At 49.3% G+C, this 115343-nt stretch carries 108 protein-coding genes and 1 other RNA gene (2 of these 109 cut by a window edge); 66 read left to right on the top strand and 43 right to left on the bottom strand.

The features are described from left to right. The 3 genes in view from E3E33_RS01360 to E3E33_RS01350 are tightly spaced (at most 29 nt apart) and all read right to left on the bottom strand, a layout consistent with a single transcriptional unit that may run on beyond the window. Positions 1-240: the 5' portion of a DHH family phosphoesterase gene (locus E3E33_RS01360; RefSeq protein WP_167711293.1), read on the bottom strand. The gene continues 696 nt to the left of window position 1, outside the view; the window shows 240 of its 936 coding nt (coding positions 1-240); its start codon is at positions 238-240; its stop codon lies off the left edge, out of view. A gap of 29 nt (positions 241-269) precedes the next feature. Continuing rightward, positions 270-1409: a sulfate adenylyltransferase gene (gene sat, locus E3E33_RS01355; protein WP_167711294.1), complete on the bottom strand. Its 1140-nt coding sequence runs from the start codon at positions 1407-1409 to the stop codon at positions 270-272. 25 nt (positions 1410-1434) lie between these two features. Further along, positions 1435-1662 (bottom strand): ribbon-helix-helix domain-containing protein, encoded by a 228-nt coding sequence (locus E3E33_RS01350; RefSeq protein ID WP_012572670.1) that lies wholly within the window; start codon positions 1660-1662, stop codon positions 1435-1437. A 425-nt stretch (positions 1663-2087) separates the two neighbouring features. On the opposite strand from E3E33_RS01350, the gene E3E33_RS01345 reads away from it, so the two are divergent. Continuing rightward, positions 2088-2948, top strand: coding sequence for a cation diffusion facilitator family transporter (locus E3E33_RS01345; RefSeq protein ID WP_167711295.1), 861 nt, complete (start codon positions 2088-2090; stop codon positions 2946-2948). On the opposite strand, the gene mfnA is transcribed toward E3E33_RS01345, so the two are convergent. The 3 genes from mfnA to E3E33_RS01330 are packed head-to-tail and all read right to left on the bottom strand — an operon-like array spanning position 2938 to position 5552. Next, a complete protein-coding gene (gene mfnA / locus E3E33_RS01340; protein WP_012572672.1) occupies positions 2938-4089 on the bottom strand; it encodes a tyrosine decarboxylase MfnA in 1152 nt (383 codons plus the stop codon). The genes E3E33_RS01345 and mfnA overlap by 11 nt on opposite strands. A 37-nt stretch (positions 4090-4126) precedes the next feature. Then, on the bottom strand, positions 4127-5302 hold the full coding sequence (locus tag E3E33_RS01335; protein WP_167711296.1) for a cation:proton antiporter: 1176 nt from the start codon (positions 5300-5302) through the stop codon (positions 4127-4129). 1 nt (position 5303) lies between these two features. Beyond that, positions 5304-5552, bottom strand: a complete 249-nt coding sequence (locus E3E33_RS01330; protein ID WP_012572674.1) for a DUF131 domain-containing protein — start codon at positions 5550-5552, stop codon at positions 5304-5306. Between the two features lie 73 nt (positions 5553-5625). Here E3E33_RS01330 and E3E33_RS01325 point away from each other — a divergent pair, with 73 nt between their 5' ends. Both E3E33_RS01325 and E3E33_RS01320 read left to right on the top strand, forming a co-directional pair. Then, on the top strand, positions 5626-6324 hold the full coding sequence (locus E3E33_RS01325; protein ID WP_012572675.1) for an HAD family hydrolase: 699 nt from the start codon (positions 5626-5628) through the stop codon (positions 6322-6324). Next, a complete protein-coding gene (locus tag E3E33_RS01320) occupies positions 6296-6925 on the top strand; it encodes a diacylglycerol/polyprenol kinase family protein (protein ID WP_012572676.1) in 630 nt (209 codons plus the stop codon). Before E3E33_RS01325 ends, E3E33_RS01320 begins: the two co-directional genes overlap by 29 nt. A 40-nt stretch (positions 6926-6965) precedes the next feature. Here E3E33_RS01320 and E3E33_RS01315 read toward each other — a convergent pair whose 3' ends face one another. Continuing rightward, positions 6966-10379, bottom strand: a complete 3414-nt coding sequence (locus E3E33_RS01315; RefSeq protein ID WP_167711297.1) for a CARDB domain-containing protein — start codon at positions 10377-10379, stop codon at positions 6966-6968. 110 nt (positions 10380-10489) lie between these two features. Between E3E33_RS01315 and E3E33_RS01310 the strand changes: the two genes are divergently transcribed. Continuing rightward, positions 10490-12448: an alpha-amylase/4-alpha-glucanotransferase domain-containing protein gene (locus E3E33_RS01310; protein ID WP_167711298.1), complete on the top strand. Its 1959-nt coding sequence runs from the start codon at positions 10490-10492 to the stop codon at positions 12446-12448. 69 nt (positions 12449-12517) lie between these two features. On the opposite strand, the gene E3E33_RS01305 is transcribed toward E3E33_RS01310, so the two are convergent. Then, on the bottom strand, positions 12518-13429 hold the full coding sequence (locus E3E33_RS01305; RefSeq protein WP_048055190.1) for a TIGR00269 family protein: 912 nt from the start codon (positions 13427-13429) through the stop codon (positions 12518-12520). Between the two features lie 47 nt (positions 13430-13476). Next, positions 13477-13719: a hypothetical protein gene (locus E3E33_RS01300; protein ID WP_167711160.1), complete on the bottom strand. Its 243-nt coding sequence runs from the start codon at positions 13717-13719 to the stop codon at positions 13477-13479. Positions 13720-13882: 163 nt separating this feature from the next. On the opposite strand from E3E33_RS01300, the gene E3E33_RS01295 reads away from it, so the two are divergent. Together E3E33_RS01295 and E3E33_RS01290 are read left to right on the top strand one after the other, a co-directional pair. Then, positions 13883-14536, top strand: coding sequence for a hypothetical protein (locus tag E3E33_RS01295; protein ID WP_167711299.1), 654 nt, complete (start codon positions 13883-13885; stop codon positions 14534-14536). Between the two features lie 4 nt (positions 14537-14540). Beyond that, a complete protein-coding gene (locus E3E33_RS01290; RefSeq protein ID WP_167711300.1) occupies positions 14541-15368 on the top strand; it encodes a hypothetical protein in 828 nt (275 codons plus the stop codon). 5 nt (positions 15369-15373) lie between these two features. Here E3E33_RS01290 and E3E33_RS01285 read toward each other — a convergent pair whose 3' ends face one another. Then, positions 15374-16831, bottom strand: coding sequence for an NAD(P)/FAD-dependent oxidoreductase (locus tag E3E33_RS01285; RefSeq protein WP_167711301.1), 1458 nt, complete (start codon positions 16829-16831; stop codon positions 15374-15376). 156 nt (positions 16832-16987) lie between these two features. Between E3E33_RS01285 and E3E33_RS01280 the strand changes: the two genes are divergently transcribed. From E3E33_RS01280 to hisS, 4 genes are all read left to right on the top strand, one after another. Continuing rightward, positions 16988-17533: an HPP family protein gene (locus tag E3E33_RS01280; protein WP_167711303.1), complete on the top strand. Its 546-nt coding sequence runs from the start codon at positions 16988-16990 to the stop codon at positions 17531-17533. Positions 17534-17552: 19 nt separating this feature from the next. Next, positions 17553-18695 carry a cation:proton antiporter gene (locus E3E33_RS01275; protein ID WP_167711305.1) on the top strand — a complete coding sequence of 381 codons (1143 nt, stop codon included), beginning with the start codon at positions 17553-17555 and terminating at the stop codon, positions 18693-18695. 139 nt (positions 18696-18834) lie between these two features. Further along, on the top strand, positions 18835-19452 hold the full coding sequence (locus tag E3E33_RS01270) for a MarC family protein (RefSeq protein WP_012572683.1): 618 nt from the start codon (positions 18835-18837) through the stop codon (positions 19450-19452). Between the two features lie 62 nt (positions 19453-19514). Continuing rightward, complete coding sequence (hisS, locus tag E3E33_RS01265) at positions 19515-20828, top strand: histidine--tRNA ligase (protein ID WP_167711322.1); 1314 nt, start codon at positions 19515-19517, stop codon at positions 20826-20828. Positions 20829-20832: 4 nt separating this feature from the next. Here the strand turns inward: hisS and E3E33_RS11055 are convergent, their stop codons facing one another. Further along, entirely contained in the window at positions 20833-20958 is a 126-nt protein-coding gene (locus E3E33_RS11055) for a hypothetical protein (RefSeq protein ID WP_255452926.1), read from the bottom strand. 33 nt (positions 20959-20991) lie between these two features. Beyond that, positions 20992-21774: a phospholipase D-like domain-containing protein gene (locus E3E33_RS01260; protein ID WP_167711306.1), complete on the bottom strand. Its 783-nt coding sequence runs from the start codon at positions 21772-21774 to the stop codon at positions 20992-20994. 80 nt (positions 21775-21854) lie between these two features. Between E3E33_RS01260 and E3E33_RS01255 the strand changes: the two genes are divergently transcribed. Beyond that, complete coding sequence (locus E3E33_RS01255) at positions 21855-24059, top strand: site-specific integrase (protein WP_167712056.1); 2205 nt, start codon at positions 21855-21857, stop codon at positions 24057-24059. Positions 24060-24131: 72 nt separating this feature from the next. Next, positions 24132-26693 (top strand): AAA family ATPase, encoded by a 2562-nt coding sequence (locus tag E3E33_RS01250; protein ID WP_167712055.1) that lies wholly within the window; start codon positions 24132-24134, stop codon positions 26691-26693. A 254-nt stretch (positions 26694-26947) separates the two neighbouring features. Here the strand turns inward: E3E33_RS01250 and E3E33_RS01245 are convergent, their stop codons facing one another. Then, positions 26948-27562 carry a hypothetical protein gene (locus E3E33_RS01245; RefSeq protein ID WP_167712054.1) on the bottom strand — a complete coding sequence of 205 codons (615 nt, stop codon included), beginning with the start codon at positions 27560-27562 and terminating at the stop codon, positions 26948-26950. 25 nt (positions 27563-27587) lie between these two features. Then, positions 27588-27923, bottom strand: a complete 336-nt coding sequence (locus E3E33_RS01240) for a hypothetical protein (RefSeq protein WP_167712053.1) — start codon at positions 27921-27923, stop codon at positions 27588-27590. Positions 27924-28019: 96 nt separating this feature from the next. Here E3E33_RS01240 and E3E33_RS01235 point away from each other — a divergent pair, with 96 nt between their 5' ends. From E3E33_RS01235 to E3E33_RS01200, 8 genes are read left to right on the top strand one after another with little or no spacing between them, the layout of a single operon-like run. Further along, positions 28020-29639: a type I restriction-modification system subunit M gene (locus E3E33_RS01235; RefSeq protein ID WP_167712052.1), complete on the top strand. Its 1620-nt coding sequence runs from the start codon at positions 28020-28022 to the stop codon at positions 29637-29639. Next, entirely contained in the window at positions 29639-30106 is a 468-nt protein-coding gene (locus tag E3E33_RS01230; protein WP_167712051.1) for a hypothetical protein, read from the top strand. The genes E3E33_RS01235 and E3E33_RS01230 overlap by 1 nt, the downstream gene beginning before the upstream one ends. Before the next feature lie 12 nt (positions 30107-30118). Further along, positions 30119-30697, top strand: coding sequence for a hypothetical protein (locus tag E3E33_RS01225; protein ID WP_167712050.1), 579 nt, complete (start codon positions 30119-30121; stop codon positions 30695-30697). Further along, complete coding sequence (locus tag E3E33_RS01220) at positions 30697-31857, top strand: Kiwa anti-phage protein KwaB-like domain-containing protein (RefSeq protein WP_167712049.1); 1161 nt, start codon at positions 30697-30699, stop codon at positions 31855-31857. The genes E3E33_RS01225 and E3E33_RS01220 overlap by 1 nt, the downstream gene beginning before the upstream one ends. After that, on the top strand, positions 31854-33101 hold the full coding sequence (locus E3E33_RS01215; RefSeq protein ID WP_167712048.1) for a restriction endonuclease subunit S: 1248 nt from the start codon (positions 31854-31856) through the stop codon (positions 33099-33101). The genes E3E33_RS01220 and E3E33_RS01215 overlap by 4 nt, the downstream gene beginning before the upstream one ends. After that, positions 33094-34950 carry a DUF262 domain-containing protein gene (locus tag E3E33_RS01210; protein ID WP_167712047.1) on the top strand — a complete coding sequence of 619 codons (1857 nt, stop codon included), beginning with the start codon at positions 33094-33096 and terminating at the stop codon, positions 34948-34950. Before E3E33_RS01215 ends, E3E33_RS01210 begins: the two co-directional genes overlap by 8 nt. After that, a complete protein-coding gene (locus E3E33_RS01205) occupies positions 34922-37957 on the top strand; it encodes an HsdR family type I site-specific deoxyribonuclease (RefSeq protein WP_167712046.1) in 3036 nt (1011 codons plus the stop codon). The genes E3E33_RS01210 and E3E33_RS01205 overlap by 29 nt, the downstream gene beginning before the upstream one ends. Then, complete coding sequence (locus tag E3E33_RS01200) at positions 37954-38661, top strand: YgjP-like metallopeptidase domain-containing protein (protein WP_167712045.1); 708 nt, start codon at positions 37954-37956, stop codon at positions 38659-38661. The genes E3E33_RS01205 and E3E33_RS01200 overlap by 4 nt, the downstream gene beginning before the upstream one ends. Here E3E33_RS01200 and E3E33_RS01195 read toward each other — a convergent pair. Then, complete coding sequence (locus E3E33_RS01195) at positions 38658-39365, bottom strand: hypothetical protein (protein WP_167712044.1); 708 nt, start codon at positions 39363-39365, stop codon at positions 38658-38660. The two genes, E3E33_RS01200 and E3E33_RS01195, sit on opposite strands and share 4 nt — an antisense overlap. 143 nt (positions 39366-39508) lie before the next feature. On the opposite strand from E3E33_RS01195, the gene E3E33_RS01190 reads away from it, so the two are divergent. From E3E33_RS01190 to E3E33_RS01170, 5 genes are read left to right on the top strand one after another with little or no spacing between them, the layout of a single operon-like run. After that, complete coding sequence (locus E3E33_RS01190) at positions 39509-40123, top strand: hypothetical protein (RefSeq protein ID WP_167712043.1); 615 nt, start codon at positions 39509-39511, stop codon at positions 40121-40123. Between the two features lie 34 nt (positions 40124-40157). Continuing rightward, on the top strand, positions 40158-40412 hold the full coding sequence (locus E3E33_RS01185) for a type II toxin-antitoxin system CcdA family antitoxin (protein WP_167712042.1): 255 nt from the start codon (positions 40158-40160) through the stop codon (positions 40410-40412). Positions 40413-40436: 24 nt separating this feature from the next. Further along, positions 40437-40733: an initiation control protein YabA gene (locus tag E3E33_RS01180; protein ID WP_167711450.1), complete on the top strand. Its 297-nt coding sequence runs from the start codon at positions 40437-40439 to the stop codon at positions 40731-40733. A 58-nt stretch (positions 40734-40791) separates the two neighbouring features. Beyond that, positions 40792-43521, top strand: a complete 2730-nt coding sequence (gene alaS, locus E3E33_RS01175) for an alanine--tRNA ligase (protein WP_167711463.1) — start codon at positions 40792-40794, stop codon at positions 43519-43521. A 17-nt stretch (positions 43522-43538) separates the two neighbouring features. Continuing rightward, positions 43539-43922 carry a hypothetical protein gene (locus E3E33_RS01170; protein WP_167711449.1) on the top strand — a complete coding sequence of 128 codons (384 nt, stop codon included), beginning with the start codon at positions 43539-43541 and terminating at the stop codon, positions 43920-43922. On the opposite strand, the gene E3E33_RS01165 is transcribed toward E3E33_RS01170, so the two are convergent. Together E3E33_RS01165 and E3E33_RS01160 are read right to left on the bottom strand one after the other, a co-directional pair. Next, entirely contained in the window at positions 43891-44358 is a 468-nt protein-coding gene (locus tag E3E33_RS01165; protein ID WP_012572693.1) for a hypothetical protein, read from the bottom strand. The genes E3E33_RS01170 and E3E33_RS01165 overlap by 32 nt on opposite strands. Before the next feature lie 81 nt (positions 44359-44439). Beyond that, the gene (locus E3E33_RS01160; protein WP_167711462.1) at positions 44440-45195 is read right to left on the bottom strand and encodes a Nif3-like dinuclear metal center hexameric protein; all 756 of its coding nucleotides are present in this window, start codon (positions 45193-45195) and stop codon (positions 44440-44442) included. Between the two features lie 132 nt (positions 45196-45327). On the opposite strand from E3E33_RS01160, the gene E3E33_RS01155 reads away from it, so the two are divergent. The 5 genes from E3E33_RS01155 to E3E33_RS01135 all read left to right on the top strand — a co-directional run bounded on the left by E3E33_RS01155 (position 45328) and on the right by E3E33_RS01135 (position 49602). Continuing rightward, positions 45328-47106 (top strand): tRNA uridine(34) 5-carboxymethylaminomethyl modification radical SAM/GNAT enzyme Elp3, encoded by a 1779-nt coding sequence (locus E3E33_RS01155; protein ID WP_167711448.1) that lies wholly within the window; start codon positions 45328-45330, stop codon positions 47104-47106. 276 nt (positions 47107-47382) lie between these two features. Continuing rightward, on the top strand, positions 47383-47958 hold the full coding sequence (locus E3E33_RS01150) for a hypothetical protein (RefSeq protein ID WP_167711447.1): 576 nt from the start codon (positions 47383-47385) through the stop codon (positions 47956-47958). Between the two features lie 21 nt (positions 47959-47979). Further along, the gene (locus E3E33_RS01145) at positions 47980-48507 is read left to right on the top strand and encodes a hypothetical protein (RefSeq protein WP_167711446.1); all 528 of its coding nucleotides are present in this window, start codon (positions 47980-47982) and stop codon (positions 48505-48507) included. 31 nt (positions 48508-48538) lie between these two features. Further along, a complete protein-coding gene (locus E3E33_RS01140) occupies positions 48539-49060 on the top strand; it encodes a YkgJ family cysteine cluster protein (protein WP_167711445.1) in 522 nt (173 codons plus the stop codon). Between the two features lie 32 nt (positions 49061-49092). Continuing rightward, a complete protein-coding gene (locus E3E33_RS01135; protein ID WP_370519836.1) occupies positions 49093-49602 on the top strand; it encodes a PUA domain-containing protein in 510 nt (169 codons plus the stop codon). 75 nt (positions 49603-49677) lie between these two features. Here the strand turns inward: E3E33_RS01135 and E3E33_RS01130 are convergent, their stop codons facing one another. Beyond that, a complete protein-coding gene (locus E3E33_RS01130) occupies positions 49678-50277 on the bottom strand; it encodes a hypothetical protein (protein ID WP_167711444.1) in 600 nt (199 codons plus the stop codon). Positions 50278-50463: 186 nt separating this feature from the next. Here E3E33_RS01130 and E3E33_RS01125 point away from each other — a divergent pair, with 186 nt between their 5' ends. Then, positions 50464-51210: a KaiC domain-containing protein gene (locus E3E33_RS01125; protein WP_012572702.1), complete on the top strand. Its 747-nt coding sequence runs from the start codon at positions 50464-50466 to the stop codon at positions 51208-51210. A gap of 20 nt (positions 51211-51230) precedes the next feature. After that, complete coding sequence (locus tag E3E33_RS01120; RefSeq protein ID WP_167711443.1) at positions 51231-51839, top strand: hypothetical protein; 609 nt, start codon at positions 51231-51233, stop codon at positions 51837-51839. Positions 51840-51842: 3 nt separating this feature from the next. Here the strand turns inward: E3E33_RS01120 and speD are convergent, their stop codons facing one another. Beyond that, positions 51843-52268: an adenosylmethionine decarboxylase gene (gene speD, locus E3E33_RS01115; RefSeq protein WP_012572704.1), complete on the bottom strand. Its 426-nt coding sequence runs from the start codon at positions 52266-52268 to the stop codon at positions 51843-51845. 307 nt (positions 52269-52575) lie between these two features. Between speD and E3E33_RS01110 the strand changes: the two genes are divergently transcribed. From E3E33_RS01110 to E3E33_RS01040, 15 genes are all read left to right on the top strand, one after another. Beyond that, positions 52576-53493, top strand: a complete 918-nt coding sequence (locus tag E3E33_RS01110; RefSeq protein ID WP_167711442.1) for a protein translocase subunit SecF — start codon at positions 52576-52578, stop codon at positions 53491-53493. Next, the gene (locus E3E33_RS01105; protein ID WP_167731663.1) at positions 53490-55013 is read left to right on the top strand and encodes a preprotein translocase subunit SecD; all 1524 of its coding nucleotides are present in this window, start codon (positions 53490-53492) and stop codon (positions 55011-55013) included. The genes E3E33_RS01110 and E3E33_RS01105 overlap by 4 nt, the downstream gene beginning before the upstream one ends. Then, positions 55013-55705 (top strand): TrkA family potassium uptake protein, encoded by a 693-nt coding sequence (locus E3E33_RS01100; protein ID WP_012572707.1) that lies wholly within the window; start codon positions 55013-55015, stop codon positions 55703-55705. The genes E3E33_RS01105 and E3E33_RS01100 overlap by 1 nt, the downstream gene beginning before the upstream one ends. Positions 55706-55834: 129 nt before the next feature. Then, positions 55835-56146 carry a V-type ATP synthase subunit H gene (locus tag E3E33_RS01095; protein ID WP_167711440.1) on the top strand — a complete coding sequence of 104 codons (312 nt, stop codon included), beginning with the start codon at positions 55835-55837 and terminating at the stop codon, positions 56144-56146. A gap of 1 nt (position 56147) precedes the next feature. Then, complete coding sequence (locus E3E33_RS01090; RefSeq protein WP_167711439.1) at positions 56148-58127, top strand: V-type ATP synthase subunit I; 1980 nt, start codon at positions 56148-56150, stop codon at positions 58125-58127. Positions 58128-58142: 15 nt separating this feature from the next. After that, positions 58143-58631, top strand: coding sequence for a V-type ATP synthase subunit K (locus E3E33_RS01085; RefSeq protein ID WP_012572710.1), 489 nt, complete (start codon positions 58143-58145; stop codon positions 58629-58631). A 37-nt stretch (positions 58632-58668) separates the two neighbouring features. Continuing rightward, positions 58669-59280 (top strand): V-type ATP synthase subunit E, encoded by a 612-nt coding sequence (locus E3E33_RS01080; protein WP_012572711.1) that lies wholly within the window; start codon positions 58669-58671, stop codon positions 59278-59280. Between the two features lie 5 nt (positions 59281-59285). Continuing rightward, positions 59286-60386, top strand: a complete 1101-nt coding sequence (locus E3E33_RS01075; RefSeq protein ID WP_167711438.1) for a V-type ATP synthase subunit C — start codon at positions 59286-59288, stop codon at positions 60384-60386. Further along, positions 60383-60691: a V-type ATP synthase subunit F gene (locus tag E3E33_RS01070; RefSeq protein ID WP_012572713.1), complete on the top strand. Its 309-nt coding sequence runs from the start codon at positions 60383-60385 to the stop codon at positions 60689-60691. Before E3E33_RS01075 ends, E3E33_RS01070 begins: the two co-directional genes overlap by 4 nt. A 5-nt stretch (positions 60692-60696) precedes the next feature. Further along, positions 60697-62454: an ATP synthase subunit A gene (locus E3E33_RS01065; RefSeq protein WP_012572714.1), complete on the top strand. Its 1758-nt coding sequence runs from the start codon at positions 60697-60699 to the stop codon at positions 62452-62454. 5 nt (positions 62455-62459) lie between these two features. Then, positions 62460-63851 (top strand): ATP synthase subunit B, encoded by a 1392-nt coding sequence (locus E3E33_RS01060; RefSeq protein WP_048055114.1) that lies wholly within the window; start codon positions 62460-62462, stop codon positions 63849-63851. Between the two features lie 27 nt (positions 63852-63878). Further along, complete coding sequence (locus tag E3E33_RS01055; protein ID WP_012572716.1) at positions 63879-64517, top strand: V-type ATP synthase subunit D; 639 nt, start codon at positions 63879-63881, stop codon at positions 64515-64517. A gap of 107 nt (positions 64518-64624) precedes the next feature. Then, on the top strand, positions 64625-65392 hold the full coding sequence (locus E3E33_RS01050; RefSeq protein WP_167711460.1) for an MBL fold metallo-hydrolase: 768 nt from the start codon (positions 64625-64627) through the stop codon (positions 65390-65392). Positions 65393-65402: 10 nt separating this feature from the next. Next, positions 65403-66176, top strand: coding sequence for a methyl-accepting chemotaxis protein (locus E3E33_RS01045; RefSeq protein ID WP_012572718.1), 774 nt, complete (start codon positions 65403-65405; stop codon positions 66174-66176). A gap of 5 nt (positions 66177-66181) precedes the next feature. Beyond that, positions 66182-67396, top strand: coding sequence for a DHHA1 domain-containing protein (locus tag E3E33_RS01040; RefSeq protein WP_167711437.1), 1215 nt, complete (start codon positions 66182-66184; stop codon positions 67394-67396). A 145-nt stretch (positions 67397-67541) separates the two neighbouring features. Here E3E33_RS01040 and E3E33_RS01035 read toward each other — a convergent pair whose 3' ends face one another. The 6 genes from E3E33_RS01035 to E3E33_RS01010 all read right to left on the bottom strand — a co-directional run bounded on the left by E3E33_RS01035 (position 67542) and on the right by E3E33_RS01010 (position 71936). After that, positions 67542-68372: an ATP-binding protein gene (locus E3E33_RS01035; protein ID WP_167711436.1), complete on the bottom strand. Its 831-nt coding sequence runs from the start codon at positions 68370-68372 to the stop codon at positions 67542-67544. 65 nt (positions 68373-68437) lie between these two features. After that, positions 68438-68689 (bottom strand): hypothetical protein, encoded by a 252-nt coding sequence (locus E3E33_RS01030; RefSeq protein ID WP_167711435.1) that lies wholly within the window; start codon positions 68687-68689, stop codon positions 68438-68440. A gap of 54 nt (positions 68690-68743) precedes the next feature. After that, complete coding sequence (locus tag E3E33_RS01025; RefSeq protein WP_167711434.1) at positions 68744-68920, bottom strand: hypothetical protein; 177 nt, start codon at positions 68918-68920, stop codon at positions 68744-68746. Positions 68921-69073: 153 nt separating this feature from the next. Continuing rightward, on the bottom strand, positions 69074-69943 hold the full coding sequence (locus E3E33_RS01020) for a radical SAM protein (protein ID WP_167711459.1): 870 nt from the start codon (positions 69941-69943) through the stop codon (positions 69074-69076). Positions 69944-70024: 81 nt separating this feature from the next. Continuing rightward, complete coding sequence (locus tag E3E33_RS01015; protein WP_167711433.1) at positions 70025-70726, bottom strand: dihydroorotate dehydrogenase electron transfer subunit; 702 nt, start codon at positions 70724-70726, stop codon at positions 70025-70027. After that, positions 70710-71936: a dihydroorotase gene (locus E3E33_RS01010; protein ID WP_167711432.1), complete on the bottom strand. Its 1227-nt coding sequence runs from the start codon at positions 71934-71936 to the stop codon at positions 70710-70712. The genes E3E33_RS01015 and E3E33_RS01010 overlap by 17 nt, the downstream gene beginning before the upstream one ends. 394 nt (positions 71937-72330) lie before the next feature. Here E3E33_RS01010 and E3E33_RS01005 point away from each other — a divergent pair, with 394 nt between their 5' ends. From E3E33_RS01005 to E3E33_RS00970, 8 genes are all read left to right on the top strand, one after another. Then, positions 72331-74727: an ABC transporter substrate-binding protein gene (locus tag E3E33_RS01005; RefSeq protein ID WP_240911985.1), complete on the top strand. Its 2397-nt coding sequence runs from the start codon at positions 72331-72333 to the stop codon at positions 74725-74727. A gap of 200 nt (positions 74728-74927) precedes the next feature. After that, positions 74928-75971 (top strand): ABC transporter permease, encoded by a 1044-nt coding sequence (locus tag E3E33_RS01000; RefSeq protein WP_012572727.1) that lies wholly within the window; start codon positions 74928-74930, stop codon positions 75969-75971. Between the two features lie 11 nt (positions 75972-75982). Further along, entirely contained in the window at positions 75983-77443 is a 1461-nt protein-coding gene (locus E3E33_RS00995) for an ABC transporter permease (RefSeq protein ID WP_167711431.1), read from the top strand. 10 nt (positions 77444-77453) lie between these two features. Continuing rightward, the gene (locus tag E3E33_RS00990) at positions 77454-78413 is read left to right on the top strand and encodes an ABC transporter ATP-binding protein (RefSeq protein WP_012572729.1); all 960 of its coding nucleotides are present in this window, start codon (positions 77454-77456) and stop codon (positions 78411-78413) included. Between the two features lie 10 nt (positions 78414-78423). Continuing rightward, on the top strand, positions 78424-79431 hold the full coding sequence (locus E3E33_RS00985) for an ABC transporter ATP-binding protein (protein ID WP_012572730.1): 1008 nt from the start codon (positions 78424-78426) through the stop codon (positions 79429-79431). A gap of 33 nt (positions 79432-79464) precedes the next feature. After that, positions 79465-79941 carry a hypothetical protein gene (locus E3E33_RS00980; RefSeq protein WP_167711430.1) on the top strand — a complete coding sequence of 159 codons (477 nt, stop codon included), beginning with the start codon at positions 79465-79467 and terminating at the stop codon, positions 79939-79941. Beyond that, the gene (locus E3E33_RS00975) at positions 79938-80699 is read left to right on the top strand and encodes an NAD+ synthase (protein WP_167711429.1); all 762 of its coding nucleotides are present in this window, start codon (positions 79938-79940) and stop codon (positions 80697-80699) included. The genes E3E33_RS00980 and E3E33_RS00975 overlap by 4 nt, the downstream gene beginning before the upstream one ends. Before the next feature lie 9 nt (positions 80700-80708). After that, complete coding sequence (locus E3E33_RS00970) at positions 80709-81578, top strand: EamA family transporter (protein WP_167711428.1); 870 nt, start codon at positions 80709-80711, stop codon at positions 81576-81578. Here the strand turns inward: E3E33_RS00970 and glnA are convergent. After that, complete coding sequence (gene glnA / locus E3E33_RS00965) at positions 81575-82906, bottom strand: type I glutamate--ammonia ligase (RefSeq protein ID WP_167711427.1); 1332 nt, start codon at positions 82904-82906, stop codon at positions 81575-81577. The genes E3E33_RS00970 and glnA overlap by 4 nt on opposite strands. Before the next feature lie 219 nt (positions 82907-83125). Between glnA and E3E33_RS00960 the strand changes: the two genes are divergently transcribed. From E3E33_RS00960 to rnpB, 4 genes are all read left to right on the top strand, one after another. After that, a complete protein-coding gene (locus tag E3E33_RS00960; protein ID WP_012572735.1) occupies positions 83126-83533 on the top strand; it encodes a DUF61 family protein in 408 nt (135 codons plus the stop codon). A gap of 5 nt (positions 83534-83538) precedes the next feature. After that, positions 83539-83814, top strand: a complete 276-nt coding sequence (locus tag E3E33_RS00955; protein WP_167711426.1) for a hypothetical protein — start codon at positions 83539-83541, stop codon at positions 83812-83814. A gap of 41 nt (positions 83815-83855) precedes the next feature. Beyond that, positions 83856-85463: a hypothetical protein gene (locus tag E3E33_RS00950; RefSeq protein WP_012572737.1), complete on the top strand. Its 1608-nt coding sequence runs from the start codon at positions 83856-83858 to the stop codon at positions 85461-85463. A gap of 46 nt (positions 85464-85509) precedes the next feature. After that, positions 85510-85831, top strand: an RNA gene (gene rnpB, locus E3E33_RS00945) — RNase P RNA component. On the opposite strand, the gene E3E33_RS00940 is transcribed toward rnpB, so the two are convergent. From E3E33_RS00940 to priL, 3 genes are read right to left on the bottom strand one after another with little or no spacing between them, the layout of a single operon-like run. After that, positions 85817-86668 (bottom strand): DMT family transporter, encoded by an 852-nt coding sequence (locus E3E33_RS00940; RefSeq protein ID WP_012572738.1) that lies wholly within the window; start codon positions 86666-86668, stop codon positions 85817-85819. The genes rnpB and E3E33_RS00940 overlap by 15 nt on opposite strands. Further along, on the bottom strand, positions 86665-87705 hold the full coding sequence (gene priS / locus E3E33_RS00935) for a DNA primase catalytic subunit PriS (protein WP_167711456.1): 1041 nt from the start codon (positions 87703-87705) through the stop codon (positions 86665-86667). Before priS ends, E3E33_RS00940 begins: the two co-directional genes overlap by 4 nt. Then, complete coding sequence (priL, locus tag E3E33_RS00930) at positions 87698-88981, bottom strand: DNA primase large subunit PriL (RefSeq protein ID WP_167711457.1); 1284 nt, start codon at positions 88979-88981, stop codon at positions 87698-87700. The genes priS and priL overlap by 8 nt, the downstream gene beginning before the upstream one ends. A gap of 313 nt (positions 88982-89294) precedes the next feature. Between priL and E3E33_RS00925 the strand changes: the two genes are divergently transcribed. The 3 genes from E3E33_RS00925 to E3E33_RS00915 all read left to right on the top strand — a co-directional run bounded on the left by E3E33_RS00925 (position 89295) and on the right by E3E33_RS00915 (position 92401). Then, positions 89295-90044: an ATPase domain-containing protein gene (locus tag E3E33_RS00925; RefSeq protein ID WP_012572741.1), complete on the top strand. Its 750-nt coding sequence runs from the start codon at positions 89295-89297 to the stop codon at positions 90042-90044. Between the two features lie 81 nt (positions 90045-90125). Further along, complete coding sequence (locus tag E3E33_RS00920; RefSeq protein ID WP_240911984.1) at positions 90126-91292, top strand: hypothetical protein; 1167 nt, start codon at positions 90126-90128, stop codon at positions 91290-91292. Beyond that, positions 91286-92401, top strand: coding sequence for a tripartite tricarboxylate transporter permease (locus tag E3E33_RS00915; protein ID WP_240911983.1), 1116 nt, complete (start codon positions 91286-91288; stop codon positions 92399-92401). Before E3E33_RS00920 ends, E3E33_RS00915 begins: the two co-directional genes overlap by 7 nt. Before the next feature lie 11 nt (positions 92402-92412). On the opposite strand, the gene E3E33_RS00910 is transcribed toward E3E33_RS00915, so the two are convergent. Continuing rightward, complete coding sequence (locus E3E33_RS00910; protein WP_012572744.1) at positions 92413-92721, bottom strand: DUF5748 family protein; 309 nt, start codon at positions 92719-92721, stop codon at positions 92413-92415. Positions 92722-92792: 71 nt separating this feature from the next. Between E3E33_RS00910 and E3E33_RS00905 the strand changes: the two genes are divergently transcribed. Continuing rightward, positions 92793-93983 (top strand): class I SAM-dependent rRNA methyltransferase, encoded by a 1191-nt coding sequence (locus E3E33_RS00905; protein WP_167711424.1) that lies wholly within the window; start codon positions 92793-92795, stop codon positions 93981-93983. Positions 93984-94076: 93 nt separating this feature from the next. Here E3E33_RS00905 and E3E33_RS00900 read toward each other — a convergent pair whose 3' ends face one another. After that, positions 94077-94820 (bottom strand): RlmF-related methyltransferase, encoded by a 744-nt coding sequence (locus tag E3E33_RS00900; RefSeq protein WP_167711423.1) that lies wholly within the window; start codon positions 94818-94820, stop codon positions 94077-94079. 107 nt (positions 94821-94927) lie between these two features. Between E3E33_RS00900 and E3E33_RS00895 the strand changes: the two genes are divergently transcribed. Next, positions 94928-95914 carry a hypothetical protein gene (locus tag E3E33_RS00895; protein ID WP_167711422.1) on the top strand — a complete coding sequence of 329 codons (987 nt, stop codon included), beginning with the start codon at positions 94928-94930 and terminating at the stop codon, positions 95912-95914. Beyond that, on the top strand, positions 95907-96908 hold the full coding sequence (locus tag E3E33_RS00890) for a hypothetical protein (protein WP_167711421.1): 1002 nt from the start codon (positions 95907-95909) through the stop codon (positions 96906-96908). The genes E3E33_RS00895 and E3E33_RS00890 overlap by 8 nt, the downstream gene beginning before the upstream one ends. 9 nt (positions 96909-96917) lie before the next feature. Here the strand turns inward: E3E33_RS00890 and E3E33_RS00885 are convergent, their stop codons facing one another. The 4 genes from E3E33_RS00885 to E3E33_RS00870 form a co-directional block, all read right to left on the bottom strand. Next, positions 96918-98180, bottom strand: a complete 1263-nt coding sequence (locus E3E33_RS00885; RefSeq protein WP_167711420.1) for a serpin family protein — start codon at positions 98178-98180, stop codon at positions 96918-96920. A 77-nt stretch (positions 98181-98257) separates the two neighbouring features. After that, positions 98258-99526 (bottom strand): M20 family metallo-hydrolase, encoded by a 1269-nt coding sequence (locus E3E33_RS00880; protein ID WP_167711419.1) that lies wholly within the window; start codon positions 99524-99526, stop codon positions 98258-98260. A 13-nt stretch (positions 99527-99539) separates the two neighbouring features. Then, complete coding sequence (locus E3E33_RS00875; protein WP_167711418.1) at positions 99540-99875, bottom strand: PqqD family protein; 336 nt, start codon at positions 99873-99875, stop codon at positions 99540-99542. Between the two features lie 39 nt (positions 99876-99914). Next, on the bottom strand, positions 99915-101792 hold the full coding sequence (locus tag E3E33_RS00870) for an OPT family oligopeptide transporter (protein WP_012572749.1): 1878 nt from the start codon (positions 101790-101792) through the stop codon (positions 99915-99917). 365 nt (positions 101793-102157) lie between these two features. On the opposite strand from E3E33_RS00870, the gene E3E33_RS00865 reads away from it, so the two are divergent. Next, positions 102158-102973, top strand: coding sequence for an MBL fold metallo-hydrolase (locus E3E33_RS00865; RefSeq protein ID WP_167711417.1), 816 nt, complete (start codon positions 102158-102160; stop codon positions 102971-102973). 2 nt (positions 102974-102975) lie between these two features. Here the strand turns inward: E3E33_RS00865 and glmM are convergent, their stop codons facing one another. The 8 genes from glmM to E3E33_RS00825 form a co-directional block, all read right to left on the bottom strand. After that, positions 102976-104343, bottom strand: coding sequence for a phosphoglucosamine mutase (glmM, locus tag E3E33_RS00860; protein WP_012572751.1), 1368 nt, complete (start codon positions 104341-104343; stop codon positions 102976-102978). Positions 104344-104372: 29 nt separating this feature from the next. Then, complete coding sequence (locus E3E33_RS00855; protein WP_167711416.1) at positions 104373-104777, bottom strand: UPF0146 family protein; 405 nt, start codon at positions 104775-104777, stop codon at positions 104373-104375. A 32-nt stretch (positions 104778-104809) separates the two neighbouring features. Next, positions 104810-105937: an ABC transporter ATP-binding protein gene (locus E3E33_RS00850; RefSeq protein WP_167711415.1), complete on the bottom strand. Its 1128-nt coding sequence runs from the start codon at positions 105935-105937 to the stop codon at positions 104810-104812. Positions 105938-105967: 30 nt separating this feature from the next. After that, positions 105968-110002, bottom strand: coding sequence for a glucodextranase DOMON-like domain-containing protein (locus tag E3E33_RS00845; RefSeq protein WP_167711414.1), 4035 nt, complete (start codon positions 110000-110002; stop codon positions 105968-105970). A 9-nt stretch (positions 110003-110011) separates the two neighbouring features. Continuing rightward, entirely contained in the window at positions 110012-111262 is a 1251-nt protein-coding gene (locus E3E33_RS00840) for an ABC transporter permease subunit (protein ID WP_048055117.1), read from the bottom strand. Next, entirely contained in the window at positions 111259-112158 is a 900-nt protein-coding gene (locus E3E33_RS00835) for a carbohydrate ABC transporter permease (RefSeq protein ID WP_012572756.1), read from the bottom strand. The genes E3E33_RS00840 and E3E33_RS00835 overlap by 4 nt, the downstream gene beginning before the upstream one ends. Positions 112159-112196: 38 nt before the next feature. Further along, the gene (locus E3E33_RS00830; protein WP_012572757.1) at positions 112197-113516 is read right to left on the bottom strand and encodes an extracellular solute-binding protein; all 1320 of its coding nucleotides are present in this window, start codon (positions 113514-113516) and stop codon (positions 112197-112199) included. A 125-nt stretch (positions 113517-113641) separates the two neighbouring features. Next, positions 113642-115343 carry the 3' portion of an alpha amylase N-terminal ig-like domain-containing protein gene (locus E3E33_RS00825; RefSeq protein ID WP_167711413.1) on the bottom strand. The gene runs 257 nt beyond the window's last position, so the window shows 1702 of its 1959 coding nt (coding positions 258-1959); its start codon lies beyond the right edge, outside the window; it ends in the stop codon at positions 113642-113644.

Here is a 115343-nt window from a genome sequence, read left to right as displayed (position 1 = left end):
CTGCGTGTGATGGTCTATGAAGAGTGTTTCGATATTTACCTTCTCCACCTCACCCGGAACGTTGAAGTCCATCACGTAGAGCTTTTCAGCCCCTTCTATTGCCTTCCGGATCCTCTCATCGAAGCGGAACTCGCCTATTGGTGCTGTCATATTTGTGAAGTCTTCTAAACAGAGTGCTCTGACGAGCAAAGCCGCTGAAGTTATTCCGTCCGTGTCCCAGTGATGAACTATTAGATGCACCTAACTCACCCCGCAAAAATAAAAGGAGCTCACTCCACGAAGGGCTTCTCAAAGCTCTTTATGACCTCGTAAACCTCGGGCCTCATCATGTATTCTGGCGGCTGCTCGCCGGCCATTATCATCTTCCTGAGCTTGGTTCCGCTTATGTGGGCGTGGAACTCCTTTGGATGGGGGCATATCTTGGCGTTGACCATGCCGCCGCACTTCCTGCAGTAGAAGGCCTCTCTGATGAACATCGGGGTTATGCCGAGGTCAGGGAAGTTCTCGAACATATCCCAGGCCTCGTAGGGCCCGTAGTAGTCGCCGACTCCAGCGTGGTCTCTTCCCACGATGAAGTGCGTTGCTCCAAAGTTCTTCCTCATGATGGCGTGGTGGATGGCTTCCCTCGGGCCAGCATACCTCATTTCATAGCGGACGGTCGCTAAGGTCGCGGCGTTCTTTGGGTAGTAGTGCTCAAATAGCGTCTCGTAGGCCTTGATTATGACCTCATCCTTATAATCGCCCTTCTTCTTTTTACCGAGGACGGGGTTGATGAAGAGGCCGTCTACAAAGGTTAGCGCCGCCTTCTGGACGTACTCGTGCCCGACGTGGGGGGCGTTCCTCGTCTGGAAGGCAACGATGGTCCTCCAGCCGCGCTCCTTGAAGAGGACCCTCGTCTCGACGGGTCTGAGGGTGTACTTGGCGAAGGGGTTTGGAACTTCATTGAGGAGCTCTATCTCACCGCCGACGAGGTATTTACCCAGGGAATAAACCTTGGCAACGCCCGGATGATTTGGATCAGTGGTCTTGAAGACTTTCTGGGCGAACTCTTTCTTATCATAGGTATATATCTCCTCAACGTGCATCCTTGCAATGGGTATATCTTCGTAGTAGAGCAGAACCGCGTCTCCCTCATCAAAGGTCTTTTCCACAATGTCGATCACTATCGGAATAGTCCAAGGGGTATCATCGCTCAGACGCATGTGGTCGAGTACACTTTGGAAATCATCACTTGTGAGAAAGCCTTTCAGGGGAGAATAGACACCATGGGCGATGTTCTCGAGGTCTATCGCCCTTCCGTGGTCGATCTTAACGGAGGGATACTCCTTCTGCTCGCTCAGAATTCTCTCGCGGGTTCTCTCTGCGACGAGCCTTCTGACTAACTTGCCTCCATGGGGCTTCGAGACCATGCTACCACCTCAAAAATTTGGGGAATCAGTCGAGGTATCCCAGAGCCCTGAGCCTCTCTTTGACCTTCTCCTCTTCCTCCTCGGTGAAGACTTCTTCCTTCTCCTCCTCTTCGAGGCTCGCCAGAACCTCACGGAGAACGTAGGTAACGTAATCTGAGACTGAAGTGAAACCAGTACCCTCTATCCTCTTTTTAATCTTGTCATAGAGGGGCTTTGGTATGGAAACTGTCGTGTACTTCTTTTCGTCGGCCATTCCACACACCTCCGTCTTTAATGATATTTAATGACATTTAATTAAGGCGGCTGTTCTAATATTTAAGGATTTCTATTCTCCGTGGGAATACCGTGCGGTGATAGTATACCCTTTGGAAAGCATTTTAAGCCCTTGGAAGAAATTCAAAGCGCGATGATGATTGATGGGCGAACCGATCGATGAGGAAGGAAAGGTGATCGCTGAGCAACTCTTTTAAGGCCCATCCCCTACCTTTTCTGGGATGATGATTTCAGCCTTGTCTGAGACTCGTGATGATGGAGTGACGGACTGACCGCAGGTCTTATTTTTATGGTTCTTTGATTAGGATTCCCGAATAAAATTGGAAAACCTAATAAAGTTTGGTGCTAATCCGGAATGGAAATGTTCAAATGTTGTGTTCATATGCGTGACTTTGGGGTGATATGTTGGAGGAAATCTACAAGCCGCTATGGGTCAGCATCATAGGCAATGTTCTTCTTGCCTTCATTAAGCTAATCGCGGGTTTTCTGTACTCGAGCATAGCCCTCATATCGGACGGTGTTCACTCCCTCAGCGACGTGGTGACGAGCGTCATCGGCTACCTCGGCATAAAGATATCATCCAAGCCCCCCGACAGGAGTCACCCCTTCGGCCACTCTCGCTTTGAGCCTCTCGTAGCTTTTCTCATTGGTGAGGCTCTAATAATAGTCGCCTACGAGATCGGGCGGGATGCTGTTGGGAGAATGCTTCGTGGGGAAGTCATCGAGGTCAATTCCGTAATGTTGGCGGTTACGATTCTCTCGATCCTCGTGAAGGAGGCCATGTTCCGCTATTCCGTTCACGTCGGCAGAAAGCTCAACAGCCAGATTATCATTGCCGATGCGTACCATCACAGGAGTGATGCTCTCAGCAGTGTTGCGGTTCTCTTTGGTCTCGGGACGCAAAAACTTGGCTTCCAGTATGGCGATACACTAGCTGGCTTTATAGTGGCGCTCTTCCTGGTGAAGGTCTCCTTCGATATAATCCTAGAGAACGTGGGTTACTTGACCGGCCAGGCGCCACCATTCGAAGTCTGCGAGGAGATAAAAAGGCGCGCTTTGAGCGTTCCCAACGTCCTCGGCGTCCATGACCTAAGGGCCCACTACGTTGGGAGCAAGCTCCACGTCGAGCTTCATATAGAGGTTCCGCCTGAGCTGACGCTGAAGGAAGCTCATGACATCAGCGAAGAAGTGAGGGAGCGCATCGAGGAGATAGAGGACGTTGACAGGGCCTTCGTTCACGTGGACATAAAGGGAGTCACCGAGTGATGATTTCCTGCAAATCCCTTAGAAACTCCTCTAGGTGTTCTCTTCTAACGTGGGGCATCATGACGATCCTAATGTAACCACGATGGGCGCTTATTCCCCAGCCGCGCCTTTTGAGCTTCTCCTCGACTTCTTCCAGGTTCGTTGTGCCAAAGGAGACTATGTTGAGCATGGGCTCCCTGATGAGGTAAACGCCGGGTATCTTTTTCAGCTCTCCCGCGAACCATCTGCTCAGCTCCATTGCCCCCTTCACTACCTCCTTGTAGCCCTCGAAGCCGAGGTGCTTTATCATGGCCCACACAGCCAGAGCGTTTGCTCCAGGCCGTGTTCCGGTTATTGTTGCCTGCCACACTTTGCCTCCCGCCAAGTAGGGGGCGGGAACACTTATGGCCTCTAGGAACTTCTTCTTCCTGAATATTATCCCACCTGCCGGGATGGGCACCATGCCCATCTTGTGGGGGTCTATGGTTATGCTCTGAACGCCTTTAAGCCTGAAGTCGAAGTCGGGTAGGTCATAACCCAGCTCCTTTGCGAAGGGTATGACGAAGCCTCCAAAAGCTGCATCAACGTGCAGAGGAAGACCGTAGTCAATGGCTAGGTCACTCAAGGCAGGAATGTCGTCAACTACTCCTAGACCGGTGGTTCCGGCTATGCCAACGATGCCTATCGTGTTGTCCGTTATCTTTCTTTCGACATCATTGACATCGACGGAGTAGTCCTCTTTAAGCTCGGCCCAGACAAGCTTGACGCTGAGCATCTCGCTCGCCTTGAGGAAGGAGAAGTGGGCGCTCCTTGGGAGGATTAGCTCCGGCTTTTCGACGTCGGCGAGGTTGCGGAAGGCTCTAACGGCCAAGATGTTGGCCTCAGTTCCTCCGGAGACTATGTTCCCGTAGCCCTTCTCAAGACCGAGAAGGTTGGAGAGCATCTGGATGGCTTCTTCCTCAATCTTCTGACTGCCGACGTGAAGGCCGGGGTCGCCGAGGTTTCTGTCGATGTAGAGGGAGATTACCTTCCGAGCGAAGGGATGGGGATATGTGCACATTGAACCTAAAATCCGTCCGGAATCGAAGGTTAAATCCTCCGCCGTTTTCTCCTCCAGCTCTGCTAAAACTTCTTCCTCGCTCGCGCCTTTCCTCGGGAACATGGTCTCACCAGCCTGGCACTACTCCACACCCCTCAATTTAAGCTTTTGCCCTTTTGATGTAGGTCTTAAAGAACAGCGGCGTCGTTAAGGCTGTCATCATGGAGACGACTATGACGCTCGCGAAGATGGTCTGATCGATGAGCCCGGTGTTGAGGCCAAAGGTGAGTATCGCCAGCTCCAGGCTTCCCCTGCCACCCATGCCTATACCAACGAGGATTGAATCCTTCCAGCTCAGGCCGAAGAGCCTGCTCCCCAGCCCACAGCCGAGAAGCTTTCCAAGCACTGCCGCGAGGTAGAGGGTTCCTATCAGGGCAAGGCTTATTCTAGCCAGCGGTGGGTTGAACATCAGTCCGACGTAGATGAAGAACAGCGGAATGAAGAACTCCGTAAGAACGACCTGGAGGTCTTCAATGAGTTCGTTGAGCTTTATCCTGGTCACAACGAGAGGATCTTTTCTCTCACGCAGTCTGCTTATCGTCAGTCCCGCAAGGTAGGCGCCGATTATCTGGTTGAGACCGACCTTTTCGGCTATTATTGCCAGGGCGAAAGTTAATATTAGCGTGAAGGTGAAGAAGACGTTTAGGTTCTTGACTATTGAGTAGAACCAGCGGGAGCGCTTGAAGACGAACTCCGAGATTAATAAGGTGGCTCCTATGAAAAGGAATATCTTGACGGTCAGTATCCCCAGGGAAAGCGCGTCGAGACTCCCCTTGGCCATTGCGGTGATTATACCTATCAGGTAAACTGCCAGTATGTCGTCAACGAATGCAGCTCCCATGAGAATGGATGAAATCTCTCTTTTAACGCGCTCCTTAACGAGGACGCCGCTCGTCACCTCTATTGCGGTGTTTCCGAGGGTAACGCCGACGAAGATCGCCGCCGAAGTGCCTTTGTCGAAGAACTCTACCGTGGTAAAGCCGAGAATGAACGAGAAAGCCACTCCAAGGACGGCAACGACCACAGCTTTTTTCGTGTTCTGGGCTATGGCTGAAAAGTTGCTGGTGAGTCCCATGTAGAGCATCATCATTATGAGCCCGAACTCGGCCAGGACGCCGAGCTGATCGGTTGGTTCGATGACTCCAAGAACAAAGGGTCCCAGCACGATTCCTGTGAGCACGTGGGCAATAATCGGGTGTATCCCAACTCTCTCGAAGAGCCACTCGATGCTCTTGGCAGTCACGAGCAGAATCGCGAGCGCCGCTAGAAAGTCCACGTCATCCCCTCCTTGCGAGCAGAGCTCCTATTATCCAGAATGCCATCATAATTATCGCAAGAATCATCGCGAGCGTTGCACCTCGACCGGTGCCAAAGACTATTGGGAAGGGGCCTATCATTATCACCCCGCCGCTTTCGACTTCTGCCTCTCCGCCCATAGCCGAGAAGAGAGTTCCAATAAAGACTAGGAGGAATCCGAGGAATATCATTCCCATGCCGAGTGCTATGAGCAGGGTTCCTTTGTCCATACATTAGGAGCTTTCTTTTCCTCTTTTAAACCTTAACCCAAAGAATTAAAATATCGCCTTCCAATCCGCTAACATGCTTGTGCTCGTTGATCTCGACGATACCCTCTGCAACACCTGGGATGCCGGAAAGTACACGCTCCTCCGTCTTATACCCTTCCTTCTCAGAAGGAGGAAGTTCAAGTCTTTCTTCTACATAATCACTGCCCGCTACAGGGAGCTCGAGCAGTCGCGGGAGTTCCACATGATGGATCTTGACAAAATCGTTGAGAAGCTTCTCGGAAAAGTTTACGCCAAGATAACCCCTGAGGAGTTTGAGGAGATAATGGACCTAGTTGATAGAGTCTTCTTCTCGAACCTCAAGCTCTATCCTGACGCCCTTCCGTTTCTTCAGGGACTCAAAGAAATGGGGGCAAAGATAGTGCTCATAACGGACTCCTCGAGCCACTGGCAGAGGAAGAAGCTCGAGTATCTCGGGATAAAGGACTACTTCGATGCGCTCATAATCAGCGGCGAGACCGGCCACAGCAAGCTTGATCCCCACAACTTCCGCCTGGCAACGAGTATGTTTCCCCACGAAGAGGAGATCTATATGGTCGGTGACAGGGACGACACTGATATGAGGGGCGGCAAAGATATTGGAGCTACAACCATCCTCGTGAAGCGGGGTTATTTCAAGGGAAGGCGCCCAAAACACGCCGATTACATTGTCAATGATCTGCTGGAGGCCTTGGAGGTGATTAAAAATGAGCATGAAAAGCGAGCTAAAGCGTAAGTCCCTCCACATCGTAGGATTGTCGGTTCCAGTCTCGTACCTCATCTTCGGGAGAGATGTAACGCTTGCTCTTATCGGATTGGCCTTCTTCATCTTCGTGGTTCTGGAGCCCTTCAGGATAATTGAGGCTTTGAGGGATAAAATCAAGGAAAAACTCCGGCTCTACGTTTACGATGACGTCATTGAGCGCGTGGAGATGCTGGAAAAGCAGATAGACGAGATAACCCGCGAGCACGAGCGCTACCGCGTCGCGGCGCACATATACTTCTCAGCGGCAGCATTCATCGTGGTGTACTTCTTTCCTGAGGAAATAGCCATTGGAGCAATTGCCGTTGCTACCATTGGTGATGCCCTCGCGGCCATAATCGGGAAGTCGTTCGGAAGACACCGCTTTAAGAATGGCAAAAGTGTTGAGGGGAGTCTGGCTTACTTCATTTCAGGCCTGCTGATTCTGTGGCCTCTTGTGGGGCTTCCCTTAGCAGTCCTCGGTTCCCTTGCAGGTATGCTGGCCGAATTCTACAACCTTCCGCCAGATGACAACTTCTCGAACCAGCTGGCGATAGCGACGGTGCTGTATTTGGCCGATATTCTCGTCTTTTGAAGCCCCAAATAGATAAAGAAGGACAGAAAAGGGGAGAGGCTCACTCTATCGTAACCTTTACGAAGGTGGTGAAGTTATCTGCGTCGGTCCACTCCTCTCCCGGCGCTCTGTCGTGAATGCTCGGGTCGTCTGGGAGGCTGTCAACTGCTGAGTCTCCAGCTCCCTGACCGGTCACGTAGGCGACGATGTATATCTCAGAGGGCTTTCCTCCGAGGGCCTTCCACGGAATGGCTATCTCGAGAGTCTGTAGTCCGTTCTCAGCGCCGCCGGTGTAGGCGTAAAAGCCTGTCCACTTGAGATCGTTGTATATCCAGGAGCTTCCGTTCCAGAGGACGAGCTGGGCGCTGGTTATGTTGCTTGTTCCGGGATCGCCGAAGAACTCACCGTTCCAGAAGAAGTAGAGCTGTGCGTCTATGCCCCTGCTGAAGCTCACCTTCTTGGCCCAGGAGTCTTGATCTGCAGTGTAGCCGCTGTCCTTGTAGTCCAGCGAGATGCCGTAGGCAACTCTCCATGAAGCCTTGTTCTCCGTGGTGAGTGCTATGTAGAGGAACTGGTCGTCGTAGTCAACGTAGAGCGCCTTGAGGTTCGCACCATCCTGGCCGAAGCCGGTGGTGTCCTCAGCAACTGGCTCGACGCTCCAGTCGTCAAGGTTGCCGTCTATGGTCTTGGTGAGATTCTTGGCGAGCTCCTCCATCTCTCTCTTCTTCTCCAGCTCACCGCTCTTGGCCTTCTCGATCATGGCCTCAAGGTCTCTCACCATTTTCTTGAGGCCCGTGTAGGAGCGGTATATCTTGAGCGAGGCACTGAAGGCGTAGTTCGGCAGGTCTATCATGGACTTGCCCTCATTGTAAAGCTTCAGCAGATCCATCAGCTCGGAATCGTACTGCTCGAGCTTCTTCCTTATGTCATCCGTTAGCGGCATGTTCCTGAGCTCGCTGGCGAGCTCCTGGTAGCGGGCGTAGTCCTTCTCGAAGTTTCTTATGCCGTAGAACTTGTTGATCATGACGAAGGTGTTCTGGTACTGGATGAGTCTCTGCACCTTGACACTAACAAGGCCAGCGCTCTCGATGATGTTGTCCATGGTTACGCGAACGTAGTAGTCCGGGATGTTGTCCACCAGCTCCTGGGTGGTGGTTGGCTCAATGGTAATGGTGTCAACGATATCACTGTTGCCGTCGTTGGCGAATGGGTCTCCGAAGTTCCAGACGGCCGGGCCATAGCTGAAGCCGGTGGCAACCTGGAAGTTGAAGTTCCTCGCACCATCAAAGACGCTCAGGGGAACTCTCACTTCGACGGTGTTCTTGGTGAGGTCAACTCCAACGAGAGCCCCGTCCACGGGGATAACGTTTCCTTCGGGGTCAACGAAGTAGAGCAGTGATGTGACGCTGTTGCCGGCTGAAGCCACGGCCTGCTCCTGGCCAACGTATTCGCTTCCGCCAAGGTTCACCGCCATCTGAATGTCCCACGCTATGACAGTGTTGGTGTCCATTTCACCGGCGAACCAGTATGCCCCGCCATCCTTGTAGTCTATCGGAACCGCTATGAAGGTCGCGCCGTTGTCCCCTATCTTGATGTTGCTCATATCCGCGAACTTGAAGAGGAAGTAAACGTACCTATCGTCTCTGGTTACGCCAACCTCTGTGAGATCGGCGTGCGATGAGCTTCTTCCCGGCAGGTATGGGTCTTTATCATGCCTCTGGTCATCGACGGGGTCGCTCCAGATGAAGAATCCGTTCTGGACGGTGTATGAATTGGGTTCAATGGTAATTGCCAACCAGTCGTTGGGGTTTCCGTCAACGTCGATGTTGCCGACCCACACAACGTCAACGTTCATAACGAATTCGTTGTTGTCCTCGTTGGCTTCGGCTATGGTGTTCTCCTCGTCAACGACGGCCCTTATGGTGTAAGTTCCGGTAGCGTTGGGCGTCCAGTTGAAGAGGAACCACTTCTCCTCTCCTGCTCCAAGGTCGGCCGTCCAGTTGGTGTAGAGGTTGCCGTCGATGTAGACCTTGACCGTTGCTCCAGTCACGGGCAGGGAGCCCTTGTTCTTGACAGTAACATTGTAGTTGCCCACCCTGTTGAGGCCAACTACGCCGGGTCCGGTGATGCTGACGGTCAGGTCTGGCATGAGGAACCATTCGCCGACGAGCAGGTTAGTGAAGGTGTCGGTGTCGCCCCATTCGTTCCCGATGTTGGTGTAGTCTATTGCCGGGTCAACGGGGAGAGAATCAACCGCGCTTCCACCACTTCCAGTAACCCAGGCCATTATTGCGAACTTTGAGCGCTTTCCTCCGAGGGCGCTCCATGGTATTGCTATCTCAAGCGTCTGGAGACCAGTTGATGTGTTCCCTGTGTAAGCGAAGCTTCCACCAACGCTGCTTATGCTGTTGTAAGTCCAACCACTTCCAGTCCATGTGTTAAAGTTGTCGGTACCCATTCCGGTGTCCCAGCCCCACCAGAAGTAGATTTCGTAATCAATCGCGTACCCGGCTCCAAACTCCACGCTCCTACCCCAGGAGTCCCCACCAGTAGTGTAGCCGTTTCCGGTTCCTGGATCAACGTCAATACCAATACCATAAGCAACATCCCAGCTTGCGGTGTTGTTGGTATTAATGGCTATGTAGAGATAGGTGTCATCCCAGGAAACGTACATTCTGCCAAGATTGGCTCCGGCTTGGCCGTTGTCCTGACCAATGACCAGGAGGTCCGACGGGCCCCAGTCGCTGAGGTTGCCGTCTATGGTCTTGGGGGCGACGTAGATTTCGGCGAGGTTGGTGAATGTATCGGCATCTCCCCATTCGTTCCCGATGTTGGTGTAGTCTATCGCAGGATCCACCGGGAGACTGTCAACTGCCGAACCGCCGCTTCCAGTCACCCAAGCGATAATTGCTACCTTGTCCGGCCTTCCTCCGAGTGCCTCCCAAGGCACCTTGATTTCAAGGGTTTGTAATCCAGTTGATGTGTTCCCTGTGTAAGCGAAGCTTCCACCAACGCTGCTTATGCTGTTGTAAGTCCAACCACTTCCGGTCCATACGTTGAAGTTGTCGGTACCCATTCCAGTGTCCCAGCCCCACCAGAAGTAAATCTCATAATCAACGGCATAACTGTTTCCGAAGCTTATGCTCCTCCCCCAGGAATCGCTGGTTCCAGTGTAGCCGTTTCCAGTTCCTGGATCAACGTCAATACCAATACCATAAGCAACATCCCAGCTCTGAGTGTTGCCTGTTGTTATTGCTATGTAGAGGTAGTTATCGTCCCAGGCAATGTACATCCTGCTCAAATTTGCACCTGCCAGCCCGTTGTCCCATCCGGCGGTTATGAGGTCCGAGGACGTCCAGTCGCTTAAATCTCCGTCGATTATCTTGGTTCCGTACATAGCGCTTACCATTTTAGTCGCTGGAACCAAACTTAAAAAAAGCAAAACCACCATCAAAATTCCAAGGCCTTTCCTCATAGGATTCACCTCTGGTGATACCTGTTCACCATTGATGATACCTGTGCATAAAATATTTATATACCTTTTCCAATATCACCGGTAGTGATAACAGTTTTGGGGGTGCATCGATGGTCAATTTCATCTTTGGAATACACAACCATCAGCCTCTTGGCAACTTTGGATGGGTGTTTGAGGATGCTTACAACCGTTCTTACCGTCCTTTCATGGAGATTCTGGAGGAATACCCCAACATGAAGGTCGCGGTTCACATAAGCGGGCCTCTGCTGGAGTGGCTTAATGAGAACAAGCCTGACTACATCGACCTCCTCCGCTCTCTGGTGAGTAAGGGTCAGCTTGAAATAGTCGTGGCAGGTTTTTATGAACCAGTCCTTGCTGCCATCCCAAAAGAAGACCGTATAGAGCAGATCAGGCTTTTGAAGGACTTTGCCAAAAAGCTGGGCTACGATGCCAAGGGTGTCTGGCTCACCGAGCGTGTCTGGCAGCCGGAGCTGGTTAAGAGTCTCCGCGAGGCAGGGATAGATTACGTCATAGTTGACGACTACCACTTCATGAGCGCGGGTCTGTCAAAGGAAGAACTTTTCTGGCCCTACTACACCGAGGACGGTGGTGAGGTTATAGCAGTCTTTCCGATAGACGAGAAGCTTCGTTACCTCATCCCATTCAGGCCGGTGGAGAAAACGCTGGAGTACCTTCACAGCCTTGATGACGGCGATGAGAGCAAGGTTGCGGTCTTCCACGACGACGGCGAGAAGTTCGGCGTCTGGCCTGGAACCTACGATTGGGTATATAAGAAGGGCTGGCTTAAGGAGTTCTTCGACAGGGTTTCGAGCGACGAGAGGATAAACCTCATGCTATACTCGGAGTACCTCCAGCGCTTCAGGCCTAAGGGCCTTGTTTACCTCCCAATCGCTTCATACTTCGAGATGAGCGAGTGGTCACTGCCAGCTAAGCAGGCAAAGCTCTTCGTGGAGTTCGTTGAGAAGCTGAAGGAACACGGCCAGTTCGAGAAGTACCGCGTCTTCGTCCGCGGCGGCATCTGGAAGAACTTCTTCTTCAAGTATCCTGAGAGCAACTACATGCACAAGCGCATGCTGATGGTGAGCGAACTCGTTAGGGACAACCCTGAGGCGAGGCACTTCATCCTTAAAGCCCAGTGCAACGACGCTTACTGGCACGGCATCTTTGGTGGTGTTTACCTCCCCCATCTGAGGAGGACCATCTGGAAGAACATCATTAAGGCGAACAGCTACGTTTCCACTGGAAGTTTCGTCAGAGATATAGACTTCGATGGCCGTGAGGAGGTCTTCATTGAGAGTGAGAACTTCTTCGCCGTATTCAAGCCCGCCTACGGTGGGGCGCTCTTTGAGCTCAGCTCCAAGAGGAAAGCGGTGAACTACAACGACGTTTTGGCGAGGAGATGGGAGCACTACCACGAAGTCCCAGAGGCGGCAACCCCTGAAGAAGGGGATAGCGAAGGAGTTGCCAGCATTCACGAGATTGGAAAGAAAATACCCGAGGAGATAAGGCGCGAGCTTGCCTACGACAGTCACCCAAGGGCTATCCTCCAGGATCATTTCCTGTCCCCTGAAACGGGCCTCGACGACTACCGACTCGCGCGCTATGAGGAGCTCGGTGACTTTCTGACCGGCGCATATGACTACAGCCCCCTCGAGGGCGGCATAACCCTCTGGAGGGACGGGAGCGTTTCAGGAAAACCGGCGCGCGTGGAGAAATCCCTTCGCCTGACTGATGATGGCTTTATCGTGGACTACACGGTCAAGAGCGGGGCTAAGGTGCTCTTCGGCGCTGAGCTGAACCTAGCGGTTCACAGCGTCATGGAGGAGCCGGATGAATTCGAAGCTACGGCGATAGAAGTGAACGATCCATACGGCATCGGAAAGGTGGAGATAAAGCTCGACAGAAAAGCTAAAGTCTGGAAGTTCCCGATAAAGACCCTTTCCCAGAGCGAGGCCGGCTGGGACTTCATCCAGCAGGGCGTCAGCTATACGGTGCTCTTCCCGGTTGATGGAGAGCTGAAGTTCAGGCTCCGCTTTAAGGAGTTGTGAGAGGCCTCAGCTAGGGAGGCCCTCATCACCCATCAGAGCCCGAAAGGCTCACCTCATCGGCCCTTGCCGTTAATCTTTTCTTACCCTGAAGTCCAGCGGCTCCTCAAGGCGCCAGAAGCGGCAGAAGGAACATACCTCACCGCTCGACGGCATGCCGCAGACTTTGCACTCCCTCAGCTCTACCTCTTCAAGCTCGGCCTCGAAGATGTGCTTCTTCCTCAGGTAGCCCTTCACGAAGTTTATCTTGGTTCCCGGTCTCTTCTCCTCCATCTCGTTGAGGACTTCCTTGAACTCAAGTGTTGTTGCTCCGCGAGCGTGCGGGCACTCCTCGATATGATACTCTATGCCGTTGGCAAGTGCATAGGCAACAACTTCTCTCTCGGTGAGCTCGTAGAGGGGCTTAATTTTCTTCACGAATTTGCCCTCGCCGGGGGTTAGCGGTCCCTGTTTGGCCAGATACTGCGTATTCCAGTGCATCAGGTTGGAGAATATGAAGCTTGCCTCGTCGTCGAGGTTGTGGCCGGTGGCGACTGCATCGAAGCCGTTGTCGTAGGCGAACTTGTTGAAGATGTAGCGCTTCGTTAAGCCGCAGTAGGAGCATGTGGGTCTTCTCGTCCTTACTTCACCAATTCCGTGACCCAAGAGCTCCTTAACGCGGACTATGTGGAGCGGAACTCCCAAAGCCTCGCACTGCCTCTTTGCATATTCTTCGCTCTTCTCCGAGTACTCCCCTATGCCGAGGTTTATGTGGAGGCACTCTATATCGTAGCCAAGCTTCTTGAGGACGTAAGCAGTAACGGCTGAATCCTTTCCCCCGCTCACAACGACTAGAACTCTCTCGTCGGGCTTCAGCAGCTTGTATCTCTCTATTGTGCGCTTGACCTTCCTCTCGAAGTATTCCGTGAAGTGCTCGGGGCAGAGGTACATTCTTGGGTAGTGAAGCTTAATGAAAGCTGGTTTCTCGCAGAACTTGCATCTCATAGGCATTCTCTCTCACCAAAGGCTGAAAAGAGGAAGAGGTTAAAAAGCTAATCCTCCATAGTTTCTATCATGTGCCTCCAGTTACCGGGCTTCCTGAAGTCCTTCTCCGTGTAGAGGCCCTCCTTCTTGAGTATGTCCCTTACGGCGTCTTGGGAATCATTGGGGGAGTTTCTGAGGGTTAATGGGAGGCTTGAAGAGGAATGTGAAGCATTGCTTCTGATGTTGTCCAATGGGTTGTTGCCATACCTTTTCCGTTTGGTCTGCTTAAGGACAATTGTATCCTTATGCAACTCTTTTACTCTGGCTTCTTTTCGTTCATTTTAAGAGCAAAACTTGACTATGAAAAAATTTGTACTTGGATAAGAAACAAAGAGAACTTACTTATAGCAAAAGGAAAAACTTATAAAGGTGAGTTGTTTAGTGATGACGCAAAAACTTAAGGAGGTGAACTGGGTGAAGTGGAAACCACTATTAGCAGTCCTGCTTGGACTGCTGATGGTTGGAATGACGGCAGGGAGCGCAGTGGCGATCCCAGAGTGGAGTGTTCAGAAGGATTCGAGGGATGATATTCGTCCGGACGCCGTTCTAGGCGCTAGCTTGGACGGATGGATTACGGGGGAGGGCGTTAAAGATAAGCGAATAATTCACCTGATATTCTTTGCATACAAACACTACAAAGTTAAACATGGAAGCACATGTTCCCTTGTGGTGAGCATTGGAAAACTCCCCATTGGTGGTTACAAAGTTTGGATAGGCGTTCCGGAATATGTGGAGATATATCCTTCTGAACTGAAGTGGAAGTTTAATGAAGTCACCTATGAGGGCATGACCAAAAAGTGGGGTAAGCCGTTCTATAAATTTAGCGTCGAAAATAGTGGATGGATGGCATCAGCCTTTAGCATTCCAGTTAAGTTCTCCGGCAAGAAGGGAAAGAGCTATGGGATTCTTATTCTGGGTGCGAATTCCTTTGATGAAATTGACTCTTTCCTTGGCAACTTAGGGGGAACAGTGGTAGGAGGTCTTCTGGGTGGAGTTATAGGCGGTTTGATTGGTCTCTTAGGAGCTTCAGGCATCAGTTATGATTATATAAAAGTCACGGAGGTCTGATGTAGTGAACACACTACTTCCCAGTAGGGACAAGGTTAGAATTCTGGTCTTGGCGGAGTTCATTCTTTTCTTGCTATTTATCTCCCCCTATTTAATTGAAAGAGGAGTTCCACATTACGTGATTTTATCTGTGGTCTTTCTGACGGCTTTAGCACTCAAAAAGTATTTTGATGGTGAGCAGGGAGATATGCTGGTTAAGTCTGGCAACGTGATTCAGGTCATAGAACACTCCAATTTTATGATGTTCTCAGTAGTTGTCGTGATTCTACTAACCCTCTCCATGGTTGTGGCAACAGTTACTCATAATTTTCCTGCGGACCAAGGCACCGCGTTGTTCCTGGTTCTATCGGCCTTTATGTGCTTCGCTGTTTTTCGTCCCCTTCTGTTTTCGAGAATAGCTGTCGTGGCGGTCTCCCTTTACCTGCCCCACCTCTTGGCAATTGAAATGGCCGGCTATTCGTGGCTCTCAACGTACGTGCTCATCGGTGGAATGCTCAGGGTGGTTCTGTGGGTGGTGGCTGAAGCCACCGTTCTAGCGGTGTTTTTCGGGGTCGAGGCGCGGGCAGTCTCTTTCGAGCTTCTTGAAGGGAGATCCTTCAACTTCTTTCCCCTTGTGTATGCGGGCTGGATGACCGCAGGAATTAGGGTTCTTGATTACTTCGTTGTCCCCCTACCCTACAGAATGGTTGTTGAGGAAATAATAGTGATGGGGGCGTGGTTTCTCTCGTTCTACCTGCTGGCACGTCGCTGGAGGGGTGTTGGAAGAACCTCCTACGCCGTGAGCGCTGCCCTCTCAGTCCTTTTGCTTGTTCTGCTGCCCCCACCGCTTTAGTTCCCTCACTCCTCCCCCGTCTCCTCAATTTTTACCTTCCAGTTACCGGGCTTCCTGAAGTCCTTCTCCGTGTAGAGGCCCTCCTTCTTGAGTATGCCCCTCGCGGCCAGAAGACCCGTCGCGGCGGCATTGACTATGTCCCTGCTGAGGCCCGCACCATCTCCAGCGGCGAAGATTCCCTCTATACTTGTTTCGAGGTTCTCATCAACCTCGGCGCGCATGGCGTAGTACTTGATCTCAGGTGCGTAGAGCAAAGTATGGTCACTGGCAACCCCGGGCAGAACCTTGTCGAGCTTCTCCAAGCCTCCTAAGATGTTAGTGACGACCCTGTGAGGTAGGGCCATCGCGATGTCTCCTGGAGTAACGTGCTTGAGTGTTGGCTCGACATCGCTTCTCTTTATTCTGCTCCATGTACTCCTCCTTCCACGCCTTAAATCGCCGAGCCTCTGGAGGAGGGGCTTTCCTCCGCCTATGGTCGTGGCTAACTGCGCTATGCTCTTTCCGTAGGCTGTTGTGTCTTCAACTGGTTCTGTGAGTTCAATCCTGCTCAGGAAGGCGAAGTTGGTGTTGTTGCTCTTCTTCTCATGCATGGAGTGGCCGTTTACTCCAACGTAGCCGTCGTAGCGTTCTTCGACGACGAAGCCGTTTGGGTTGGTGCAGAAGGTTCTCACGAAGTCGTCGTAGGTGTCCGTATAGATGTGAAACTTGGGGTCGTGGTTTATGCTCGTTATGGGCTCCATCACTATGGCAGGAACCTCGACACGGACGCCTACATCGATGGGTCCGTGCTTTGCTTTGAGGCCTATCTTCTTGGCCACGTCGTGGAACCAGTCCGCTCCTCCCCTTCCGGGAGCGACGATGATATAACGGGTGTTTATGATGAAGATGTCCTTCCCGCGCCTGACCTTCACCCATCCCTGGCCGAACTCCAGAGCTTTCGTCCAGAAAAGGAACTCAACGCCTTTGCCCTCCAGGTGCTTTTTTATGTCACCGATGACTTCTGGCGTTCTGTCCGAGCCGATGTGCCTCTGGATGATGGGGATGAACTTGACGCCGGCCTGAGCGGCTCTCTGCTCCCAATACTTTACCTGCTCGGGATTGCCTTTGAACAGATTTTTTGGGGCCTTGTGTTTCAGAAAAATCTGGTCGACTTCCCAGACGAGCTGCCAGGCGTAGTTCTCGTCGTTTGTGAGCTCTCTTAGATCACCGCCTATATCCGGGCGGAGATTGATGGTGCCGTCGCTCAGTCCTCCCGCACCGCCAACGCCGCTCATTATGTGGCAGGGCTGGCAGCCAATGCAGTAGCCGAGCTCATACATGGGACAGACGCGCTGATTAATGTCTCCGCCCTCGTCTATTATTAGAACCTTAAAATCGCTCTTTTCTACCAGTTCATAGGCTGCGAAAAGACCTGCTGGGCCGGCTCCGATGATCACAACGTCGTACCTCTTTCCAGAAACCATATTTCCCTTGTCGGGATTTAAGGTTAATCCCTTAAAAACTTTTTGGCAAGTTTTTGGTTAATATCGCCAAATTATTGGGAAATTTTGACATTTGAATTTTAAATAATTTCCCGAAACCTTTAAACAGAATTGAGTAGTACAACTTTCAGTGGGAGCATGGCCGGAGAGAAATCGGATAAAGCCAAGGCAAATAAGATAAAGATAATCCACAGCAAGAGAAAGCTTCTCCAGCTCCGGAGAAAGGAGGAGCTGAGCCACAACATTCGCTACATAGAGAAGGTTCCAGTTAGAATAGTGATGGACAAGGACTTTCTCAAGCTCCGTCCTAGTAATTCTCTCGTAACCCTTATCGAAAGTATGAGCGAGGAGGAGAGCTCTGCGGTTGTTGTAGATGACGAGGGCAGGTTGATTGGCTTCGTAACTATGAAGGACATACTTCACTTCTTCGACCCGCCAAGGAGACACTCAATAGTGGGCTTTGGGTTGCTGAAGAGGTACTCCATGACTAGAGCCACAAAAGTTGAGGATATAATGGTAACCAAGCCGATAACGATCAACGTGAACGATGATCTTGGTCACGCAATACGGCTGATGATTGAAACCGGAAAGCATCACCTGCCTGTTGTGGACGAAGAGGGAAAGGTTCATGGTATCCTCGAGGTCAAGGACATAATTCGGCTTATCCGCCTAGTTTCTTTATAGCCGAACGATGGGGATTGAAATGGACGTCTTCCTAGAGCTGGCAGTGATCCTAATAACGGCAAAGCTCGCCGGATACATTAGCTCGCGTCTCGGACTTCCAGCTGCATTGGGTCAGATAGTTGGTGGAATACTTCTTGGCCCTTCACTTCTCAATTTTGTCACATATGATGAGGGCATTAGGCTGATAGCTGATTTGGGTGTGGTAATGTTGCTCTTTTTGGCAGGACTTGAAACCGACATCGAGGAGTTCAAGCGTGTGGGACTGCCCGCATTTCTCATAGCTGTTCTGGGTGTCGCGATTCCATTCCTCCTCGGCTACGCAATAGCCTTTAAATGGGGCTATCCTCAGATGCAGGCCCTCTTTCTTGGTGGTGTCATGACTGCAACCAGCGTAAGCCTGACCGTTAACGTCCTGATGGAGCTCAAGAAGCTCCGCACAAGGGTCGGAACCACTATCCTTGCAGCCGCCGTTGTTGACGATGTCTTGGGTATAATAATCCTTACAATCCTTGTGGCCATCAATACGAAGGGCACAGTCTATGCGAAAGACATAGAAATAATCCTCATGGAAATAGCAGCATTTTTTGTTTTGAGCTATCTGTTTGGTAAGAGAGCCATTAAAAAGCTCTTGAAGACTTCTCATAGGATAAACCTCCCTGAGACTGTCACCACGGTTGCACTTGTCGTGATGCTCTTCTTTGCATATCTGGCAGAATACTTCCAGATAGCAGCCATAACCGGGGCATACTTGGCCGGAATCCTCGTTGCCGGGAGTGGGGATGCCCGTAAGATAACGGACAAAATAATCACCATTGGCTATGCATTCTTTATCCCCATCTTTCTTGTAGGGGTGGGCGCAGAGACCAACGCCAAGGTCATTTTCACTGCGGGAACCTTCGCTTTCGTTTATTCCCTTCTGGCAGTCATCGGCAAGGTTCTTGGCTGCGGTGTTGGAGCGCTTCTTTCAAAATTCAAGCCGGAAGAAGCCCTCCAGATTGGAATTGGTATGATTCCACGCATGGAGGTTGGTCTGATCATGGCCAACATAGGTTTGGTGGAGGGGGTTCTCGATAGAGCAGCCTTTTCAATGGCAATAGCAATGGTAATGGCAACGACTCTCGTGACGCCGCCCCTACTCAAGTGGGCCTTTACGAGGGACTAGATAGCCAACCGAATGCTCTTCATCCTCCAGTCAGCGCCGGTTGTTCAAAGAGAGTGTAGTGGTTCTAAGAGAGCGCAGCGCATCATCGCGTGCACACTTTAGGGCATAGATTTATAAAATCCCTGCCGGAGGAAAGGCTATGAGTGAGTTCACGGCGATACTGAGTTCGGCCCTCTTCATGCTCATAATGATAGACCCAAGCGATAAGATCCTCCTGGTTAGCCTGCTGCGTGAAGACTTCCACATAGAGGATATAAGGGCGCTCATCGTGAGGGCAAACCTCATAGGGTTTCTTCTCCTCTTCCTATTCGCGGTTTCCGGCCAGATAATCCTCCAGGAGATTTTCCACATAGACCTCAATGCCCTCCGTGTTGCGGGTGGATTTGTCCTCTTCAAGATAGGTCTTGAGGCCCTCGAAAGCGGCGGCATGATAACCCTCAAGAAGGAGAAAAACATCCTTGCTCTGGCTGCCGTACCGGTGGCTACTCCGTTGATAGCCGGCCCGGCGGCAATAACAACGGCAATAACCCTCACAGCCGAGAAGGGAATCTACCACGCCACCGCTGCTATATTCCTTGCTATACTCCTTACAGCCCTCGTGATGTTCCTTACCCTATACGTTATCAAGAACATCAGCAAAACAACGCTCGGTGTCTTCATCAGGATAATTGGTATGTTCACGATGGCCATTGGAGCGCAGATGATGGTTCAGGGGGTTGTTGGCATCTATCTGCTCATGACTTCAGTTTCGCCATAACGAAAAATTTTTTGGGCTAACCTTTTAACCCCATATTCTTTTTCCAGAGCGGAGGGTTGAGGATGAATGTTAGGCTCGAGAAGGTAAAGGGAACGCGAGACCTCCTGCCAGAGGAGATGGCGAAGAGGAGATGGGTCTTCGAGAGAATAAGGGACGTCTTCGAGCGCTACAACTTTCATGAGATACTCACACCGACCTTTGAATACACCGCCCTCTTTCAGCTGAGGAGCGGTGAGGAGGTCGTGGAGCAGCTCTATGCCTTCGAGGACAAGGGCGGCAGGAACCTCTCACTGAGGCCTGACATGACGTCGAGCGTAGCACGCCTGTTCGTCAACCAGTTCCAGAACGCACCAAAGCCAGTGAAGTGGTACTACATTGCCAACATGTTCAGATATGAAGAACCTCAGAGCGGCCGTTATAGAGAGTTCTGGCAGGCTGGAGTCGAGCTCATCGGTAGCGACAAGGTCGAGGCCGACGCTGAGGTCATAGCCCTCCTCGTTGAGAGCTACCTTGCAACTGGCCTGAAGGAATTCACGGTGAACATTGGCGACCGCGTTCTGCTTGACGAGTTCGCGAAGATGCTCGGCATTAGTGATGACATTGGTTTGATGAGGCTCATTGACAAGAAGGACAAAATGAGCAGGGAAGACTTTATAGGATCTCTGAAAGAGTTTGGTCTAAGCGACGAAGGCATCGAGAAGGTTCTGGCGCTGATAGGGATAAAAGGGAAGCCTGACGAGGTTCTCCCGAAGGCGGAGGAGCTCTTCACGAGTGAGAAGGCAAGGGAGGAAATAAAACGCCTCTACGAGCTTGTGGATCTCCTCAAGGCTTACGGCGTCTACGACTTCATACTCATAGATCTCGGCATAGCCAGGGGCTTCGACTACTACACGAGCGTCGTCTTTGAGGCGATAGTGCCAAACGACCTTGGGATAGGCTCGATAGGTGGAGGTGGCCGCTACGACAACCTCATAGAGGTCTTCGGCGGAAAGCCAACTCCAGCGACGGGCTTTGCCATAGGAATAGAGCGCCTCATCCCGATCCTTGAGTGGAGGGGCCTGATTCCAGAGCCGAAGCTCAGGCCAGACGTCTACGTGATTCCAATCGGTAAAGAGCTTGAGCTCAGGGCGAAGGCCATTGAAATAGCTCAGAGCCTTAGGAAGAAAGGCATCACGGCCGACTACGACCTCATGGGCAGAAAACTCAAGAAGGCCTTAGATTATGCAGGAAGGCTTGGCGTGCCCTACGTCATCTTAGTCGGCAAGAAGGATCTGGCTGAGGGCAAGGTCACGATAAGGGACATGGAGAGCGGTGAACAGATAGCCGTTAAAATTGAAAGGGCCCCAGAAGAGCTCTCGCAGCTTCTTGGGGGATAAACCCTCACCTTCTCTTTATCTCGAATTTATTCGCCTTTCTTTTCATCCTCCACTCTTCGAGCTTTCTGACGAAGGGGCAGCGGGAGCGCCACTTCCAGTAGGCCCTCTTCAGTGACTCCATCATCTTCACCACGAAAAATGTTGGGGGAGTGAATTTAAAGCCTTAGCGGATGCTCCAGAAGTAGTTAATCAGGCTCTGGGCGAGATCTTCAGAGACTATCTTGATGCTGACCTCGTGGTTCCAGTAGAGGGCGCTCTCGCTCCAGTTGTGACTCCCGAGGAAGACTGTCTTCCCGTCTATCACCACCGCCTTAGCGTGAAGCGTCGTTTCGGGCGAGTCAAAAGAAACATCCACGCCGTTGGCTTTCAGGTAATCGTAGGCGGCCTGATTGATGTCCGAGGAGTCCTCGAGCAGGACATGAACGCTGACTCCCCTCTTTTCGGCCTCTGCCAGGGCTCTTATGAGGTCGTTTGCCCAGTCGAAGCTGTCCGCGGGGTCGTACTTCATGGAGAACATCATTACGTAGATGCTCTCACCGGCGTTGTTTATGGTGTTGAGAACCTCATAGTAGTATTCATTATCGAGGAGTATTTCAAAACCTGCCTCATTTCCAAGGGCCTGCTGAATCAGACAGCTCTGGTATTTGGCCTTCAACGAGCTGAGCTCTCCTTCCTCTTCGGCCAATGTGGAGTTGAGCTCGGAGAGCTTTGAGACGCACAGGCTAAGATTCTCGGTCAGCTTGGTGACGTTGATTCCAGGCTCTATCACTTTTACCTTGGTATGGGTTTCGGTTACTGTTTCAGTGAAGGTGTGGGTAACAGTGAGTGTATGGTTCTGGATTTCAGTTATGGTGGTTGTCACGGTTTGAGTTCCACCCAGACAGCCCGCTGATAGAACAGTTATGATAAGCAGAAATGCCAGAGCTTTCTTCACGCGTACCACCATCCAATGGTGTACATCCAACTTGTGAATTTAACCTTAACGTAGGACAACCGTTAAAACCATGAACGGCCAAAGTTGTTGGGATGATGAGTCTAGATAGTAATAACTATCCTATTGTTGATTTTAACATGCTAACACCTCTCTTGTGGGTGGAAACTGAGGGATATTTAACCAATTTGGGTGAGTATTGTTCAGAGGGTAATAAATATGCTGGACACAATGTACAAAATACTTATAAACTTTGTAACCTTATGGATAATCTTTATAAAAACTGGATGAACAAACTGAAAGTGATGATGGGGGACTACATTAAATCATTAAGTGGGTCTGGAGTATTCCAGCAAGTTGCAACATATCAGGGTACAGAGCTGTTAGGATGGGCTAGGATTGAGCTCAAGAGAATATTTGCCAACTTAATCCAAGAACTGGTGAATGAAACTGGTCTTGATTATACCACAGTAGTAAAAGCCCTCCAAGACATCACTGAAGCATTGGTTGAGAGCAGAACAATAATGTTCACAAAAACACTCACAGAGAAGATTGTGAAACATTCAGGTGCCTATTACATTAAGGTACATGAAGATAAAATCAAAGAGATTACATGGGCTTACAACAAACTCAGAGAGCTTGGGTTGACCTCTGAAGGTTTCAAGATAGAGGCAAGGATAGATACTTTAGTTGGTTTTAACAATAGGCTATCAGCTAAGCTAGAGTTGAAGAAAAAGAATGGTTCCTATTATCTCTTCAAAGTACCAACAAAAGTAATTGGGAAACTAGAAAGTGCCTATGTGGATGTGGTCTTGGAATTAGATAATCCCACAGCCCAACTAATCTCTAGGGCTCACCAAGATGCTGACAAGGTAGTGGATTTTGTGAGACAAGTAATTGAGACTGGACAACTTATTGACTCAGCAAATCAAAGACCCTCCATTGAGCATTTGCTTTCTAATGTGCCCAGCCCAATGTCAACCCAAGGAACAATCTTCAATGTGCAACAACCAGATAACCTTCTCTCTTCCAATGCATTAAGTCCCCCACAAGTTTTGGATGATATCTCTCTTTCACAAAACAAGGAGGTGGGGAATATGGTGAAGGGTAGCCCTTCTTTCAAAGAGCTTGTTGAGAAGATGGTTGGTGAAGGTAAGAAGATACTGAAGAGCAAGAGTATGTACATAATATTTGATGACAACACAGTAGTCATTGACACCACAAAGGCAATTGATGAGTTCAAGAAATGGTCAATAAGAGACTTTGAATATGAGATGACTGAAAATGGCACAGTTAGGACAGTGAGATACACTGATTGGGATGAGTTTGTTAATGACAAAAATATGCCCCCAGCTATTGAAAAAAGCAGAAGGAACATCCTTCAGAGGATAAGATATGTTGAGGTCTTCTTAGAGTACACTCAAGGAGTTATCACTGAGGAGACTATAGAAGATTTCTTTGATTGGTTACAGTACAAAAAACCAGTAACTAATGGTGGAACTAAGAGGAGAGGGGTAAGCAAAGATACATTCAATAAATATAAGAGCCATATTAAAAAGTTCTTTGAGTTCTTAAAACTTAGGCACTACCAGGGCTATGTGTCCCAAGTAACTTATACTGCAAAAACAAAAAGGACTAATGGAGCTAAAGTTGTAGATGAAGATGACATTAAAAATCTGATTAAACAACTCATGGACTCAAACAAATTTACCCAAAAAGAAAAAGATGAGCTGATAGGGTTGGTTCTTCTGGAGGCAACTACAGGTCTTAGAACAAGTGAGGCACTTAGGCTAAAAGTTGGTGACATTGATTTTGGAAACAGGGTTGTCTTGGTTAGGTCTGAAATTACAAAGAAGAACTATAGTAGAATAGTCTATATTACTGAGGAGGTGGCAAGATACCTCAAGGACAATGTAGTTGGAAAGTACAATAAAAGCCCAAATGATTACCTGTTCAGTCCAAATATATCAGGATTTAAGGAATCAAGCAAGGGCAGGGTTACACAGAGACTTAAAAGGATAGGTATTGACTTTAACATGAAATCTCTAAGAAAGTTCTATGTTACAATGACTAGAAATCCTCCCAAGGAGGCCTTTGAGCTTCTTAAAACTAACAAGGCTCTGGACAGTCTGGAGTTCCTAACAGCTGGACACAAGACTTTGCAAATTGTTGAGAGTCATTATGACTACACAAAAACAAGTGTTGAGGAGATACTCAAAAAGGCAAAACTGCTGGATAGATTGTTGACTAGGAGAGAAGTTTATGATGTAGTATTTAATGGTATAAAGTTCTTAGAATGAAATATTTTTCATATTTCATAATTTTTGTGCCTTAAGTCATTTTTCTTGTTATTATACTATTGGGAACAACTCATGGAAGTGTGGAGCATAAAAGATGAAAAAGAAAACCCAACTTCTGAGGGTTACTTGACTGCAGTTGTGGGGGAAGATTTTCCCCAACCACCCCCAGACTTGGGGGGAAGTAATGGGACTAATATGAACTCCCCTCAAGAAAACAAAAGCCAAGGGGATTTAAACTCTCAAATGGGGAACCAATCTAAAGTTGACTATGAGGTATTGATAATGGCTATTAAGAGAGTTGTTAGTCCAGCAAGAAACTATGAGTTATTACCCTTACTGGTGTTGCTTCTCCACAACAAGCAACTGACTAGGGCTGAAATAAGAGCACTCTCAGAGAAATTGGCAAAAGAACTTCACCAGCACTTTCATAATTACTCTCTGAAATCCATCAACAATGCTCTGTCATCAGTTCTAAATAATGATTCAATAGTCACCATGATTAGGAGAGAGGGTAATGAGTACTACATGCTCAATGAGAGAGTCAGGACACTGATACTAGAGGAGTACTCTAAGTTGTATTTAAAAAAGAAAGAAAAAGAACTAGATAGTGAACTCATGGACTTAGACAAAGCAGTGGAAAAAGCTGTTGAAATTTTGAGGAGTGAGTATGATGAGAGAATTAAAAAACTGCTAACAGAAGATTCCTCTGGAATATTGGTTGTGGAATATGAAAAAGTCTTGTCTTTTTCAGGGCCTCTAGCTGAACTTATAAAACACAAGCCTGATGAGGCACTCAATGTTTTTTCTTCAGCTCTGAAATCTGTAATTATGGAGATGAAAGGAGAAGATTATGTGAAGGAATTTAATGTGGTATTTACTTCAGAGGCAACCCACAAAAGGCTGCTGGACATTGATGTGAGTAGGGATTTAAACAAACTAGTTACTGTTGAAGCCAAGATAATGGCTATTAGTAAACCCTTAATCTTTCACAAAAAATTAGTCTATGTATGCAGGGACTGTGGTAATGAAATGGCCAGACACCAAGATTTCTTGGTTCCAAGGTCATCTGAACATAAGTGTGATGCCTGTGGTTCTAGGAACATCATAATTGATGTTTACCAGAGTAAGGGGGTAGAACTTGTGGTATTCACACTTCAAGACCTCTTAGAGAATCTTGCCAGTAATGAGCAACCTCATGATTTCAGGGCATTCACCATCATCAACACCAAGAAAATAATGAAATTAGTTGGTCAAAAAGTTAAAATAACTGGAATTGTCAGGACAAAAATCCAGCTTGAATCTGAAAAGGCTACTACTAGTGAGGTTATCCTTGAGGTACTCCATGTCCAAGAACTAGAGCAAAAAACATTTTCAAAACTAAGCCAAGAAGATGTAAAGAGAGTTCTTGAGTTTAGGGCCAAATATTCTGACAAGGAAATTATAAATGCACTCATTGATAGTATAGCCCCAACCATTTATGTTGATAGGGAAAAGACCCCAGAGCTTTGGGCTATTAAAAAGTCAGTTTTAATTGCCTTAGTCTCTTCAAAGAAACTTGTCAATGACCAGAGAAAGTGGATTAATGTATTGGTGATAGGTGACAAGGGAAGTGGGAAGTCAAGGATTTTAGAAGACCTCAAAAAAGTCTTTCACTTGGAATTAGCTAGTGGTGGTGGCAGTACAAACCAAGTAGGTCTCATTGGAATGGCAAAGAATGATGAGTTAACCAAAAATTGGGTCTACAGGGCAGGTGCATTGGCCAGAGCAAATGGTTCAGTGCTTTTGATAGATGAGTTTGATAAATTAAAGGAAGATGATTACAAAGCCTTACACACTGTAATGAGTGTTGGTTATTATGTGTTTAACAAAGCAGACTTGAACTTGGAGGTAATGGCTAGGGAGTCCATAATTGCAATGGCAAACCCAATCAAGGGTATAATTTCAAACCAGAAGTCACTCTTTGAGCAGGTAGCTTTTAGTACAACCCTTTTAGACAGGTTTGACATCATAATAGGTCTCAGGACTTATGAAGAAGATGAAGTTATGAACAAGATTGATGAGAGGATATGGCAGGCAACTCTAGGGGAAATTAATAGAAAAGTCAGTGAAGAAGTTTTAGTGAAGTACATTGTATATGCTCAAGGAATTACTCCAATTTGGGATGAATCTGCAAAACAAAAACTCACTGAATTTGTAAAGAAGCTGAGAAAACATCTGAAGGACAGTGGGAGTTTCAGTTATTCTCATAGGCTTCTTATGAGCATGATAAACATCTCAGAAAGCATTGCTAGATTGAAGTTAAAAGATAGGGTAACAGATGAGGATGTTGATGAGGCAATTGAATTAATGACTATAGCAGTTAAGAGCTGGGGAGAGGATGTTGATTTTTCCTTGCTAAGTGAGTTATCCTATGATTTCACTGCAGACCAGAGAAGGCTCCTTGATACAGTTGAGGAAGTAATGGAAAGGCTTGGTGGTTATTACTCTCATGGGGTTCCTAGAGAAGAACTAGTTGATGCTCTTCAAGAGAAGCTGGGTTCAGTGGAGGATGTGAGAAAAGCAATAACACTTGCAATGAAGGTTGGTATCATCACAAAGATTGGGGATAATTGGATGCTTACAAGAGACACATAATGGAGACATGCCCTAAGTCACTTCTCTCTTAATTTTGTTTGGGAGGATTAATGGGTGCAAACATGACTCTTGTAATTATAGAAGACTTCATAATAGCACACCCCTTACTGTATACTTTTGTTTTAATCCTGATTTCAGCAATCTTGACAGTGATAATAAGGAAGCTGGACTTTTGTGGAGGCTTATGTATAATGACTTTAATTATTCTCATCATGAACTATGCCTCAAACAGGGCAGGTTTGACTTTGGTTAGACTAATCTATGAGTTCTGGGAGGTTGTCATAAAATATTTCTGTAATTTCTTCTGATAAGTTATCAAAAGACCACTTGAATGTGGTAGTGTGAGTACTCACTAGAAACTTGCCCTTACTCTTGCAGTAAACAACTTCTTCAGCCTCTTCACTTTCCAGGATTTTTATTAGCAGTCCAATGTACTTCTCCAATTTCTTAGCTATCTCCACTGCCTGCTGTTTGTCCTTCCCATTAATGAGCAATAACCTTACCCTCAAATAATTCATGAGTTTATAAGCCCAAGAACATGTTTGGTGAGTCAAACCCCAAAAGTTCCACTCTTCTTCAGTGAACCAGCTCACACCCTTTTTCCTGTCAGTTGTTGTATGCTCTTTAGTTATATTCACCATTGACTCTCTGCAATTTATGTGCACTGAAAACTGAAGTCTCTCACTTGCTCTCCTCATTATTATGTCCCTAGCCAATCTAATATAACAAACCCTCATATCTTTTGAGACTGCAATCTCATAATAATTACCCTCACTTTGTATGAATAATAACCTCAAGGTAATGGGGTCTTCATCATCAATAGGCATGTATGCATTCTCTATGATATCCACCTTGATACTCTCAACCATGAGTACCACCCTCTGGATTAATGCATTACTTTCTGGTCCCCACATTATCCAAGTAAAAAGCTACAGCACTATCAACCCATGAACTGAGTGAGTGCTTGAAGATTCCAGATAACTCTTTTATCTTATAATAGGGTCTCTCTTTGACAGAGAAAGTTCTCACTGTTGTCACTTCCCCTGCCATTTCATTAAGGTACTCTTCCATGAATTTTGAGAAATCCCTTCTGTGATGTAATGAATAATTGAGGGCTTTGATAATTATTCTAATCATGCTCTCCCCAGTCACAGCTGAGTACCATCTCAGCCTCTTGTAAGTGTTAACATACATGACAACATTCAACTTCCTGTATTTTGATTCACCCATTATCTATCACCATTAATTAATTAGAGCACTAATGACTTAGGGCATCAGAAAAGGTTATTTACTGCCTTAATGCAGTCCTTTTGGTGGTGAGTTATAATGGACAAGGAAGTACCACTAACCACTTTCATCAAAAAATCTAATTCCAAAAAATTAGAGGGGGCTAAAATGGAAAAGAGAATTAACAAAGCACCAGACTTAATAGACAAAGAGCAATTAAAGAGCTGGCTTTTGGATGGTGCCAATATTCTCAGGAACAGGGTTGATTACATGCCTTACATTTTGACTCTCCTATTCTACAAAAGACTCTCAGATGTATATGAGGATGAGTATTGGGAAGTTCATGAAGAGGTTTTCAACAAGATGAAAGACAAGATTGGTGAAGAGAAGGCAAAGGAACTTGCTGAAATGGAGGCTAGGAAAAAGAGTTGGCACAAGTATCAGATACCAGAGGATTGTCTTTGGGAGAAAGTCAAGAACACCCCTGTAAACATTGGTGAGAAATTGAATGAGGTTCTTATGAAAATTGAAGAGCACAATGAAAGCCTTAGGGGACTTCTAACTAGGGTAGATTTCAATAAGAAAGATGTACTCCCAGACCAAAAGCTTAGGCAGTTGATTGACCACTTTGATAAATACAGGATTGGAAAGAATGTTAGCCCTGACATCCTTGGTGAGGCATATGAATACCTTGTTGAGCAGTTTGCCCTCACCAGTGGAAAGAAAGGTGGAGAATTCTTTACCCCCAAAGAAGTTGTTAAAGTCCTTGTTAAAATCCTTGACCCCAAGGATTATGAGGAGGTTTATGACCCAGCATGTGGAACTGGTGGAATGTTGATAACTGCCTATTACCATATAATAGAGAATGGTGGTGACACCAAAAAGGCAAAGTTCTATGGACAGGAAGTCAATGATATGACTTATGTGATTGCCAGAGTGAATATTGTAGTTCATGACATCAAGAATGCTGACATAAGGCATGGTGACACCTTCTTTGAACCCAAATTCACAGAGGGTGGAAAGCTAAAGAAATTTGATGTTGTCCTAGCAAATCCACCTTGGAATGACAAGAATCTAAAGGGCCTTGAAGAGGACATCAAGAAGGCACCCTTTAGTGGGGAGAGATTTCCTTTTGGAATCCCACCCTTGGGGACCTCAGCTGACTGGTTGTGGATTCAGCACATGCTTGCAAGTGCAAGAGATGACACTGGTAGGGTGGGTGTAGTAATTGACAATGGTGCCCTCTTCAGAGGAGGAAAGGAGAAGGACATCAGGGCAAAGATTGTTGAAAAGGACTGGATAGACACTATAATAGCACTTCCTGAAAAACTGTTCTATAATACAGGTGCCCCTGGTGTTTTGATAATATTCAGAAAGAACAAGCCTGAAGAGAGAAAAGGTAAGATACTCTTCATTAATGCAAGCCAAGATTATGAAGAAGGCAAAAGACAGAACAAGCTTAGGCCTCAAGACATTGATAAGATTGTGAATGCATACAATAAATTCAAAGACATTGAGGGTTATGCAAGAGTTGTCAGCTTAGAAGAGATAAGGAACAATGACTACAACTTGAATGTCACCCTGTATGTGACACCTATAATTGAGAAAGATAAGATAGATATCAAGAAAGTGTGGGATAAAATTGAGGCTCTTGAAGATGAGAGGAGTTCCCTTAAGGCAAGAATAGAGGAATACCTTAAGGAGCTCCAGGTGATTTAATGGAGATTTGGAACACCATTTTTTCATTCATTAATTATTTTGCCTCTTTCATTGCATTCATAGTCTGGGGAATTATTAGAATGGTCAGCTTTGTAGTGAGCTTGCTGTCTTCAAGGGCATTTATAACATACATCCCCCAGCAAGTTATAGAACTGATAGGCCCCCTGGCAATGTTGTGGGTAGGAGCTGAAGTTGAGGAGTACTATACCCCAAGACCTGTGATATTTCTGAATGCCATTGCCATAAACCTCCATTTTCTTGCCTTGGGATGGGATTCCATGTGGGTCAGACTTTACATGAACTTGGGCCTTATCTTTGGTGGGCTTGCATGGTGGTCTTATGAAGAGGAGTTTAGCATGCACTCCACATTTTATGACTGGGCTAGATTGCTTTATGGTACTGGCACATGTGGGTTAGTGATACTTATGACATGGATGTGGGAGCATTTATTTAGTGCAATACCCTAAGGTGGTATTAAGATGGAAGAGAAACCAACACTACTAGCAAGACTGTGGCTCTTCCTTAGTTCTTATGTGCCCCTATGGATTATCCTGCTAGTTCAGACTTATGATGGAGTTACTGGTTTTCATACCATTCTTTTTGTGTTGCTAATTGTATCCTCCTTGGTATCTTTATTTAGATTCTTGAGTGTGGCAAGACAAAAGTTGAATGTTGGTGAGGGTGAGAGGATTTGTGATAACTTCATAGTGGTTGATGATTACCAAGAGATGAATCATGTGTACCTTGAATATCTGGTTACTTATGTTGTCTCCTTACTCTCCTTTATCCCATCAGGCCAAGATGTGAGAAACCTCCTAACCTTTGTGGTCTTCATGGGATTGGTATTCATTTTGTACCTTAGGGCAAACCTCATTTATGCCAATCCTGTACTGGGTGCATTAGGGTACAATATATTCAAAGTAAAAAACAGGGAATCAGGTCAGTGGGTCTTATTAATAACCAGAAAAGATAAAATACTAATTGCAGATAAAACTAACCCAGAGAGGCTTTGTGTATCAAGCCTATCAGGTAACATCTACCTGGAGGTTGAAGACTGATGGATGAGCCTGAAAAGAGTATGGTTCTTGCAAGGGGTCAAACAATTATAACCCTGAAGAAGTTTCATTCAAAGATTAATGAAGTTGCAGATATGACAGTTGATGTGTACCTTGTGGAGAGTACTGGTAAGAAGACAAAAGACCCAAGAACTTGGTTCAGGACTCATAACCTGATTCTTCCCACCAGTTACAGAAGAAAGATTGTAAAGCTGTTTAACCAAAAATTCTTGAGGGTCATCAACAAGATATCAAAAGATGACACTGACTTCACAAACTTCTTTGATTATAACAGGCCATTTTCAGGTGGAGTTGTCAGGTATATTGAACCACATCATGTCCCTGGATTTAGAGTGATATGGAACCAGATAAAACAAGGAGGTTCCAAGTCATCAACATCAGCCAAGGGTGTGAAGTCTATTGTGGGGTATGTTCTTGATATACAGTTTAAAGATGGGGGTAGAGTGGCATTCTTTGTGAAAAATAGGAGGTCATTCATTCTCAAGAAGAACAGCATCATGGTAGGGTTGTTCAAAAGGAGACTTTCATTGGCAACTGATGACTACACATCCATCCCCTTAGCAATTGATTCAATATACTTTGAGTTCCCAGGCAATGAGGATAGTGATGGTTGGTTGTTGGTGTTGAACACAGGATATTTTGAATCATTCTTCAAGTACTATGAGCACTACAAACAAATTACTCAGGAGACAATATCAAAACTCAAAGATTCTGGATTTATTGAGTTTGAAAATGAGGAGAAGGTTATGAAGTATGCTCTCAGTACAGTGACAATATTTAGGACACTAACCCAGCTCCAGAAGACTAAATTCTTCAGTTTTATAACAGCTGATGGAATTGACACAGGTTCAGAAAGATACAGAAATTTTGTCAATGACTTGTTAGACCAGCTGGAGGTTCTTAGTGCAAAGGAAAGGCCAAACCTTAAGGTAACTGAAGATGGTGAGCATATTAAAATTAAGATTGAAGACAAAAAAGGCTTGAAGCAGTTCATAGAAATATGCCAGAGGAAATACATAGCAAGTGTTGGCAAGAGAAGTGGAGTGGTTAGACTTTATGAGGTAAAGGGTGGAGTAAGGGAACTTAAGCAAGTTCCCCTTGATGCATGGTTGAGAGCAAAACCAGAGGGTGAAACTGCATGAGTGATGAATTTAAAGAGACACCAATTGGGAAGATACCTAAGGATTGGGACTATGTTAGTATTAGGGACATCATCCAGTATGTGAAAGGAAAAAAACCAGAAATAACATCCAATGAATCTCAAGATGGATGGTTACCTTATCTTTCTACTGAATATTTAAGGACAGGAATCCCTTCATACTTTGTCAGGCCTACTGGGAAAGAAGTTTTTGTAGAACCTGGAGACATCTTAATATTATGGGATGGTTCAAATGCTGGGGAGGTTTTTCTTTCTAAGGGAGAGGGAATCTTGTCCTCAACAATGGTGAAATTGAAAATAAAGGAGGACTTATATGATAAGTTGTTTGTATTCTATCTACTAAAGCACAAAGTTGAGCCTATTTTAAAGAGTCAAACCAAGGGCACTGGAATACCTCATGTAGACAAGAAGATTCTTAACTTGTTACAAATTCCACTCCCCCCACTCCCAGAGCAGAAGAAAATAGCTGAAATCCTCTCAACCATTGACAAGGCCATTGAAAAAACTGATGCCTTAATCCACCATTACCAGCAACTCAAGAATGCCTTAATGCAGAAGCTGTTCACTGAGGGGATTGGGCATATAAAGTTCAAACCCAGCCCCTTAGGGCAAATCCCTGCTGAGTGGGATGTTGTCAAGATTGGGGACATAATTGAATTTGCTCAGTATGGGCTCTCAATAAAGATGTATGATGAAGGCCAGTACCCTATTGTCAAAATGGATAGTATAATCAATGGGAAAGTTATGCCTGTGAATCTAAAATATGTGGACTTGGATGAAGAAACATTCAATAAATTTAAACTAGAAAAGGGAGATGTCTTGGTCAATAGGACAAACAGTTATGAGCTTGTGGGCAAGACAGGGATTTTCATGCTTGAGGGGGACTATGTTTTTGCTTCCTATCTTATCAGACTTAGGCCCAAAAAAGATATTGTTGACTCAGCCTTTTTGACATATTACCTGATACTGTCTCAGGACAGGCTGAGGCAAATTGCAACTAGGGGAGTAAGTCAAGCCAATATCAATGCAACCAATCTAAAGAAATTCCTGGTACCACTACCCCCACTTGAAGAACAAAAAAAGATAGCCCAAATTCTCATGACCATTGATAACAAGATTGAGGCTGAGATGAAAACAAAAGAAGAGCTTGAGAAACTCAAGCAGGGGATGATGGACAAACTTCTCACTGGAAAAGTGAGAGTTAAGGTGGGTGAGGGAAGTGGATAAAAAGCTTGACCCAAAGATGGAGGAACTCCTGGACATACTAAAGCAGGCTGAAGAGGGAAAACTTGTATTGCCCCAGTTCCAGAGGGACTTTGTGTGGTCTAGGCAAGATATTGAGGATTTGCTTGTATCTCTCCTCAATGGTTACTTTGTGGGAACTTTTTTGTTCCTCAAGACAGACCCTACCCAACCACCATTTAAGTGGAGGCCAATCCAGGGTGTCAGTTTGCCAGTTGATGGAAATGGTAATTATATTGCAGAACCAGAGGTCATGATTCTTGATGGCCAGCAGAGGATAACCTCACTTCACTATGTGTTTTATGCACCTCCAAAAGATGTTGTCACTCCAAAGCATACCAAGAGGAGATACCTTTTCTTCCTAAAGCTTCAAGAATTGGAAAAAGGTAATGTTGAAGAAGCTGTATTCAGTGTAAATGAAAATGATGCTGAGAAGTACTTGGACAAAGAATCTCAGTTTAAGCACAAAATAGTTCCATTTACAGAGCTTTCCAGTAAGGAGAAGTGGAAGATATGGAAGGGAGCATTTGTTGAGTATCATATTGAACAGTACTCTAAGGCTCTAAGGGATGAAAATGTTGGATTTGATGAGGGCTGGAGATTGGTTCAAGAGTACAGGAAATCACTAGAAAAGAAAATTAATGTGTGGGAACAGTATATTAACAATCTCCTAGAGTTTGAGGTTCCAGTCCTATACTTACCAAAAATTGAACCAGACAATAAACAAAAACTTGGTGAGGTCTGCACAATATTTGAGAAGATGAACAGCACTGGAGTTAGGTTATCAGTCTTTGACCTCTTGACTGCCAGGCTGTATAAAGATGATATTGACCTTCACAAAATATGGCAGGACACTGTTGATTCATTTGAGGGCATCAGAAAGTTGTCTGAGGACAACCCAGACCTCTTTAAAGTGTTGCTACTCAGGGCACTAGGCCTTATGAGAGTGCTCAGGGACAAGGATAAGGACAAGGGTGAGAAGGAGATTAGTGATGTTAAAAATAGGTCTTTAATTAATTTGTCACCAGTGGATTTTGAGTCAGATTGGTGGATTATGGCAAAGTATTTTGACAGAGCCATTGAGAGAGTTATGAGCACCAATCCACAAGGATTTGGGGCATTCCTGCCAAAGTGGGTTCCTTACAAACCCATGCTCCCAGTTTTGGCAACACTCCTCTACTATGTGGAGGGCACCAGAGAATTATCACCAATAGAAAAGAGCAGGGCTTACACACTAATAAAGCAGTGGTACTGGAGTTCAGTATTCACTGAGAGGTACAGCAGTGCTGTTGAGTCAAAGTCCTTGAGTGACACATTGGAACTAATAGAAGCTTTCAAGAAGCCTGAATCCATACCCTCAATGATTAATGAAGCCAGAACAAGAATATCATCTCTGAATCTGTATACAGTCTCAAGGAGTGGTAGTGCAATTTATAGAGGCATTATGAACTTAATTGCATTAAACCATGCAAGAGACTTTCTCCAAGTTGATGCCATAGAATTCCATAACTTAGAAGACCACCATATATTCCCCAAAAACTTCCTAGAGAAGAAGATGGAGATTAAAGACAAATCTAAAATTAACACTATACTCAATAGAACCCTTATCACTGATGAGACCAACAGGAAAATTTCAGCAACATCACCAAAAGAGTATATTGACTGGATTCCTGGTGATTTGGAAGAGGTGCTTAAGCCTCATTTTATTGACTCTGAGTGCATTGAAGCCATGAAAGAAAACAATTATGAGAAGTTCCTAGAAAGGAGGAGGATGCTTATTCTAAACAAAGTGCAAGAACTTATTGGTGGGGGAGGGGAGGATGCCAACTCCTGAAGAGAGGATATCTGAGTATCCATTTATCAATATCCTGTCCAAGGAACTTGGCTGGGAGTATGTGCCTCCTTCAGAATTAAAGAAGGAGAGGGACTACAACTCAGCCCTGCTTAAGGATAGGCTGATGAGGGCTCTCCTCAGGATAAATGCTGGAAAGATAACTGAAGAGGATGCAGAGCAGATAATTAAAAAGCTGGAGTATCTCCCCCACACTATAGAAGGGAACAGGGAGTTCCTAGAGATTTTGAAGAATGGCCTTTCCTTCAAGCCCAGAGGTTCAAAGTTCCACAAGACAATATGGTTGATTGATTATGAGAACCTTGAGAATAATGAGTTCTTGGTAACTAGGCAGTTCTATATTAAAGAAGGTGAGAACAGAAGGAGACCAGACATTGTTCTGTTCATCAATGGAATTCCAGTTGTGGTGATTGAGGTCAAAAGCCCCACTACTGAAAGTGAAACTCTTGAAGTTGCATACCACCAAATAAAAGATTATGAGTCTGCTGTTCCCAAGCTGTTTGTCTTTAATCAATTCAACATCATCTCAGATTGGACTGAGGTTCTTTATGCCCCAACCTTTTCAGATGCTCCCTTGGACATGTGGGGGAGATGGAAAGACCCCTATCCTTACAAGCTTGATGTGACTTATGATGAAGACCCCATTAGAGTGACTGCATATGGTATGTTATCAAAGGAGAACCTAATTGACATAATCAGAAACTTCATATTCTTTAGGCATGAGAAAAATAAGCTTGTGAAAATAATGTCAAGGTACATGCAATTTAGAGCCACAAATAAAATCCATGACAGGGTTCTCAGGACTTATCTTGGGGAGGACAACAAAAAGACTGGACTTATATGGCACACCCAAGGTTCAGGAAAAAGTTTGACCATGTTTTTCACAGCTTGGAAACTATACAGGACAGAAGAACTTGATAATCCAACAATAGTCATAGTGGTTGACAGAGATAATTTGGAACAACAAATGTTTGAGACATTCCAAAAGCACAAGTTCAATGTTAAGAGAGCCTCCTCAATACCAAAATTAATTGAGATGCTATACAATGATGAGAGAGGCATAATACTAACTACTGTTCAGAAGTTCCAAGAGCCTAGAGAATCAGAGGATAAGGAGAGAACAAGGAGATACAGAGAGATGTTTGAAGCCTTGAAGAGTGGAAACCACCCAATAAACAAGAGGCAGAATGTTATAGTTCTAACTGATGAGAGCCACAGGAGTCAGTATGGTATTCTAGCCATAAACATGAGGGCCATGCTTTCCAATGCATTCATTTTTGGTTTTACTGGTACACCAATAGCAAAAGATGAGAGGAACACCTTTGAAAAATTCAACCCTCCAGGGGAATTATATTTGGACAGGTATTCTATTGAGGAGTCAATAAAAGATGGGTTTACAGTCCCAATTTATTATCAGTACAAGGGAGTCAAATATAAGGTGGACAAGGAGTTAGCTGACAAATTATTTGAATCAGAGTTCTGGATGCTAGATGAAGAGACCAAGAAGAAACTCCAGAAGAAGGTTGATAGAAGACTTCTCCTGAAACTCAGGAAAAGGATTAGACTTGTGGCTAAAGATATTGCAGAGCACTACCAAAAATACATAGAACCCTTGGGCTTCAAAGGACAAGTGGTTGCAGTGAACAGATGGGCCTGTGCCTATTACAAAGAGGAGCTGGATAAGTATCTCCCTCCAGAGTGGAGTGAGGTTGTGTTCTCACCAAGAGATGATGACCCTCCAGAGCTGGAGAAATATCATAAGAGCAGGGAGGAGATTGAGGAAATTGTTGAGAAGTTCAGGCATGGGGACACCCCTAAGCTCCTTATTGTGACAAACATGCTACTAACAGGATTTGATGCCCCAGTGAATCAGGTCATGTATCTAGATAAATACTTGAGAGACCACAATTTATTACAGGCCATTGCTAGGGTAAACAGGCCTGCACCTGGAAAGGAGTTTGGATTAGTGATTGATTATAGTGGGGTGTTTGAGAACCTGAAGGAGGTTCTCAATTTCTACCAAGAGGACATTAAAGGGGTGGCATACAATTATGACTCACTAAAAGAGGGCTTCAAGAACCTGTATAATGAACTTGTGGAATTTTTGGGTGGTATTGACCAAGTTAATAAAAACACCCTTGATTACTTTGTCATTAACTACCTGAGGGACCCAGTCAAGGCCAAGTTCTTTGAGGAAAAATACCAGCAACTTGCAAAATTGTTTGAGTTCATTTCTCCAGACCCATTTCTGGCACCATATCTTGACACTTATAAGAAAATAACTGCCATTTACAAGGCCTATGTGAGAAAATACAAGGGCAAGAAAGGTAGGAAGTTCAGGGAGTACTATAAGAAAACTGAGAAAATAATTGAGAAGAGTGTAGAAGCTAAGGAAATTGAAGACAAATTCCCAGTAATTAAATTTGATGTTGACTACCTGGAGAAACTATCATCAAAGGTTGAGAAAGGGGAAGCTAATGACTCAAAACTTATTGACCTCACAGTGGTATTGAAGAAATGGTCTGAGAGAAATAAAAACAAAGGCCCTGCATATCAAAAGTTATCTGAAAGAATTGAGAAGCTGATAAAAAGAATCTATGAAAATGCTGAGAAGATACAGGAATTCAGCAAGCAACTTCATGAACTAGCCCAGGAAGTCATTGAGATTGAGAAGGAACCTATGAAATATGGCCTTAGTTCTGAGGAGTTTCTCCTAATGTCATTCCTCCATGAAAAACTAGGTGTTGATAAACAGACAGCAAGGAAGTATGTACTTGAACTGAAAGAGGAACTCAAAGACAAAATGTTCAGTGGTTGGACTACTAGGGAGAGTGCTAGGGCTGAGGTTGAACAGAGTGTCAGATTGTTCTTGCTGGTTAAATTGGCTGAGAGAAACTTAGAACCTAGTGAGCTTGAAAGGACACTAGATACTATTCACCATGAGTTCTTTGAGCTGTTGGTAGAGAACTTTGATGAGGGTTGGAAGTGAGCATAGGCCTTTACTCAGATATCCCACTTTTAATTGAAGTTAGGGATGTCAAGTTAGCTAGAATAATAATTAGGCCTGATGGTATTGTCAAAGTTGTGGTTCCTAAGGGGTATGATGTAGAGCACCTGTTATCCAAGAAGAAGGACTGGATTCTTCAGCAACTCTCACAAATTGAGCAGTACCAAAAAATTGCATTGAGTGAGAACTTTTACCTTTTTGGGAAACCAGTTAGATTAGAGGTTAAGTATCATAATGGTCAAGGTAGTAGGTTGACCATTCTAGACCACAAGGTCATTTTATCTGTTCCTGAATCTAAGAGGGGGCAGGAAATTAGCCTTCTTGAAAAGGAGCTTAGAAAACTACTCAGAAATAAGCTGAATGAAATCTTGGTCCACTATTCCAGACTTTTAGGGGTTAAATACAATAGAGTCTCAATAAAGAAGCATAAGAGTAAATGGGGGAGTTGCTCCCACAAAAATAATCTTAACTTCAACTTGGCTCTTCTATCCCTTCCAGAGGATACCATGAGGTATGCTGTTATTCATGAGCTTGTCCACTTGATTGAGAAAAAACACACTAAAAAATTCTGGCTTATTGTTGGTTCATTGATTTCAGACTATAAAAAACATGAAAAAATTTTGGAGGAGCATTGGATAATTGTTTGGAATAATGAGATTTGGAGGCAATTATTAGGGCTATTTTAAAATACTGTGGGTATGTATCTTATGGCCTTGATGTTAGGCAGCTGGGACAGCTTCTTAGCTTCTTCAGTGGTTACATAGCCACTAATCTTTTTCTCTTCCACATCTCTTAACTCAAACTCAGGGGTACCAGAGTCAAACCAGAATATCTCCATAGATTTCTCACCCATATTAACTTCCAGCTGGTACTCTTTTGCAATACTAGAGACATGCTCAATAAGTTTGTTTATGGTGGGCACTATTGTGGTCTCAACTATGCCCTTAAGAAGTTCATTCACTTCAGTGTCTGAGTGCTCAAGTTCATACACTGTTTCTTTAGCAACCATCTCCCCCTTTTTATTAAGCCCAATGGTGTATCTGAATTTAATACTCCCACCTTTAACAACAGCTTGATAAATAATGTCTAGACTAATGTGGGTGTTGAATCTGTTGTTCACTTCAAAAAATATCTGGTGGACTCCCACCTCCCCTGCACTCTCTGAAAATTCACCCAGCTTCTTCTTCAGTGGGTTGACTATGTACCTCTGCTTCACTAGACCCTTTTCAGTATCAACAACTTCAATGGCTCCCTTGTCCTCAAACAGGTATAGAAGGTAGTCATCCAACTCTATTCTGTTATCCACAACTCCTCCACCAGCAATTCTGGTGGGGATGTCACTCCACTCAACATCCTTTGTTGTGGTTTGGATTTTTCCAGTCTCTACCATCTTGTTAACACCTCAGGATGTTGTCAATAATATATTGTCACTTTTCCTATATAAACTTTACTATCTTGTTAACAAAATACCATGTTATTAACTACAAAAACACTTATAAACAAAATATTATAACAGTTTATGGGGGTGACAAAATGGGGAAATCTAATGGAACAAGGGATAATCCTGATTATCAACAACTTATCAGTAAAAGAAAACATGTGGCCCTCAGTATAGACTCTGCTATAATGCTTGAACAAGTGACTGGTTGGCTAGTACATCATACAGGGTTAAATATTACACATTCTGACTCAGTGTATATGCTTGCAAAATTGTTTAATGAACTTGTTGAAGAGCATGATGAGGTGTTCTTTAAGGCAGTTGCATATGGTGTTGCCCATAAAGTTTTGAGAATTGAATTGTCAGGGTATAGGAAGAAAAGCATAAATGAAGTTGCTGTTAAGCTAAATATTAATGTTGGGGTATTCACAACAATACTCCATTACATATCTGATATGAGAGGAAGGAGCCCAGATGATGAAGAACTAAGGAAAAGAGCTAAATCTGTTGTGAGGTTACTAGAAGAGTACAATGATTCTCTTTATGATGAGTTTAAGAATGCCCTGATACAGATGACAAAAGTTCTGCTAGATGGGACTATTGACAAATATATGCTGGAGAATATCAAAAACTATAGGGGTCTCCTTAAGTTTTTCAATAAACTTTCTGAGACCTCAGGACAATCATCATTGTCTGATTTTATTGATTAGAAAAGTGTATATACAAGTATGCATCAGTATTCACATGGTGATTATTATGGGAGAGAAAGTTAGAACAACTGTGCTTATCTCTAGGGAGCTTCACCAAAAAGCAAAGGATAAGGGTATAAACTTGAGCAGGCTTCTTGAGAAGGCCTTAATGATAGAGCTGGAGCTTTTGGAAAGTCTTGACTTGAAGAGGGAGGAGTTTCTTAGGCAAGGACTTTTGGAGGATAAGGTTAAGAGTGGGGATGAAAAACTTGGTGGTGGGATGATGAGTCTGGAGCCCCCTGATTGGTGAGGAAGTTTCGCGGGGCTGACCGCTATGGTAAAGCGCTGGCTGTGTAAAGACCTTTATGATGAGATTGAGAGGCTTGAGCGTTCCATCATTGAACTGGAGGAGCAGATAGTCGAGCTTCGAATGCAGCTCAACATGAAGGTCGACGAGGCTAATAGGCTCGCCATAGAGAACACCAGTCTGAGACACAAAGTTGAGATGATGGAGCGTCGCGAGAAGCGCCTTAAGGAGCTCCTTGCAAAGCTCAAAGTCCCTCTTGTTGTCGTTGATGAGGAGCAGTTTGAGGATGTGGACGTTGACCTCGAAGCTGATTTGAAAGACTAACAAAAACCTTAATTAGGCTCCGGCTCTTTTTACTTCAGCTTAAAAAGAGGTGATGCTCATGAGCATGGACATGACCACGCGCATGTTTAAAGAGGAAGGGTGGATGAGAAAACAGTGCCCTAAGTGCGGAAAGTTCTTCTGGACGCTCGACCCAGAGAGGAAAACCTGCGGGGACCCTCCGTGTGACGAGTATGGATTCATCGGTAAGCCTGGCATTCCAAAGAAGTACACCCTCGACGAGATGCGCGAGAAGTTCCTGAGCTTCTTTGAAAAGCACGGCCACGGAAGGGTGAAGCGCTATCCTGTTCTGCCAAGATGGAGGGACGACGTTCTCCTCGTTGGTGCTTCAATCATGGACTTCCAGCCGTGGGTAATCAGCGGTGAAGCCGATCCTCCAGCCAATCCGCTCACCATCTCACAGCCCTCGATTCGCTTTACCGACATAGACAACGTTGGAATAACCGGCAGGCACTTCACGATATTTGAGATGATGGCGCACCACGCCTTCAATTACCCCGGCAAGCCGATATACTGGATGGACGAGACGGTTGAGCTCGCTTTCGAGTTCTTCACCAAGGAGCTCGGTATGAAGGCCGAGGACATAACCTTCAAGGAGAACCCCTGGGCTGGCGGTGGAAACGCCGGACCTGCCTTCGAGGTCCTTTACAGGGGTCTTGAGGTTGCAACGCTAGTTTTCATGCAGTACAAGAAAGCTCCTGAAAACGCTGACCCAAGTCAGGTCGTTGAGATAAAGGGCGACAAGTATGTCCCGATGGAAACGATGGTCGTTGATACCGGTTACGGCCTTGAAAGGCTTGTCTGGATGAGCCAGGGTACTCCCACAGCCTACGATGCCGTCCTCGGCTACGTCATAGAGCCACTCAAGAGGATGGCTGGGATAGAGAAAATAGACGAGAGAATCCTGATGGAGAACTCTAAACTGGCCGGAATGTTTGACATCGAGGACATGGGAGATTTGAGAGTTCTCCGCCAGGAAGTTGCCAAACGCGTCGGCATAAGCGTTGAGGAGCTGGAGAAGCTGGTAAGGCCCTACGAGCTTATCTATGCGATAGCCGACCACACCAAGGCCCTAACATTCATGCTCGCTGATGGAGTCATCCCGTCCAATGTCAAGGCGGGCTACCTTGCAAGACTCCTCATAAGGAAGGGCATAAGGCACCTCCGTGAGCTTGGTCTGGAAATGCCGCTGGCGGAGATCGTTGCCATGCACATCAAGGAGCTTTCGCCGAGCTTCCCTGAGTTTAAGGAGATGGAGGATGTAATCCTTGACATCATCAACGTTGAAGAGAAGCGCTATCAGGAAACCCTCAGGCGCGGAAGCGACTTGGTGAAGCGCGAGATAGCCAAACTCAAGAAGAAGGGTGAAAACGAGATTCCGCTTGAAAAGCTCATCCTATTCTACGAGAGCCACGGACTGACGCCGGAGATAGTGGCGGAAATAGCTCAGAAGGAGGGTGTTAAGGTCCACATACCCGACAACTTCTACACTCTCGTCGCCAAGGAGGCCGAGAAGGAAGAAAAGAAGGAGGCCGCCCAGTACGTCGTTGACTTCGAACTCGTGAAGGACTTGCCCGACACGAGGACACTCTACTACGAGGACCCGTTTATGAAGGAGTTCGACGCGGAGGTTCTCAGGGTAATCGATGACTGGGTCGTTCTTGACCGGACCGCATTCTACCCCGAGGGCGGCGGTCAGCCCTACGACACGGGCGAGCTGAACGGAGTTAAAGTTACCAACGTCCAGAAGGTCGGAAAGGTTATCCTCCACAGGGTTGAGGAGCCCGAGAAGTTCAAGGAGGGCATGACCGTCCACGGAAGGATCAATTGGGACAGGAGAATCCAGCACATGCGCCACCACACGGGAACCCACGTCCTCATGGGTGCCCTGGTTAGGGTTCTCGGAAAGCACGTCTGGCAGGCTGGTTCTCAGCTTCATACCGACTGGGCCAGGCTGGACATATCCCACTACAAGCGCATAACCGAGGAGGAGCTCAGGGAGATAGAGAGGCTCGCCAACAGGATAGTTATGGAGAACAGAAGGGTAACCTGGGAGTGGCTTCCAAGGACTGAAGCCGAGATGAAGTACGGCTTCAGGCTCTATCAGGGCGGAGTTGTGCCGGGCAGGATTATCAGGGTGCTCAGGATAGAGGACTGGGATGTCCAGGCCTGTGGTGGAACCCACCTGCCGAACACCGGCCTTGTAGGTCCGATTAAAATCCTGAGAACCGAGCGCATACAGGACGGTGTTGAGAGGATAATCTTCGCCGCGGGAGAGGCCGCCGTAAACTGGATGCAAGAAACTGAGAGAATCCTCAAGAGAACAAGTGAGGTCTTCCGCGTCCCGCCCGAGAAGTTGCCAGAGACTGCCGGGAGATTCTTCAACGAGTGGAAGGAGGCAAGGAAGGAAGTTGAGAAGCTCAGGAAGGAGCTGGCGAAGCTCCTCGTTTACGAACTTGAGGACAGAATCGAGAGGGTCGGGGAAGTCGAGTTCATTGGCGCAGTCGTTGAGGGAACCATGGACGACCTCCGCGAGGCGGCAAACAAGCTCAGGAAGGATAAGAGAGTTGTCCTCCTCATCAGCAGGGAGGGCCACTTCGTCGTTGCCGTTGGCGATGGCCTCGACCTTAAGGCCGGCGAGCTTGCGAAGGTGATAACAAGCGTTGCCGGCGGTGGCGGGGGTGGAAGAAAGGAGCTCGCCCAGGGCAGGATAAAGAACCCCCTGAAGGCCGAGGAGGCTATAGCCGAGGTGAAGAAGCGCCTCGGCTGATTTTTAAACTTTTCTTGGTGGTCAAAATCAAGGTCAAGACCCTGACCAGGCAGGTTGTAGAGTTCTGCTCTGAACTCGGGCTAACTGCTATCCCTGAGTACAGGACTCCAGACGGGACGAGGATAGACGTGGCGATTCTGAATGGCGGACAAAAGCTCCTCGCCATCGAGCTTGAGGCTTCCTTCAAGTGGTTTCCTCAAAGGCTCCTCTACGACGTTGTCAAGGCCCATAGGGCGGGGTTTCCGGAGCTTTGGGTTGTAACGCCTTTTAGAAACGTGAAGCCGGGTTGGGTTCTGAACTACGCTGAGGAGTTAGGTGTGAGACTTAAGGTGCTCCCTCCAGAAGAGCTGGAAAAGGAAATAGCTGGAATCAGGGCTTCCTCTCTTCTTTCCAATACTTGACGTAGATTACGTCTTCAGCGTGCCAGACTGGTATCTTGTCTCCCTTTATGGTTATCTCCACCTCCCCGTTCTCATAGATGAGTTTCTTTGTTACGTCTTGTGGGAGCTGAAACTGGATGTAGACTTCATCGGGCACGGTGTCTTTGTCTATGGTGACTTTGAACTCGTTGGTGCCTTTGTAGTTTTCATTCCCGTATCTGATGAGGTATGAGGTTCCCTCTGGGAACTTTATTGTCAGCTCGAAGGAGTTCACGTGGGGACTAATCTTCATAGTAAAGAGCCCGACGCCGTCCTTTGTGATGAACGTAACGCTTTGGTTGTTGGTGTAGAAGACTTCCCTGTACTCTATGCTCGCAGGGGGAATTTGTGACGTACTGAGGGCGTAGGCCGCGAGCGCTATTGTGATTATTGCCATTATTGTGAGCGCCTTGTTCATGGTATCACCCCAGAATATTTTGCTCCTGCCGTTATTAACCCTTTTGTGTAAGTGTTTACAATAGAGAAAAAACAGGCGGGCTCAAAGTCCAGTTGGCTCGTCGATGAAGAAAACCTCAACGTCGAACTTCTCTTTAACGAGCGGCATCAGCGCCTTTACGCCGAGCGTTTCTGTCTTGTAGTGGCCGGCAACCGCGACGCTTATCCCAAGATCCAAGGCGGTTAAATAGTTGGCGTGTGTAAACTCTCCGAGAACGAATAGGTCAACGTTCTTTCTCTTTGCTTCCTCCAGTGCAAAGCCGCCAGCGCCTGTTATGGCTCCAACGCGTCTTATCTCCCTCACCCCGAACTCGTAGGTCTTAACTGTCGTGTCCAGCTTCTCCGCGAGAACCTGTGCCACTTCCTCCACCGGCTTTGTCTCCTCAAACTCCCCGATATAACCTATCGTGACCCCTCCGTACTCGCCGAAGGGCTCCTTCGGTTCAAGCCCGAGAAGTTTGAGTAGTTGGACGTTGTTTCCGACCTCAGGGTGGGCATCTAAAGGCACGTGGGCGACGTAGAGGTTTATGCCAGCATCGAAGAGCGCCTTAAGCCTGCGGTATGTCACTCCGGTCACGTAGTCTATGCCACCCCATATCATGCCGTGGTGGACTATCATCATGTCAGCTTTGGCCCTGGCGGCTCTCTCTATCGTTCTGAGCGTCGTGTCAACGGCAAAGGCTATCCTCTCAACTTCCTCCTTTCCCTCTACCTGAAGACCGTTCTTTGACTTGTCAGGGAAGGCATTAATGTTGAGGTATTCGTTGAGAAATGCGACTATCTCGTCTCGCGCGACCATTTCGACCACCAAACTTAATCCCCGCGAGAGCTTTTAACGTCTCCGTATTCACTATACTGAATATCTCGGGCAACATCTCCGACCAGCTAACCTTTTAAAAGGCCTGCCCAACTCGCTCCGAGAGGTGTTGGTATGGGTGGGAGTGACAACTTCAGGCGAGCGGTTGAGGAGCTTGCGAGGGCAGTTTTGGCGGGCGAGATTAAAACGCGGGACGAGCTTAACCGCTACAAGATAATCGTCTCTAGGAAGTATCACCTCTCCAAAATTCCCGGCAACTCGGACATCTTGAAGGCTATACCTGAGGAAGAGCGCGACCGCTTTAGGGGTCTGCTCCGGAGGAAGCCGACCAGAACGATAAGCGGCGTTGCAGTCGTTGCCATGATGACCAAGCCTTTCCCCTGTCCCCACGGACGCTGCATCTACTGCCCGGGCGGTCCGAGCGTTGGCTCTCCTCAGAGCTATACTGGAAAAGAACCTTCCGCTCTGAGGGCCGTCCAGAGCGCTTACCACCCCTATATCATCATGATGCGCAGGCTAAAGCAGCTCACTGACATAGGCCACGACGTGGACAAGGTCGAGGTCATAATCCAGGGTGGAACTTTTCCAGCGGTTGATCTGGATTACCAGGAATGGTTCATCAAGTGCGCCTTCAAGGCCATGAACGACTTCCCGCACTTCAGGGACATAGAAAACCTCGAGGAGAAGCTTGTCCGCCTGATAGTCCACGGAGATAAGTCCGTCCTTGACGAGGACCCGAAGTTCAAGGAGGCCTGGGAGAAGACGCACAGAAAGCCCTACTATTATCTCGAAGATGAGCAGAGGAAGAACGAGAAGGCTAATGTGAGGATGGTCGGATTAACGATAGAGACCCGCCCGGACTGGGCCTTCGAAAGGCAGATTGACAGGATGCTCAAGCTGGGAACGACGCGCGTTGAGCTCGGTGTTCAGACGATTTTCAACTTCATCCACGAGAGGACCAAGCGCGGCCACGGTGTTGAGGAGATAGTTAAGGCTACCCAGCTCCTCCGCGACGCTGGGTTGAAGATAAACTACCACATAATGCCTGGTCTGCCCGGGAGCAACTTCGAGAGGGATTTGTACACCTTCAGAGCAATATTCGAGGATGCTCGCTTCAGGCCGGACATGCTGAAGGTATACCCGACCCTTATTACCGCCGACGCTCCTCTCTACCGCTGGTGGAAGGAAGGTAAATACCGGCCATACCGCACGGAGGAAGCTGTTGAGCTTCTCGTCGAGGCCTACAAGCTCTTCCCCAAGTGGGTTCGCGTCATGAGAATCCAGCGCGACATCCCGGCAAAGCTCATCGTCGACGGCGTCAAGCACTCCAACCTTGGACAGCTTGTCTTCAACGAGCTGATTAAGAGAGGAATTCGTCCGAGGGAGATTAGGTTTAGAGAGGTTGGCCATATGATGCAGAAGTTCGGTGTGGAGCCCGAGATGGAGCACATCGAGCTTCTTAGGGAGGACTACGATGCAGCTGGCGGTAAAGAGATATTCCTCAGTTTTGAGGATACGAAGAATGACATCCTCATAGGCTTCCTCCGCCTGAGGATTCCGAGTGAAAAAGCCCATCGGAAGGAGATAAACTGCTGTCCTTCGGCCATTGTCAGGGAGCTCCATGTCTACGGTCCGCTCGTGCCGATTGGCGGGAAACCGAAGTACGAGTGGCAGCACCGCGGCTATGGACGGGAGCTTCTTGCTGAGGCGGAGAGGATTGCCCGCGAGGAGTTTGACGTCAAGAAAATGCTTGTCATAAGCGGCGTAGGTGTGAGGGAGTATTACCGTAAGTTTGGCTATCGGAAGAACGGTCCGTACGTTGCCAAAAGGCTTGACAAAAGCTACGCAGACTTTGGCAAGAGCAAAAGCTTCGATGCACACTTAAACACTTAAAGGAACAGATAAAAAGGCTTATGTGGCTGGGGCATCCCTTCCCCAGGACTTTTATAATACTCCTTTGAGCATCATGAACAGCCAGCCGTTGTGAGTGTTGCAAATATCAGCTCAATCGCCGGTATACCCAGTTTCTCCTGACGTCTTCCTGCTCCATCGTATCGTCTTCATTTGGTATTTAAAATTACTCTAACGCATTTGAAGACTTTGTCCAAACTTTTTCAAGACCGTAAATCTTTTGAACATTGATAATCTACTTTGGGCAGGTGGTTCAAAATGGAAAAGAAAAGGAAGATACGCATTCCCTACGAAATATCTTTCAGGGTAAAAGTGCTCTTCATGACCTTGCTGTTTGGAATAGCAATATTCTTCATCGTGTACTACCCGCTTATCTCTCATCAGGTTAATCCGTTTGACGTTGTTGCCCCAAGGGGCCAGATAGTCCTTGCTCAAAACTTCACGTTTGGATCTGTGAACTACACAAACGCCATCGCAATGACGTCCCAGAACAACATTCTGGTCTTAAAGGGAAACGATAACATGGGCGATACGCTTACGATGAAGATGGTTACCTCTGACTGGTGCCTCGATCTCTGGGTCTGGGGTGGTTCGAACAACGGCTGGCAGCTGAAGTACAACTGTTCTCGGGAAATCCAGATAAGCGAGTACGCTTTCAGAAGAGTCCCGGCTCATGAGGCACGGGAAATATTATACTGGTACCTTGAGTCTGGCTATATAATCGTGCTCCACAAGACAGGGCCAGTGCAGAACTATGAACTTGTGAACTTTACGGTAACGTACGGGGATACGACCGGAAACGGCTCCCTGAAGGTTGCCCTTGGTAAATCCTGATCCATGTTTGGAGGTGATCCTGTGAGGATTTCCTACGAGACCGAGTCGGCCATTAAGATCCTCGCCGCTGTTGCGATCATTGCAGTGGTTGTCCTTTACTATCTTCTTGCTCCCATAGTTACCTATAAGCCCGTGCCCTACGGTGTCGCTGCCCCAAAGGGTCAAATAGTGCTGCTTGAAAACATAACCATTGGTGATTACGCTTGGAATAACGCTGTTAACCTCCAGAGGTATCTCCTCATAAAGGGCAGCGAGGACTATGGGGACTCCGTAACGCTGAGGCTCCAGAACCCTGACTGGTGCCTTGACGTCGTCATCTGGGAGGGGCAGAAGTACGTGAGGACCGAGGAGTGTATCCGGGAACTTGTCATACCTAAATATTTGTTCGAGATAAGTAGAGCTTTTTACTGGTACGTGGGGAGTGGCTACTATATAATAATCTATAAACCTGAAGGCGCTCCGGAAAACTACGAACTGGTGAACTTTACTGTCACCTACGGCGAAGAAACCGATTGGGGTGCTTTTAAGGTCGCATATCCCAGGGACTAAACCCTTTTAAGGGTTCCCCATAACTTTTTTCATGCGCTTTAAACCAAAACCCTTCAAGGAGCCCGTAAAGTTCAGGTGTCTCTACTGCTTGGACTGCTGCAGGGGGAGGTTCATCTATCTAACCCTTAAGGATATACAGAAAATAGCCGAGGCTGGCTACGACCCTCAGGACTTCGTTCTTATGGTTCCCGGCGGTGATAAGGTTCGCTTCGTCATGGCCTACCGTGAATGGGATCTTGGCTGCGTCTTCCACGACCCTGAGACGGGCAAGTGCAGAATCCATGATAGAAATCCCGTAATCTGCCGCATCTACCCGTTCATGGTCTCCAGGAAGCCTCTCGGGATTGAGGAAGAGGAGCCCTTCGAGTATAAAGGCGAAAGGTTTTGGCTCTACTACGATGAGAGCTGCCCCGGAATAAACCCTGAGGAGCCTGAGATGGTCATAACCCCGGAGGAGATAGCTGAGCTCGGCATCGAGTTTGAGCATGAATTAGAGACGACGGATATGGAGGGTTTTCTCAAACTGCTTGAGGAACTCGACCGAGAAGATTAACCCTTATAAACGGCTTCTCTGAGTTATGACCGATGTCGATGAGTGAACTCCGCTACAGGCGAGCCTCCGCATGGGAGTATGACCTGATCCTCCGCGAGGCGGAGAAGTACGGTGAACTTAAGCACCACACCTTCGCGATAGTCGAAGGAAAATTTCGGGACGTTTATGCGGTAAATGAGAGAGTTTGGCGGGAGATAGAGAATCTCAAGATCAGGCCCTACGCCTACGGCACCTTTGTCGGCACTATCAAGGTTGACAAAAACCTCGTTGAGAAGTTCTATCCCAACGTCGAGTTCTTTTATTTTGTCGACATCCAAAAGAACTACGCGGTTCTGAGCCCAAAGGCCGGCTTTCTCTTCACAACCGGCAAAGATGTCCCGAGGAGCGGTGTCAGGAAGTATAGCTGGCAGGGGACTAAAAAGCTGGTTGTTTTTGACGAGAACGGGATAATCCTTGGTATAGGAAGGATAAATCCAGAGGGCCGGAACAAGTTCATCCTGAACGTCACGGACGTGGGCGAGTTCTTGAGGAGGAAGAGATAACGGTAGCAACCTCCCTTAACCAGTTAAGGGTAGGTTGTGCAGTTTGAGTTTAAAAAGCAAAGAAAGAGAGCATACTCACTTTCCGGTGAGTCCCCAGAGTATCCAGGCTATGGGCTCGAGGGTGAACCAGAGGACGAGAGCGAGGAGAAGTGCAAAGATTTGCATCGCTATTCCAGAACCGACGTAAGCGTCGGGCGTCATCACAACCACGACGTTTCCGCTTCCCCCGCTGTGAGGGTCAATGACCTTCCTCGAAACCCTTGCATAGACCTTCGCCACGATTCCGAAGATTGAAGAGGCCTGGCCCGTGTAAACGTAAACGTCCTTCTTGGTCCAGATGAGCAGGCCTATGAAGGCGAGCACGAGGAATGCCCCTATGCTCGATTCGGGCTTCAGCCACAGGAATAACATCGCTAGGATATAGGTTATGAGGGTCGCCCAGGCGAACTTCGTCGTTTTCTCCTTGATCGGGATGTTGTAGTGGTGGGCGAGCGACGTCAGCCCTATCATCAATGCCAGGACGCTTCCAATCCCGAGAATCACCATAGCCAATGTGAATCCTATGCCCACTTCGCTTGGGTCAAGAACGGCACCAAGTCCTGCTATGGAAAGTATGACTCCAATGTTCCCGAGGCCCCCGAGTACGCCGGCGAGTTTCCTATCAACAACCAGCAATTTATCACCTCCTTACTTTATCACCTCCTTATAAATGTTGTGGATAATGCACTCGAGTACAGTAATGTGCATCTTGCCCATTGGAACAGAAACCCTGCTGGACTTTCCTAACCTGTCGTAACTTTTTTAAGACCTATTGCGTAGGCATAATTAGTAACAAAAGGTAACTAAAGGGGGTGACGCCCGATGATTAGGAGGGTGAAGACGGGCATCCCCGGAATGGATGAGGTTCTCCACGGGGGAATTCCCGGGAGGAATGTGGTTCTGCTCAGCGGCGGCCCGGGAACGGGCAAGTCTATCTTCAGCCAGCAGTTCCTCTGGAACGGCTTACAAAACGGCGAGCCTGGAATATATGTGGCTCTGGAAGAGCACCCCATCCAGGTCAGGCAGAACATGGCCCAGTTCGGCTGGGACGTCAGGAAGTACGAGGAGGAAGGTCTTTTTGCCATGGTTGACGCCTTCACAGCTGGAATCGGCAAGAGCAAGGAGTATGAGAAATACATCGTCCACGACCTTACCGACATCCGCGAGTTTATAGACGTCCTCAGAACGGCCATCAAGGACATCGGTGCCAAGAGGGTCGTTATAGACTCGGTTACGACTCTCTACATCAACAAGCCTGCCGTGGCGAGGAGCGTAGTTATGCAGCTCAAAAGGGTTTTGGCTGGCCTGGGGGTTACGAGCATACTCGTCAGTCAGATAAGCGTCGGTGAGCGCGGCTTTGGTGGACCCGGTGTTGAGCACGGTGTTGATGGAATAATCCGTCTTGACCTTGACGAGATAGACGGCGAGCTGAAGCGCTCACTTATTGTCTGGAAGATGCGCGGAACGAGCCACTCCATGAGGAGGCACCCCTTTGAGATAACCGACAAGGGAATAGTCGTCTATCCCGACAAGGTTCTGAAGAGGAAGACGGTTGTTGAGCTCGAGTGAAAACTGAAGGGGGTGAGAGCATGGAGGTGCCACTGAACCCGCTCGGAAGGGAGGAGATACACAGGCTTGAGAGTGTACTGCTCTTCGCAACCCTCTTCAGGCCCGAGGTGATAGAGCTCATCAAGGATCCGGCCGAGAGGCTCACCTGGGTCGACAGCCTGGCCGTTGCAGCCGGGGCGATAGCCAGAGAGAAGGCCGGCATGACAGTGAGAGAGATTGCTGATGAGCTCGGCAGGACGGAGGCAACCGTTAGAAAGCACCTCAAGGGTGAAACCAAAGCCGGCCAGCTCGTCAGGGAGACTTATGAGCTCATCAAACAGGGCAAGCTCGACGAGCTTGTGAAGAACGTCGAGGTCTTGGCCAAGGGCGGCCAGCTCATTGCCCTTGAGGAGTACGAGAGGCTCAGGAAGGAGAAGGAAAAGCTTGAGGCCAAAGTGGGTGAACTTGAGAGGGCACTGAGGGATGCTCTGGCTGAGAAGGATGAGCTTGAGAAGAAGGTTAGGGAGTTCGAAGGGTTGGCGGACGAGCTCAGAAGTGAGAACGAAGAGCTCAAGAACAAGCTCGAGAAGGTAAGGGAAATAACAACCACCCTGGAGAAGAAGATAGAAGAGATTAAAAGTCTACTCTGAGGTTCAGCTCTTCTCATCTCCGTTCTTTCTCTCGAGCTTCTCTTCCCATGTAAGAATCATGTGGGTGAAGGTCTCGTCGTCCTCCTCGATACCTCTCTTGATCTCTGAAACGTGAGCATACTGGGCCTTTATCTTGTCGAGGATGTAGTCAACGGCTTTTTCCGGATCCGCGGTGGTTCCACAGGTGTAGACGTCGAGAGCGGCGTAGCCCTTCTCCGGCCAGGTGTGAATCGAGATGTGGCTCTCTGCAACTATGACCACTCCGCTGACACCGGTCGGTGAGAACTTGAAGAAATAGCTCGCTTTGACCTCCATTTTGCCTACTTTGGCAGCCTCGAGGAATATCTGTCTTATCTTGTCAGCGTTACCGAGGATCTCTGGATCGCAGCCTGCAGCCTCAACCACGTAGTGAAACCCTATCGTCTCCATGGCCTCTCACCTGTTGTTCCAGTAGAACCTACCCTTTTTAAAGTTAAGCCCTGAAGCGAAGAGACCTGGGCGGGTCTTTCGAGCGTTGAACTGTTCAGAACGGGTTTTGAATGCATCAAACTGACAGTTACTTGCCGTTTTTGAAGTTTCCCGTTGGTTACTGCATAAATGAACTTTCTACGATTCATTTGGCACATTTATCCGTTTTGGTGAACAGTGGCCATCTTTAAGCCTTGAACCACTAATTTTAAAACTCGTCAAGCGAACTAACGACAAGTTTTACAAAAACTCAGAACGGGGTGAAGGTATGTCGAAGTCTAAAACCAAGGACATTCCCACCGCCGGGGAAGCTGTCCGCGCTAAAAAGCGACAGAAGCTGGGCTTCCTCGCAAGAATGGAATACAAAAAAATGATTACCTACCCGATGGTGGTCTTTATAGTCGCCCTGATTCTTCTCGCAATTAACTTCCCTACGTTGGGAATAGACCTCCAGGGCGGTGTGGTGGTTACGGCCTATGGAATAGACGCAAACCCTGACGAGCTGGCTAAGTACATAAGCGACCAGATCGGCGTCGACGTGAGGGTTGAGAGCTTCACCGGCGTTGATACCAATGGTGTCAGGGTTTACGCTCCGGTTGGAACAGACGCCCTCAAGATAATCGATGTGATGAAGGTCAGATATCCAGACGCGGAGTACACACACAGCGAAGTTCAGCCAACCTTTGGTAAGATTTCGCAGCAACAGGGAATAAGGGCCCTTATCTTTGCGTTCATTGCAATGGCTGTCGTTGTGTTCCTGTTCTTCAGGAACCTCGTCCCGTCGCTCACGATAATCTTCTCGGCCCTCTCGGACATGACAATAGCGGTTGCTATGATGGGGATTTTTGGGATCCAGCTCACCACCGCGACGATAGCTGCACTGCTCATGCTCATTGGTTATACTGTCGATAGCAACATCCTCCTTACCACGAAACTCCTTAAGAGGAAGGAGGACACTATTGAGGATGCATACCTCGCGGCGGTCTCCACTGGATTCACCATGAGCACAACGACTCTCGGTGCACTCTTTATCCTCTGGCTCATATCAACATCCCAGACCATAGACAACATAGCGATAGTCCTCATCTTCGGTCTCCTCGCGGACTTCATGAACACATGGATGCTCAACGCCGGAGTGTTGAGGTGGTACCTTGACAGAAACACCGTCAGGGGTGGTAACGAATGAAGAGAAGAACCAAAAATCTCTTCCTTAACTGGAGGATAATCCTCCTCACCCTAGTTCTCATTGGTTCAATTGCAACGCTCGCTGTTAGGCCGCTCACCTTCGGTATAGACATCGCCGGTGGTGTGGCCATTGTGGCTCAAACTGAACATCCCGTCGACGCTGACACCATGCAACTTGTTGTTGATTCCCTCCAGAAGAGGCTGAACACCCTTGGTGTTAAGGACATAACCGTGGAGGCTCAGGGAGACCAGATAGTGCTCGTCAAAGTCGCCAACGTGACTACTCCTGAGGAGGCCAACCAGATCAAGAACGTCATCGAGAGCCAGGGTGTCTTTTACATGGAGTTTGGGGGTGTAATCTTCGGAACCGGCCGGGACGTTGAGTACGTTGGTATATATCAGATAAAGTCCGACAACACATGGGCCGTGCCCTTCAGGATATCCAAGAGCGCCGCTGAAAAGTTTGCCGAGCTGGCCAGGGATAAGGCCGGCTGGCCCGTTGACATGTTCCTTGATCCGCCCGTTAACTCCCTCATTATCGTTTCAGAGAGCGTTTACAAAACCATGAACAGTTCGGAATTCAACGCTCAGGCTCCGGAAGCTCCGACTCTCATGGAGAGGATAACGAAGGCCTTCAACATAACCGTCGTCACCTACGCTAACCAGAGCGCTGATGAGATTGCCAAACTCGCTGAGAGTAAAGAGAAGGTCGTTCTCGTGGACGTTCCTCAGGAACTCCAGCCTGAGCTGGAGAACATGAACGTTACTGTGAGGTTCGTCCCGAGGAACCCGGGAGAGAGCGACCATTCGCTCATCGTTAGGGTTCTTGGTCTTTACGGTCCATATTCGGTCGGTGAGGGTCTTGCAACCGGCGCTCCTCAGCAGGACGTTCAGATAACCGGAACTGCCCCGGACAGGCTCACCGCCGAGCAGGAAGCCAGCACCATCTACACCGTCCTCAAGAGCGGTTCGCTCCCGGTCAAGCTCACCATTGTTGGCATGGAGTTCATTTCACCGAGGCTTGGTGAGGGCTTCAAGAATCAGGCTCTCTACGCTGGAATAGGCGCCCTCATAGCGGTACTCCTCATAGTCTACTTCCACTACAGGAACTGGAGGATAGCCCTACCAGTTGCCTCGACAAGCCTTTTCGAGGCCATAATCATCCTTGGCTTTGCAGCGCTCATCCAATGGAACCTTGACCTTCCGAGTATAGCCGGTATCATCGCCGCAATCGGTACGGGTGTTGACCAGCAGATAGTCATAACCGACGAACTCCTCGGAGGAGAGAAGACTACGAAGATAACCAGGCGTTCCAGCGTGCTCAAGAGGATGGGTAGGGCGTTCTTCGTCATATTCGCCTCGGCAGCGACGACCATAGCGGCCATGAGCTTCCTGCTGGTCTACTTCGTCGGAACGCTCAAGGGTTTTGCCTTCACGACGATACTCGGTGTACTCATTGGAATCTTCATCACGAGGCCAGCATATGCTGAAATAGCCAAATACATCCTCGGTGAGGACTGATGTTCGTCGTGATAATGGGTGCCGGAAGGGTTGGTTACCTCGTGGCGAAGATGCTCGAGGAAGAGGGTCACGACGTCACCATAATCGAGATGGACAAGGAGAGGGCCAAGGAGCTCTCCCTTCTTATTAACGGTCTCGTTATCGAGGGTGATGCGACAGATCCGAAAACGCTTGAAGAGGCCAACATAAAGCAGGCCGATGCATTCGCGGCTCTAACAGGTAAGGATGATGCAAACCTGCTGGCGTGCATACTGGCGAAGCACCTTAATCCAAAAATCAAGACCTCCCTCAGGATAGGAAACCCCAAGAACAGGCGCATCTTCGAAGAAGTGACTGACCTCAAAAGGTACTTCGACTTCGTCATATCCCCAGAGGAGATAGCGGCTGAGTACATAAGCAGAAACATTGTCACTCCGGGCTTTGACAGGGTGCTCTTCCCCAAGGAGGGAGCAGAAATAGTGCGCTTCACTATAGAAAAGGGTAGCGAGATAGCTGGAAAGCTTGTCAAGGATCTCAATATACCCAAGGATGCCCTCATAATAGCCATCTATGATGAAAAAGGCAACCTGATGATACCCTCTGGCGATACGAAGCTGCCAGAGAGAGGCCAGGTAATTGTCTTTGCCAAGAGCAGTGTTCTTGACGATGTGAAAGAGCTTCTGGAGAAGAAGTCTACTGAAAAGCTGGAGTAAGTTTGTGTTTTCTTTTTACTCTTTGATTATCCATAAACTACCATACTTACCATAAACTATTTAAACCAATTAGGGAAGCCAAAGTTGGCGTGAGGAACACCTGTTTTCAGGGTCATTGGGGGGCTCATCATGGAGGATGTCATCAAACAGATTGTTGACGCTGAAAAGCAGGCCGAAGAGAGGATTGAAAGGGCAAAGGAAGATGCTAAGGTCATAGTCCTTAAAGCAAAGGAAGAGGCAAAGCTCATTGAAAGCAAAATAATCGAGGAGGCCGAGGAGAGGGCAAAGGCCCTCATTGAAAAGGCCCGCCTAGAGGGTGAGGAAGAGGCCAAGAAAATTCTCGAGGAGGGTGGGGCTGAGGTCGAGGAGCTCAAGATAAAGGCCACCACAAACTTTGAGAGGGCCATCTCCGCTGGCATAGAGCTTGTAAGAGGGAGCTGAGATGTTCAGGCCCGAAGAGATGGTCAAAATCGAGGTAATCACGCTCAACCGTTACAAAGATGCCTTACTGACTTACCTTCATGAGCAGGGTGTTGTGGAAATCAGGGAGCTGGAAGTCAAGGTTGCCCAGAAGGATTCCCCCAACGAGTACCACAGAAAGGCTGCCTCGTACAGCATAACTATTTCCAGACTGGTTGATTTTCTTAAAACCTACAGAAAGGCAAATGGCGGAGGAATAAGGGAGTTCTTCTTCCCACCCGAGAGGGCGAAGAAGACTTACAAATACGAAGGAATCGAGAGGCTCATAAAAGACGTTGAGGACTTTTTAAGCGTCGTCGAGCCCGAGATAAAGGCCGTCGAAAGTAAAATCACTGCGACTCAGACTGAGATCGAGAGGATAAAGGCGGACATAACGATTCTGGAGCTTCTTTCGGCGCTTAACCTTGACGTTTCCTATCTCAGGCCCACAGATATGGTCGAAATAGTCGTCGGAACCGTCGACAGGAACAAGTTCACTCCTCTCATTGAGGAGGTAAAGAAGGCCACTGAGGGCAGGGTTGTCTTTGTCTCCAAGGATTTCAAAGACAAAGTTCTGGTCGTGTTCGCCTTCCTCAAGAGGGACTACGAGAAGGCCAATCCAGTCTTAGCCAAGTACTCCCTCGAGAGGGTTGAGGTTCCAGAGGGAGAGGGAACCCCACGGGAGCTCATAAAGGTCTACGAGGAGAAGCTTAGGGCTAAGGAGAGGGAGCTTGAGAAGGCCAAGAAGGATGCAGAAACGCTTGCAGAGAAGTACTACGAGGACGTGGTGTTCTACCAGGAGCTCATGGAGAACGAGAGGGACAAAGCGACGGTTCTTCCAATGCTCGCTAGAACCAACATGACATTTGCCATGACCGGCTGGCTCCCGAGGAGCGAGGTTCCGGAAGTTCTGGAGGGCATAAAGAGAGTCGCCAACGGTAAGGCCTACATCAACATTATGGAACCGAGCAAGGAGGAGCTCGATGAGATTCCAATCAAGCTCAAGAACCCCGGCTGGGCGAGACCTTTCGAGATGCTTACCGAGATGTACGGTGTCCCCAAGTACAACGAGATTGATCCGACGCCGATAATAACCTTCACATATTCGTTCTTCTTTGGTTTCATGCTCACCGACTTTATGTACGGCCTTATAATAGCCATAGTCGCCGCACTGCTTGTCAAGGGTCACAAGAAGTTCAACGATGGTACCTACAAGTTTGCCTACACTCTGCTCATTAGCGCGGCCTTCACCATGATTATGGGTGTCCTCTTCGGCAGCTACTTCGGCAACGCCCTTGACTTGGCGGGCTTCAACGTCTGGCGCAAGTGGGACAGCATGACAGACGCGCTGGTAGTCCTCCAGCTGGCGCTGGCGATAGGCCTAGCTCACCTCTTCACTGGCTATACAATAGGCTTCATAGTCAAGGTGAAGAACGGCGAAGTCAAAGACGCAATCCTCGACCAGCTCTCATGGATGCTCATAATACTCGGTGTTGTCTTCCTCGCGCTCGGAATGACCGGCAAGGAAGCCCTCACCCTTCCGGGCAAGGCTCTCTTCGGGGCTGGCCTAGTGCTCTTCACAATCGGCGAGTTCAGGAACGGTGCATTGGCTGTGCTGTTGACCATCTCGGACTTCTTCGGCTTTGTCGGCAGCTGGCTCAGCTACGCAAGGCTGATGGCACTGGCCCTAGCTACCGCTGGAATAGCGATGGTCATCAACATCCTCGTCCAGATGGTCTGGGGTGTTAGCATAGGTCCAGTTCCGATAGGCATAGTCATTGGTCTCATCCTCTTCGTTGGCGGCCAGCTGTTTTCGGTCGCCATCAACGCCCTCGGAGCGTTCGTCCACTCGCTCCGTCTCCAGTACGTTGAATTTTTCGGAACGTTCTACTCAGGTGAAGGCAAGCCCTTCGAGCCTTTCAAGGCCAAAAGGGAGATCTCAAAGTTAGAGTTTGAAGCTTAAGGAGGTGTTTGAGAAATGGACCCGATAGTTTACGTATCCCTTGGTGCGGCACTCGCCGCTGGTATAGCAGGTGCAGCCTCGGCGTTCGGTGTCGGAATAGCCGGTGCAGCCGCTGCTGGAGTGGTCGCTGAGGACGAGAAGAACTTCAAGAACGCCCTCATCCTTGAGGGTCTGCCAATGACCCAGAGCATTTACGGACTCATTACGCTGTTCCTCATCCTGATGGTCTCAGGAATCCTCGGTGGCGGCTTTAAGTTCACCGACCCGAACAACATGGACAACATAGTTAAGAGCGCCATACTCCTTGGTGCTGGCCTTACCGTCGGCCTTACCGGTCTTTCGGCCATACCACAGGGTATCATAGCCAGCGCAAGCATCGGCGCGGTTGCCAAGAACCCGAAGACCTTCACCCAGGGTATCATATTCTCGGCTATGGCCGAGACCATGGCAATCTTCGGTCTCGTTGGAGCCCTTATCATGATAGTTACCGGAGTCGGCTTCTGACTCCCAAACTTTCTTTATAGCCCAAGGAGGAAGGAGGATGGAAGGGGCAGAGCTGATCATTCAGGAGATAAACAGGGAGGCGGAGCAGAAGATACAGTATATACTCAGCGAGGCTCAAAAGGAAGCGGAGAAGATTAGGGAGGAAGCGAGAAAGAGGGCCCAGGCCAGAGCTGAGTGGATACTCAGGAAGGCCCAGACCCAGGCTGAAATAGAAAAGCAGCGCATAATAGCCAACGCCAAGCTTGAGATAAGAAAGAAGAGGCTCGAAGTTCAGGAGGCCCTCATCCAGGAGGTCATAACGGCCCTCCGCGAAAGGCTCGCCGAACTTCCTGAGGAAGAGTACTTCCCGATGCTCGTTGATTTAACTGGCAAGGCTGTCGAAGAGCTTGGAAGCGGCAGCGTCGTCGTGAAATCCAACGAAAGGACATTGAAGCTCCTGGAGGGCAGGCTCGACGAGTTCAAGAAGGCTCTCACTGAAAAGCTCGGGAGGGACGTTGAAGTCACCCTCGGTGAACCGATCACCACAATCGGCGGCATCCTCGTCGAGACCCCCGACAGAACTGTTAGGGTAGATAACACCTTCGAGTCCAGGATAGAGAGGTTTGAGGGCGAGCTCAGGGCGGCAATAGCCAAGGCTCTCTTCGGGTGAGGCTAATGGAGACAGGAGCGGTAACTGGAATCCTCAACACTACTCTGGCGGTGGTGTTCACCTGGGTGGGCTACAAGACAGCAAGGATAATCTGGAAGTATACCCCCTACTCCTATCCGAACGCGAGGATTAAGGCCATGGAAGCGAAGCTCCTCAGCGAGCAGAGGTTCAATGAATTGGCCGAGAGCAGAACCCTCAACAACTTCGTGGTCAGCCTGGAGGACACCGACTACAAGGACTACCTTGCGAGCGTTTCAAACTACACCGTTGAGGAGATTGAGAGGGCCTTGGAGAGAGCTTTGGCAGGCACCTACGAGTTAATGGTCACTATCCTCCCGAAGAGGGTTAACCCATTCTTTAGGCTCCTTCTGGAAGAGTGGGACGTCAGGAACATAACCAGCGTCATCAAGGCGAAGATGGTAAACGAACCGGCGAGCGACTACGTCGTCGAGATTGGCACAATGCTTCCCAAGGTTAAAGCTATGGCAGAAGCAAAGACCATGGAGGAGATACTCGTCATACTGGAGGGCACACCCTACGGGGAGCCATACCAGAAGCTCCTGCTCGGCGAGATTTCCCTTAAGGAGTTTGAAACTGAGCTCTACAGGATGCACTACGCTAAGCTCTTGAACTATGCTCTCTCGAAGAAAGAGGACGAGAGGGTTATCCTAGAGGAGTTCGTCAGGCTCAAGATCGACAAAACCAACATACTCACAGTGCTGAGAGCGAAGACTGCAAAGATGGGTGCAGAAGAGATAAAGCCGCTTATAATACCTGGTGGAACAATTAAGCTCGACTCCATACTCCACGTCGATGACCTAAGCATGGCCTTAGCCGAACTTGACTCCACCAGGTACGGGGCGGTAATCAGGGACGTTAGAGAGGAGGTCGAGAGGGACTTAAGTGTTCTTGAGAGGGCACTTGACAGGCACATAAGGGAGAGGATGAACGAGCTTACACGCTTCTACCCGCTCAGTGTGGCGACATCTCTAAGCTACATCCTTCAGAAGGAGCGGGAGGTCAGGAAGCTCAGGGCTATTGCGAAACTCATAGATGACGGAGTTGAGCCAGAGAGGATAAAGGAATTCGTGGGTGATGCTGCATGAAGATAGCGGTGCTCGGAGACAAGGACACGGCTTTGGGCTTCAAGCTCGCCGGCGCTCACGAAGTTTACTCCTTTGAGGACACTCCGCTCGACATGGAGAGGCTGAAGAACAAGCTCAACGAACTTGTTGAGAGGGAAGATATCGGGATAATCCTGATAACCGAGAGATTCGTCCAGAAGATTGGGCTTCCCGACGTTACGTTTCCAATCATCCTTCAGGTGCCGGACAAATCCGGCTCCAAGTTCGGGGAAGAGGCAATTAAGGAGATAGTTAGAAGAGCCATTGGTGTTGAGCTGAAGAGGTGAAGGAAATGGGAAGGATAATTCGTGTTACGGGCCCACTCGTCGTGGCTGATGACATGAAGGGCGCTAAGATGTACGAGGTCGTCAGGGTCGGCGAAATGGGACTCATCGGAGAAATCATTCGTCTTGAGGGAGATAAGGCGGTCATCCAGGTCTACGAGGAAACGGCAGGCATAAGGCCGGGCGAGCCGGTCGAAGGAACCGGTGCTTCGCTCAGTGTTGAGCTTGGCCCCGGACTGCTCACCGCAATGTACGACGGTATTCAGAGGCCGCTTGAGGTTCTCAGGGAGCTCAGCGGCGACTTTATTGCGAGGGGTCTCACCGCTCCGGCCCTCCCGAGAGACAAGAAGTGGCACTTTACCCCTAAGGTTAAGGTTGGCGACAAGGTCGTCGGTGGCGACATCCTTGGTGTCGTTCCGGAAACCGGCATCATTGAGCACAGGGTTCTCGTCCCACCGTGGGTTGAGGGTGAGATAGTTGAAATTGTCGAAGAGGGCGACTACACCATTGAAGAGGTCATAGCCAAGGTCAAGAAGCCCAACGGCGAGATAGAGGAGCTTAAGATGTACCACCGCTGGCCGGTCCGTGTCAAGAGGCCCTACAAGAGGAAGCTTCCGCCGGAGGTTCCACTCATCACTGGACAGAGGACGATAGACACCTTCTTCTCCCAGGCCAAGGGTGGAACCGCTGCCATCCCGGGTCCGTTCGGTTCAGGGAAGACCGTTACCCAGCACCAGCTTGCCAAGTGGAGTGACGCCCAGGTCGTCGTTTACATAGGCTGCGGTGAGCGCGGAAACGAGATGACCGACGTTCTTGAGGAGTTCCCGAAGCTCAAGGATCCGAAGACCGGAAAGCCGCTCATGGAGAGAACCGTTCTCATAGCAAACACCTCGAACATGCCCGTCGCTGCGCGTGAGGCTTCCATCTACACCGGAATCACCATCGCCGAATACTTCCGCGACATGGGCTATGACGTCGCTCTCATGGCCGACTCCACGAGCAGGTGGGCTGAAGCTTTGCGTGAGATTTCCGGCCGTCTTGAGGAGATGCCCGGTGAGGAAGGTTATCCGGCCTACCTTGCCAGTAAGATCGCCGAATTCTACGAGCGTGCCGGTCGTGTCATAACCCTCGGAAGCGATGAGAGGATTGGAAGTGTTTCCGTCATCGGTGCAGTCTCGCCGCCGGGTGGAGACTTCAGCGAGCCAGTCGTTCAGAACACCCTCCGTGTCGTCAAGGTCTTCTGGGCTCTCGATGCTGACCTGGCCAGGAGGAGGCACTTCCCGGCAATCAACTGGCTGAGGAGTTACTCGCTCTACATTGACTCCATCCAGGACTGGTGGCACAAGAACGTTGACCCTGAGTGGAGGGCAATGAGGGATAGGGCTATGGAGCTTCTTCAGAAAGAGGCCGAGCTCCAGGAGATTGTCAGGATTGTCGGTCCGGATGCTCTGCCGGACAGGGAGAAGGCCGTCCTCATAGTCGCCAGGATGCTTCGTGAGGATTACCTCCAGCAGGATGCCTTCGACGAGGTCGACACCTACTGCCCGCCTAAGAAGCAGGTAACTATGATGAGGGTTATCCTCAACTTCTACGAGAGGACCATGGAGGCCGTTGACAGGGGCGTTCCAGTCGACGAGATAGCCAAGCTCCCTGTCAGGGAGAAGATAGGTCGTATGAAGTTCGAGCCAGAGATTGAGAAGGTTGCCGCACTGATAGACGAGACCAACGCTCAGTTTGAGGAGCTCTTTAAGAAGTATGGGGCGTGATGCTCATGCCGGGAATGGAGTACTCAACCGTTAGCAAGATTTACGGGCCGCTCATGATAGTACAGGGCGTTAAGGGAGTCGCCTACGGTGAGGTCGTTGAGATAGAGACCGAGAGTGGCGAGAAAAGGAAGGGACAGGTTCTCGAGGCAAGGCAGGACATGGCTATCGTCCAGGTCTTCGAGGGAACTAGAGACCTCGACATAAAGACAACCCGCGTAAGGTTCACCGGCGAGACGCTGAAGGTTCCGGTCAGCATGGACATGCTCGGAAGGGTGTTCAACGGTATCGGTAAGCCCATCGACGGCGGCCCTGAAATCATTCCTGAGGACAGGCGTGACGTCCACGGTGCTCCCCTTAACCCTGTCGCCCGTGCCTATCCGAGGGACTTCATCCAGACCGGTGTTTCGGCCATCGACGGAATGAACACGCTCGTCCGCGGCCAGAAGCTGCCCATCTTCAGTGGCTCAGGTCTTCCCCACAACATGCTGGCTGCACAGATAGCCAGACAGGCAAAGGTTCTCGGCGAAGAGGAGCAGTTCGCCGTCGTCTTCGCTGCGATGGGTATTACCTACGAGGAGGCCAACTTCTTCAAGAAGAGCTTCGAAGAGACCGGAGCAATAGAGAGGGCAGTCCTGTTCCTCAATCTCGCCGACGACCCGGCAATCGAGCGTATCATCACCCCGCGTATGGCACTCACCGTTGCCGAGTACCTCGCCTTCGACTACGACATGCAGGTTCTAGTTATCCTCACGGACATGACCAACTACGCTGAAGCCCTTCGTGAGATCTCCGCCGCCCGTGAGGAGGTTCCAGGTAGGCGTGGCTATCCGGGTTACATGTACACCGACTTAGCCACCATCTACGAGCGTGCCGGTCGTGTGAGGGGCAAGAAGGGAAGCATTACCCAGATGCCTATCCTCACCATGCCCGACGATGATATCACCCACCCGATTCCAGACCTCACCGGTTACATCACCGAGGGCCAGATAGTTCTCAGCAGAGAGCTCTACAGGAAGGGTATCTATCCACCAATCGATGTCCTTCCGAGCCTCAGCCGTCTGATGAAGGACGGTATCGGTAAGGGCAGGACCAGGGACGACCATCCGCAGCTCAGCCAGCAGCTCTACGCCGCCTATGCCGAAGGTAGATCCCTCAGGGATCTCGTCGCAGTCGTTGGTGAGGAAGCCCTTAGCGAGACCGACAGGAAGTACCTCAAGTTCGCCGACCGCTTTGAGAGAGAGTTTATCGCCCAGCGCTACGACGAAGACAGAAGCATCGAAGAGACCCTTGACCTCGGTTGGGAGCTCCTTGCTGAGCTTCCGGAGAGCGAGCTGAAGCGTGTCAGGAAGGAGTACATCCTCAAGTACCACCCCAAGTACAGGAAGAGGGAGGGCTGACCTCCCTTCAACCTTTAGGTGGTCAAGATGGCAGAGCTGCTCAACGTCAAGCCGACCCGTATGGAGCTCCTGAACCTCAAGAGGCGCATTAAGTTAGCCAAGAAGGGCCACAAGCTCCTCAAGGACAAGCAGGACGCCCTTATCATGGAGTTCTTTACCATCTACGACGAGGCCCTAAGCCTCAGGGAAGAGCTTGGCAGGAAGATGGAGGAGGCCTTCAAGGCACTCCAGATGGCGGAGATAGACGTCGGAATGCTTCGCCTTAAGGAGATAAGCCTGAGCGTTGAGCCCAACAAGGAAGTTGATATCAAAAAGAGGAACGTCATGGGAGTTTCAGTTCCCCTTATAGAGGCGGAATCCTTCAGAAGGAGCACCAGCGAGAGAGGGTACGCCTTTGTCTCCAGCTCGCCAAGGGTTGACTTGGCCGCGGAGAAGTTCGAGGAGGTGCTTGATCTAGCCGTCCGTCTCGCTGAAGTCGAGGAGACCCTTAAGAGGCTCGCCAGAGAGATTGAGGTCACTAAGAGGCGTGTCAATGCGCTTGAATACATCATTATTCCGAGAATGGAGGCTACCGTCAAGTTCATCAAGCAGCGTCTCGACGAGATGGAGCGCGAGAACTTCTTCAGACTCAAGCGCGTTAAGGCTCTCATCGAGGCTAGGAGCTAGGAGGATTGATTTGCCGTTTGGACTTTTTCTTCTTTGAGTTTATGTATGTGATTGTGTAGGCAAATCGCTTAAATATGCCTTCTCGTAATGCCTTTTTGGTGGCGAAGATGGGTGAGTACCTTATAGAGCCAGGTCTCGACCCGAGGAAGGATCACGTCCTCTACAGGGACGACGAGCACCTTGTGGTTTATCTTGGAACCCAGGAAGGTGGTGATGACGTCGACGTCAACAGCTATCTCATCGTCAGCAGGGGCAGGGGCATCCTCATAGATCCTGGAGGGTACAAGATATTTTCAAAGGTTCTCGCCAACGTCTCCAAGTACATCGACCCGAGGGACATAGAGTATGTATACATTTGCCATCAGGATCCTGATGTAGCGGGGAGCCTTCCTCTATGGAGGGAGGTCAGTAATTCTAAGATAATCGTCCACTGGCTCTGGACAAGGTTCCTTCCGCATTTCGGTTTCGAAGACGCCGGTTCAGTGACCTACCAGCTTCCAGATGAGGGAGAGGCCATCCACTTTGGGGCAACTATCCTTGAGTTCATCCCTGCGCACTTCCTTCACAGCCCTGGCCACTTCACGATATACGACCACAGGAGCAAGTTCCTGTTCACGGGCGATATAGGTATAGCCCTCCTAGATGAGCCTTACATAGTGGTTGAAAACATGGAAAGGCACATTCAGGCGATGAGGCCGGTACACGAGCGGCTTATGCCCACTAGCGCTGCGATAAAGCTCTGGCTCGGCCGCGTTCGCTATTTAGATGTGGAAGCCATACTGCCTCAGCATGGGGCCATTATACCCAAACAGCACGTCAAGAGATTCTTTGATTTCCTTGAGAACCTTAAAGTGGGCATCGATGTAATGCGCTGAGGTGGTTACCATGAACATCAGGAGCATCGAGAAGGCATCGAGTGCACTGGCCCAGTCGGTCAGGATAAAGACTTCCAGCAGGGAGTCCAGCAAGATTATCGACGAGCTTGCGGATCAGATCAGCGGGCAGTTTCTTGAGAATAACATGGTAATTATCGAGAATATTGAAAAGCTCTCTCAGGTGATGAAAGAGCTTGAGCGCTTTCAGACGGAGTTTTTACCATTTTTCCAGCGCTTTGAGGTGTTTGCCAAAGAGTTCAACACCCTCGTTGAAAATCTTGAGTACATATCTCGCATAAGCGACTCCATAGCAAGTGTTGCAAAGCAGACCAACTTGGTGGCCCTAAATGCTTCGATTGAAGCCGCGAGGGCAGGGGAAGCTGGCAGGGGCTTCGCAGTTGTGGCGGATGAGATTCGGAAGATGGCCGTTCAGACTATGAACCTTGCTAAGGAGATAAAGGACTTCAACGCCCGCGTCATGGGTCAGCTCGACACGCTTCGCGATGCCCTCGCTGTGATGGATCGGATCAAGGAGGGCACTGAGATACTCGGCAGGGACATTGAAACCATAGTGGAGATAAGTTCCGTCCTTGATGAGATTTCCCGCGAGCAGGAGGAGATTGTAAACGACATCAAGCGCCTTAACGGTATCGCCCTTGCGCTGAGGAAATTCTCGGACATGCAGGACAAGTACAGCAAGGAGCTCGCTTCCCTGCTCAGGATGATGGTTAGTGAGTACGCAAAGGAGCAGATGGAGCGCTCCAATGGGGGTCTAAGCGGGTGATGGTGATGACAGAGCACCTTTTTTACTTGTATCCCTACCTGAAAGGATCCGAGGCCGTTGTTCAGGCTGTCGAGCAGGGAAACGGTGTTATTAGGCTCGCCCTTGACAGGACTATCTTCTATCCTGAGGGCGGAGGCCAGCCCTCGGACAGAGGAGTTATAGAGGGGAACGGCTTCAGGGTCTTGGTGGACAGGGTCTACGAGAGGGACAGGATATGGCATGAGGGAAAGCTTGAAGGTCGCCTCCCTGAGGCTGGGGAAAGGGTCAGACTCGTCCTTGACTGGGATTGGCGCTACGAGAACATGAAGAACCACACCGGCCAGCACATTCTCTCGGCTGTTCTGAAGAATCTATACGGCCTTGACACTACTGGCTTTCAAATCTTTGATGACTACAACAAGATAGAGGTCAACGGCGAGCTTGACTGGGAGATGATAACAAGGGCCGAGATAGAGGCAAACAGTATCGTCTGGGAGGCTATTCCCGTAACGGTTGAGGAGTTCAAGGACCTTCCTGACGATATAGCCCGGACTCTCCGTAAGCACGTGAGCAAGGTTACCGACAGGGTAAGGATAGTGATGATTGGCGACATTGATAGAACCCCCTGTGGCGGAACTCACGTGAGGAACACCTCCGAGATAGGTCTCATTAAGGTGCTCCGTTTCTACAGAAAGAGCAAGAAACTCTGGCGCATAGAGTTTGTGGCTGGAAACCGGGCCCTCAAATACCTTAACAAGCTCCTAGCTGACTACTGGGAGAGTCTCGATGAGATGCCCAACAAGAACCGCCCCCTCGTTGAGCGTGTGAAGGATCTCAAAGCGGAGCTTGATAAACTCGAGGAGGAAAAGGATAATCTAAGGAAAGAACTGTGGGAGTGGAAGGCAAAGGCTTTGCTCGATAGGGCCGAGGAGATTGGTGGAGTGAGGATTGTCTCCCACATTGAGAGTGCCGACATGAAGGACGCTCAGGCCTTCGTGGTTTACCTCGTCGATAAGAACCCTGGAACAATCGCTCTCGTTGTAGGAAAGAACTACGTAATCTTCGCCAAGAACAGGGACGTGGAAGGGATATCGATGAACGAGCTCCTTAAGGAAGTCCTTGCCAAGGTTGGTGGTGGCGGAGGTGGGGGCGAGATGCTGGCAAGGGGAGGTGGATTTAAACTCCCACCGGAGGACGTTCTGAGAACAGCTCTGAACATTCTGAAAACTTACCTTTCGTGATGCTATCCCCTCTTTTTCTTCACGACTTGTGGCTACTTTCACAGGCTTTAGTCCAATGTAACACTTTATAAACGTTTGCAACATAGGAGTAATTTGTTCCCCCATAAATTGAGGATAAAATAAAATCTTCACATGAATTAAAGCATTACTCTAGTATTGGCATATCAAGTCCAAGCTTGGAGTACACGAGCTTCCTCTGCTTCTCAGGCACTTTGGGCTTCGCCACTTCCCTCTCGGCTTTCTCCTTATCCAGCAGGCCATAGCGGACAAGGGCAGCTATCCTTCTGTGCTCGAAGCTGTGGCCGTGCTTCTCCCAGTAGCGCTCCAGAGCTGGTCCTAAGACGAGGCAGTTGGTGGTGTATCCTGTAAGTTCGGGGAGCTTGAATGGGAGATTTTTGAGTATCTCAAGCCTCTCGCTCTCTGGCATCAGGCTTAGCAGTCTTATCTGCATCACACCGCCGCTCATGAGCCTGTAGGGATGATGTCCGAAGGGAAGCTCGTGCCCAGTGATTATGTAGCGGTAGCCCTTTTTGAGGGCATATTTTCTGAGCCTCTCCATAGTCCTCTTGGAGCAGCGCCTGCAGGGTGACTCCGCCTTTAACAGAGCTTCCCTGAAGATGTCGGAATAGTCGTAGCGCAGAATTCTGAAAGGGATGTTGAGGTGCCCGGCTATCCTTTTAGCGTTTTCTATTGCCTCTTCCGCCATGAGTCCGTGATCTATCATGACAGCCTCAAGTTCTGGAACCTTGTAGACTTCTTTGGCAAGATAGAGAGCCACTGTGCTGTCTTTACCGCCTGAAAAGGCGAGAATGGCTTTATCGACCTTTTTCATTAAATCATCGAGCTCTTGCCTTATGGCCTCTCTGTTGAAGGGGTGCCTCAGGTGGACCTGACACTCCCTACATATCGGCTTTCCGTCGAGGATATCTATCTTTGCCGTTCTCTCGTCGTGGATGCAGAGTGAGCACTTGAGCATGATGGGGAGAAAGAAGGGCAGTTTAAAAAACTACCTCCTGAAGAATTTTCCCCTTTGAGGAGTTCCTAGCCCACAGTTATCATTGCGTTTCTTAGGAGTATTCCTTGGTTGTTCCTAGTTATGAGCCGCCCGAAGAGTACTCCAAAAGCCAAGCCACTCAGCCAGAGGAGTATGATGAGGCTGTTGGCACTCATCCCGTTGGGGTTGAGCGTCACAGAAAGGGTCTTGTACACCAAAGCGAAAGCTACCACAAAAATAGTCTCGTGAGAATGGACAGCCGGTAGTCTTTCCAACGAGGGCCAGAACTCTACTATCATCGGTGTACTGTTCTATGAGCCGGGTATCGTGGAGGCCATAAACGAGAGTTCTCGTTATGTTTGCCTGCTTCTGAAGGCAATGAAGCCGAATATTGCTGCAATCCAGCTAGCGTTCTTCAGCTGCCAGAAGGCCCAAGTCCCAACTGTTATCCAGACAATGGTATAAAACTTTTCCAGGTTCTTCTTTTCGTTTTCGGGTATCTCAAGCCTGAGCAGCTTTCTCCACGTCATTCCGGCTATGCTATCAGAGAGCCTGATAAATATAACCATAACGTTAATCAGGAGAAATCCCAGCAGAAAAAACTACGCAAGAATCTCATGGAGCATGGCGCTCACCGAAGGGTGTCTTGGAAAATAAAAATACTTAAAACTTACGAGTGGTAACTAAAGAAGCCGCTTCCGCTTCACAAGAGGGGCAACATCCCTTGCAATCCTTCTCGCGCTGAAAAGCGTCAGAGGATCCATTGTCCGATATATCGCCAGCTGACAGCCGCTTATGCGGACATCTATATATTCCTTCGCCTTCATTGCGGCCTTGAGGTACTCCCGGATACTTTCTGCCCTCTCAAAGTCAAGACCTGCTTTTCTCAGCCTCTCAACGTTCAGCTCGTGCACCGTTAGCGGCTGGAGCATCATCTCGTCCACGCCAAGTGAAGCTGCTAATTCGGCTATCTTCGGTATGTCCTCGTCGTTTATTCCCGGCATGAATATCGTCCTAACGATGGAGCGGACGGATTTATCTCTCCCAACTATTCTGAGCGCGTTGACGACGTTGTCGAAGGTGTCAGCGTTGGTTATGGCCAGGTGCTTCTCCCTGGTGGCCGCGTCGAGGCTTATCATAACGAGGTCAAAGTCCAGTTTCTGCCAGAACTCTTCCGTTAAGAGGGAACCGTTGGTCTGTAGATCAAGTCTGGCCTCCGGAAACCTCTCGCGGAGCATTCTGTTGACTTCCACTATCCTAGGTGAAAACAGTGGCTCCCCGTACTGTGAAACCGTTATTGCCTTTGGGTTTTCCCAGCCGTAATAGCCCGGCTTCGGTGCCTTTCCAAGCTTTACTGCCACGTTTGAATAGCAGAATATGCAGTCGTGGTTGCACGCTGGAGTAAGCTCGTAGCTTGGATGATGAACCGGATTGGGATTGCTCAGATCCAGTCCCTGACAGAACTGACAGTGGGACGGATAGACCAGATCGTCAACGAACCTCTTTAACAGTCTCGCCTCTTCGTTCTCCAGAATCTGAGGCTCAACACCCATTTTTCTCGCGAATTCTTCCCACGAATATTTCACGGTTCTCACCGAGGGTGGAGGAGAAAAGGAGTTTAAAAATATGATTGGTCAAAGAAGTTCCATGAGCTTTGAGCCGTCGAAGACGGGACCATCTTTACAAACGAGATATGGTCCCAGTGCACAGTTGCCGCATACTCCTATGCCGCACTTCATGTACCTCTCCGCGGAAACTTGGACGTTTCTGTAGTCCATGATCCGTAATACGGCTTTTAGCATAGGCCCCGGGCCGCAGGCGTAGATTTGGTCGAATTCTTCCTTCCTCTCTGCGAGAACATCTGTCGGAAAGCCTTTTCTTCCAGCCGAGCCGTCGTCGGTGGTTACCATGATTTCATCGACGTATCTCTCGATGTCCATGAGCGCCAGTTCTTCCTTTGTTTTGGCACCGTAGATGAGCGTGATTTTCTCGAACTTCCCTGCGTTCCGCTTGGCGAATGCATAGAGTGGTGGGAGGCCTATGCCGCCGCCGACGAGGGCTATTTTCTTCCCCTTTGGCTCGAAGCCGTTGCCATATGGGCCGCGGAGCCAGATGTAATCTCCTTCGTCCAGCTCAAAGAGCCTGCTCGTAAATGGCCCAACGCGCTTGACTACTATAAGGTCCCTATCCGCTAGGCTGAAGGGCTTTTCCCCAACCCCAGGAAGCCACGCCATGATGAACTGGCCCGCTTTGAAATCAAAGTCTCTCTCAAATCTAAATGCCTTCACGTCCCTAGCAACTTTCCAAACTTCTTTGAGCTTAACCCTTTCCAGCATTGATCTTAACCCCCCGCGGCTTTCCTATGATTTCATCTTCCTCCATAACAACGCTACCACGGAGAACGGTCATCACGACCTTTCCTCTAAGCTTTTTACCCTCCCATGGACTCCATCTTGCTTTGGTGTAGAACTCCTCTGGCTTTACGACCCATTCCTCTTTCATATCAATGATAGTGAAATCCGCGTCCTTCCCAATCTCCAGACCTTTGTTTCTTATTCCAAATATTCTAATAGGATTAGTGTGCATCTTCTCGACGATGTCCTTAAGACTGATCATCCCTCTGTTCGTAGCATCGAGAAGTAAGGCAACTTCGGTTTCAAGTCCTGGAATTCCGGCTGCCCCGTTTTCTTTATCCTCCTGGGTGTGGGGTGCATGGTCGCTTGCTATGAGTGGGATCTTGCTGAAGTTCTTCCACATGAACGCTCTGTCACTTTCCCTTCTCAGAGGAGGGTAAACTTTGAAAAGCGGGTTCCTCTCGTAGTCCTTTCTCGTGAGAAAGAGGTGATGAGGTGTCACCTCAAAACTTACCCACGGAAGGTTTTTCTTCGTGATTAGCTTCATGCCATCGGCTGTCGAGACGTGGCAGATATTGAGAGGCTTCTTCAGCCTTTCCGCTGCTTCGAGAGCTTCTTTTATTGCCCTGACTTCAGCCTCCGGTGGTCTCTCTGGTTTTTCCCGAATTATCCTTGCGTCTTCGGCATGAACGCTGACTATACCGGGCGCACAGGCGTAGTCACTCTCAAAGTCCTCAGAATATATGCCCCCTGTAGAGGCGCCCATGAATATTTTGTAGAAGCCTGCCTGTACTTTTTTTGCCTCTTCACAATTCCCGGCGATGAGGAAACTTAGGAAATAGTCCGCGTAGGATTTTCTCCTGAGCGTAGCCTGGCGGAACTCAAAGGTCTCCGAGTTAGTTATCGGTGGGTCCGTGTTGGGCATGTCAAAAACTGTGGTTATCCCGCCGTGTAGGGCTGCCATTGTTCCTGTTCTGATGGTCTCCTTTGATTTCTGCCTGAAGTCCCTGAGGTGGACGTGAACATCTATCAATCCGGGAAGGATAATCCTCCCCCGGTCAATCTGTAACACCTCTTCTCCCCTCAAGTCACTGCGGGAAATTCGGGAGATTCTACCATCGAGAATCCCTATGTTTCCTTCTATCAGTTTTCCATCTTTCAGAAGCTTTCCTTTTAGAACTAGGTCATACATAGTGCCCGCACGGGGATGAAGACCTAAGGATTTTAAGTTTTTTGCCCTATCGCCCATTTCCATGACTGTCTAAAAGGTAGCTAACGATTTTTTCGGGTTTCCCCATAATTGTGAAATCTTTTTTTCGTGATTTATCTTGTTTTAACTATTTGTTTTTAATAAAACTGTCTCCAGAAGACGCAAATAAAAAATAAAGTAACAAAAACTTTAAAACTGGTGATCTCGGCCAGGAATGCTTTTTTTCATCGGGAATACTTTTACAAGAACGTAACCCTTAAATAGGCTTTCAATGTATATTGTCATGCCATTGTACACCACATATGGCAACATTGCCAAAAAGTGAAGGAGGCAGTGGAATATGAAGAAGGCTTTGGGATTGTTTGTTATGGGCTTGATGCTGTTTAGTTTGTTTTTTGTGAATCCAGTGAGTGCCTATACCGACGAGGAACTCATCAAGTACGGCCTTGAGGCTCTCGGAACCACCTACTACACCACTCCCGACAAGCTGGGAGACATACTCCAGTGGACAGAGGACGATCTTACGCACCTTACTGCAGAATTCTCCTATGAGAAAGATGGCAAGACTTACACTGTTGAGTCCCCAGACCAGTTCTGGGATCTCGCTAAGATAGCCCTTGGTCTTGGTATCTTTGAGAGCCCAAGGGTATTCATAGTCGAGAACTGGGAGTTCTATCCGGCCAACAAGCAGAGGGTTACCAAGATACTCGCCGACCCGAACGTTGGTATCGGAACCCGCTGGAACGTCATGACGGCTGAGACTCCGGACAAGAAGCTCAAGATCGCCCAGTTCGCCTCTACGGGTGCCCTCTTCATGGATGCCATTAACCCGATTGGAGGTATAACCAGTGTCTACTCCAACAGGGTTATGAACCTCATAACTGACTATGGTGGTTCGACGAACTTTGATGGTGTTTACGCTCCGTACAGGTGTACGTGGACCCTTGAGAAGGGCGAGTTCACCGTTCCTGAGGATGCCGTTATTTACAACCAGACCCAGGGCTGGATTGCCGCTCACGCTGGTGAGTCTGTTCCTGTTAAGATTACCGTTAAGTGTGACGTTGGGGAGTGGCACAACGGCGTAAAGGGTGACATCAACGACATAAAGAACTATATTGCCTTCCTTTACACGTGGGCCTACCAGGACACTCCGGACGACAGGTACTATGACCCCGGTCTCTCTGGAACTGCCAGCAGGTTCACCCAGGTTTATGGATTCCAGTGGACTGATGATGGTTATGTGGTTTACGGTACTTACAAGCACCCACTTGCTGATGACATGACTGCTAGCTTCTATGTCTATTACCCGAGCATGCCGTGGGAGCTCTACTGGGCAATGGGTGAGCTTGTCGCTAGGAGCAAGGACTATGGCATTGACAAGACCTACTCCTTCAGCAGCAGTGGTGAGGGCGTCCTCTGGCTCGACCTCCTTACCAAGGAGCACGTTGACGACCTTGTTAAGGTTATTAACGACATAATTAACGGCAATGCTAAGGGCAACTTCCCAGGAATTGACTGGAACGCCGCCAAGGACAGGCTTAACGCCGATGTCCAGTTCTACAACACCTACGGCCACATCTTCATAAGCAACGGTCCGTATGTCCTTACCAAATATGACCCAGGAGCACTTTACCTCGAGCTTAGGAAGTTCACCGGTGAGAGGACCGTCTTTGGTGACACCCTCCCGAAGGAGGGCTATGCTGAGGAGATAATCTACCAGGGTGTCCAGAACCAGGAGACTGTTATCCTCCAGATCGCCAAGGGTGAGTACGACCTTGGTATGTTCGCCTTCGCCGCTGGAAAATACCAGGGCCTTGGTTCGGACATTCTCTCCAACCTTAACCTGTACAAGAGTGCCAGCTCGTACAATGAGCTGACTTTCAACACTTGGCATGACCCGGACAAGGATGCTCCGATCGTTACCGTTGGTGACAAGGTTTACTTCAACCCGTTTGCCGTCAGGGAAGTTAGGTTTGCCATGAACTGGCTTATCAATAGGGACTACATCGTCCAGAATATCTACCAGGGTAGCGGTGCTCCAATGCTCGGCTGTATAAGACCCAGCCACCCAGCTGCTAAGTACATCAATGTCGTCTACGAGGCTCTCGGTCTCACTTCAACTGGAAACGAGAACTATGCTCTCCAGCTCTTTGAGGAGGGCATGAAGAAGGCTCAGGAGCAGGTTGCCAAGTACGGTCACACTCTTGAGAAGAAGGATGATGGTTACTGGTACTTCGACGGTGAGCCAGTAACCGTCAAGTTCATTATCCGTATCGAGGACGAGAGGAAGGAGATTGGCCTTTACGTCGCTGACCTTATCGAGCAGAAGCTTGGCTTCAAGGTTGAGAAGCTCCTCTGGGACAGGCAGAAGGCAGGTGGAGTTGTCTTTGCAGAGCCCCCAAGCAACTACAACTGGAACATCTACACTGGCGGATGGGGTGCTGGTGGACTGCCGAGCCAGTGGATTGACGGCTACAGTGCATTCTTCTACACCAACTGGGGAGGATACACTCCGAACGGTCAGGGCCCGGAGAACGGACACAAGAACACTGCTACCGTTGCTGAGTTCCTGACCTACATCGGCAAGTTCTACGCTCCGGCTGAGACTACCACTACGACCACCACTACCACTACGACCACCATCGAAGAGACTACCACCACTACCACTACGACCACCACTCCGAGCGGAACCAGTACCACCACTTACGTCCTCGTCGGCCTCGTGATAATCATCATTGCCGGCGCGGCCTGGTACTTCACCAAGAAGAAGTGATTTCGTTCTTTCCCTCTTTTTTGTTTCTGTTTTGTTGACTCTGTCTTAGCGTTCTTGTGATGCCGCTTTCTGATGAGGGAATTAACTTTTCTGTGCATTCTGTGAAAATGTGTACATCGATGCAGTAAGATATATAAAGTCAGTTTTACAATGCTGAAAAAGATACATCAAACACGAGCAACCTACGTGGGGGTGAAAGGATGGGGTATCTCAAGTACCTTGCGTTTAGAATTGTGAACGCAATTATTGTTCTCTTGATAGTGACATTTATTATATCGGCGCTCTTCGTTAAGGTTGCCGAGGAAAGCAACAAGGCCGCGATGTTTGAGGAGCTTATGAACTGGGATAAAACCGAAGGTAAAATCATTAAGCAAACTGCAGGTATAGAAGAATATGAAAAAGTGAAAGCCACTAAAATAGAAGAACTTAGAAGAAAGTATGAGCTTGATGTCCCCTACTGGGAGAAGGTTATTAACAAAGCAATTCGTACTCTCGAGTTGGATTTTGGCACAACCAAAATGCCAATCTTCGGAACTAACAACGTTTCCAAAATAATTAGAGTTGCCCTTCCGAGAAGTGTGGTGCTCTTTACAACGGCAACAATAATCACGATTATACTGGGTCTTTTCCTTGGAGTTAGGGCAGCTAGGCACGCTGGGAGTGTTTTCGATAGAGCATTGTCAGTCTTTGCGTTGCTCACGTATAGTCTACCAATGTGGTGGACAGGAATGATGTTTATACTTATCTTTGCATACAAGTTTGGCTTGTTCCCAATGTCCTCAATGTTTGAACCAAATGATACACTTATAGATAGGATACACAAGCTAGCACTTCCAGTACTCACGTATGTCTTTGTAGCTTTCGGTGGATGGGCATGGACTACCAGGAACATCATGATTGGTACCCTCCAGGAGGACTTCATCATGGCTGCTAGGGCTAAGGGTGTGCCAGAGCACAAGATTATCTATGGTCATGCCCTTCGTGCTGCTGCTCCGCCAATAGTGACTATGGTGATCTTCGCCCTCCTTGGTTCACTTGGTGGTGCAATAATCAGTGAGCTTGTCTTCAACTATCCTGGAATGGGCAGACTTTACTGGGTTGCCCTCCAGCAGAATGAGACCAACCTCCTCATAGGACTGACGTACTTCTTCACAGTGCTCTACCTATCGGGAGTCGTCCTCGCTGACATGGTGTATGGATTCCTCGATCCGCGTGTTAAGGTCGGTGCTTCTGCCAAGATGTGAGGTGATTCACGATGAGATGGGTTGACATCAAAGAGGGATTTAAGGAATTCCTTGATGAATTCAAGAGGGAGAAGACCGGCATAGCCGGTGTGGTCCTCCTCGTCATACTAGTGCTTGTTGCACTTACGGCTCCTCAAACTACTATCCCTGATCTCCCAACAAAGTGGAGAAACTCCCAGTACTGGGAAGAGAACCCGAAAAATGTTCCGCCTACTTGGTATAATATGTTTACATCTCAGAAGCTGATGCCTCATTTAGTGTATACTTTGAACGATCCTGACGTTAATGTGGTTACTCAAGACAAAGATACCATAATAACAGTAAATTACAATGTTCCAGAGAATTACTATTATGGGCCCCAAGGTATCATCATAAACGGTTTCAATGTCACATTGAATAGCCCAATCGGTGTTCCCACAATATCAGTTTACCTTATTCGTCCAGATGGCGATAAAGTATTGCTTGTAAAAGATAAAGAACTGAGTAGTGACGTTACAATAGCTGTTGGAAGGGATAGCGAAATCTCAAAAATGATCTATATGTGGCTCGTCTATAAAACCACTGGCCAAAATATCACTCCTCTTGATGTCCCGCTCCAGACAATACTCATCAACGATATGATTGCTCCACTCTTTGCAGATCTCACTGGAGCCACTGGCCCAGATGAGGTCATAGAAAATCCAAAGCCCCTTTGGGGAACATATAAACTTGAGATTGTTATACATAAGCCTAGGCCGGTTAATGAAGTTAACTATGATAACATCAAAATAACATTCCTCGGAAGAACCTATGGAACTATGGGAACAGATTACCTTGGCAGGGATCTTTGGGCTGGCCTGATCTGGGGTAGCAGAGTCTCAATAACCATTGGTATACTAGTTTCCATCCTTCAGACTATTATAGGCCTTATCTATGGAGTTACCAGTGCCTACCTCGGTGGAAACGCCGACGAGTTCATGATGCGTATCAACGAGATATTCGCCTCCATTCCGAGTCTGCCTATACTTATCCTCATAGGTGCCACTGCCGGACACATTACCCTCTGGTTCATAGTGGCGCTGTTGGTAATCTTCGGATGGATGGGAATCGCAAGGATTTCGAGGAGTATGGCACTCCAGATCAAGGAGCAGACTTACATTGAGGCAGCTAAGGCCCTTGGTGCTGGCAATGGTAGGATAATCTTCAAGCACATCCTCCCACAGCTGCTCCCGTATGCGTTCGCCGTTATAGCCCTTAGCGTTCCAGGTGCGGTTATCGCTGAGGCCTCACTGAGCTTCCTTGGTATCGGTGATCCGACGGCCGTTACTTGGGGTCAGATACTTAACGCGGCGCAGAATCAGGCGGCAACGACTAAGGGTTACTGGTGGTGGGTCATTCCGCCGGGACTTGGAATCGCTGTGGTTGGCCTTACCTTCGTGCTTATAGGTACGGCCCTCGACAAGATACTCAACCCGAGGCTCAGGAGGCTGTGAGGTGATATAAATGGCTAAGAACGTGCTCGAAGTTAAAGATCTCAAGATGTATTACTTCACCAGCAAAGGTGTCGTCAAGGCCGTGGACAACATCACCTTCAACCTCAAGAAGGGTGAAGTGCTGGGACTTGCCGGTGAAAGTGGATGCGGCAAGTCCTCCCTTGGTTTTACTTTAATGGGAATGCCCACTTCTCCAGGAAAGATAGTCAGCGGTAGCATCAAGATAGACGGGAGGGAGATAGTTGGTCTTCCGGAGGACGTGCTCAGGAAGGAGATACGCTGGCAGAAGATATCCATGATATTCCAGGGTGCAATGAACGCCCTCAACCCAGTTTACACCATTGGTTATCAGATGACTGAGCCCCTTATACTCCATAAGGGTATGGACAAGGACGATGCCCTCGACAGGGCCCAGAAGTATCTTGAGCTCGTTGGCCTCCCACCTGACATCGTCTATCGCTATCCGCACGAGCTTTCAGGCGGTATGAAGCAGCGTGTCATCATCGCCACCGCCCTGCTCCTCGAGCCTGATGTGGTTATAGCCGACGAGCCGACAACGGCACTTGACGTCGTTGTGCAGGCACAGATCATAAACCTCATGAAGAAGCTCAAGAAGGAGCTCGGACTGTCAATGATATTCATCACACATGACCTTAGCATTCTCGCTGAGATCAGCGACCGCGTTGCGATAATGTACGCCGGTAAGATCATCGAGATAGGTGACAGCGAGAAGATTTACTACGAGCCGGCTCACCCATACACCCAGAAGCTCCTCGCTGCTATACCGAGGCTTCACGAAGACGTTGAGAGACTTGAGTTCATTCCGGGACAGCCACCCAATCTCATCACACCACCAAAAGGATGCCGCTTCCACCCGAGGTGTCCGTACGCGATGCAGGTTTGTAAGGAGCAGGAGCCTGAGCTGAAGGAGATTGATAAGGATCACTACGCCGCATGCTGGTTGCTGTGAGGTGTGAGAGATGGCGGAGCCGGTACTCAAAGTTGAAAACCTTAAGAAGCACTTCCCAATCAAGAGAGGATTCATCAGCACCCTCAAAGGTGAGCCTCAGAGGTACGTGAGGGCTGTCGACGGCATAAGCTTCGAGATCGAAAAGCAGGAGGTCTTTGCTCTCGTTGGTGAGAGCGGCTGTGGTAAGTCAACCACTGGTAAGCTCATAGTCAAGCTCCTCGAGCCAACAGAGGGTAAGATATACCTTGAAGGCAAGGATGTTACCAACATTAAGACCAAAGAGGAAATCCTGGATTACAGGAGGCGTGTTCAGATAATCTTCCAGGACCCGTTCAGCTCGATGAATCCGCGTTTCAGGATATTCGACATTCTCGAGGAGCCGCTCCTCATACACGGCATTGGCGAAACCAAGGCCGAACGTGAGGAGCTCATCTACAAGGCTCTTGAGATGGTCAAGATAACCCCGCCGGAGGACTACGTCGGAAGGTTCCCACACATGCTCTCTGGCGGTCAGAGACAGCGTGTCGCTATCGCTAGGGCGCTCATATTGAACCCGACGTTCATAGTTGCCGACGAACCTGTTTCAATGCTTGACGTGTCCATCAGGGCAGAGATCCTCGAACTAATGAAGGAGCTCAAGGAGAAGATGGGCGTTACCTACCTCTACATCACCCACGACCTCTCAACGGCCAGATACTTCGCCGACTACATTGCGGTCATGTATCTGGGAAGGATCGTGGAGATGGGTCCCGCTGAGAAAGTCATTGACAACCCGCTTCACCCGTACACTCGGGCACTCCTCGCTGCAGTCCCAGAGCCGAAGCCAGAGAGGAGGAACGTCATCAAGGAGCTTCCAATTAAGGGTGAAGTTCCAAACGCCGCCGAGATTCCACCGGGATGCAGATTCCACCCGAGGTGCATCTACGCTCAGAAGGGACTCTGTGATGTCAAGCATCCGCAGCTCGTCGAGTACGAACACAACCACTTCGCGGAGTGCCACCTCGTTGGCAAGTACTGACTTCTCTTCAACATTTTCTTTTAGGTGAGATCCATGGGAACACTGAGAGAGGCGCTTGAGTATCCTTTTCTGAGGGCCGGCCTGATAATGCTCCTCTTGGCATTGATAATTTCTGCTATGGGGCTTTATGGGGTTGATAAGTCCTACTCATCCAATGGCACACTTGGTAAGGGCAGGCATTTTCTTGGAGATGAGGACTTTGAAAAGAGCTACGTCTATTACAACCGCACTCTTATCATCTCTTCGTCCAATGCAACTTTCTCCGTGATACAGGGAAACGCTACAGAAAAATACACCCAGCTAAATGGGACCGTGAAGATAATACCCACGACTCGGCCAGTGATAGACGTTTTTAATGGAACCGTCAACTATACCTACACCGTCAGTGCGAAAGACTATCCCTATGCTATATATTCTCTCATAGCCTTCGTGCTCATGCTCGTGGGGACGGTTATGGCTTTTATAGGTTACACCCACTTCCTAAGGGATGTGAAGGAGGGTAAGAGATGAGGAGTTTGGACTACGATGCTGTGATTGAGAGAATCGTTTCTTTTATTCAAGGGAAAGTAGAAGAAGCAAGGGCAAATGGTGTCGTTGTAGGAGTAAGCGGAGGCATAGATAGTGCTACCACAGCTTATCTAGCTGTTAAAGCTCTTGGCAGGGAGAAGGTCCTCGGCTTAATAATGCCCTACTATGAGAACGGCGACGTTGAGGATGCAAAACTCGTCTGCGAGAACCTTGGAATCGAGTATAAGCTCATAAACATAAGGCCCATCGTGGATGAGTTTGAAAAAGCCGTTGGAGAGCTCGATGTTAAAAGCAAGGGGAACATCATGGCCAGAACAAGGATGATTCTCCTCTATGCTCACGCCAACTCTAGAAACTACCTCGTCCTTGGAACCAGCAATAGGAGTGAGCTTTTGACGGGTTATTTCACCAAGTGGGGTGATGGCGCAAGTGACTACGCACCGCTCATAAACATCTACAAGACTGAGGTTTGGGAGCTGGCCAAGCGTTTGGATATTCCAGAAAGAATCATCCAAAAGAAGCCAACTGCAGGTCTCTGGGAGGGCCAGACCGACGAGGACGAGCTGGGAATAAGCTACAGACTGCTCGATGAAATTCTCTGGCGTCTCGTCGACCTCAAGATGCCCAAGGATAAGATCGCCGAAGAGCTTGGAATTCCGTTGGAGAAAGTTGAATACGTTGAACTGCTTGTCAAAAGGAGCGAGCACAAAAGACGCCTTCCATTGGGCCCTGAATTCTGAGGTGAGTCCATGAAGAAAGGCTATCTTTTCGTTTTTCTTGCTGCCTCAATGTGGGGGACACTGGGCATCTTCGCCAAGTATCTTGATGGCTTTGGGCTCAGTCCGTTTACAATGGTTTTTTACCGCGTTCTCTTTGCACTTATTCTCCTGGCAGTCTATCTATCCTTTCGAGGTAGCTTCTCCATAGAGCGTTCTCGCCTAAAGTTCTACGCCTCTTACGGTTTTTTCAGCATCTTCCTGTTCTATACCCTCTACTTTTATACGGTCACGATTTCCTCGGTTTCTTTTGCAGTTCTGCTCCTCTATACTGCGCCAATCTATTCAATAATCTTGGGCAGTCTGATTTTTAGAGAGCCTCTCAAGAGAGAGAAGGTTATCGCGCTGACAATGGTAATGGCTGGGGTTCTCCTCGTTAACTGGGGCGATGTCCAGTTCTCTACGAAGGCCCTTATTTTCGGCCTTCTCACAGGCTTCACCTACGCACTCTACGGCGTTCTCGCCAAGTTAGCCGTCAGAAAGGAAGAGCCTGAAAAGGCACTCTTCTACACTCTGCTTTTTGGTATGATTTACCTTTTACCGTTCGCGGACTTCGGCGTTCCAGCGGGAGCAGTTCCCTACCTCTTCGCGCTCGCGTTCTTCCCGACTTTCCTTGGATACATACTATACAACCGTGCTCTAAAGGAGATAGAGGTCAGCAGGGCCTCAATAGTAGCTACGATAGAGCCAGTCGTTGCCATAATTTTGGCCTTTCTGCTATTTGGGGAAACCCTTACCATAAAACAGCTCGCAGGGGCAGCCCTTATCATAGGCGGCTCGATGCTCATTCACATGAAAGAGGAAGAAAAACCTGAAGAAGTTGTCCTCGAGGAAGTGCATTAGACGTGGAAGTACCTCTCCAGTTCCCACTCCGTTACCTTTTTCGTCTCCAGTGGCAGCTCCTTTGATTCGAGGTATTCAACGTAGCGTTCCCACTCGAGCTCTTTGTAAGATATGAAGTTTTCGTAGGCCTTTCCGAGGGCCTCTTTGACAACTTTGTCCTTCCTGAGCTCTTCGAGGGCTTCACCCAGGCTTCCGGGTAGTGTATCGATGCCAAGTTCCTCTCTTCTGCTTTCACTCATCTTGTAGACGTTCTCTTCAACGTATGCATCAGGCTCGATCTTCCGCTTAATGCCATCAAGTCCCGCCATCAATATCGCTGCAAACGCGAAGTATGGGTTTGCGCTCGGGTCCGGGCAGCGGTATTCAATCCTTGCACCGTCACCCCAGAAGGCCGGAACCCTTACCAGTGCGCTCCTGTTCCTGTAGCCCCAGCTTATGTAGACTGGAGCTTCATAACCCGGAACCAGACGCTTGTAGCTGTTCACTGTGGGGTTCGTGATTGCAGCTAGAGCCTTTGCGTGCTTGAGTATTCCCCCGAGGAAGTACAGGGCCGTTTCACTGAGCTCATCCTCACCTTTGAAAGCGTTCTCTCCGCCCTTCCAGAGGCTTATGTGAAGGTGCATTCCGTTGCCGGGCATGCCGTAGAGTGGTTTGGGCATGAAAGTCGCGTAGAGTCCGCGCATCTCGGCTATAGCTTTGACGATGTACTTAAAGCTCACGATGTTGTCTGCCGTCTTTAGTGCCTCGTCAAATCTGAAGTCTATCTCGTGCTGAGCCTTCCCAACCTCGTGGTGGAGCACCTCTGGAACGAGGCCGAACACTGGCATGTAAAGGGCTATCTCTCTCCTCATACTCCTTGCCTTGTCGAGGGTTATCAAGTCGAAGTAGCCTCCGCTGTCTGGTATGTGGAGTTCCCACGAACCGTTCTTTTTGAATAAGTAGAACTCTGGTTCTGGGCCGATGTAGGCCGTGAACCCCTCCTTTTCGAGCCTTTCCAGGACTTTCCTGAGAACTCCCCTCGGGTCTGCGTGATAGGGCTTTTCATCCTTGTAGATGTAGCCGTAAACTCTGGCTATGCCCTCCCATGGAATTTCGGCGTAGGTGCTTGGGTCTGCCTTGAAGATGAGGTCGCTGTCCTCTATTCCCTGAAAGCCTGGGATTGAGGAACCATCAAAGGTTATTCCATCTGTTATTGCCTCCTCGTACCTGCTCGCAGGTATCTCCATCCCCTTTGGAACCCCATTGATGTCCACGAATATCAGCTGAATGAATCTTGGGGATTTGGTGTAGACTTCATCTGTTCCCTCCACCTTGACAATTTCGTTCATTTTTACCACCATTTACTGTTCTAATGTTCAGTTTTAATGACAATCTGATGAACAATTTATCCAATAAAAGCATTTTTGTTGATTTCTTGTCATTATGACGAGAATGCGGGGTGTAGAGGGTCGATTGACAGAATTTTGTAGATTTCGTTCGTAATACTTGAATTATTCTACAAATTTATGTTAAACAAAGGTTTTTGGGTGTCAAGTGTATGCAAAAACATGCCCACAGCCGAAGATATTCTCAATAGGGAAATCGCCCGAGTGAACCTCCATCTGCCCTCTGCAAGACCTACACTCGGCCAGCTCATTAACGAGGATGAGCCAAAGGTTCGGCTTCGCGATGGCAGCTATCACTACTTCAAACGCTCTGAGCTCGAGTATCTTCGTTCCCTTATAGATGACGGTGAGGAGGATACCTTGAGAGTCCCAATAGTCTTGGAGATAAGTACGACTTACCGGGGATACTTCCGGGTTAGAGGAAGGGTAGAGGTCAAGGTTATAGACAAAATTCTCGGCACATACGATATACTGGAGGACAAAAGCGAAGGACTTTACCCAAGATACATTCTCCCGAAAATTAGAAAAGCTCTTCCTACGACAACGACATACGCATTCATAGCGGAGTGATAGGTATGAACGAGGACACAAAGGTTCTTCGGGACTATCTCCTCTTTACGGTTCCTCATGTGACGGTGTTAGCCGGGGCACTGCTGGGTGTTCTCCTTCTCCTCGGAGTTAAGCTTAACGTGGCCCTCGGAATCTTCACGATCTTTTACGGGTTCATGCTCCTCATCCTCGCATTGGTAATCAGGGAACACTTTTCTAAGCTGCTCTGGTACAAGCTTGCGGTGACTTTTTTTGTTGGTCTGGTTCTTATGGGGCTACTGCTTCTTTTTTATGGGGAGTAGCCTTTATATGGACAAAGTACAACTACCAATGGTGGGAACGCATGAGGAAGGCAATGGTCACGTTGATTGCCTTACTGCTGGTTATCTCAACCCTACCCGGCTCCTCCGCTCAGTTCGTGAGCTTCACGACTAACGATACAATATCCGTTCTCAGGGGAGACTACAGCACCGGGACAATTCAGCTTACCAACGTAGGTGGATTCAGCTTCAAGGTGGTCAGCTACCAGAGCTTCTGGGTTGAAGATTCGGAAGGAAACATTGTCCAGGGATTCAATCTTACAGTGAGCCCGAGGATATTCAGCGACTGGTCGCCCCAGAAGACATATTCCCTCTCTTACAACATTTCCTGCAACGGCAGCGTTGAGGGGGGAACTTACACCCTCTACCTCAAGTTCTGGGCATTCACTGCCGGTGGCTCCATGTACATAGTCCACGCCAAGGTTCCCCTCAACGTTATATCTGAACCGCTCCGTTTTGAAGTAGCTGAGGCCTACGTCAAGGAAAGACCCGGCTCCCCATACATCCTGAACGGTGAAAACCTTGTTGTTTTTTCCCACGTTATCAACATTGGTCACTCTGCAGTTACGATTAATGCCTCCGTTTCGTTCACCGGAAACGGGATAGTCTACTTCTTCGAAAATAGAACGCTGGAGATGGCCCCGGGCGATAACCTCGTCAAGTTTGAAATCCCCGTGGGCTATGAAGTCCCAGAGGGCATCTACCGGCTTGAGTACTCCATTCAATACGATGGTGATAGTTACAGGTATTCCCGGGAGTTCCAGGTTAAGTTTGGAGTTAGGCTCGTTGGCCTTTCCCTCCAGGCGGATGAAGTAAAGCTCGGGGAGGAGAACAGAGCTTACCTCACCGTTCTTTCGGAAAGGGCGATAGGCGTGAATCTAACAGTGGAGACGTATCGGGATGAGACCCCCATATTGAAGGTGACAACTCCGGTAACCATTCAGGGAGGCACGGATGTTCTGGACGTACCTCTCCTCACGAACGTTTCGGGCTCTATAACTGCCTTCATAAAGCTGACCTTCAACGGCAGATTAATCGGCGAGGGCAACGTTTCTTATACAGTCCTAGCTCCGGCAGTGATCAGAAACGTAACCTATGAGCGCCTCTCGGATGAGGAAGTACTGTTCAAGGTCACGGTTCTCAATCCCGGTGAGGATGGTGTTGACGTTATCCTCACGTACAGGATAACAAGTGGGGGTAAGGTTCTCTACAAGGATTCTCTGCAGGAAACACTTAAGGCTGGTGTTAATGAAATAGCCCTCAAGTTCAAGCTCCCCCTTGGGGAGGTTGTTGAATACGAGTTTACGCTCGTTTCAATGGATGAAACCAGCACCTCAAAGGGTGAGCTCTACCTCCAGCCGCCGGCTCCCCCAACCACGACCACAGCAACGACAACTAGTCCGTCGAACACCACGACGACCTCTGGGGGCAACGGTTCCTCAATCTGGTGGATAGTTCTCGTTATAATGGTCTTCCTGCTCTTCATAGCAGGTGCTTTCTACTACATGAGAGCTGGAGAAAAATCCAAGAAGCGTGTCAGGCCTAAACCCAAGAGGCGCTCGCCCCTTGGAAGGTTCAGAAGGCCAAAGGAGCCGAGATTCCCGGAAAACAGGGAGCTTCCGAAGAAGTGATCTGGGTGTACCAAACCTTTTTATCCCTTTTTCATAACTCTTCTTGGCGAGGGGGTCGGGGGCTCTCGGGGCACTCCCGAGGAAGTTCCGCCCACCGCACCGGGGCCGCGGTGCCGTAAGGCACCTCCCGAGAGGGAGGGCAACGGCGCAGAAACGACACGTCCTGGCAGGGATGGGGATGAAAGCGGCGAAGGGGCCGGCGACGGCTCCCGAGCTAACCCGCAGACGACCTGTCAGGGAGCGGTGAAACGGCCGTCCCGCGGGGTGCAAGGCCGAAGAAGGGACGATGAATTCCCGGTGGGAGTCCCGTGGTAGGCCGCTCAGTCGAATGCCCCCTTGACACAGAAGGCGGGCTACGACCCCCTCGCCCAAACGTCTAGCATCGATGCCAGAAGAATCAGCGCACCGCCTATGACTGTTCTGAGCTCTGGAACTTCACCGAAAATTAGGAACGCGTAAACCACGGCGCTCATAGGGTCTAGATAGCTCAATATGGCCACTTCGTTGACCTCAACATCTTTCAGGCCATCCATGTATAAGAAGAGCGCGAGGGCAGTATGAATGACGACAAGAATTATGATAGCCCACCAGACCGGGTCTCCAATGCCTGAAACTACCATAAACGGCGCAAGAACCAGTGATGCTATCGCCAGCTGGAGGAAAGTTAGAACCGAGCCCTCAACATCCCTCAGGAACCTTCCGAGATTCGGGATGAGGGCATAGAAAAACGCTGCCGTTAGTGCGAAGATTACTCCCAGAAAGTCTCTGTCGTTGAAGTTTAGCTTTTCCCCGCTCATTATGAGGAGCAAGCCGAGGAAGGCCAAACCTATGAGGGCCCACCTTTTTGGGGTTAACCTCTCTCCTAGGAAGCGCCATGATATTATGGTGGCGATGACCGGAGCGAGGTAGTAAACGAGCACGGCCTTCGCTATCGTGGTGTAGTTGAAGGCTGTGAAGAGAAATACCCAGTTGAGGGCCAAGGCAACTCCGAGTGCGATGAGGGGCTTCGTCTTCTCTTTCAGGGATCTCTTGACTTCTCTGAGCCATGCCATCTTCCCGGTTCCGAAGGTTAGAAAGAGTAGCAGCGCGCCTAATGAGACCCTGAAGAAGGCTACCCCTAGTCCTGAGAGGTTGGAAAAACGCGCGAAGATGCCCACGCTTCCCCATATGAGCATTGAGACAATTATTTTCAGCCTTCCGTTCACAGCTCATCCCCGTGAAGCTCGAGCCACTCTTCGTAGGCCTCTTTGACTTCTTCCTCCCTGAACTTTGGAACCGCATCGCGGAAGGGATTGAACTTCTTGAGCTTTCTCTCGTCTGAGCCGATGTATGTCGCTACCAGTCCAACTTTTGAGTGCAGGCTGGATGGAACGCGGAGGATTCTCTTGACGTCAACCGTGACTCTCCCGTCAAAGTAGGCCTTTGAGAAAGTGCTGGAGAGGGCGAACAGCCTCGCCAGTGTTTTATATCCTATCCCCTGTGGAAAGGCCGTTAAAAGACCCTTTCTGACGAAGCCCTCGTATATCTCATCGCGGCTCTCGAGTATCTTCTTCACCTGCCCTTTTCTCAGCCCGATGTTAAGCAGGTGATTCTCGTTGGCGCGGGCGATGAAGTAGCCGAAGCGAAGGCGAAAGACCCTGAAGTAGCCCGAGGAGAGCATTATCTTCCTGCTCTGGATGTCTTCGAAAGTTACCTCTTCGGCCGCCGAAATATAGGCTAAAATCTTCTCTCTTGATTTCGAGTCAAGATGGATGGCCCAGTCATCGAGAACTCTTATGTGATAACCCCTCCCGGAATAGACCACGTGAACATCCTCAAAACCGAAGTCCTCCTTTAAAATCACCAGGGTGTCTCTTGCGAGCTCCTTCGCGTCACCCAGACAAATTGGACACACCTTTCCGTGCTCGTGAATGTGTCCGCACCTTCTCAGGGGCAAGTCCTTGGCGTCTATGTCGAACACCAGCTCCGCACCGAGCCAGCCGCTCATCCCTTTTGGATCCTCGTACAGTGCAACGCTCGAGTAAATCGCATAGGGGGCCGTGGCCTTGATGTAGTCCTCCAGATCTCTGACGTCCATGAAGACGTTTTTCCTATCGCTTGGCCCTTCCCCTGTGTGGTCAAAGCCGAACTCCCTGTTTTCCAGCTTCTCAACTAGGAACCTTGGTAGCTTCTTTGCGTTCCATTCGGCTTTGTAGTAGAGGACTCTCTCTTCTTTGGTGACCTCCCTAAATAGCTCAGCCACTTCCACCACCCTCTTCGCGCTCCCCTTTCTTTCTGTTCTCCAGGTAGAGCCGTCTCAGGTAGTACGTCAGTGGGTTCTTGATGTTCCTGCAGTGTCTGTCGGGCTTGCAGAGCTGGGGAGCATTGGCCCTTATTTTGGAGCAGTTGGGAGGGAAGTACCATGTAGAGTTCCCGCTGTCCTCGAGCGTTGGTTTGTCTGTTAAGCCGAAGCCGAGGTGGTACCAGATGTTTTTGATCTCGTGAGGCTGATCTTCGAACAGCGGTGGGCTGCACCTGTTTCCTGCCTCTATGATAATGGGAAATATCTCCTTCTCGATTACGCTTAAATCCTGAACGCAGTCCCTGACCCTGACGTCTCTCCGCGGTGGGTTGGGGCAGAGCCTCGCATAGCTCAGGAAGCTCGTCAGGAGGACGGTTATCGCGTAGTTCCTCAAACCAGCGGGGACGCCGCCAAGGGCGATTTTAACGCATGGGGGGAACAGCTCAAAGCGAAGCGGTTGGGCCTCTGCAGAACCCATCCTCTCGAGTCTTTCCTTAAAGTACTCCCTGGCTATCTCTTTTAATTTGGTATTTAGTTCCATGTAATAGTTTTGGAGAATAATGTCTCTTTTCTCGTAGAGCTTATTTACTGCTCGTTCAACATGTAATTCGAATGAACGTTGCCACGCTTCGATTAGCATACCTTCTTGGATGTACACATACCCCCGTTTAATATAATACTTTTTCAGGTCATCTCCAATAAATTTGAAGAAATCACTCATATGAATTTTGAATTTTAACTTCTTTTCTTCAATATCCTCTTTTTCGAATTGCTTTTGCCACAGTGTCTTCTCAAGAATGACTTTGTCTCTTTGGGGGATTTCATCCTTTGAAACAGCTTTGACTTTTATTGATAATTGATTAAGGAGGCTGTTGAGGAGCTCTGTTTGCTTTGATGACTCTATTTCTTTGTTTATTTCGCCGAGTCTCTCCTTGAATCTTGCTGTGTATATTTTCATATTGGTATATTTCACTAGTTCCATTTCTATGCCATAAGGAGATACTATTAGCGCCCCCAGCAGTGCATAAAACGTTAGAATGTCTGTAAGTTCTCCTTGAATTCTGTCTAATTCTACAAGTTCCTTTGGCGGTTCTGCGTTATTTAGTATCCATGCGACTCTTTGTGTGACAGTATCTGTATCTACTCTTATTGGGATTATCATAAAAAGTTCGTCCACTTTTTCAACACCAAGCTTCTCCAAGTACTCTCGAGTAGCCTCTCCAAAGGGATCCAGCATGACCTCACCTCTCATCAATAGGTGTTGGTTGGAACATAAAACGGTTTCCTTCCCCAAGAAAGTTTTGTCTGCTGACAAGAACATTGCATGTTTGCAATTAGATTTACTAATTCAAACTCTGTGAAGCATGCCCATGTCTTTATTACAGCCTTTGCAGCAGAGAAAGCTACAAACCTCAAAACACTTCTCGATTTTTCACCGTTTTGGGTGAAGTGGCTACTTGCATCCCAAAAGTTTTATATCTATTCGACTCTACATGTTATATTAGAAATTAAAAACATGAGTTCGTAAAGAACTCTTAAAGGTGATTTGAATGGTCACGAAATACACCATCAAAAGAGTGAAAAGCGGGATTCCTGGTTTTGATGATTTAATTGAGGGGGGATTTCCTGTTGGAACTACCGTTCTAGTTACCGGTCCGACTGGAAGCGGTAAGACAACCTTTGGCGTTCAGTTCGTCTATAAAGGTGCTGAGTTGTACAACGAGCCAGGGGTCATAGTTACCCTTGAGGAGAGAGCACAGGATCTCAGGAGGGAAATGAGAGCTTTTGGGTGGGATCTCGAGAGGTATGAACGGGAGAGAAAGATAGCTATAGTTGATGGCGTCAGTGCCGTCGTAGGGCTTCCTTCGGAGGAGCAGTACGTTCTTGAAGGCAACCTCAACGCTGAGGACTTTCTCCGCTACATCTACCGCGTGGTTAAGTCCATAAACGCGAAGAGGCTCGTCATTGACTCTATCCCGTCGATAGCCTTCAGGCTCAAAGAGGAGTCCAGAATAAGGGAGGTTCTCCTGCAGCTCAACACAATACTCCTGGAGATGGGCGTTACTTCGATCTTAACCACTGAAGCTCCCGATCCAAGCAGGGGCAGGATAAGCAGGTACGGTATGGAGGAGTACATTGCGAGGGGAGTTATCCTTCTCGACTTCGTTGAGAAGGAGGTCGAGCTCAAGCGCTACCTCCTGATCAGAAAGATGCGTGAAACCAAGCACTCTATGAAGAAGTATCCATTTGAAATAAACGAGGAAGGTATCGTTGTTTACCCGAGCGGTGAGGTTTACTAACCTCCTACTCTTTTCTGTATCCCTCTGCATCGTTGCAGGTTTTGGGATAAATTTTTTAAACCTCAGTTATTACTAAAAATCATGGTGAGAAACAAAAGATTGGTGGTTGTTTTAATAATTGGATCAATCGTAGTTCTCGGCACCATGGCCCTACTTGGCGAGAGCACTCGGGAGTTCCAGGAGTTCACCGGATTGTGTGTCTACTCTTCGGACTCTTTCTCTGTGTTGAGCGATGGGGAAACAGTTGTGGGAGTGTATACAGCTCTTGAGGAGGGTAAAGTTTACCGGATAAGGGGAAGGTTATTCAATTCCACTTCTGGGTTAAGAATGCGTCTGGGAAGAGTAGAGTCCGCAGAGCCATCTTTCCATCTTGATGTAATTAAAGGGGCATACTGGCCATCAGACGGTCATTACCTGCTGGCTCCAGGCAAAATAAAACTGGGAATCCCAATTGATGTAAGAAAAGGTGAATTAGTTAGGGTTGAGGGCATCTGGTACGGGAAGAAGTTCTACCCTGTGAGGTACGAGACCCTTGGATTCTCAGAGAAGCCTAAGGATCGTATGCCTTGGAGCGTTGAGGGAATCATTATCTACGCCGGCTCAAAAACAGTACTCTGGAACGGTAGTGAGGAAATAGTACTGTATCTCCCCTATAGAACGAAACTCGAGCTTGGCAAGAGGGTTCGCGTTGTTGGGATAGTGCGGTTTTACTCGAAGCTCTCCCTTATTGTAGATTCTCGGGAGGACATACAAGTTATTGGAGATGCAGGACGCAGGGACGTTTCACATGCTGAGATTGGTGAAGTGGCGGTTGGAAGTTGCACTGTCATTGGGAGTGGGAGCTCTCTCAAGCTGAACTGTACTGATTTGAGGCTCTACGGCTTCTCTGCCCGGGTAGGAGATAGGGTTTACCTCGAGGCCATCAGGAGGAAATCCTCCCTCTACTGCATGAATTGCAAGATTGTTACGCCAAGGGAGGAGCTTCCCAATGAAATCTGCTCGTTTGAGGTGGGGGAATTCGCAAAAGTGAGCGGCTGGGTCGAATGGGTTAAAGTATACAAAAACGGCTTTGGGCTTGCGAACATTACTAATGGAAACTGCTGGGTTCTCCTAAAGCTCAGGAAATCCCTTGAAGTCTCACTGGAGGAGAATCAGACGGTCACGGCCTATGGGATCTTCACGACCTACCGCGGCATGCCGGCCTTTGAAATAGCCTCGGGTGATGACCTTTGCTCCGGGAGATGCTAGCCGGGATCCTCGGCGGAACGCTGAGCGGTATCTCCCCCGGGATCCACGTGAATACGCTGGCTGCTTTTCTCTCAAGTGTGGGAGTAGACGGTAACCTGCTCCTCTTTTCCATGGGATTGACCCACACTTTTCTTGACGTCATTCCATCGGCATTCTTCGGCGTTCCAGATGAGGGAACTTCCCTCAGTGTTCTTCCTGCACATAGACTCGTTCTCGAGGGCAGAGCGATGGAAGTAGTTAGGATAGCTCTCTGGGCCAGTTTTCTTTCCGTACTAATGGCTGCTCCCCTGATGACCCTGTATCTCTTTCTGGCTCCTCTATACCGCCCAGATTTTGGCAGGCTCCTCGTTCTGCTCCTTGCTTTGACCCTGATACTCACGGAACGCGGCTGGAGAAAGCTCTTCGCACTCTTTGTCTTTCTCCTTTCGGGAATCTTGGGTATCTTTGCCTTTAGGCTCTCACTCAGCCAGCCTTACTACCACCTCTTCGCGGGTCTCTTTGGCCTTCCTGTGCTTATTGTGGCGCTTGGCTCAAAGAATCCTCGCCTGAACCCTGGAGATGGGGGCATTAAAATGAGCATAAAAAGCTTCATCGGCTTTTCCTTCCTTGGGACACTTCTCGGCATGGTTGCTTCACTCGTTCCAGCTTTCACAGCCTCTCAAGCGGCCTTGCTGGGCTCTTTCTTTTCACAGGATGAACGCTCTTTCCTTACAATCGTTTTCTCCGTCAACACTGCAAACTTCCTTTTCTCCTTTGCGAATTTCTTGGCAACGGGCAGGATAAGAAACGGCATCGTCGCCCTGATGACGCCCATTGGAGAAGAAGCCCTTCGATTTTATCTTCTTGCAGCCTTTTTTGTCTCGATGGTAGTTCTGGCCTATGGAGAGGCCCTTGCGGATATTATTTTGAGTATCGTCTCTCAAATGCCCTACAGGACACTCAATATAGCTGTGGCTCTCTTTCTCCTTGTCCTTTCCTACTTTTTTGACGGCTTTTTTGGTCTCCTTGTCTTAACTGGGGCGACCCTAATCGGTCTTCTAGCCGTAAACCTTGGCGTCAAGAGAACGAGTTGCATGGGAGTGCTGATGCTTTCGATAATAATCGAATAAGAAGAGAAGGATCAGATGAACTTCTCTTTTAGAATCTTCTGAAGTTCCACATAGTCTGTGACTATCCTCTTGCCGTCAAGGGTAGTAAAGTAGGCTTTTTTGATTTTAACGGTCTTAGCGCTGACGTACTTCTTCTCGGGCGGATTGTACGAACCGGGCTCTACGACCTCATACTCTATAACGTACGTCTCGAGGTCAGGCTCTCCCATATATTTCCAGACTTCGTAGAAAATTTTGGGATCGAGGTGGATTTCGCCATCTATCTCTGTCCAATCCGCCCCGATTTCTTCCAGAAACTCTTTCACCACATCGAAGTTCATAGAACCACCATTAAATATTAAGGACGCTAAGGGTTATATACCTATCGCCGAACTTCCCACGGTGGTGAGGGATGGCGAAGGTTTACGTTGACGCTCAGGCCGCGAGAGCTATAGGTAAAGGCGCGATGATAGTCTTTAAAAAGGGCGTGATCCGCGTTGAGGGCGAGGTTAAGCCGGGAGACATCGTTGAGGTTTACACGCGCGGAAAGAAATTCCTTGGGAAGGGCTTCGTTAATCCCAACTCAAATATCATGGTTCGCCTCGTCACGAAGGACAAAGATACTGAGATAAACAAGGAACTCTTTCGGGAGAGAATCAAAAAGGCCAATGAGTACAGGAAGAAGGTTCTCGGCTACGATAAGGCCTACAGAATGGTCTATGGTGAGGCTGACTACCTGCCGGGTCTCATCGTGGACCGTTTCAACGAGATAGCCTCTCTCCAGATTTCAAGTGTTGGAATGGAGCGCTTCAAGCTTGATCTGGCCGAGGCTATAATGGAAGCCGAGCCCGAAATTGAGACCGTCTTCGAAAAGAACACCGGTCGCTCGCGCAGGAGGGAAGGCCTGCCCGAGATAGAGCGCGTCCTCCTTGGCAAGGAGAAGTATCGCACGATAATAGAGGAAGGAAGGGCAAAGTTTATCGTGGACATGCGCGGACAGAAGACAGGCTTCTTCCTCGACCAGAGGGAGAACAGGATAGCTCTGGAAAAGTATGTCAAGCCTGGGATGAAGGTTCTGGATGTGTTTACTTATACTGGCGGCTTCGCTATCCATGCGGCCGTCGCCGGTGCCGAAAAAGTAGTTGCCGTTGATAAGTCACCGAGGGCCATCGAGATGGCCAAAGAAAATGCAAAGCTCAACGGCGTTGAGGACAGGATGGAGTTCATAGTTGGCTCTGCCTTTCCTGTCATGGAGGAAATGATAAAGCGCGGTGAGAAGTTCGACATAGTGATCCTCGATCCACCCGCCTTCGTCCAGCATGAAAAGGACCTAAAGCGCGGTCTCAGGGCTTACTTCAACGTGAACTACGCAGGCCTACAGCTCGTCAAGGAAGGTGGAATACTCGTTACTGCCTCGTGCTCCCAGCATGTGGACATGCAGACCTTCAAAGATATGGTCATAGCCGCGGCAGCAAAGGCTGGCAAATTCCTCAGAATGCTCGAACCTTACAGAACTCAGGCGCCAGACCATCCGATACTTATGGCCTCCAAAGATACGGAATACCTCAAGGCGCTCTTCCTCTATGTGGAGGACATGAAGTGAAACTCCGCCCAGCGGAGCATCGAGGGACGATGAGGAGAAAGCACCTCCTCTGATTCCGGCGTGAGTGATGAGACGCCCACGGGCCCGAGTCCCTCAGAGCGTTAAAATCAGACTGTGCCTCCAGCGTGTTCCGGCTTTGAATCTCACATCTCTGGTTTTATAACCTAGCTCTTCCCCCTTCTCCGTTATTGCCTCGATAAGCGGCTTTTTATCTGGCAGGAAGAGGGCGACCTTTCCGCGGGAGATGAGGTAATCGCGCGCCTCTTCTATAAGCCTCACTGAGAAGCCCTCTCCATATTTCCCTCCACCGACGCCTTCTCTCTCCGTCAGAACTCCCCTCGTAGGCCTATCGTAGTAGGGTGGGGCAGAGAAGATAACGTCGAACTTTTCCCCTTCTGGGATTACACCCAGGATTATCCCGCCGTCACTTTTGATTAGCCTGACTCTGGCATTGTTCCTCTCGATGTTAGCCTTGGCGTAGGCGAAAAACTCCTCATCAATCTCCGTCGCGGTAACGTCGCAGTTGAAAAGCTTCGCCGCCATGAGCGCCATCATAGCAGTATGCCCGGTTCCTATCTCCAGAACTCTCTCGCCGCCGCGGAGGAAGGTTTTCAGAAAGATGTATCGTGAAATGGGGGTGGTAACAAGTCCGCGCGGGTGGTATTCTATGTCGAGACCGAAAACGGCCTTCGCGATAGCCCGGTTGTAGAGTATCCTTGCCTCCCTGTTCGAAAAGTCCAGCCTGCCTTTCTTGTCGAGGTATTTTCCGAGCTCCGGGAATATCTTAACGGCCTCGCTGATCGGAAGACCGAGCTTTCCGTCCTTCCAAGTGGGCATGAGAACATAATCAGCACGGAGGTTTTTCAACTTTATGAGTTATTCTGTTTAGAAGTCATAGAAAGATTTAAATAATATCGTCATTAAAATACTATTGGTGATCGTTGATGGCAACATTTGGACTGTGGTATTTTAGGTGGAACGGCGAAGAGAACGTCTCCACGCTGGGCAATGCTGAGAATGAGTTTGGGAGATTCTTTGACTATGCAGTGGCCCTTCCAGCTAGGGAAAGGGTAGATAGTGGTGTCAAAGAACTTGCTGTATACACTGGAAATGGCTTCAATGATGGGAGAAAATTCGCTGAAGATATCTTCTCGACAATAAAAAGTATCCCGGTATATGTGGCAATTCCTTACTGGAAGAGCTATATTCCAGAACCACGAGAGAATCCAAAAGGAGGGAACAAGTACTGGCTTGATTGGCTAAACGGTGTACTGAGTGTAAATTCTTCCAACCTCAGGGGATTTTATTGGAGTCTTGAAAGTGCTTGGATGTTTATAAATTACTATAAAGATGTTCTTTGCAATCAGGGACAAATGCCTTACGTGAACCCCCAAACTATTGACATTTTAAGTGAAGAAATCCACAACAGAGGCCTTGAGTTTATATGGATTCCCTACGCCAGGACATATGCCCTCCAAAATACCGATATCTGGCCCCGTGATTATCCAGTGTGCGGAAAGGATTGGTCAATTCCAGGAGGTTCAGAATTTTTTGATCTGGTCTTCGTTCAATCAAATTATTATCAATGCAGGGATTGGTATAAAAATGTGCAGTGGACAGATGAGGAAGGAAAAGTGAGGACTGGCCTTTCTTTGGGTGAATGGGTGGATATGCTAACTGACATAAATCGTTCCAAAAATACCAGCAACGTCTTCGTCGAATTTGAATGTGATGGCAGAATTTTGACAGGCGGTGATGATAATTGCAGTGGGATTTGGCATCCCTCCACTGAATACAAAGATAGGGCATGTAAATACGTCGAGTGTTCCGGGCAGTTTATTAACCGAGCATACTACTTTGATACAAACTTGAATAACATTAGTTTTATGAATGGGTACTGCCAAGAAACGTTAGGTGAAAGGTATGTCTAGCTTCCTTAAAATAATTGCAGTATCCTTGTGTTTCCTTATTTTTACATTTCCTTTTGTGTCATCTAATGTCAAGATTATAACCCAAGGACTACCTCCAACCAGGGGTATTCACGTGTTCGTAGGAACCCTTCCAAATTCGAACATAATATTCATCTCCACCGAAGAGATTGATGCATACGATGATGTATGGGTGAATCCCGACACGGAAATTGATTGGTACTACTATGTGGACTCCTCTGGGGTGCGCTTTCTTGGGGCTGAGTGCTACACAAGGGCATACTCAATGTGCCCCAGACTAAATTTGAACGTTTCGGAAAATCTGGTACGATTTAGGACTAAAACAAAATTCGTTAAGGGAGTTCCTGTAAATGGCTCCATACTGTTTAATTTTGGGGAGAGTATCTACAAAGTTCCTGTTTCCGAAATATTGCCATATCTCTGGGATAAAAGCTGGATCCGGCACCTGTGGGGATATAACATGAATGGGAGCTTGATATTTCTTCCAAAAGTAATCATTGAGATAAGGGGGGCTGGGGTTAGGTATCAAGACTGTTCTATTCAAAACAGCTCTGCATCTGTGCTATACCTTGATCAGCAGTATAACATCACATATTATGTTAAGACCTCTTGGAAAAAGTCAAAAATTAAAAGTGAGGTAATAGACCAGTACAAACTCCTGCATCTCCTTAAGAAGCCGATCTATATCTTCTTTTACAATGGAACTTTTAAAGCCTTTAAAGTTGGCAGGATTAATTTTAGATATTCCACTGTTCTTGCTACCGCGAACAACAGCACTTCTGTTTTTGTAAGTCCGAGTTTTTACTATTCTAACATGGCATCTCCTTTCGTTTCAGCCAATGCCACATATTCACATTCGAAAGGAACTAACGTTACCTTCCCTCGCCAAGATAAACATGAATTCTGGCTGTTAGCTGTGATACTATTTGCTGTTGCCATCACATGCCTGCTGTGCAGAAACAGAAAGAATATGTAATAGGGTTGGTCATTCCCTCGGGTCCACCACCCTCCCCATGAAGAGTATTGCCCCCGTTTCCCTGTCGTAGATGAGGAAGATGAACGGGTGGTCTGCCCTGAATACTTTCGTGTCTTCCGGTTCTACTGTGGCAGCCAGGGTCATTATGACGGCTGTTGCCGCTGCCGCCTCGGTTCCGTTCTCGGCAACGCTTATGAAAGTCTTGTGGATGACGTCGCTTATAACCAGGCCACCTCCCGACGAGATTCCCGAGAAGTCTGGCAAGGTGAAGGCGTTCCTCATGCCCATCTCCATGAGGGTGTCCTTCAGGTGGTACTCCTTCTCGAACCTGAACTTTGGCAGGGTTACCTCCACGCTCTCCTCCACTGTGCCGTTCAGGATGCCCTCTATGGGCCCGAGGCTCAGGCTCGCCTCGACCTCGTCAAACCTTCCCCTTCTGGGCAGGATTATCAGCATGTCCAGCCTTCCGCCTTCGTAGGGCAGCTCAAGTGCCTGGAGCTCATTGTTTTCGAAGTATGGGAACTTCCCGGTCTGGTGCATCATCGGAACCGTAACCGGGCCCGATGGCGAGTAAAACGTCCCGTTCTTTGTCTCGCTCACCTTGAATCTGCTCGACCAGTTCCCCCTGAAGTAAATCGCGTTCGTTATTACGAGCTTTGTCGCGGGGCTGAGCCTCGAGACGATGTCCTTAATTCTGCCGTTCGTCTGGTTCTCCACCCAGCCGTTTATTTCCCTGGCAGCTCCCTCCGGGTCGTTCATGAAGTCGACCTTCTCGACCTCACCCATGTAGAACCCCCTCGTGACCCAGAGGTACTTCTCGTTGATTGGGTAGTCCCTCTGAACCCAGAGCGCGTTCGCGGTTTTGAGGACGTATGGAGAACCGCCTGGGGTTCCCAGGGAGAGCAACAGGTACCTGAAGCCCGTCCACCTCGTGTCGTTTTCGGGGGGTAGATGGAGGACCTTTCCCATTTCCTCCCTCGTGCTTCCTCTCACCCCCTCGTATGTCATTGCTAGCGCCGTTTCAACGCTGTAGGGCGAGAAGAACACGTTGCCGTATTCTTCGGCCAGTTTGTGATACAGGTCAATGGCAAAGGCGTTGATTCCCTCAACTACCGGGTCTTCCTGACCCTCTTCCAGCACGTCGTATTTCGTTCCCGGCGGCGTGAAGGTTGAGCTGCTTGATGTCGTGGAGGGCCTGACATTCTCGGCCTGCCCGAGACAGCCCGCAACGATGACGGTGAGGAGCAAAACCAGTAAAACGGCCCGGTTCATGGAATCACCGAAATTACTACACTGGAGAAGTATAAATACCTGGCGATGGCTTCAAACCGGCTTGAAACGGATAAAAATCAGAGCAGCGCCAAGGCCGCCATAACCTTGGCGTCTTCAACCATGTTGTCTATCTTCGCGTACTCGTTGGGCTGGTGGGCCATCTCATCAAGTGTTGCCCACACAACTGCTGGAATGCCGAGCTTTCTGAAGTAGGCTGCGAAGGTTCCACCACCGATTCCACCGACCTTTGCCTCCTTCCCGCGGAGCTCCTTAAGGGCCGCCTGGAGGAGCTTTACTATCTTGCTGTTCGGGTCGGTTGGCTCCGGAGCGTCAAGGCGCTGAATAACCTCGATCTTTATCTCTGGGAGAACTTCCCCGTCAATTTCCTCCCTATATTTTGCCTTTACTTCTTCCGCGAGCTTCTCTGCATCGCTCAGTATCTCATCCAGGCTGTACTTCGGCAGAATTCTGCAGTCGAAGACTATCTCGTGTTCTCCGGGGGCAATGTTCGGTGAATCGGCCGGACCGTTCACCATCGTCGGCTCGAAGGTGCTCTCCGGTGGATCAAAGAGCTCATCCTTCTCGAAATACTTCTCGTGGAGGCGCTTATCCAGGTGATAGGCGTAATCAAGGGCAACGCGGTGGGCGTTCAACCCCTTATCGGGCATGCTCGCGTGAACCTGCTTGCCCCTGACCTTAACCCTGAACCAGAGGATGCTCTTCTCTGCAACCTCGATGAAGGTTCCATCCTCATTTCCGCCGTCCGGGACGAGAACGAGGTCATCCTTCCTGAAAAGCTCTGGGTGCTCCTTCATAAGCCACTCGATGCCGTACTTGCTTCCGGTCTCTTCATCGCTGACGAAGGCCAGGATTATCGTTCTCTTCGGCCTTATTCCGAGGTTCATCATAGCCCTAACTGCATAGAGTGAAGCGACTAGGCTCTGTCCGTTGTCCTCGCTTCCCCTGCCGTAGACTTTTCCGTCCCTGACGAGTGGTTTAAACGGTTCGGTTATTGTCCACTTGCTCAGGTCTCCCGGTGGGACGACATCAATGTGTGTTAGAATCCAGAGCCTTGGTGAGTCCTCTCCTTTCTCGCCGTAATAATAGGCGAGAATGTTCGGTCTCACGCCGTTCTTGGCCCTCTCATCAGGGGCGTTGTAGACCTCAACCTTATCGAAGGGCCAGTCCTTGATTATCTCAAGAAGCTTTTGGGCCTTATCGTATTCGCCCTCGTAGCCGTAGTTCGGGCTTATTGCCGGGATTTTGATGAGCTCCACCAGGGTTTTCACCATATCGTCACGTAGGTTTTCAATCTCCTGAGTGACTTTTTTGAGGGCTTCACTCATGGGGTATCACCACCTACTCTAACTCACCAACTCTTTTAAACCCAACCAGGTTCCTTTTGTGAAGTTCAAAAAGAAACGTTATCAGACGTTCGTAAAGTGGCTCTACTTCATCTCCAAACCTTCCTTTAAGCAGCTTTCCAATCTCTTCGACCGTTCTCCTACCGTCACATAACTCCCAGATGAAGGCCCCAGCTTCGTCGAGTTCTATTCGCCTGTAGTCCCCGTGGAGTTTTCTTGCCAGAAAATCGAGGGGCGAATCCATCGGGATTAAAAGGTAGTATTTTCCTTCGATTTTTCTCAGTTCGATGTTTTTATTGCGCTCTGGGATTAGGTGTAGATATTCTTCCATTCATAAACCTCCCTAAGGGTTAAAAAAGAGGGAAGAAAATCACTCCTTCTTTCCGGTCATGTAGAGCCATGCCAATATGCCGAGGAGGAACACTATTCCGAGGATGTTGCTGCTGAAGCCTATGGACGGGGCAACGTCCGCCACTATGAGAGCGGCGAAGATTATTCCCATTATTGCCTCTCCGGCAATGAGTCCTGCTGCTCCGAGCACTCCCGGGTCGGTTGGGCTCCCCTCGTCGCTGCCCCTGGCCTTTGAGACAATGTGCCTGGTGATTCCACCGATAAGGATTGGCACGCCAAGGCTAAGCGGCAGATAGATGCCGACGGCGACGGGCATGACTGGAGTCCTGAACTTGGAGCCCTTCATTGCGAGTATTTCGTCGAGGATTATGAGTACAATGGCTATACCAGCGCCGATGTAGACCATGGTCCACTCAAGGGTTCCGGTGAAGACACCCTCGGTGACCTTGGCCATAAGGAATGCCTGTGGAGCGGGGAGGGCATTTTCCTTGGCTGTTGGGGTTCCCGCTATTCCGTAAGCCTGGATTAGGAGGTTGAGCACCGGCGCCATGACAAGGGCCGCGAAGAACGTACCGATTATCTCGAATACCTGCTGCCTCTTGGGGGTTGCACCAACAATGTAACCCGTGGCGAGGTCCTGCATGGTGTCACCGGCTATTGCTGCGGCGGTACATATGACGGCCGCGACGAGTATGGTTGCAGCCATGCCCTCCATACCGCTGAGACCAAATGCCTTGAGGACAAAGGCCGTGAAGAGCAGGCTCATGATGGTGATTCCCGAAACCGGGTTGTTGGATGAACCGACAACACCCGCCAGGTAGCCGGCGATGGAACTTCCGAGGAATCCAACGATGAGCAGTATTATTGCCATAACCGCCGCTATTCCTATCGAGCCGATAATGTGGAAGTACAGCAGGAACAGTGGGATGACGAAGGCTGTTATGAGCATCATGACGTAGTTGAGCGGCAGGTCCTCCTCGGTTCTGAGTATTGCCTCTCCAGACTGCTTCCTCTTTGCGACCTCAAGGCCAGCCTTGATGCCCCTCATTATCGGGTTCCTAAGCTTTATGAGGCTCCAGAGACCACCGACGACCATCGCTCCAACTCCCATGTATCTGATCTTGGTGCTCCAGAGGGTCCAGGCGAGGTCAATGGCACTGAGGCCGTCTGGATTGCCAGTTTTAGCGGCATATATTGGAATGGCTATGAACCACGCGATTGCACCACCGAGGAACACGAGGAATGCAATATTCAGGCCAACGATATAGCCGACACTGATGAGGGCTGCAGAGAGATCACTTCCAATGTAGAGAACCCTTGAACCCACCATTTTAGCAGTCTCAACGGTTCCTGACCACAGGCCTGCACTTCCGAAGAGCTTGTAGAGTCCACCGAAGATACCACCGTAGAATATCGGCTTGGCGCGGCTTCCGCCCCTATCTCCCGCTATGAGGACCTCAGCACAGGCGGTACCCTCTGGATACGGGAGCTTTTCTTCGACTATAAAAGCTCTCCTCAGAACCACTGTGAAAAGGGCACCGAGGGAACCACCGAGGGCTGCTATCAGTGTCACTATGTAGTATGGGAACTCGGTGTAATAACCGAGAACCACTAGGGCGGGCAGAGTGAATATTATGCCCGCCGCCAGGGACTCTCCGGCTGATGCTGCAGTCTGAACCATGTTGTTCTCCAAAATGTTTCTGTCCTTAAACGCGAAGAGAATTGCTATCGATATAACAGCTGCCGGAATGCTGGCGCTAACGGTCATTCCTGCGTACATGCCGAGGTAGGCGTTTGCTGCACCCATTATAATTGCCAGAACAACACCCAAAACAAAAGCCTTGATGGTATATTCTGGCAGCGATTTCTCGGGTGGGATGTACGGGGTTGGTCCCATATTTGCACCTCCAGAATGTGTGTGCATATTAATTACGTTGGTTTTATGTTAAAAGTATTTTCCCTGATTTTGGATTTACATCAAACCATCTAATATTGTCTAAATATTATAACATTATGTTATGCCAATGTCTGCACGTATTCGAACAATTTTGATAATAATTATGCATTGATGTTATGAAATTGGATATCATCTTCAATGAATTGTTCCACTGACCATAAAATGTCATGATGTTGCAGTAATGCCCCACAAGTTCCCTGAATTAGCTTAATCATAACCTAGTGTGGCTGGCTGGGGATAGGCAATGTCTTATATACCTCCATGGCGATACCCATATGTCTGCAAAAGAACGCGGGGGTGGAGATTTGATAGAGATAACTTTCCTCGGCAGTGGCGGCGGCAGATTCATAACCATAACACAGTTTCGCTCCACGGGAGGCTTCCACATCAGGGCCAGCAGGAACATCTACGTTGACCCTGGGCCGGGGGCTCTTGTTCGTTCGTGGCGCTACAAGCTCGATCCCAGGAAGCTAGATGCTGTCTTCGTTTCACATAGGCACGTTGATCACTGCAACGACACCGAAGTCATGATTGAAGCCATGACAGGAGGGGCGCTGAAGAAAAGGGGCATGCTTATAGCCTCGAAAAGCGTTGTCTACGGCGACGAGACGCACACCCCAGCGGTCAGCAAATATCACATGGACGTCCTTGAGAGCATACATACCCCTGAACCTGGCAACAAAATCTCGGTAGGGGAGGAGGAGCTCATAATAACCCCTACGAGACACTCAGATCCGACAACCATAGGCTTTCGAATGAGAACCAGATATGGTGACATCTCATACATACCGGATACCGCGTACTTCGATGAGCTCATTGAGTGGCATGAGGGTTCGAGGCTCATTATAGCTGCCGTAACCCGGCCGAGGGATATGGGGATTCCCTACCACCTGAGCACCGATGATGTCGTTACGATGCTTAAGAAGATGGGGGGAAAACCCGATGTCTTCATAATGAGCCACATCGGAATGAAGATGCACTTCGCCAACCCGTACAAGGAGGCAAAATACATAGAGACGGTAACGGGCGTGAAGACCTATGTCGCCAAAGAGGGCTTCAAAGTAATGGTGGATAAAAACGAAATAGCGGTGCGGACGCTCAGACCTGCTAGATTCGTTTAGCTTCACTCTTTCTTTTTCATTGCCTCTTCCACTGCCCTTCTGACAGTGTTGTAAGCCAGCTCGAAGAGTTCGTCGCGCTTCTTTTCCGTCGGGCCTTCCACGACTACTCTTATCTTCGGTTCAGTTCCGCTCGGTCTTACGAGAACCCAAGAGCCATCTTTGAGGTTAAAGCGGAAGCCAGAGATGGTTAGTATTTCCTTTATCTCGCTCCTGAGCTTTTCCTCGAGAACGTGCCTTGCGACTTCGAGGACGGTCTTCTTGTACCTGTCCGGACACTTCACGTTCTTCTTGGTGAGGTAGTAGGTGGGTATCTCCTCGCGGATTATTTCGGATAGGGGTTTTCCGCGTTCGTCGATGAGCTTGATGAGCAGGCCCATCGTGACGAAGCTGTCTATCCATAGGCCGAATCTTGGGTGGATGAACTTCCACGGCTCGGCGGCAAAAATCGCGTTGTACTTCTTTATGCCGTCGTGCGGCTGACCTAGGGGAACGCGGTAGACCCTTCCACCACCGTTTTCGACGACTTCATCGATACGCGAGCCGGTGTTTATCGATGTAACGATGACTCCGCCCCCGTGCTCCTCGACGTAGAGCTTAGCGAAGAGCGCTATCAGTGTGTCTTCGTCGATGTAGTTGCCTTTTTCATCGAAGACCGCTATTCTGTCGGCGTCGCCGTCCTGGGCTATAGCTAAGTCAACACCAAGCTCCCTCACAAGATTTCCGAGGTATGCTATGTTATCGTACCTCGGCTCGGGCTTTCTGCCCGGGAAGTGGCCGTCAATGTGGGCGTTGATGCTTATCACTTTCGCCCCCATCTCGCGAAGCAGATAGGGAGCAACGACGCTTCCGGCGCCGTTCGCACCGTCGTAGAGGACTTTCAGACTAGTCTCATGGTCGACGAAGTCCAAGACTGTGCCGATGTACTCGTCGACGATGTCCCTCTGACGAACCTTCCTTATCCCGTCCCAGTCCACTTTCTTATACTCCCCCGAGAAGATTATCCTTTCCAGCTCTGCCTCTTGCTCGAGGTAGAACTCGGTTCCGTCACCGTTGAAGACCTTTATTCCGTTGTCCGTGGGCGGGTTGTGGCTGGCTGTTATCATGACTCCAGCGTCGCCATAGCGGTTGGTGCCCCATGCCAATGTTGGCGTTGGTATCAGCCCAAACTGGATTACCTCCATGCCTGAACTTAAAAGTCCAGAAACGAGCGCGTTCTCGAGCATTATGCTTGAAGTCCTTCCGTCTCTTGCGACGGCCACTTTTCCCTTCCTGATGTACGTTCCGAGGGCTCTCCCAACGTTCAGCGCTAGGTCTGGTGTGACCTTTTCCCATAAAGTGCCTCTAATTCCAGCCGTTCCGAAGAGCTTCATAACACCACCATGACTACTTGGGAGCGACTTTAAATAGTTTTAGCCATGTATATGGCCAATCCCTTGTGGTTGATAAGCTTCAGGTTACCGGGCATTGTGTCACCACTGAGGGGAAGGATGTAAACTGGGAGTCCAAGCTTCTTCCCGAGCTCGAGAATCGGCTGGACTATTTCGGGCGTTGGTCTTACGGAGTACAAGGCTTTGGCATCCCTGTACAGTTCCGGCCTTGGGTTGAAGATATCATCCCGGACGGCGTTTATTCCAAGCTCCCTTGCTTTTTCAACGGAGGCTGGATTCCAGTCAATTGCAAGAACATCGTAGCCCATCTCTTTCAGCTTTAAGGCCACTTTGAACTGGAAACCTATACCGAGTTCGACTATTTTCCCTCTCGGAACCCTTTCCGCCAAGAAATCTGCGAAGTCTTCAATTGGCATGGGAGAAAATAGAAATAAGGATTTAAAAAACTTCAGAAGACGGCTTTTCCGCTTCCTTTGTCGAAGACGTGAGCCTTTCTCATGTCAAAGACAACGTCAACTTCCTGGCCTTCCTTAACCTTGGATTCGGAGCGGAAGGCGCCCAGGAAGGTTATATCTCCGACGCGGAGGTGGACTATCTTCTCGCTTCCGAGGTTTTCGATAATCTCCACCATGGCCCTAGTCATATTCTCTCCGGGTATTTTGATCTGTGCGAACATTGCATCGTAGATGTCCTCCGGGCGGATTCCAAAGATGGCTTCCTTTCCTATCAGGTTCTTCTCCCTGAGAACCTCTCCCTGGTCGTCGAGGAGTTTGAGCCTGAACTCTCCGAAGTCGGCCCAGACGCCTCTCTCGTCTTCCACTATTGATGCGTCTATGAAGTTCATCGGCGGACTGCCTATGAAGCTGCCGACGAAGGTGTTTGCTGGCCTGTCATATACCTCGTCTGGCGTGCCGATCTGCTGGAGAACGCCTTGGTTTATGACCGCAATCCTATCTCCCATGGTCATTGCTTCGACCTGGTCATGGGTGACGTATATTGTTGTGACTCCAAGCTGTCTCTGGAGCCTTTTGAGCTCGGCGCGCATTTTCACCCTAAGCTTCGCGTCGAGGTTGCTGAGCGGCTCGTCCATGAGGAAGACCTGCGGCTTTCTTACGATGGCCCTTCCGAGGGCTACCCTCTGCCTCTGGCCGCCGCTTAACTCCCTCGGCTTCCTCTTGAGGAGTTCCGTAAGGCCAAGCATCTCGGCGACTTCCCTTACATGCCGATCTATCTCCTGCTTGGGGACTTTCCTGAGCTTGAGGGGGAAGGCTATGTTGTCGTAGACCGTCATATGCGGGTAGAGAGCGTAGCTCTGGAAGACCATGGCTATATCACGGTCTTTTGGTGGAGCGAGGATTCCCTTTTCTGGGTCGGCGACGAGTTTGTCGCCGATGTAGATTTGTCCCTTTGTGGGCTCCTCAAGGCCGGCTATCATTCTGAGAGTCGTCGTCTTTCCACAGCCGCTCGGCCCGAGGAGTATCATAAACTCGCCGTGTTTGATCTCCAGGTTCAGGTCCTTGACGGCTGTGAAGTTCCCGAACTGCTTCCAAACCCCAATGAGCTTTACTTCGGCCATGGTATCACCTCAAAAAATTTGGAAGGAGGGTTACCTTCTCCTCCTAAGCAGGAGCGGGGTTAAAGCCAGTCCAAGCAAAACCGCCGGACCGCAGATTCCTCCCTCTTCACCTGGAGTGGTTGTGCTAGTGGTGGTCTCTGCTGGAGTTGTTGTGGTCTCCTGCGGCGTTGTTGTGGTCTCGCTTGGAGTGGTCGTTGTTTCGCTCGGAGTCTCAGTGGGTGTCTCAGTAGGAGTCACTTCCTCGCCACCAGTTCCCTCGACGAGTGGTATCATGAGAACCGTCGCGAGGGTCTTCTTTTCTAGGTCGTAGGAACTCAGCTGCTCCTCCTGTGTTGGTTTGAGCCCTTCTGGGACGAGCATGTCAACCACTCTCGGGGCGAGGTTGTCTATGACAGCGTTTGGATCAGCTCCTCCGAGTTTCCACTGTTCCGCCTCAACTGCAACTGGCCTCCACTTGTCCGGACCGTAGCCGTCCTGAGAGCCTACGAGCACCGCAGTGTAGAGCCCGTAGTCAGTGACGCTCAGGTACTTCTTGGGAACCTTGACTATTATGGCGTTCTTTACTGGGTCGGCTGAAATCTGCATTTCACCCTGGTAAACGGTTCCGTCCGGGAGCACTATCAGGTTTCCGTAGTCCCAGCCCGCTATTCTAAGCGCCAGATCCCATGGATGTCCCGGATCGAGCTGGACGTTGCTTCCTGGACCGTCGGGGAACATCTTGATGGCGCTGGTGTTTCCTCCGTCTGTGAAGTCGAAGTAGATCTCGATTATCTGCAGGCTGAAGCCGTTCGGCCCGTTCCACGGGTTGCCACCGAGGTCCTTAAAGTAGAACTCCAGCGTCCAGGCGTCGTCGCCTTCAATCATCTTAAACTTGAGCAGGTCGAGGTGACCTGGCACGAAGACCTTGTCGGTCGGATAGGTGTAGGTTCCCGGACCGTGGTCGTCACCCTCTGGGTCGAGCATGGTTATGCCCTGCTTGAGGAGTGGAATAGCCTTAACGGTGGCGAGTTTTATCTCATTAGCATTATAGGAGCTGAGCTGTTCTTCCTGGGTTGGCTTAAAGCCCTCTGGGACGAGCTCATCAACGACCCTTGGTGCGACGTTGTTGATTACCGCCTGTGGGTCAGCTCCTCCGAGTTTCCACTGTTCCGCCTCAACTGCAACTGGCCTCCACTTGTCCGGACCGTAGCCGTCCTGTGAACCAACGAGAACGTCTCCCCAGAATCCGTAGTCCTCGTTTATCTGGATGTACTTCTTCGGGATCTTTACGATTATCGCGCTCTTAACTGGGTCGGCGCTTATCTGCATCTCGCCTTGGTAGACGGTTCCGTTCGGCAGGACTATGAGGTTTCCATAATCCCAGCCGGCTATTCTCAACGCCACATCCCACGGGTGCTCTGGGTCGAGGTTGACGTTTGCTCCCGGTCCGTCCGGGAACATCTTTATTGCCGAGCTGTTTCCTCCCTCTTTGAAGTCAAGATAAACCTCGATTATCTGCAGGCTGAAGCCGTTCGGTCCATTCCATGGGTTGCCGCCGAGATCCTTGAAGTAGAACTCCATCACGTAAGCATCGGTCTGCTCGAGCATTCTGAACCTGAGCAGGTCAAAGGCACCCTCCACGAAGACCTTGTCGGTTGGGTAGGTGTAGGTTCTTGGACCGTAGTCATCGCCCTCGGGGTCGGCGATGTCCACGAGGGTTACTCCTTTAACCTCCGTGGGGAGCTTCAGCTCAATCGGAGTGGTTATAACCTCAAGCTCTCCGTCCTTGACTGTGGAGACCGCGAAGTAGAAGTCCTCGGGAGTCTTGATGTATTCGAAGGGGACGATGATCTCCACTCTGCCATTTACCGTCTTAACCACAGCATCGCCGATCTTCTCGCTATCCTCGTAGTTGGTAGCCTGGTAAACCTCCGCCTTGTTGTCCTTGTAAACTATATGCTTGGTTATCATCAGCCCGACGCTGTCCTTTGAGAACGGGAACATCGAGTACCTGAGCTCAGTCGGCTTGTCCTGGAGGATCGTGAAGGTGTTGCCAACGCGCTCGCCCTTCTCGTATATGCTTATCTCAAACTCGTTGAGCTCTCCTTTAACTATGAAGTGAATTCCGTCGCCGTCGAAGTATACGCTTACACCTTCAGCGAGGGAGGACATGCTCGAGTAGTTCTTGACCTGGCCCTCTCCGAGGCCGTCGAGGGCTCTAACTGTGTAAGGTTCTCCATCGGGGAAGAAGTTTCCATAGAGATAGCCCGGTGGTTCGAGGCCAGCTAACCTGTACATCTCGTAGAGGTAGGTCTTGAGGTAGCGGTCAAAGGTGTAGTCCTGCCCGCTGCTCTGGTCGCTTCCGTACCACCAGAACCAGTCACTGGCCTCAGCACGGAGGAGATACTCATAAGCTTTCTCCCAGTCGGTCTGGCTCATTTCATCCTTGTGCTCCATAAGGGCCTTTCTCGCTAAGTAGAGCCAGTACCAGCCGTAGTTCTCCTGGGGCTCGCCTATCCACGTTGAGAGGGTCCCATCAATCCAGCTCGACTCGGGCCACTGCATTTCTTCCTTAACGCCCACCATGTCGTAGAGATCCCCGAGGCTCTGGGCCTTCTTGAGGGCCTCAACTTTGTCGCCGGTCAGGTCAAGGCGCTCCATCATCTGGGGTGTGAGCTTGTTTGCCTGGTCTCCGTAGAGCTGGATGTACTCGCTCGGGGTGAGGGTTCTTATGAGCCCCTGCTCCTGGAGCTCGGTGAGCCTCTTATAGAGCGTCTCAAGGAAGAGCTTTCCGTCGTAGGGGTAGTGCTCCCACGGGTTCTCTCCGTCGAGGGTTATGACGTAAACGAGGGAACCATCGTAGTTCTGCTTCTGGAGCTTGAGAAGCTCGTTTATGAAGTCCTCAACGGCATCGTACTGGTTCATTCCACCGTAGGTAAATCCAACGCGGTCGCTCAGCGCGTGGTCCCTCGGGAAGAGGTATATCTTCTTTCCGTCGAACTCAGCCACCCAGGGCTTGTGGTAGTTCTCAACAGTTCCCTCTATGCCGAGCTTCTGGAGCACGAGCTGGTCGGTCATGACCCAGGTCCAGCCGTTGCCGGCAAGTATCTCGAGGGTCTTGTCGTTGAGAGCGCTCTCAGCGGCCCATCCTCCAACCGGCTCAACCTGGCCGCCGCCAAGGTACTCCTTGTAGAGCTCGTCGGCCTTCTTCACCTGGTCGTTGAAGTCGCTCTCCCAGCCGAAGTCATTGAGGATTGGGCCTATCGGGTGGGCATAGGGAACGACGGTAACTTCCACGTTGCCGTTGCCGAGGAGGAGGTTAATAGCCTCGTGCTCCTCGAAGGTGTGGTTGAGGAGCCACATCTGGGCGTCCAGAACTGTCTTAACGTCTTCCCTCGTGTAGCCGCCTTCATCAACCTTGTCGTAGAGGGCCTTCAGCTCTGGATGGCTCATTATGTAGCCGTAGTCTATCCAAGCGAGGTTGAACAGAACGGCGAGGTCGATGTAGTCCTGCTCTGTGAACTCGTTGGTAACGGCTATTTTCTGCTCCTCGAGCGGCAGGTTGGCATACTTGGCCTTGGCCTGCATCATCTTGTTCTTCAGCTCGGTGTAGCGGTTCCAGAAGTCCCTTATGGGGTTGCCGTTCGGGTCGGTTATCGGCTCACCGTTCCACGGAATCGTGTGGTCGAAGAATCCACCCGGGGCCTGGAGCATGAACCACTTCTCGTCAACGGTGAGCGGCTCGCCGTTGGCTATCTTCTCAGTGATTATCTGGTAGTTGTCCTTGGCGCCGTTCATATAGTCAGCCAGCTGGGCTATGAGCGAGCCCGAGAGGTCTATGGTAGCGTGAACCTCAGGATACTGACTCAGGTAATAGGCCATCTTCCAGTAGTTGTTGGCCGCGTGGAGCCTGACCCACGGCCTCGTGTAGATGTCCTGTATTGGGTCGTAGTAGTAGGGCTGGTGCTGGTGCCAGACTATTATCACGTTCAGGGGCTTGGGCTCTTCAGCCGTCACGCTCGGCTGAACTGCCAGGAGGCTTCCGAGCATTAAAAAGGCCACAAATAGGGAAAGGACCTTTCTCATATTATCACCTCACTCCTTTAAACCTCCAACGGTTAGACCGCTCCTTATGTAGTTCTGAGCGAGCATGAACATCACGAACACTGGCAGCGCGAAGAGCAGCGCCGCTGCCGCGAAGTAGCTCCAATCTATTCCCCTGCCGATACCGCCCATGAGGAGGTATATCCACACCGAGAGTGGCTGGTTTTTCTCCGTCAGTAGCAGGCTCGCGAGGATGAACTCCGTCCAGCCGCCGATGAAGGCGAATATGGCTACCGTGGCTATTCCTGGCAGGGCCATTGGCAGGAGGACGTACCTTATAATCTGCAGGTAGCTTGCACCATCTACAAGTGCCGCTTCGTCGAAGTCGGGACTTATGGAGTCGATGTATCCCTTGAGGAGCCAGGTGTTGAAGGGAACGCTTCCGGCAGCATAGATGAAGGACAGCACCGGCAGCTTGTCGTATAGGCCGAGCTTGACTATCATACCATAGAGGGCTATCAACCCGGCTATGCCAAGACCCCCTGCAACCTGCGTGAACATCAGGTAGAAGTAAAGAATGTGATCTCTGCTGAAGAACTGCATCCTTGAGAATGCGTAGGCCGCTGGAACGACGAAGATCATTGACAAGAGGACTGTTAGCGTGGCCAGCAGGAGGCTGTTCTTCAGGTAGCCGAAGAACACCGAGTTGAGGAACTTTCCGACCGCTGTGAACTCGGCCTTACCTGTGTTTCTGATCACGACGTACTTCTCCATCGGGCCGGAAACTGAAACGCCGTTGACATCACCGCTCGTCAGCTCAACCTCCCTGACTATTCCGAATCCTATGCTGCCATCATCGTTCATCCTGGTGAGGACAAACAGTCCCTCTATCTCTCCCTTGAGCGTCCCCTGAAAGTTCTCTGTCGTGGAAACGTCGAAGATGATGCCAGAGACAGGTATTTCAAACTTCAGTCCTGTGAACGGTCCATACTTGATGGCTCCTGTTATCTTTCCATCAGTGAGATAGAGCTTGCCGTCCTCGATTTTGGCCTGTCCTTCAATGGTTCCAGTGAAGTTTTTGCTTATCTTGCTTCCTTTGAATCCAAAGAGCACTTCCCTGTAGGCATCGAGCGTAACGTTCCTTGGTATGAGCTCGATTTTTGTTGTTGCGAGCGTTGCGGCTGGTTTTATCGACACGGTGAATATATAGTACACTGGGAAGAGGATGATAAACATTATGAAAATGGCCGCGAGGGTGAGGAGGAAGCTCTTGATTATCTCCTTTTTCTTTTGGCCCATCATCCCTTGGCACCCTCCTGGAGCTTGGTTATCCTAACGTTGACGTACATGTAAACCGCCAGCACGAGGGTCGCTATTATCATCACCGCCGCTGCCCTTCCGTAGTGGGGACTCGCCCCAAAGGCCTTCCTGAAGCCGTAGAGCAGTATGAACTTGTCCTCGAATAGGCCAGCGTTGTAAATGTATGGCACCATGAAGTACTGGAAGCTGGCTGCACTGGTGAGTATTGTGGCGAAGGCTATTGGCTTGCCGACTATCGGGAGAACGACGTGCCTGAGTCTCTGCCAGTAGTTGGCACCGTCTATTATTGCCGCTTCCACGAGCGTGTCCGGAACGGACTGAAGCGCCGCCGTGATGACGGTTATCATAAACGGATAGGCCAGCCAGACCTCGATTATGTTGAGAGCTACAAGGCCCCAGAAAGGATCGTTCGTCCAGTTGGGAAGGGTACTCACGCCGATCGATTTGAGAATCTGATTAATCGGACCAAAAACCGGATCAAACATAAACCTCCAAACGGTGACCGAGAAGAGGAGCGGTAGGGCCCATGGGATTATCAGGAGCGACCTGTAGACCATCTTGCCCTTGACGTATTTGCTGTTGTAGAGCAGGCTGAGGAAAGTTCCTACAAGAACCTTGAGGGTAACGCTCGTTGCGACGAATATCCAGGTCCACATAAAGGCGCTTCTGAACTTTTCGTCGCTCAGTATCCACCTGAAGTTCTCTAAACCAACGAACTTGAAGGGCTCTGCATCCGGCGCCTGGATTGGAAAGTTGCCGAGCTGGGCGTTGGTGAAGGCAAGGTAAATCGAGTAGATTATCGGCCACAGGTTGAAGAGCAGAAACGCCGCCATCCCTGGAAGAATGAGGAACAGAGCAATTGTGGTGATCTTCTTCATCCCAATCCCTCCAAAAAGGTAGGAAAAGGGAAAGGGCTTCAGCCCCCGAGGTTGTTCAGGATCTCCTGCTGGTACTTCTGGAGTATGGCGGGTATGTCAGCGGTGGCCGGGTCCTGGAGTATCTCGTTGATGGCTCCGTCAACACCGCCCCAAACGGCGCCCATCTTCGGGCTCTTTGGCATGAGGTATGCGTGCTGGACTGCCTGACCGAAGCCGTAGATAACGGGGTCAGCTTGGATTTCTGGGTCCTCAAGAACCGGTGAAAGGACCGGGATGTATCCGAGCTGGAGGGAGAGCTCCTTTATGGCCTCTGGATTGGTGGTGAACCACTTGACGAAGTACCAGGCGGTCTCTTTGTTATTTATGCCCTTGGCGAAGTAGATGTTCTTGACTCCACCATAGGGTCTCGGCCAGTACTCCTTACCGTCCTTGATTATCGGCGGGAGCGGGACGATGCCGAAGTTGATTCCAGCGTCCTTGACGCTGGCAATGCTCCACGGACCGTTGACCATCATCGGAGCACGGCCTTCGAGGAAGATGCTCTGCTGGGTGTTGTAGTCAGCGGTTGGGGCCATGTATGGCCAGACGTTCTGGAAGAAGAACTCGAAGCCCTCTATGGTCTCAGGCTGGTCGAGACCGGGCATCTCGGTCTGGTCGTTGAAGTAGTAGCCTCCAAAGGCCTGAGCCCAGGCAGAGATGAAGTAAGCGTTAACTGGGTAGGCTATGCCGTACTTATCGTTGTCCGGGTCGTAGTACTGCTCCATTATCGCCTTCATCTCGTCGAAGGTCTTGGGCGGCTCGCTTACCATATCCTTGTTGTAGATGATTGCAACGGTCTCGGCAGCGAAGGGCATGGCGTAGAAGTGGCCCTTGTACTGCATAGCATCCTGAGCCATCGGGGCGAACTGGTTCAGAATGTCGTCGGTAACGTAGTCATCAATCGGCTCGAGAAGGCCAGCATCGGCGAACTTTCCAATCCAGTCGTGGGCCCATATGAAGAGGTCCGGACCCTGGCCGGTCGGAATTGCGGCTTTGAGGGCACTCTCAAGATCCGGCTTCTGCTCGAAGACTATCTCAACGTTCGGGCACATGGCCATGTACTCCTCTGCGAGGCTCTGGAAGACCTCGAGCTCGTTCGGCTGCATGGCGTGCCATATGACTATTTTTCCGCTGCCGCACTCGATCTCTGGAGTGGTAGTTGTTTCTGTTGGGCTGGTAGTCGTTGTGGTCTCGCTTGGGGTGGTTGTTGGCTGTGTGGTGGTGGGGCTGGTAGTTTCACCGCCGCCTATACAGCCGCTGGCCACGACGCTAAAAATCAAAACTCCAATCAAAAGTAGGGTAAACAGTCCTTTCTTCATAGCTTTATCACCCGTATTCGCTTTGGGTGTTATAGTATCATCGTCAGTGATATATATACCTTGCGCTTCCCTGTTCAAGTTTGCATTGTGTGTACAACCCGGAACGCTGGTGAAAAAACGTGGCATCAGATGGTTGAGGCGAGGACGACAAAGGACCAGGGTTTCATCTTGAGGAAGGACACTCCATCCGCTGCAGGACGGTAAGCTTCAGGAATCTGAATGGCTGTGGGAACGTCTGAGTAGTTTATCCCCACCAGAACTCCTTCGTTCTGGTAAACTCTCTCGTAGAGGAGCAGGCCACCTTTGAACTCCAGTGGCCTGAATTCTCCCAGCTGTAAGGCTTTGCTCTTCCTTCTCAGCCGTATCAGCGCTTTTGTCACTCTGAGTATCTTGGTGTTCCACGTCTCTTTCCCCCATTTCATTGGAGTCCTTGAGCTTTCCATCCCAGAAGCACCTATTCCCCTCAGTCCTATTTCGTCACCGTAGAAAAGCGCTGGAATCCCCTTATAGGTCATCAGGAAAGCGAGAGCGCAGAGGTATCTCCGCTCGTCACCGACGAGGTCGAGGAAGCGCTCAACGTCGTGGTTGTCAAGGAAGTTGTACATGGAGTATTCAGCGGGCCCATAATAGGTGCTCAGGAGCTCGAGCCAGTTGAGGAACTCTTCGGCACTTATCTCTCCACGCACGAAGAACCTTAGAATGGCCTCGTACAGGGGATAGTTCATCGTTCCGTGGAACTTGTCGAAGAGCCAGAGTCTTGCGTCGTCCATCACTTCTCCTACCAGATACGCGTCTTCCGGCATTCTTTCCCTGACCTCGCGCCACAGCTCTGGCGGGACGCCGTGGGCGACATCCAGTCGCCAGCCATCGGCACCTTCTTCGAGCCAGTGTTTCATTACACTGACTATGAACTCCCTAACCTGTGGATTGTCGTGGTTCAGACGGGGCATGAGCCACACCGAGAAGAAGTTCTCATAGTTCTGATGGAGCTCCTTCAGCCCCTTGTACTTTCGCTCCGGCGGTTCGTTCGAGTCGAGAACCCGAAGGAAGTCCTTCGACACCACCGGGAACTTCAGGATTCTGTAGAAGTCCCGGTACCTGCTCTCTCCGCCCTTCTTCACGACGTCCTGAAAGTATGAGTGGAAAAAGCTCGTGTGGTGGAAGACGCCGTCGAGAATCAGTTTTATGTCCCTCCTTTTCAGCTCCCGGGCGAGCTCTCCGAAGGCCTCGTTACCTCCGAACTTCCCCGCGACCTTGAAGTAATCAAGTATGTCGTAGCCATGGTACGTCATGGACTCGAAGATTGGGGTCAGATAGAGTGCATTCACACCGAGCCCCTCAAGGTGGCCGAGCCTCTTCACGATTCCGGCTAAATCGCCACCGTGGTGCCCCAGACCGGTTTCGATTATCCTTCCTCTTGGCTTTTTGATCATGTCTCTTTCGAACCTATCGGGCATTATCTGGTAGAATACCCGATTGAATATCCATCTTGGGACTTGGAGCTCTCTCGGTTCGGCGGTGAAGTTACCGTATTCGATTGTTCCTTCTCTGGTCTCTATCTCGAAGCCGTAGCTCAGCTCCTCGGTTCTTGGAAGAACGGCCTCGAAGTAGTCGAAGAGCTCGTCGCTTGCCTTCTTTCTCATCTCTATACGCTCATCGGTGATGAGGTAAGTGGAGATTGCTTTTCCCTTCACAGTCCTCAGCAGGACATGGGTTCTGTCGGCAAAGGAGTACAAGTAAGCGAGCGCGGGTTCGTGATAGAAGTCGTCTCCGGCGGATATTCTGGCAACGCTGGTTTCCCTCTCGAATTTGTATGAGAACCGCCTG

It is taken from the genome of Thermococcus sp. GR5, assembly GCF_012027535.1.
In the GTDB taxonomy this organism is placed as follows: Archaea; Methanobacteriota_B; Thermococci; order Thermococcales; family Thermococcaceae; genus Thermococcus; species Thermococcus onnurineus.
This window is presented reverse-complemented; position numbering and strand designations above follow the sequence as displayed.

What these genes read in the sequence shown, in the direction of transcription:
- sat (WP_167711294.1), bottom strand. Translation starts at nt 1,409, where the DNA reads ATGGTCTCGAAGCCCCATGGAGGCAAGTTAGTCAGAAGGCTCGTCGCA.
- E3E33_RS01350 (WP_012572670.1), bottom strand. Translation starts at nt 1,662, where the DNA reads ATGGCCGACGAAAAGAAGTACACGACAGTTTCCATACCAAAGCCCCTC.
- mfnA (WP_012572672.1), bottom strand. Translation starts at nt 4,089, where the DNA reads ATGTTCCCGAGGAAAGGCGCGAGCGAGGAAGAAGTTTTAGCAGAGCTG.
- E3E33_RS01330 (WP_012572674.1), bottom strand. Translation starts at nt 5,552, where the DNA reads ATGGACAAAGGAACCCTGCTCATAGCACTCGGCATGGGAATGATATTC.
- E3E33_RS01325 (WP_012572675.1), top strand. Translation starts at nt 5,626, where the DNA reads ATGCTTGTGCTCGTTGATCTCGACGATACCCTCTGCAACACCTGGGAT.
- E3E33_RS01320 (WP_012572676.1), top strand. Translation starts at nt 6,296, where the DNA reads ATGAGCATGAAAAGCGAGCTAAAGCGTAAGTCCCTCCACATCGTAGGA.
- E3E33_RS01315 (WP_167711297.1), bottom strand. Translation starts at nt 10,379, where the DNA reads ATGAGGAAAGGCCTTGGAATTTTGATGGTGGTTTTGCTTTTTTTAAGT.
- E3E33_RS01310 (WP_167711298.1), top strand. Translation starts at nt 10,490, where the DNA reads ATGGTCAATTTCATCTTTGGAATACACAACCATCAGCCTCTTGGCAAC.
- E3E33_RS01305 (WP_048055190.1), bottom strand. Translation starts at nt 13,429, where the DNA reads ATGAGATGCAAGTTCTGCGAGAAACCAGCTTTCATTAAGCTTCACTAC.
- E3E33_RS01285 (WP_167711301.1), bottom strand. Translation starts at nt 16,831, where the DNA reads ATGGTTTCTGGAAAGAGGTACGACGTTGTGATCATCGGAGCCGGCCCA.
- E3E33_RS01280 (WP_167711303.1), top strand. Translation starts at nt 16,988, where the DNA reads ATGGCCGGAGAGAAATCGGATAAAGCCAAGGCAAATAAGATAAAGATA.
- E3E33_RS01275 (WP_167711305.1), top strand. Translation starts at nt 17,553, where the DNA reads ATGGACGTCTTCCTAGAGCTGGCAGTGATCCTAATAACGGCAAAGCTC.
- E3E33_RS01270 (WP_012572683.1), top strand. Translation starts at nt 18,835, where the DNA reads ATGAGTGAGTTCACGGCGATACTGAGTTCGGCCCTCTTCATGCTCATA.
- hisS (WP_167711322.1), top strand. Translation starts at nt 19,515, where the DNA reads ATGAATGTTAGGCTCGAGAAGGTAAAGGGAACGCGAGACCTCCTGCCA.
- E3E33_RS01260 (WP_167711306.1), bottom strand. Translation starts at nt 21,774, where the DNA reads ATGGTGGTACGCGTGAAGAAAGCTCTGGCATTTCTGCTTATCATAACT.
- E3E33_RS01255 (WP_167712056.1), top strand. Translation starts at nt 21,855, where the DNA reads ATGATGAGTCTAGATAGTAATAACTATCCTATTGTTGATTTTAACATG.
- E3E33_RS01250 (WP_167712055.1), top strand. Translation starts at nt 24,132, where the DNA reads ATGGAAGTGTGGAGCATAAAAGATGAAAAAGAAAACCCAACTTCTGAG.
- E3E33_RS01245 (WP_167712054.1), bottom strand. Translation starts at nt 27,562, where the DNA reads ATGGTTGAGAGTATCAAGGTGGATATCATAGAGAATGCATACATGCCT.
- E3E33_RS01240 (WP_167712053.1), bottom strand. Translation starts at nt 27,923, where the DNA reads ATGGGTGAATCAAAATACAGGAAGTTGAATGTTGTCATGTATGTTAAC.
- E3E33_RS01235 (WP_167712052.1), top strand. Translation starts at nt 28,020, where the DNA reads ATGGACAAGGAAGTACCACTAACCACTTTCATCAAAAAATCTAATTCC.
- E3E33_RS01230 (WP_167712051.1), top strand. Translation starts at nt 29,639, where the DNA reads ATGGAGATTTGGAACACCATTTTTTCATTCATTAATTATTTTGCCTCT.
- E3E33_RS01225 (WP_167712050.1), top strand. Translation starts at nt 30,119, where the DNA reads ATGGAAGAGAAACCAACACTACTAGCAAGACTGTGGCTCTTCCTTAGT.
- E3E33_RS01220 (WP_167712049.1), top strand. Translation starts at nt 30,697, where the DNA reads ATGGATGAGCCTGAAAAGAGTATGGTTCTTGCAAGGGGTCAAACAATT.
- E3E33_RS01215 (WP_167712048.1), top strand. Translation starts at nt 31,854, where the DNA reads ATGAGTGATGAATTTAAAGAGACACCAATTGGGAAGATACCTAAGGAT.
- E3E33_RS01195 (WP_167712044.1), bottom strand. Translation starts at nt 39,365, where the DNA reads ATGGTAGAGACTGGAAAAATCCAAACCACAACAAAGGATGTTGAGTGG.
- E3E33_RS01190 (WP_167712043.1), top strand. Translation starts at nt 39,509, where the DNA reads ATGGGGAAATCTAATGGAACAAGGGATAATCCTGATTATCAACAACTT.
- E3E33_RS01185 (WP_167712042.1), top strand. Translation starts at nt 40,158, where the DNA reads ATGGTGATTATTATGGGAGAGAAAGTTAGAACAACTGTGCTTATCTCT.
- E3E33_RS01180 (WP_167711450.1), top strand. Translation starts at nt 40,437, where the DNA reads ATGGTAAAGCGCTGGCTGTGTAAAGACCTTTATGATGAGATTGAGAGG.
- alaS (WP_167711463.1), top strand. Translation starts at nt 40,792, where the DNA reads ATGAGCATGGACATGACCACGCGCATGTTTAAAGAGGAAGGGTGGATG.
- E3E33_RS01165 (WP_012572693.1), bottom strand. Translation starts at nt 44,358, where the DNA reads ATGAACAAGGCGCTCACAATAATGGCAATAATCACAATAGCGCTCGCG.
- E3E33_RS01160 (WP_167711462.1), bottom strand. Translation starts at nt 45,195, where the DNA reads ATGGTCGCGCGAGACGAGATAGTCGCATTTCTCAACGAATACCTCAAC.
- E3E33_RS01155 (WP_167711448.1), top strand. Translation starts at nt 45,328, where the DNA reads ATGGGTGGGAGTGACAACTTCAGGCGAGCGGTTGAGGAGCTTGCGAGG.
- E3E33_RS01150 (WP_167711447.1), top strand. Translation starts at nt 47,383, where the DNA reads ATGGAAAAGAAAAGGAAGATACGCATTCCCTACGAAATATCTTTCAGG.
- E3E33_RS01140 (WP_167711445.1), top strand. Translation starts at nt 48,539, where the DNA reads ATGCGCTTTAAACCAAAACCCTTCAAGGAGCCCGTAAAGTTCAGGTGT.
- E3E33_RS01135 (WP_370519836.1), top strand. Translation starts at nt 49,093, where the DNA reads ATGTCGATGAGTGAACTCCGCTACAGGCGAGCCTCCGCATGGGAGTAT.
- E3E33_RS01125 (WP_012572702.1), top strand. Translation starts at nt 50,464, where the DNA reads ATGATTAGGAGGGTGAAGACGGGCATCCCCGGAATGGATGAGGTTCTC.
- E3E33_RS01120 (WP_167711443.1), top strand. Translation starts at nt 51,231, where the DNA reads ATGGAGGTGCCACTGAACCCGCTCGGAAGGGAGGAGATACACAGGCTT.
- speD (WP_012572704.1), bottom strand. Translation starts at nt 52,268, where the DNA reads ATGGAGACGATAGGGTTTCACTACGTGGTTGAGGCTGCAGGCTGCGAT.
- E3E33_RS01110 (WP_167711442.1), top strand. Translation starts at nt 52,576, where the DNA reads ATGTCGAAGTCTAAAACCAAGGACATTCCCACCGCCGGGGAAGCTGTC.
- E3E33_RS01105 (WP_167731663.1), top strand. Translation starts at nt 53,490, where the DNA reads ATGAAGAGAAGAACCAAAAATCTCTTCCTTAACTGGAGGATAATCCTC.
- E3E33_RS01100 (WP_012572707.1), top strand. Translation starts at nt 55,013, where the DNA reads ATGTTCGTCGTGATAATGGGTGCCGGAAGGGTTGGTTACCTCGTGGCG.
- E3E33_RS01095 (WP_167711440.1), top strand. Translation starts at nt 55,835, where the DNA reads ATGGAGGATGTCATCAAACAGATTGTTGACGCTGAAAAGCAGGCCGAA.
- E3E33_RS01090 (WP_167711439.1), top strand. Translation starts at nt 56,148, where the DNA reads ATGTTCAGGCCCGAAGAGATGGTCAAAATCGAGGTAATCACGCTCAAC.
- E3E33_RS01085 (WP_012572710.1), top strand. Translation starts at nt 58,143, where the DNA reads ATGGACCCGATAGTTTACGTATCCCTTGGTGCGGCACTCGCCGCTGGT.
- E3E33_RS01080 (WP_012572711.1), top strand. Translation starts at nt 58,669, where the DNA reads ATGGAAGGGGCAGAGCTGATCATTCAGGAGATAAACAGGGAGGCGGAG.
- E3E33_RS01075 (WP_167711438.1), top strand. Translation starts at nt 59,286, where the DNA reads ATGGAGACAGGAGCGGTAACTGGAATCCTCAACACTACTCTGGCGGTG.
- E3E33_RS01070 (WP_012572713.1), top strand. Translation starts at nt 60,383, where the DNA reads ATGAAGATAGCGGTGCTCGGAGACAAGGACACGGCTTTGGGCTTCAAG.
- E3E33_RS01065 (WP_012572714.1), top strand. Translation starts at nt 60,697, where the DNA reads ATGGGAAGGATAATTCGTGTTACGGGCCCACTCGTCGTGGCTGATGAC.
- E3E33_RS01060 (WP_048055114.1), top strand. Translation starts at nt 62,460, where the DNA reads ATGCCGGGAATGGAGTACTCAACCGTTAGCAAGATTTACGGGCCGCTC.
- E3E33_RS01055 (WP_012572716.1), top strand. Translation starts at nt 63,879, where the DNA reads ATGGCAGAGCTGCTCAACGTCAAGCCGACCCGTATGGAGCTCCTGAAC.
- E3E33_RS01050 (WP_167711460.1), top strand. Translation starts at nt 64,625, where the DNA reads ATGGGTGAGTACCTTATAGAGCCAGGTCTCGACCCGAGGAAGGATCAC.
- E3E33_RS01045 (WP_012572718.1), top strand. Translation starts at nt 65,403, where the DNA reads ATGAACATCAGGAGCATCGAGAAGGCATCGAGTGCACTGGCCCAGTCG.
- E3E33_RS01040 (WP_167711437.1), top strand. Translation starts at nt 66,182, where the DNA reads ATGACAGAGCACCTTTTTTACTTGTATCCCTACCTGAAAGGATCCGAG.
- E3E33_RS01035 (WP_167711436.1), bottom strand. Translation starts at nt 68,372, where the DNA reads ATGCTCAAGTGCTCACTCTGCATCCACGACGAGAGAACGGCAAAGATA.
- E3E33_RS01030 (WP_167711435.1), bottom strand. Translation starts at nt 68,689, where the DNA reads ATGATAGTAGAGTTCTGGCCCTCGTTGGAAAGACTACCGGCTGTCCAT.
- E3E33_RS01025 (WP_167711434.1), bottom strand. Translation starts at nt 68,920, where the DNA reads ATGACGTGGAGAAAGCTGCTCAGGCTTGAGATACCCGAAAACGAAAAG.
- E3E33_RS01020 (WP_167711459.1), bottom strand. Translation starts at nt 69,943, where the DNA reads ATGGGTGTTGAGCCTCAGATTCTGGAGAACGAAGAGGCGAGACTGTTA.
- E3E33_RS01015 (WP_167711433.1), bottom strand. Translation starts at nt 70,726, where the DNA reads ATGCTGGAAAGGGTTAAGCTCAAAGAAGTTTGGAAAGTTGCTAGGGAC.
- E3E33_RS01010 (WP_167711432.1), bottom strand. Translation starts at nt 71,936, where the DNA reads ATGTATGACCTAGTTCTAAAAGGAAAGCTTCTGAAAGATGGAAAACTG.
- E3E33_RS01005 (WP_240911985.1), top strand. Translation starts at nt 72,331, where the DNA reads ATGCTGTTTAGTTTGTTTTTTGTGAATCCAGTGAGTGCCTATACCGAC.
- E3E33_RS01000 (WP_012572727.1), top strand. Translation starts at nt 74,928, where the DNA reads ATGGGGTATCTCAAGTACCTTGCGTTTAGAATTGTGAACGCAATTATT.
- E3E33_RS00995 (WP_167711431.1), top strand. Translation starts at nt 75,983, where the DNA reads ATGAGATGGGTTGACATCAAAGAGGGATTTAAGGAATTCCTTGATGAA.
- E3E33_RS00990 (WP_012572729.1), top strand. Translation starts at nt 77,454, where the DNA reads ATGGCTAAGAACGTGCTCGAAGTTAAAGATCTCAAGATGTATTACTTC.
- E3E33_RS00985 (WP_012572730.1), top strand. Translation starts at nt 78,424, where the DNA reads ATGGCGGAGCCGGTACTCAAAGTTGAAAACCTTAAGAAGCACTTCCCA.
- E3E33_RS00980 (WP_167711430.1), top strand. Translation starts at nt 79,465, where the DNA reads ATGGGAACACTGAGAGAGGCGCTTGAGTATCCTTTTCTGAGGGCCGGC.
- E3E33_RS00975 (WP_167711429.1), top strand. Translation starts at nt 79,938, where the DNA reads ATGAGGAGTTTGGACTACGATGCTGTGATTGAGAGAATCGTTTCTTTT.
- E3E33_RS00970 (WP_167711428.1), top strand. Translation starts at nt 80,709, where the DNA reads ATGAAGAAAGGCTATCTTTTCGTTTTTCTTGCTGCCTCAATGTGGGGG.
- glnA (WP_167711427.1), bottom strand. Translation starts at nt 82,906, where the DNA reads ATGAACGAAATTGTCAAGGTGGAGGGAACAGATGAAGTCTACACCAAA.
- E3E33_RS00960 (WP_012572735.1), top strand. Translation starts at nt 83,126, where the DNA reads ATGCCCACAGCCGAAGATATTCTCAATAGGGAAATCGCCCGAGTGAAC.
- E3E33_RS00955 (WP_167711426.1), top strand. Translation starts at nt 83,539, where the DNA reads ATGAACGAGGACACAAAGGTTCTTCGGGACTATCTCCTCTTTACGGTT.
- E3E33_RS00950 (WP_012572737.1), top strand. Translation starts at nt 83,856, where the DNA reads ATGAGGAAGGCAATGGTCACGTTGATTGCCTTACTGCTGGTTATCTCA.
- priL (WP_167711457.1), bottom strand. Translation starts at nt 88,981, where the DNA reads ATGCTGGATCCCTTTGGAGAGGCTACTCGAGAGTACTTGGAGAAGCTT.
- E3E33_RS00925 (WP_012572741.1), top strand. Translation starts at nt 89,295, where the DNA reads ATGGTCACGAAATACACCATCAAAAGAGTGAAAAGCGGGATTCCTGGT.
- E3E33_RS00920 (WP_240911984.1), top strand. Translation starts at nt 90,126, where the DNA reads ATGGTGAGAAACAAAAGATTGGTGGTTGTTTTAATAATTGGATCAATC.
- E3E33_RS00915 (WP_240911983.1), top strand. Translation starts at nt 91,286, where the DNA reads ATGCTAGCCGGGATCCTCGGCGGAACGCTGAGCGGTATCTCCCCCGGG.
- E3E33_RS00910 (WP_012572744.1), bottom strand. Translation starts at nt 92,721, where the DNA reads ATGAACTTCGATGTGGTGAAAGAGTTTCTGGAAGAAATCGGGGCGGAT.
- E3E33_RS00905 (WP_167711424.1), top strand. Translation starts at nt 92,793, where the DNA reads ATGGCGAAGGTTTACGTTGACGCTCAGGCCGCGAGAGCTATAGGTAAA.
- E3E33_RS00900 (WP_167711423.1), bottom strand. Translation starts at nt 94,820, where the DNA reads ATGCCCACTTGGAAGGACGGAAAGCTCGGTCTTCCGATCAGCGAGGCC.
- E3E33_RS00895 (WP_167711422.1), top strand. Translation starts at nt 94,928, where the DNA reads ATGGCAACATTTGGACTGTGGTATTTTAGGTGGAACGGCGAAGAGAAC.
- E3E33_RS00890 (WP_167711421.1), top strand. Translation starts at nt 95,907, where the DNA reads ATGTCTAGCTTCCTTAAAATAATTGCAGTATCCTTGTGTTTCCTTATT.
- E3E33_RS00885 (WP_167711420.1), bottom strand. Translation starts at nt 98,180, where the DNA reads ATGAACCGGGCCGTTTTACTGGTTTTGCTCCTCACCGTCATCGTTGCG.
- E3E33_RS00880 (WP_167711419.1), bottom strand. Translation starts at nt 99,526, where the DNA reads ATGAGTGAAGCCCTCAAAAAAGTCACTCAGGAGATTGAAAACCTACGT.
- E3E33_RS00875 (WP_167711418.1), bottom strand. Translation starts at nt 99,875, where the DNA reads ATGGAAGAATATCTACACCTAATCCCAGAGCGCAATAAAAACATCGAA.
- E3E33_RS00870 (WP_012572749.1), bottom strand. Translation starts at nt 101,792, where the DNA reads ATGGGACCAACCCCGTACATCCCACCCGAGAAATCGCTGCCAGAATAT.
- glmM (WP_012572751.1), bottom strand. Translation starts at nt 104,343, where the DNA reads ATGAAGCTCTTCGGAACGGCTGGAATTAGAGGCACTTTATGGGAAAAG.
- E3E33_RS00855 (WP_167711416.1), bottom strand. Translation starts at nt 104,777, where the DNA reads ATGCCAATTGAAGACTTCGCAGATTTCTTGGCGGAAAGGGTTCCGAGA.
- E3E33_RS00850 (WP_167711415.1), bottom strand. Translation starts at nt 105,937, where the DNA reads ATGGCCGAAGTAAAGCTCATTGGGGTTTGGAAGCAGTTCGGGAACTTC.
- E3E33_RS00845 (WP_167711414.1), bottom strand. Translation starts at nt 110,002, where the DNA reads ATGAGAAAGGTCCTTTCCCTATTTGTGGCCTTTTTAATGCTCGGAAGC.
- E3E33_RS00840 (WP_048055117.1), bottom strand. Translation starts at nt 111,262, where the DNA reads ATGATGGGCCAAAAGAAAAAGGAGATAATCAAGAGCTTCCTCCTCACC.
- E3E33_RS00835 (WP_012572756.1), bottom strand. Translation starts at nt 112,158, where the DNA reads ATGAAGAAGATCACCACAATTGCTCTGTTCCTCATTCTTCCAGGGATG.
- E3E33_RS00830 (WP_012572757.1), bottom strand. Translation starts at nt 113,516, where the DNA reads ATGAAGAAAGGACTGTTTACCCTACTTTTGATTGGAGTTTTGATTTTT.